108 protein-coding genes and 6 tRNA genes (2 of these 114 cut by a window edge) are annotated in these 115343 nt (G+C 38.1%); 64 read left to right on the top strand and 50 right to left on the bottom strand.

Annotated features, from left to right (window positions below; genetic code table 11):
* Window positions 1-2577 carry the 5' portion of a M16 family metallopeptidase gene (locus ESZ26_RS04130; protein ID WP_146798281.1) on the bottom strand. Its footprint begins 291 nt before the window's first position, so 2577 of the gene's 2868 nt are visible here — the first part of the coding sequence; the start codon lies at window positions 2575-2577; the stop codon falls past the left edge of the window.
* Between the two features lie 152 nt (window positions 2578-2729).
* Complete coding sequence (gene suhB / locus ESZ26_RS04125) at window positions 2730-3533, bottom strand: inositol-1-monophosphatase (protein ID WP_146798279.1); 804 nt, start codon at window positions 3531-3533, stop codon at window positions 2730-2732.
* A gap of 362 nt (window positions 3534-3895) precedes the next feature.
* On the opposite strand from suhB, the gene trmJ reads away from it, so the two are divergent.
* The 13 genes from trmJ to ESZ26_RS04060 all read left to right on the top strand — a co-directional run bounded on the left by trmJ (window position 3896) and on the right by ESZ26_RS04060 (window position 16112).
* A complete protein-coding gene (gene trmJ, locus ESZ26_RS04120) occupies window positions 3896-4702 on the top strand; it encodes a tRNA (cytosine(32)/uridine(32)-2'-O)-methyltransferase TrmJ (RefSeq protein WP_146798277.1) in 807 nt (268 codons plus the stop codon).
* A 116-nt stretch (window positions 4703-4818) separates the two neighbouring features.
* Window positions 4819-5625, top strand: coding sequence for a serine O-acetyltransferase (gene cysE / locus ESZ26_RS04115; RefSeq protein WP_146798275.1), 807 nt, complete (start codon window positions 4819-4821; stop codon window positions 5623-5625).
* A gap of 173 nt (window positions 5626-5798) precedes the next feature.
* A complete protein-coding gene (gene iscR, locus ESZ26_RS04110; RefSeq protein WP_146798273.1) occupies window positions 5799-6311 on the top strand; it encodes a Fe-S cluster assembly transcriptional regulator IscR in 513 nt (170 codons plus the stop codon).
* Between the two features lie 32 nt (window positions 6312-6343).
* Entirely contained in the window at window positions 6344-7558 is a 1215-nt protein-coding gene (locus tag ESZ26_RS04105) for an IscS subfamily cysteine desulfurase (RefSeq protein WP_070376087.1), read from the top strand.
* Window positions 7559-7627: 69 nt separating this feature from the next.
* Entirely contained in the window at window positions 7628-8008 is a 381-nt protein-coding gene (gene iscU, locus ESZ26_RS04100; RefSeq protein WP_070376088.1) for a Fe-S cluster assembly scaffold IscU, read from the top strand.
* 15 nt (window positions 8009-8023) lie between these two features.
* Window positions 8024-8347: an iron-sulfur cluster assembly protein IscA gene (gene iscA, locus ESZ26_RS04095; protein WP_070376089.1), complete on the top strand. Its 324-nt coding sequence runs from the start codon at window positions 8024-8026 to the stop codon at window positions 8345-8347.
* A 107-nt stretch (window positions 8348-8454) separates the two neighbouring features.
* Complete coding sequence (hscB, locus tag ESZ26_RS04090; RefSeq protein ID WP_146798271.1) at window positions 8455-8985, top strand: co-chaperone HscB; 531 nt, start codon at window positions 8455-8457, stop codon at window positions 8983-8985.
* 116 nt (window positions 8986-9101) lie between these two features.
* Window positions 9102-10964 carry a Fe-S protein assembly chaperone HscA gene (gene hscA, locus ESZ26_RS04085; protein ID WP_146798269.1) on the top strand — a complete coding sequence of 621 codons (1863 nt, stop codon included), beginning with the start codon at window positions 9102-9104 and terminating at the stop codon, window positions 10962-10964.
* A gap of 21 nt (window positions 10965-10985) precedes the next feature.
* On the top strand, window positions 10986-11324 hold the full coding sequence (gene fdx / locus ESZ26_RS04080) for an ISC system 2Fe-2S type ferredoxin (RefSeq protein WP_070376092.1): 339 nt from the start codon (window positions 10986-10988) through the stop codon (window positions 11322-11324).
* A 250-nt stretch (window positions 11325-11574) separates the two neighbouring features.
* The gene (locus ESZ26_RS04075) at window positions 11575-13977 is read left to right on the top strand and encodes a bifunctional diguanylate cyclase/phosphodiesterase (RefSeq protein ID WP_146798267.1); all 2403 of its coding nucleotides are present in this window, start codon (window positions 11575-11577) and stop codon (window positions 13975-13977) included.
* 160 nt (window positions 13978-14137) lie between these two features.
* Window positions 14138-14767, top strand: a complete 630-nt coding sequence (cobO, locus tag ESZ26_RS04070) for a cob(I)yrinic acid a,c-diamide adenosyltransferase (protein ID WP_146798265.1) — start codon at window positions 14138-14140, stop codon at window positions 14765-14767.
* Between the two features lie 150 nt (window positions 14768-14917).
* Window positions 14918-15493 (top strand): cytochrome b, encoded by a 576-nt coding sequence (locus ESZ26_RS04065; protein WP_223271567.1) that lies wholly within the window; start codon window positions 14918-14920, stop codon window positions 15491-15493.
* A 34-nt stretch (window positions 15494-15527) separates the two neighbouring features.
* On the top strand, window positions 15528-16112 hold the full coding sequence (locus ESZ26_RS04060) for a YceI family protein (protein ID WP_146798264.1): 585 nt from the start codon (window positions 15528-15530) through the stop codon (window positions 16110-16112).
* Window positions 16113-16337: 225 nt separating this feature from the next.
* On the opposite strand, the gene ESZ26_RS04055 is transcribed toward ESZ26_RS04060, so the two are convergent.
* The gene (locus ESZ26_RS04055; protein ID WP_146798262.1) at window positions 16338-17072 is read right to left on the bottom strand and encodes an EAL domain-containing protein; all 735 of its coding nucleotides are present in this window, start codon (window positions 17070-17072) and stop codon (window positions 16338-16340) included.
* Between the two features lie 227 nt (window positions 17073-17299).
* Between ESZ26_RS04055 and ESZ26_RS04050 the strand changes: the two genes are divergently transcribed.
* Both ESZ26_RS04050 and ESZ26_RS04045 read left to right on the top strand, forming a co-directional pair.
* Window positions 17300-17632, top strand: a complete 333-nt coding sequence (locus ESZ26_RS04050; protein ID WP_146798260.1) for a PBPRA1643 family SWIM/SEC-C metal-binding motif protein — start codon at window positions 17300-17302, stop codon at window positions 17630-17632.
* A gap of 132 nt (window positions 17633-17764) precedes the next feature.
* Window positions 17765-19165, top strand: coding sequence for a hypothetical protein (locus tag ESZ26_RS04045; protein ID WP_146798258.1), 1401 nt, complete (start codon window positions 17765-17767; stop codon window positions 19163-19165).
* A 78-nt stretch (window positions 19166-19243) separates the two neighbouring features.
* Here ESZ26_RS04045 and ESZ26_RS04040 read toward each other — a convergent pair whose 3' ends face one another.
* The 15 genes from ESZ26_RS04040 to leuS form a co-directional block, all read right to left on the bottom strand.
* On the bottom strand, window positions 19244-20107 hold the full coding sequence (locus ESZ26_RS04040; protein WP_146798256.1) for a hypothetical protein: 864 nt from the start codon (window positions 20105-20107) through the stop codon (window positions 19244-19246).
* A 10-nt stretch (window positions 20108-20117) separates the two neighbouring features.
* The gene (locus ESZ26_RS04035; protein ID WP_146798254.1) at window positions 20118-20498 is read right to left on the bottom strand and encodes a GntR family transcriptional regulator; all 381 of its coding nucleotides are present in this window, start codon (window positions 20496-20498) and stop codon (window positions 20118-20120) included.
* Window positions 20499-20740: 242 nt separating this feature from the next.
* The gene (gene lipA, locus ESZ26_RS04030) at window positions 20741-21709 is read right to left on the bottom strand and encodes a lipoyl synthase (protein ID WP_146798252.1); all 969 of its coding nucleotides are present in this window, start codon (window positions 21707-21709) and stop codon (window positions 20741-20743) included.
* Window positions 21699-22358, bottom strand: coding sequence for a lipoyl(octanoyl) transferase LipB (gene lipB / locus ESZ26_RS04025; RefSeq protein WP_146798250.1), 660 nt, complete (start codon window positions 22356-22358; stop codon window positions 21699-21701). Before lipB ends, lipA begins: the two co-directional genes overlap by 11 nt.
* Window positions 22359-22464: 106 nt before the next feature.
* Window positions 22465-22728, bottom strand: coding sequence for a DUF493 family protein YbeD (gene ybeD, locus ESZ26_RS04020; RefSeq protein WP_070376102.1), 264 nt, complete (start codon window positions 22726-22728; stop codon window positions 22465-22467).
* 148 nt (window positions 22729-22876) lie between these two features.
* A complete protein-coding gene (locus ESZ26_RS04015; protein WP_146798248.1) occupies window positions 22877-24064 on the bottom strand; it encodes a serine hydrolase in 1188 nt (395 codons plus the stop codon).
* A gap of 102 nt (window positions 24065-24166) precedes the next feature.
* A complete protein-coding gene (locus ESZ26_RS04010; protein ID WP_280526055.1) occupies window positions 24167-24970 on the bottom strand; it encodes a septal ring lytic transglycosylase RlpA family protein in 804 nt (267 codons plus the stop codon).
* A 31-nt stretch (window positions 24971-25001) separates the two neighbouring features.
* Window positions 25002-26117 carry a rod shape-determining protein RodA gene (gene rodA, locus ESZ26_RS04005; RefSeq protein WP_146798246.1) on the bottom strand — a complete coding sequence of 372 codons (1116 nt, stop codon included), beginning with the start codon at window positions 26115-26117 and terminating at the stop codon, window positions 25002-25004.
* Complete coding sequence (gene mrdA / locus ESZ26_RS04000; RefSeq protein WP_146798245.1) at window positions 26117-28114, bottom strand: penicillin-binding protein 2; 1998 nt, start codon at window positions 28112-28114, stop codon at window positions 26117-26119. Before mrdA ends, rodA begins: the two co-directional genes overlap by 1 nt.
* Before the next feature lie 2 nt (window positions 28115-28116).
* Window positions 28117-28587: a 23S rRNA (pseudouridine(1915)-N(3))-methyltransferase RlmH gene (gene rlmH / locus ESZ26_RS03995; protein WP_070376105.1), complete on the bottom strand. Its 471-nt coding sequence runs from the start codon at window positions 28585-28587 to the stop codon at window positions 28117-28119.
* 28 nt (window positions 28588-28615) lie between these two features.
* Window positions 28616-28933 (bottom strand): ribosome silencing factor, encoded by a 318-nt coding sequence (gene rsfS, locus ESZ26_RS03990; protein WP_070376106.1) that lies wholly within the window; start codon window positions 28931-28933, stop codon window positions 28616-28618.
* A 70-nt stretch (window positions 28934-29003) separates the two neighbouring features.
* Window positions 29004-29672 carry a nicotinate-nucleotide adenylyltransferase gene (nadD, locus tag ESZ26_RS03985; RefSeq protein ID WP_146798243.1) on the bottom strand — a complete coding sequence of 223 codons (669 nt, stop codon included), beginning with the start codon at window positions 29670-29672 and terminating at the stop codon, window positions 29004-29006.
* Window positions 29659-30702 (bottom strand): DNA polymerase III subunit delta, encoded by a 1044-nt coding sequence (gene holA, locus ESZ26_RS03980; protein ID WP_146798241.1) that lies wholly within the window; start codon window positions 30700-30702, stop codon window positions 29659-29661. Before holA ends, nadD begins: the two co-directional genes overlap by 14 nt.
* Window positions 30702-31223, bottom strand: coding sequence for an LPS-assembly lipoprotein LptE (locus ESZ26_RS03975; RefSeq protein WP_223271566.1), 522 nt, complete (start codon window positions 31221-31223; stop codon window positions 30702-30704). The genes holA and ESZ26_RS03975 overlap by 1 nt, the downstream gene beginning before the upstream one ends.
* 30 nt (window positions 31224-31253) lie before the next feature.
* The gene (leuS, locus tag ESZ26_RS03970; RefSeq protein ID WP_146798239.1) at window positions 31254-33857 is read right to left on the bottom strand and encodes a leucine--tRNA ligase; all 2604 of its coding nucleotides are present in this window, start codon (window positions 33855-33857) and stop codon (window positions 31254-31256) included.
* 250 nt (window positions 33858-34107) lie between these two features.
* On the opposite strand from leuS, the gene ESZ26_RS03965 reads away from it, so the two are divergent.
* The 17 genes from ESZ26_RS03965 (at window position 34108) to hppD (ending at window position 56021) form a co-directional block, all read left to right on the top strand.
* Window positions 34108-34593 (top strand): zinc ribbon-containing protein, encoded by a 486-nt coding sequence (locus ESZ26_RS03965; RefSeq protein ID WP_146798237.1) that lies wholly within the window; start codon window positions 34108-34110, stop codon window positions 34591-34593.
* A gap of 118 nt (window positions 34594-34711) precedes the next feature.
* Window positions 34712-37114: an ATP-binding protein gene (locus tag ESZ26_RS03960; protein WP_146798235.1), complete on the top strand. Its 2403-nt coding sequence runs from the start codon at window positions 34712-34714 to the stop codon at window positions 37112-37114.
* 295 nt (window positions 37115-37409) lie between these two features.
* On the top strand, window positions 37410-37859 hold the full coding sequence (locus ESZ26_RS03955; protein ID WP_146798233.1) for an NADH-quinone oxidoreductase subunit A: 450 nt from the start codon (window positions 37410-37412) through the stop codon (window positions 37857-37859).
* Window positions 37860-37861: 2 nt separating this feature from the next.
* Window positions 37862-38500: a NuoB/complex I 20 kDa subunit family protein gene (locus ESZ26_RS03950; protein ID WP_146798231.1), complete on the top strand. Its 639-nt coding sequence runs from the start codon at window positions 37862-37864 to the stop codon at window positions 38498-38500.
* Between the two features lie 50 nt (window positions 38501-38550).
* Window positions 38551-40389 (top strand): NADH-quinone oxidoreductase subunit C/D, encoded by a 1839-nt coding sequence (nuoC, locus tag ESZ26_RS03945; RefSeq protein WP_146798229.1) that lies wholly within the window; start codon window positions 38551-38553, stop codon window positions 40387-40389.
* A gap of 40 nt (window positions 40390-40429) precedes the next feature.
* Entirely contained in the window at window positions 40430-40975 is a 546-nt protein-coding gene (gene nuoE / locus ESZ26_RS03940; protein WP_342353827.1) for an NADH-quinone oxidoreductase subunit NuoE, read from the top strand.
* On the top strand, window positions 40968-42323 hold the full coding sequence (gene nuoF / locus ESZ26_RS03935; RefSeq protein WP_190278380.1) for an NADH-quinone oxidoreductase subunit NuoF: 1356 nt from the start codon (window positions 40968-40970) through the stop codon (window positions 42321-42323). The genes nuoE and nuoF overlap by 8 nt, the downstream gene beginning before the upstream one ends.
* Window positions 42316-45270, top strand: a complete 2955-nt coding sequence (gene nuoG, locus ESZ26_RS03930) for an NADH-quinone oxidoreductase subunit NuoG (RefSeq protein ID WP_146798227.1) — start codon at window positions 42316-42318, stop codon at window positions 45268-45270. The genes nuoF and nuoG overlap by 8 nt, the downstream gene beginning before the upstream one ends.
* Window positions 45260-46234 carry an NADH-quinone oxidoreductase subunit NuoH gene (gene nuoH, locus ESZ26_RS03925; protein WP_146798225.1) on the top strand — a complete coding sequence of 325 codons (975 nt, stop codon included), beginning with the start codon at window positions 45260-45262 and terminating at the stop codon, window positions 46232-46234. Before nuoG ends, nuoH begins: the two co-directional genes overlap by 11 nt.
* A 46-nt stretch (window positions 46235-46280) precedes the next feature.
* Window positions 46281-46796: an NADH-quinone oxidoreductase subunit NuoI gene (gene nuoI / locus ESZ26_RS03920; protein ID WP_146798224.1), complete on the top strand. Its 516-nt coding sequence runs from the start codon at window positions 46281-46283 to the stop codon at window positions 46794-46796.
* Window positions 46793-47320: an NADH-quinone oxidoreductase subunit J gene (gene nuoJ, locus ESZ26_RS03915; RefSeq protein ID WP_223271565.1), complete on the top strand. Its 528-nt coding sequence runs from the start codon at window positions 46793-46795 to the stop codon at window positions 47318-47320. The genes nuoI and nuoJ overlap by 4 nt, the downstream gene beginning before the upstream one ends.
* Complete coding sequence (gene nuoK / locus ESZ26_RS03910; RefSeq protein ID WP_146798222.1) at window positions 47317-47625, top strand: NADH-quinone oxidoreductase subunit NuoK; 309 nt, start codon at window positions 47317-47319, stop codon at window positions 47623-47625. Before nuoJ ends, nuoK begins: the two co-directional genes overlap by 4 nt.
* Window positions 47626-47632: 7 nt before the next feature.
* Window positions 47633-49513: an NADH-quinone oxidoreductase subunit L gene (gene nuoL / locus ESZ26_RS03905; protein ID WP_146798220.1), complete on the top strand. Its 1881-nt coding sequence runs from the start codon at window positions 47633-47635 to the stop codon at window positions 49511-49513.
* Window positions 49510-50958: a complex I subunit 4 family protein gene (locus ESZ26_RS03900; RefSeq protein WP_223271564.1), complete on the top strand. Its 1449-nt coding sequence runs from the start codon at window positions 49510-49512 to the stop codon at window positions 50956-50958. The genes nuoL and ESZ26_RS03900 overlap by 4 nt, the downstream gene beginning before the upstream one ends.
* Window positions 50955-52454 (top strand): NADH-quinone oxidoreductase subunit N, encoded by a 1500-nt coding sequence (locus ESZ26_RS03895; RefSeq protein WP_146798218.1) that lies wholly within the window; start codon window positions 50955-50957, stop codon window positions 52452-52454. The genes ESZ26_RS03900 and ESZ26_RS03895 overlap by 4 nt, the downstream gene beginning before the upstream one ends.
* A gap of 429 nt (window positions 52455-52883) precedes the next feature.
* Window positions 52884-54686, top strand: a complete 1803-nt coding sequence (locus tag ESZ26_RS03890) for a DEAD/DEAH box helicase (RefSeq protein WP_146798216.1) — start codon at window positions 52884-52886, stop codon at window positions 54684-54686.
* Window positions 54687-54965: 279 nt separating this feature from the next.
* Window positions 54966-56021, top strand: a complete 1056-nt coding sequence (gene hppD, locus ESZ26_RS03885; protein WP_146798214.1) for a 4-hydroxyphenylpyruvate dioxygenase — start codon at window positions 54966-54968, stop codon at window positions 56019-56021.
* Window positions 56022-56169: 148 nt separating this feature from the next.
* Here hppD and ESZ26_RS03880 read toward each other — a convergent pair whose 3' ends face one another.
* The 3 genes from ESZ26_RS03880 to ESZ26_RS03870 form a co-directional block, all read right to left on the bottom strand.
* Window positions 56170-56901: a tRNA (adenine(22)-N(1))-methyltransferase gene (locus ESZ26_RS03880; RefSeq protein ID WP_146798212.1), complete on the bottom strand. Its 732-nt coding sequence runs from the start codon at window positions 56899-56901 to the stop codon at window positions 56170-56172.
* Between the two features lie 8 nt (window positions 56902-56909).
* Complete coding sequence (gene rlmF, locus ESZ26_RS03875; protein ID WP_146798210.1) at window positions 56910-57875, bottom strand: 23S rRNA (adenine(1618)-N(6))-methyltransferase RlmF; 966 nt, start codon at window positions 57873-57875, stop codon at window positions 56910-56912.
* Window positions 57876-58012: 137 nt separating this feature from the next.
* Window positions 58013-59125 carry a DUF3083 family protein gene (locus ESZ26_RS03870; RefSeq protein WP_146798208.1) on the bottom strand — a complete coding sequence of 371 codons (1113 nt, stop codon included), beginning with the start codon at window positions 59123-59125 and terminating at the stop codon, window positions 58013-58015.
* A gap of 276 nt (window positions 59126-59401) precedes the next feature.
* Here ESZ26_RS03870 and ESZ26_RS03865 point away from each other — a divergent pair, with 276 nt between their 5' ends.
* The 6 genes from ESZ26_RS03865 (at window position 59402) to ESZ26_RS03840 (ending at window position 65158) form a co-directional block, all read left to right on the top strand.
* Complete coding sequence (locus ESZ26_RS03865; RefSeq protein WP_146798206.1) at window positions 59402-60505, top strand: OmpA family protein; 1104 nt, start codon at window positions 59402-59404, stop codon at window positions 60503-60505.
* A gap of 342 nt (window positions 60506-60847) precedes the next feature.
* Entirely contained in the window at window positions 60848-62206 is a 1359-nt protein-coding gene (gene yegD / locus ESZ26_RS03860) for a molecular chaperone (RefSeq protein WP_146798204.1), read from the top strand.
* A gap of 100 nt (window positions 62207-62306) precedes the next feature.
* Window positions 62307-62984, top strand: coding sequence for a hypothetical protein (locus tag ESZ26_RS03855; RefSeq protein WP_146798202.1), 678 nt, complete (start codon window positions 62307-62309; stop codon window positions 62982-62984).
* A 160-nt stretch (window positions 62985-63144) separates the two neighbouring features.
* Complete coding sequence (locus ESZ26_RS03850) at window positions 63145-63489, top strand: YajD family HNH nuclease (RefSeq protein ID WP_146798200.1); 345 nt, start codon at window positions 63145-63147, stop codon at window positions 63487-63489.
* A gap of 125 nt (window positions 63490-63614) precedes the next feature.
* The gene (gene hpf, locus ESZ26_RS03845; protein ID WP_146798198.1) at window positions 63615-63953 is read left to right on the top strand and encodes a ribosome hibernation-promoting factor, HPF/YfiA family; all 339 of its coding nucleotides are present in this window, start codon (window positions 63615-63617) and stop codon (window positions 63951-63953) included.
* Between the two features lie 254 nt (window positions 63954-64207).
* On the top strand, window positions 64208-65158 hold the full coding sequence (locus tag ESZ26_RS03840) for a DUF808 domain-containing protein (RefSeq protein WP_146798196.1): 951 nt from the start codon (window positions 64208-64210) through the stop codon (window positions 65156-65158).
* Between the two features lie 61 nt (window positions 65159-65219).
* On the opposite strand, the gene ESZ26_RS03835 is transcribed toward ESZ26_RS03840, so the two are convergent.
* From ESZ26_RS03835 to ESZ26_RS03825, 3 genes are all read right to left on the bottom strand, one after another.
* Complete coding sequence (locus ESZ26_RS03835; RefSeq protein WP_146798194.1) at window positions 65220-66176, bottom strand: histone deacetylase family protein; 957 nt, start codon at window positions 66174-66176, stop codon at window positions 65220-65222.
* Window positions 66173-68044 carry a GNAT family N-acetyltransferase gene (locus tag ESZ26_RS03830; RefSeq protein ID WP_146798192.1) on the bottom strand — a complete coding sequence of 624 codons (1872 nt, stop codon included), beginning with the start codon at window positions 68042-68044 and terminating at the stop codon, window positions 66173-66175. Before ESZ26_RS03830 ends, ESZ26_RS03835 begins: the two co-directional genes overlap by 4 nt.
* Window positions 68045-68261: 217 nt before the next feature.
* Window positions 68262-68576 carry a DUF2956 domain-containing protein gene (locus ESZ26_RS03825; protein WP_146798190.1) on the bottom strand — a complete coding sequence of 105 codons (315 nt, stop codon included), beginning with the start codon at window positions 68574-68576 and terminating at the stop codon, window positions 68262-68264.
* A 275-nt stretch (window positions 68577-68851) separates the two neighbouring features.
* Here ESZ26_RS03825 and ESZ26_RS03820 point away from each other — a divergent pair, with 275 nt between their 5' ends.
* The gene (locus ESZ26_RS03820; RefSeq protein WP_146798188.1) at window positions 68852-69493 is read left to right on the top strand and encodes a DUF1707 SHOCT-like domain-containing protein; all 642 of its coding nucleotides are present in this window, start codon (window positions 68852-68854) and stop codon (window positions 69491-69493) included.
* A gap of 218 nt (window positions 69494-69711) precedes the next feature.
* On the opposite strand, the gene ESZ26_RS03815 is transcribed toward ESZ26_RS03820, so the two are convergent.
* On the bottom strand, window positions 69712-72132 hold the full coding sequence (locus ESZ26_RS03815) for a DUF748 domain-containing protein (protein ID WP_146798186.1): 2421 nt from the start codon (window positions 72130-72132) through the stop codon (window positions 69712-69714).
* Window positions 72133-72410: 278 nt separating this feature from the next.
* Between ESZ26_RS03815 and ESZ26_RS03810 the strand changes: the two genes are divergently transcribed.
* The 8 genes from ESZ26_RS03810 to ESZ26_RS03775 all read left to right on the top strand — a co-directional run bounded on the left by ESZ26_RS03810 (window position 72411) and on the right by ESZ26_RS03775 (window position 80210).
* Window positions 72411-73295 carry an alpha/beta fold hydrolase gene (locus tag ESZ26_RS03810; protein ID WP_146798184.1) on the top strand — a complete coding sequence of 295 codons (885 nt, stop codon included), beginning with the start codon at window positions 72411-72413 and terminating at the stop codon, window positions 73293-73295.
* A 124-nt stretch (window positions 73296-73419) separates the two neighbouring features.
* Complete coding sequence (locus ESZ26_RS03805) at window positions 73420-73620, top strand: hypothetical protein (protein ID WP_170246299.1); 201 nt, start codon at window positions 73420-73422, stop codon at window positions 73618-73620.
* 219 nt (window positions 73621-73839) lie between these two features.
* A complete protein-coding gene (locus ESZ26_RS03800; RefSeq protein ID WP_146798180.1) occupies window positions 73840-75318 on the top strand; it encodes an FG-GAP repeat domain-containing protein in 1479 nt (492 codons plus the stop codon).
* Window positions 75319-75451: 133 nt separating this feature from the next.
* A complete protein-coding gene (locus tag ESZ26_RS03795) occupies window positions 75452-75841 on the top strand; it encodes an acyl-CoA thioesterase (protein ID WP_146798179.1) in 390 nt (129 codons plus the stop codon).
* A gap of 264 nt (window positions 75842-76105) precedes the next feature.
* Entirely contained in the window at window positions 76106-76459 is a 354-nt protein-coding gene (locus ESZ26_RS03790) for a GntR family transcriptional regulator (protein WP_146798177.1), read from the top strand.
* Window positions 76459-77319, top strand: a complete 861-nt coding sequence (locus ESZ26_RS03785; protein WP_146798176.1) for an ABC transporter ATP-binding protein — start codon at window positions 76459-76461, stop codon at window positions 77317-77319. Before ESZ26_RS03790 ends, ESZ26_RS03785 begins: the two co-directional genes overlap by 1 nt.
* A complete protein-coding gene (locus ESZ26_RS03780) occupies window positions 77316-78233 on the top strand; it encodes an ABC transporter permease (protein ID WP_146798174.1) in 918 nt (305 codons plus the stop codon). Before ESZ26_RS03785 ends, ESZ26_RS03780 begins: the two co-directional genes overlap by 4 nt.
* A 186-nt stretch (window positions 78234-78419) precedes the next feature.
* Complete coding sequence (locus ESZ26_RS03775; RefSeq protein WP_146798173.1) at window positions 78420-80210, top strand: ring-infected erythrocyte surface antigen domain-containing protein; 1791 nt, start codon at window positions 78420-78422, stop codon at window positions 80208-80210.
* Between the two features lie 117 nt (window positions 80211-80327).
* Here ESZ26_RS03775 and ESZ26_RS03770 read toward each other — a convergent pair whose 3' ends face one another.
* Window positions 80328-80567, bottom strand: coding sequence for a hypothetical protein (locus tag ESZ26_RS03770; protein WP_146798171.1), 240 nt, complete (start codon window positions 80565-80567; stop codon window positions 80328-80330).
* Between the two features lie 205 nt (window positions 80568-80772).
* Here ESZ26_RS03770 and ESZ26_RS03765 point away from each other — a divergent pair, with 205 nt between their 5' ends.
* Genes ESZ26_RS03765 through ESZ26_RS03755 form a run of 3 tightly spaced genes read left to right on the top strand, consistent with a single transcriptional unit; the run spans window position 80773 to window position 83151 of the window.
* Window positions 80773-81648 carry an alpha/beta hydrolase gene (locus ESZ26_RS03765; RefSeq protein WP_146798170.1) on the top strand — a complete coding sequence of 292 codons (876 nt, stop codon included), beginning with the start codon at window positions 80773-80775 and terminating at the stop codon, window positions 81646-81648.
* Window positions 81649-81650: 2 nt separating this feature from the next.
* Window positions 81651-82790: an RNA polymerase sigma factor gene (locus ESZ26_RS03760; protein ID WP_146798168.1), complete on the top strand. Its 1140-nt coding sequence runs from the start codon at window positions 81651-81653 to the stop codon at window positions 82788-82790.
* Between the two features lie 22 nt (window positions 82791-82812).
* Entirely contained in the window at window positions 82813-83151 is a 339-nt protein-coding gene (locus tag ESZ26_RS03755; protein ID WP_146798167.1) for a HopJ type III effector protein, read from the top strand.
* On the opposite strand, the gene ESZ26_RS03750 is transcribed toward ESZ26_RS03755, so the two are convergent.
* From ESZ26_RS03750 to ESZ26_RS03740, 3 genes are all read right to left on the bottom strand, one after another.
* Window positions 83148-83342 (bottom strand): hypothetical protein, encoded by a 195-nt coding sequence (locus ESZ26_RS03750; RefSeq protein ID WP_223271563.1) that lies wholly within the window; start codon window positions 83340-83342, stop codon window positions 83148-83150. The genes ESZ26_RS03755 and ESZ26_RS03750 overlap by 4 nt on opposite strands.
* A 16-nt stretch (window positions 83343-83358) precedes the next feature.
* A complete protein-coding gene (locus ESZ26_RS03745; RefSeq protein ID WP_146798164.1) occupies window positions 83359-84063 on the bottom strand; it encodes a substrate-binding periplasmic protein in 705 nt (234 codons plus the stop codon).
* Window positions 84064-84128: 65 nt separating this feature from the next.
* Window positions 84129-85109 carry a methylenetetrahydrofolate reductase gene (locus ESZ26_RS03740; protein WP_146798163.1) on the bottom strand — a complete coding sequence of 327 codons (981 nt, stop codon included), beginning with the start codon at window positions 85107-85109 and terminating at the stop codon, window positions 84129-84131.
* 299 nt (window positions 85110-85408) lie between these two features.
* Here ESZ26_RS03740 and ESZ26_RS03735 point away from each other — a divergent pair, with 299 nt between their 5' ends.
* From ESZ26_RS03735 to ESZ26_RS03720, 4 genes are read left to right on the top strand one after another with little or no spacing between them, the layout of a single operon-like run.
* Window positions 85409-86128 (top strand): YIP1 family protein, encoded by a 720-nt coding sequence (locus tag ESZ26_RS03735; protein WP_146798161.1) that lies wholly within the window; start codon window positions 85409-85411, stop codon window positions 86126-86128.
* Window positions 86129-86143: 15 nt separating this feature from the next.
* Window positions 86144-87349, top strand: coding sequence for an efflux RND transporter periplasmic adaptor subunit (locus ESZ26_RS03730; protein WP_146798160.1), 1206 nt, complete (start codon window positions 86144-86146; stop codon window positions 87347-87349).
* Complete coding sequence (locus ESZ26_RS03725; protein WP_395880635.1) at window positions 87350-88123, top strand: ABC transporter ATP-binding protein; 774 nt, start codon at window positions 87350-87352, stop codon at window positions 88121-88123.
* Window positions 88116-89351 carry an ABC transporter permease gene (locus ESZ26_RS03720; RefSeq protein WP_146798159.1) on the top strand — a complete coding sequence of 412 codons (1236 nt, stop codon included), beginning with the start codon at window positions 88116-88118 and terminating at the stop codon, window positions 89349-89351. The genes ESZ26_RS03725 and ESZ26_RS03720 overlap by 8 nt, the downstream gene beginning before the upstream one ends.
* Window positions 89352-89485: 134 nt before the next feature.
* Here ESZ26_RS03720 and ESZ26_RS03715 read toward each other — a convergent pair whose 3' ends face one another.
* Together ESZ26_RS03715 and tpx are read right to left on the bottom strand one after the other, a co-directional pair.
* Complete coding sequence (locus tag ESZ26_RS03715) at window positions 89486-89977, bottom strand: Hsp20 family protein (RefSeq protein ID WP_146798157.1); 492 nt, start codon at window positions 89975-89977, stop codon at window positions 89486-89488.
* Window positions 89978-90270: 293 nt separating this feature from the next.
* A complete protein-coding gene (gene tpx / locus ESZ26_RS03710) occupies window positions 90271-90936 on the bottom strand; it encodes a thiol peroxidase (RefSeq protein WP_146798155.1) in 666 nt (221 codons plus the stop codon).
* Between the two features lie 170 nt (window positions 90937-91106).
* Here tpx and ESZ26_RS03705 point away from each other — a divergent pair, with 170 nt between their 5' ends.
* Complete coding sequence (locus ESZ26_RS03705) at window positions 91107-92216, top strand: response regulator (protein ID WP_146798153.1); 1110 nt, start codon at window positions 91107-91109, stop codon at window positions 92214-92216.
* 2 nt (window positions 92217-92218) lie between these two features.
* A complete protein-coding gene (locus ESZ26_RS03700) occupies window positions 92219-93187 on the top strand; it encodes a GGDEF domain-containing protein (protein WP_146798151.1) in 969 nt (322 codons plus the stop codon).
* Window positions 93188-93247: 60 nt separating this feature from the next.
* On the opposite strand, the gene ESZ26_RS03695 is transcribed toward ESZ26_RS03700, so the two are convergent.
* The 6 genes from ESZ26_RS03695 to miaB all read right to left on the bottom strand — a co-directional run bounded on the left by ESZ26_RS03695 (window position 93248) and on the right by miaB (window position 100479).
* Window positions 93248-94909 carry an amidohydrolase gene (locus ESZ26_RS03695; RefSeq protein ID WP_146798149.1) on the bottom strand — a complete coding sequence of 554 codons (1662 nt, stop codon included), beginning with the start codon at window positions 94907-94909 and terminating at the stop codon, window positions 93248-93250.
* 25 nt (window positions 94910-94934) lie between these two features.
* Window positions 94935-96503, bottom strand: a complete 1569-nt coding sequence (gene lnt / locus ESZ26_RS03690) for an apolipoprotein N-acyltransferase (RefSeq protein ID WP_146798147.1) — start codon at window positions 96501-96503, stop codon at window positions 94935-94937.
* Window positions 96504-96508: 5 nt separating this feature from the next.
* Window positions 96509-97384: a CorC family transporter gene (locus ESZ26_RS03685; protein WP_146798145.1), complete on the bottom strand. Its 876-nt coding sequence runs from the start codon at window positions 97382-97384 to the stop codon at window positions 96509-96511.
* A 108-nt stretch (window positions 97385-97492) separates the two neighbouring features.
* Entirely contained in the window at window positions 97493-97951 is a 459-nt protein-coding gene (gene ybeY, locus ESZ26_RS03680) for an rRNA maturation RNase YbeY (RefSeq protein ID WP_146798143.1), read from the bottom strand.
* On the bottom strand, window positions 97951-98997 hold the full coding sequence (locus tag ESZ26_RS03675; RefSeq protein WP_146798141.1) for a PhoH family protein: 1047 nt from the start codon (window positions 98995-98997) through the stop codon (window positions 97951-97953). Before ESZ26_RS03675 ends, ybeY begins: the two co-directional genes overlap by 1 nt.
* Before the next feature lie 39 nt (window positions 98998-99036).
* Window positions 99037-100479: a tRNA (N6-isopentenyl adenosine(37)-C2)-methylthiotransferase MiaB gene (miaB, locus tag ESZ26_RS03670; RefSeq protein WP_146798139.1), complete on the bottom strand. Its 1443-nt coding sequence runs from the start codon at window positions 100477-100479 to the stop codon at window positions 99037-99039.
* Window positions 100480-100731: 252 nt separating this feature from the next.
* Between miaB and ESZ26_RS03665 the strand changes: the two genes are divergently transcribed.
* A complete protein-coding gene (locus ESZ26_RS03665; protein ID WP_146798138.1) occupies window positions 100732-101943 on the top strand; it encodes an FAD-dependent monooxygenase in 1212 nt (403 codons plus the stop codon).
* Between the two features lie 101 nt (window positions 101944-102044).
* On the opposite strand, the gene ESZ26_RS03660 is transcribed toward ESZ26_RS03665, so the two are convergent.
* The 10 genes from ESZ26_RS03660 to ESZ26_RS03615 all read right to left on the bottom strand — a co-directional run bounded on the left by ESZ26_RS03660 (window position 102045) and on the right by ESZ26_RS03615 (window position 106113).
* A tRNA-Gln gene (locus ESZ26_RS03660) sits at window positions 102045-102119 on the bottom strand.
* 52 nt (window positions 102120-102171) lie between these two features.
* A tRNA-Leu gene (locus tag ESZ26_RS03655) sits at window positions 102172-102256 on the bottom strand.
* 140 nt (window positions 102257-102396) lie between these two features.
* A tRNA-Gln gene (locus tag ESZ26_RS03650) sits at window positions 102397-102471 on the bottom strand.
* Window positions 102472-102575: 104 nt separating this feature from the next.
* Window positions 102576-102650, bottom strand: a tRNA-Gln gene (locus ESZ26_RS03645).
* A 52-nt stretch (window positions 102651-102702) separates the two neighbouring features.
* Window positions 102703-102787 (bottom strand) — tRNA-Leu (locus ESZ26_RS03640).
* Between the two features lie 37 nt (window positions 102788-102824).
* Window positions 102825-102901 (bottom strand) — tRNA-Met (locus tag ESZ26_RS03635).
* Window positions 102902-103117: 216 nt separating this feature from the next.
* Complete coding sequence (locus ESZ26_RS03630) at window positions 103118-103465, bottom strand: DUF3718 domain-containing protein (protein ID WP_146798137.1); 348 nt, start codon at window positions 103463-103465, stop codon at window positions 103118-103120.
* Window positions 103466-103753: 288 nt separating this feature from the next.
* Window positions 103754-104845: a redox-regulated ATPase YchF gene (gene ychF, locus ESZ26_RS03625; protein WP_146798135.1), complete on the bottom strand. Its 1092-nt coding sequence runs from the start codon at window positions 104843-104845 to the stop codon at window positions 103754-103756.
* Between the two features lie 43 nt (window positions 104846-104888).
* Window positions 104889-105473: an aminoacyl-tRNA hydrolase gene (gene pth, locus ESZ26_RS03620; RefSeq protein WP_146798133.1), complete on the bottom strand. Its 585-nt coding sequence runs from the start codon at window positions 105471-105473 to the stop codon at window positions 104889-104891.
* A 19-nt stretch (window positions 105474-105492) separates the two neighbouring features.
* Window positions 105493-106113: a 50S ribosomal protein L25/general stress protein Ctc gene (locus ESZ26_RS03615; RefSeq protein ID WP_146798131.1), complete on the bottom strand. Its 621-nt coding sequence runs from the start codon at window positions 106111-106113 to the stop codon at window positions 105493-105495.
* A 343-nt stretch (window positions 106114-106456) separates the two neighbouring features.
* Here ESZ26_RS03615 and ESZ26_RS03610 point away from each other — a divergent pair, with 343 nt between their 5' ends.
* Window positions 106457-107581: a pyridoxal-phosphate-dependent aminotransferase family protein gene (locus tag ESZ26_RS03610; RefSeq protein ID WP_146798129.1), complete on the top strand. Its 1125-nt coding sequence runs from the start codon at window positions 106457-106459 to the stop codon at window positions 107579-107581.
* A 118-nt stretch (window positions 107582-107699) separates the two neighbouring features.
* Here ESZ26_RS03610 and ESZ26_RS03605 read toward each other — a convergent pair whose 3' ends face one another.
* From ESZ26_RS03605 to lolB, 3 genes are all read right to left on the bottom strand, one after another.
* Window positions 107700-108647, bottom strand: a complete 948-nt coding sequence (locus ESZ26_RS03605) for a ribose-phosphate pyrophosphokinase (protein ID WP_070376156.1) — start codon at window positions 108645-108647, stop codon at window positions 107700-107702.
* 129 nt (window positions 108648-108776) lie between these two features.
* Entirely contained in the window at window positions 108777-109700 is a 924-nt protein-coding gene (gene ispE / locus ESZ26_RS03600) for a 4-(cytidine 5'-diphospho)-2-C-methyl-D-erythritol kinase (protein WP_146798127.1), read from the bottom strand.
* The gene (gene lolB, locus ESZ26_RS03595) at window positions 109693-110328 is read right to left on the bottom strand and encodes a lipoprotein insertase outer membrane protein LolB (protein WP_170246298.1); all 636 of its coding nucleotides are present in this window, start codon (window positions 110326-110328) and stop codon (window positions 109693-109695) included. Before lolB ends, ispE begins: the two co-directional genes overlap by 8 nt.
* 233 nt (window positions 110329-110561) lie before the next feature.
* Here lolB and hemA point away from each other — a divergent pair, with 233 nt between their 5' ends.
* The 6 genes from hemA to ESZ26_RS03565 all read left to right on the top strand — a co-directional run.
* Window positions 110562-111821: a glutamyl-tRNA reductase gene (gene hemA / locus ESZ26_RS03590; protein WP_146798123.1), complete on the top strand. Its 1260-nt coding sequence runs from the start codon at window positions 110562-110564 to the stop codon at window positions 111819-111821.
* Window positions 111822-111984: 163 nt separating this feature from the next.
* Window positions 111985-113073, top strand: a complete 1089-nt coding sequence (gene prfA / locus ESZ26_RS03585; protein ID WP_146798121.1) for a peptide chain release factor 1 — start codon at window positions 111985-111987, stop codon at window positions 113071-113073.
* A gap of 8 nt (window positions 113074-113081) precedes the next feature.
* A complete protein-coding gene (gene prmC / locus ESZ26_RS03580; protein WP_395880625.1) occupies window positions 113082-113966 on the top strand; it encodes a peptide chain release factor N(5)-glutamine methyltransferase in 885 nt (294 codons plus the stop codon).
* 24 nt (window positions 113967-113990) lie between these two features.
* A complete protein-coding gene (locus tag ESZ26_RS03575; protein ID WP_146798119.1) occupies window positions 113991-114353 on the top strand; it encodes a SirB2 family protein in 363 nt (120 codons plus the stop codon).
* 59 nt (window positions 114354-114412) lie between these two features.
* Complete coding sequence (locus tag ESZ26_RS03570; protein ID WP_146798118.1) at window positions 114413-115213, top strand: SirB1 family protein; 801 nt, start codon at window positions 114413-114415, stop codon at window positions 115211-115213.
* 71 nt (window positions 115214-115284) lie between these two features.
* Window positions 115285-115343, top strand: partial view of a DUF819 family protein gene (locus tag ESZ26_RS03565; protein ID WP_146798116.1) — the 5' end (the start) only. 1204 nt of this gene lie beyond the right edge of the window; only the first 59 of its 1263 coding nucleotides appear in the window; it begins with the start codon at window positions 115285-115287; its stop codon lies beyond the right edge, outside the window.

Here is a 115343-nt window from a genome sequence, read left to right as displayed (position 1 = left end):
GTCTTGCTCAGTAAAATCAGTTTGATAATTTTCTACCAGCGATTTTATTAATGCCATAGCCTCTAATGTGACATTGGTGCGGACACCACTGCTAATGATAAACTCGCCACTTGATTTACTGCCGCTAAAACTTGAACGCACACCGTAGGTATAACCTTTTCCTTCCCGTAACTCTTGGGTGAGTTTTGAAGCGAAACTACCACCGCCTAAAATATAATTCATCACTTGCGCACTATAGAAATCTTTATGCATCGCTTTTAAAGCAGGGAAGCCAATTCTCAACTGCGACTGCTTAGCATCAGGTACATCATAGAAATATATTTTTGATGTCGTGGGCAGCGCTGCCGGTAACGCCTTAGGTAAAACAGCCTTGTTATTTAGCCAATTATGCTCTAATTGTTTAAAAGCCGTTAATACGCTTTTTTCATCTATATCACCAACAATATGAATATCGGTTAAATTTGGCGACAGTTTTGCTTTATAAAATACTTTTAAATCCGTTAAAGTGATTTTTTCAACAGACGGTAAAGTCCCTAATAAGTTATTTGATAAAATATTAGTTTGATCATAAAGCAATGTATTCATTTGGTTATTAGCTAATTGGTTGGGATTGGTTTGTTGCTGTATTATTTGACTAATAATATCTTGTTTGGTGAGTGCAAACTCTTTTTCATCCCAACGAGGCGCTACTAGCATTTCTGTGATCAAGTCGACGGTTGCTTGATAGTTTCTTGCTAAAGTACTTGCTGATAGCTTTATTGATTCTTGAGTGGCATAAATACTAATGGTGGCGCCAAGTTTATTAATCGCTTCTTCGAGCTGTTGAGGACTTTTATGCTGAGTGCCTTTATTCATCATCTCAGCGACTAAGTTGGCGACACCGACTTTTTGTGCATCGTCAAATAATAAGCCACCAGCAAAGGTTATCTCAAGTTGTACTAAAGGGACTTCGCTATTTTTTATCCCATAAAAATGTAAGCCATTGCTCAACTGACTTTGCCAAACTTTAGGCACAGATAGCGTTGGGGCTTTACCATATTTAGGTTCACTAGCACGATCGAAACTTGAGGGCGTTTTTACATAACTAGATTGCTGGGCAGCATCAAAACTTTGCTCTGCATTAGCGATAATCTTTTCTTCAATTATTTGTGCTTTTATCGAGCTGTCTAGCGCCAAGTTTTTTTGGCCTTTCGGTACAAAACTGGTGGCAACAAAACTTTTGTCTTTGATATATTGATAATAAACACGTAAAACATCTGCTTTGTTGACGGCCAATATATTTTTGGCTTCTTGGTTAATAAAGCCAGGGTCTTTAGTAAAGATATTATATTGTGCTAATTTAAAGCCCTTACCTAATACGCTTGAAAGCCCACGATAGAAGGCAGTTTCTTGACCTGCCTTTATCGTAGCGAGATCTTCATCACTAAAACCTTTTTCTTCAAACTCGCTAAGTGCTTGACTGATTGCTTGGTCAATCTGGTTTAGGTTAGTCTTTTCAAAACCTCGTACTTTTACCATTAATTGACCAGCTAACTCTGATTGGTAGTGAGACATGGTTACTCGAGAGGTCAAGGTTAATTGATCAATTAACTTTTGATTGAGCAGGGCTTTTTTACCATCACTGAGTAATTGAACTAAGACATTTAATGCGTAACTGTCTGAATGATACTGTGGGACTGTTGGCCAAGTTAGGCTGAGTTCGGGTAACTTAGCAAAATTATCTTCATGATAAATTTTCTTGGTTTTTGTTAGCTTTGCCGCTTGCTTGGCGAGCGGTGTTATTTCATTACCCGCTTTTATCTCATCAAAATATTTATGTACCCAAGCTTTTGCTTGTGCGGCATCAAAATCACCGGCAATAACCAAGGTCACATTATTGGGCACATACCAGCTTTTAAAGAAATCTTTAACATCTTGAAGTGTTGAGTTTTGTAAGTCGGATAATGAACCAATTACTTGCCAGTTGTATGGGTGATTTTCAGGATAAAGATTTTTATCAATAACATACTGGGTATGACCATAAGGTCGGTTGTCATAACTTTGTCTTTTTTCATTTTTTACCACTTGTTTTTCTTTGGCGAGTACTTGCTCGGTCACCGTATTGATGAAAAAACCTAGTTTGTCAGCTTCAGCCCAGATCATTTTTTCTAAAGCGTCATTGGGTACGGTTTGATAGTAATTTGTTCTATCGCGACTGGTCGAGCCGTTTGCGCCTGAACCGCCAATACGGGCACTCATTTTGTCTAAGCCACCTTTACCCAGATTTTCAGATTCTAAAAAGAGCAAATGTTCAAATAAATGAGCAAAGCCTGTGCGTCCTTGGGTTTCACGAGCGGAGCCAACATGTGCAGTTAATGCAACAGCAACAACTGGGTCTGAGCGGTCTATATGAAGTACAACTTCTAAGCCGTTAGCTAAAACGAACTTGCTATATTCAATATTGATGGCGTTATCGACAACAGTGGTTTTATCCGATTGTTGGCTGATTTTTACTGAGTCAACTGATTTTTCTGCTGTATTACAACCCGTGTTCGAAAGAACGGTTAATAATGAAAAGCTTAGTGCTGCCCATTTCATGAGAGTAACCTTATTTTAATGATGAAATATTATTGCTGATATTGTGCCTTTATTTCATCTAAACACCAATAAAAGTAATGTTGATAAATATGACCAAGATATAAAAAAAGCGCCATAAGCGCTTTTTTCAAATCTGTTTATATAAACTGTGGTTATTTATTTAACGCTTCACCTAAGTGAGGGCGAATATCTTTTAGAATAGTTTTTAATAAACGTGGGCAAGCAGCAACAATATTACCTGAAACAGTATGGTTGTGATCGCCAACAAAGTCAGTGACTAAACCACCCGCTTCAATAATTAATAATTCACCTGCAGCAGACTCCCAAGGTTTTAAACCAATTTGGAAGTATCCGTCAACGCGTCCGGCAGCGACATAGGCTAAATCTAATGCCGGAGAGCCTGAACTACGTAAATCTGATGATTTAGTAAATAATGTTTTAAACATGTCTAAGTAAGCGTTGCTGTGCTGCTTATGTTTGTATGGGAAGCCTGTTGCGACAATTGCACCAGAAAGTTCTTTATGTTGTTTTACACGAATTCGAAAGCCATTAAGTTGTGCACCTTTACCACGACTAGCAGTAAAAAGTTCACCGCGTGAAGGATCAAAGATGATGGCTTGATCTAATTTGCCTTTGACTTTCAAAGCAATAGAGACTGAAAAATGTGGGATGCCTTTAATAAAGTTTGTTGTACCGTTTATTGGATCAATAATCCACTGGAAGTCGTCATCTTTTCCTTTAATCACGCCACATTCTTCACCAACAATTGTGTGGTCAGGGTATGATTTTTTTAATGTTTCAATAATGGCTTCTTCAGCGCTTAGATCAGCACTAGTGACAAAGTCATTTGTCCCTTTTGCTTGAACTTCAACTTTATCTAATTGTTCAATGGCACGAACAATAACTTTACCTGCGTTACGCGCAGCGCGAATACCAATATTAAGCATAGGATGCATATAGAGACTACCTTTTACATATTTGTAAATTGAATTAAACAGTATAACAACTTTTATAAAGAACGAGGCTTGCCGCCGAGCGGATTTTCAAGCGCCGAGATTATAGCAAAGTTATCGGTAATTAGCGACATTGTTTTTTATATAAACTCACAAAGAAAAAGTTTGATAGATGTTTAATAACTAACACATAATTTTTCGCACTAACCATTTTCAACAAATTTGATGATTTTTTCTAAGCACAAGGTTAATGTTCTATGATAATATTATTATCAATTTTAGCCATCTAGATAGTTAATACCAGTAGGTAAAATTTATTTTATAAATTAACTATAAATTAACTATAAATTGAGTAATTTAAGATAATGTCAGAGCAATCATCACTTTTAAGCAATGTTCGGATTGTATTAGTTAATACTTCCGATTGTCGTAATATTGGTTCAGCCGCACGAGCAATGAAAACTATGGGGTTAAGTGAACTCATATTAGTTGATCCTATTGAAATGCCAAATGGTCAAGCACAAGCTTTAGCTGCAGGGGCTACTGATGTATTAAAAAATGCCAAGGTAGTTGCCACGTTAGCGGAAGCTATTAGTGATTGTGGTTTGGTTGTTGGTACCAGCGCACGTTCTCGTACTTTACCTTGGCCAATGCTAGAGCCAAGAGGTTGTGGAGAAAAACTTGTTGAAGAAGCTTATAATTTTCCAGTTGCTTTAGTGTTTGGTCGTGAAAGCAGTGGTTTAACTAATGATGAATTACAACTTTGTCATTTTCATGTGCAAATCCCGGCGAATCCTGATTACAGCTCATTGAACTTAGCGATGGCGGTTCAAACCTTAAGTTATGAAGTGCGGACCAGTTTTTTAATTGATCAACAAAAAGCCTTTCAAGCGAAAGGCGAAAATTTAAGTAAAAATTTACCGAAAAAGACACTTGATGAAGACGAGTATCCAATTATGGATGAAACTGAGCGCTTTTATCAGCACTTTGAAGATGCTTTAAAAGAGACAGGTTTTATAACGCCGAGTCACCCAGGTTTAGTGATGACTAAGTTACGCCGTTTATTTAATCGTGCCCGTCCCGATGTTAAAGAAGTCAAAATGATGCGTGGAATTTTAGCTTCAGTACAAAGAGCTGCTAAAGCAAACGATAAAGAAGCAAATAAAGAATAATAAAAGTAAGCAATCATACCCGTTACCATACAAAGTGCATTCTCAATCCCTGCATATTTGCCGATAACGGGTATATATTGGTACTTGCCTTAACCAATATGTAGAAGGATAGAATTATGTTCAGCCGTATCAGAGAAGATATTAAGAGTGTCTTTGATAGAGATCCCGCCGCTCGAAATACGCTAGAAGTTATTACCAATTATCCAGGTATGCATGCCATCTGGATCCATCGCTTGAGTCATAAGTTGTGGAAAAATAACTGGTATTTACTTGCGCGTAGCTTATCAACATTTTCACGCTGGTTAACCGGTGTTGAAATTCATCCTGGGGCAACGTTAGGACGTCGATTTTTTATCGATCATGGTATGGGCGTCGTTATCGGTGAAACCGCTGAAATTGGCAATGATGTTACCTTGTATCATGGTGTTACTTTAGGCGGCACAAGCTGGAATGCAGGCAAGCGTCATCCAACATTAGAAGACAACGTTGTTATCGGTGCAGGGGCACAAGTCCTTGGTCCTATTACTATCGGTAAAGGCGGCAAAGTCGGCTCTAATTCTGTGGTAGTAAAGGATGTACCTGCCAATGCTACTGCTCTCGGTATTCCAGCACGTATTATCAATGAAAAAAGTCAGTCAGAAAAAGATCAACGTGACCAAGTGGCGAAAAAGTTTGGTTTCGATGCCTATGCGGTATCTGCGGACAATCCTGACCCTGTCGCTAAAGCCATTGGTCGAGTACTTGACCATATGCATTTAATGGATAGAAAAGTTGCTGACTTGTGCAAAGAGGTTAATCAGCTTGGTGGTGAAGTGTGCCAAGAGGATTTACCCGAATTACGAGTGGGCGAATTTATTGAAGATGAAATCGCCGCGGCTAAACGCCGTGAAACACGCGTAGAGTCATTTGACCCTGAGATTTAATCGCCAATAATTGATCAGTTACCCGATGTTTTATCGCGATAAAATTAAGTTATCGCGCTATTAATTGCTTATTTTTACAACAGGTGTAGAATACTTGAGTAAAACAGTCAGGTATTTAGTTGACTATTTTATAAGGTTATGTAAAATTGCTAACGATTCGATAGGGGCACACAATGAAACTGACTTCAAAAGGGCGTTACGCCGTAACTGCTATGTTAGATGTAGCAATTCATGCAGTAACTGGACCCGTACCTTTAGCCGATATTTCAGAGCGTCAGGGTATCTCGTTGTCATATTTAGAACAACTATTCTCTCGCTTAAGAAAATACGGCCTAGTAAATAGTATTAGAGGCCCGGGTGGAGGTTATCGCTTAGGAATGTGTTCTGCAAAAATATCGGTTGCTGATGTTATCAATGCTGTTGATGAATCTATTAAAGCGACGAGATGTGACGGTAAAGGTAATTGCCAAAACGGTGACGAATGCTTAACTCATATGTTATGGGAAGGTTTAAGTGACCGAATCGAAGATTTTTTAAAAAACATAACGTTGGCCGAACTTGTTGAGCAACGTAATGTGAAATTAGTGTCTAGACGACAAGATAAAGCGCATGCGCAAGCAAATAAAGTCATGCCGTCATTAGAAACATTAATTAAAACCAAGAATATTATGCACGACATGCACTAAATGCGTGTTGTCAAACTGGAGAACGTTAGCGAATGAAGCTTCCTATTTATTTTGATTACTCAGCTACAACACCTGTAGATAAACGTGTTGCAGAAAAAATGATGCAGTATATGACTACTGACGGTTTTTACGGTAACCCTGCATCTCGTTCACACAAATTTGGCTGGCAAGCTGAAGAAGCGGTTGATATTGCTCGCAATCAAGTCGCCGAACTTCTTAATGCTGACCCACGTGAGATTGTTTTTACCTCAGGAGCAACTGAGTCTAATAACTTAGCCATTAAAGGCGCGGCCAATTTTTATCGTAAAAAAGGTAAGCACGTTATTACCTGTAAAACAGAACATAAAGCTGTTTTAGATACTTGTCGGGAACTAGAGCGTCAAGGCTTTGAAGTGACTTATTTAGATCCTGAAAGCAATGGCCTGATTGACCTTGATAAATTAGCAGCAGCTATGCGTGATGACACTGTATTAGTTAGTATTATGCATGTTAATAATGAAATTGGTGTTATTCAAGACGTTGCTGCAATAGGCGAAATGTGTCGAGCACGTAAAATTGTTTTCCATGTTGATGGTGCACAAAGTGTCGGCAAAATCGAAGTGGACATGGAAAAGTTGAAAATTGATTTAATGTCAATTTCAGCACATAAATTCTATGGTCCAAAAGGTATGGGCGCTATGTATGTGCGTCGTAAGCCTCGTATTCGTCTTGAAGCTCAAATGCATGGCGGCGGACATGAACGTGGTATGCGTAGTGGTACATTACCAACGCATCAAATCGTTGGTTTAGGTGAAGCTTGCCGTATTGCCAAAGAAGAAATTACTCAAGACATCGCTCACGTAACTGAAATGCGCGATCGTTTATGGGCTGGCTTGAACACGATGGAACAGGTTTTTGTTAACGGAGATTTTGATAATCGCTATCCGGGTAACTTAAACGTAAGTTTTAACTTTGTTGAAGGTGAGTCTTTGATTATGGCGCTTAAAGATTTAGCGGTATCTTCTGGCTCTGCATGTACTTCAGCTAGTTTAGAGCCTTCGTATGTTCTACGTGCTTTAGGTTTAAATGACGAAATGGCACATAGTTCAATTCGTTTTAGCTTCGGCCGTTTTACCACGACTGAAGAAGTAGACTACGCGATTACACTTATTCAAAAATCAATTGGGCATTTACGTGATATGTCACCACTTTGGGAAATGTTTCAAGACGGTATTGATCTAGACTCAATTGAATGGGCTGCTCACTAAGCATCCCCACTAAAAATTTTACTGATGAGCGGGCATTTTGTTTCGTTCATCGCTATTAGGAGAGAAATAATGGCTTATTCAGAAAAAGTAATTGATCACTATGAAAACCCACGCAATGTTGGCTCAATGGATAAAAATGATCCACAAGTAGCAACAGGAATGGTTGGCGCACCGGCATGTGGTGACGTAATGAAGTTACAACTAAAAATCAACGCTGACGGTATTATTGAAGACGCTAAGTTCAAAACTTATGGTTGTGGTTCTGCAATTGCGTCAAGCTCATTAGTGACTGAATGGGTAAAAGGTAAGTCAATTGACGAAGCAGGAAAAATTAAAAATACTGCTATTGCCGAAGAGCTTGCTTTACCGCCTGTAAAAATTCATTGCTCTATTTTAGCTGAAGATGCTATTAAAGCAGCGATTGAAGATTACCGCAGTAAAACTGCTTAAACATCGGAGTTATTTATGAGTGTTACAATGACGAAAGACGCAGCAGACCGTGTTCAGTCATTTATTACCAATCGAGGCAAAGGTCTCGGTTTACGTCTTGGTATTAAAACAACGGGATGTTCTGGTTTAGCTTATGTGATGGAATTTGTTGATGAGTTAAATGAAGACGATACATTGTTTTCAATCTCTGATGTGAATATCATTATCGATGGAAAAAGTTTAGTTTATCTTGATGGTATCGAAGTTGATTTTGTTAAGGAAGGTCTAAACGAAGGTTTTAAATTCACAAACCCGAATGCCAAAGGCGAATGTGGTTGTGGTGAAAGCTTTAACGTTTAATACCAAGTCTCTAAGACTTTCTAAATATTGCTGAGTAGCAAGCAACTTAGTCGCAGTGGTATATATTTTGTGAACGACTTAATGTTAAGTCGTTCGCTGGAGTTTTTGTGAATTATTTTCAGATTTTCGGTTTTACAGAGCAATATGAACTCGATGTTCATAAATTAGCTGATATTTACCAAACACTACAAAAAAAAGTACACCCAGACAAGTTCGCTCATGCTTCCAGTCAAGAGCAATTAGTCGCCGTTAAAAGATCAACCTTAATTAACGATGCCTATCAAACGCTAAAACATCCCTTAAAACGTGCACAATATTTATTAACATTACGAGAAAGTGATCAGCCTAATGAACAAGCTTCATTTAGTGATAACAGTTTTTTAATGCGCCAAATGGAATTACATGAAATGCTTGACGATGTTAAGCATGCTAACGACCATGAAGCTGCCATTCTAAGTTATGCTGCAGTATTAAATACCGGCTTTGAAGAACTCGCTTTAGAGATGCATACCTTACTTGATGAAAATTCCATCCAGTCAAACTTATTGGCGGGTGATAAATTACGAAAGTTAAAATTTTATCAAAAGTTACGCGTCGATCTCGATAAATTAGAAGATCAACTTTTCAATGACGACTGATCGTTAGTTCATATGAGTTTTTAGTTTAATAAAATAACAGCAAATCGATGTTTTTTTATTTACAATGAAATATCATACCGCCCGTTAATCGTAATCGAATATAAAAGAGTCTAAAAATGGCGTTATTACAAATAGCTGAACCTGGCCAAAGCACGGTTCCTCACGAACATCGCCTCGCCGCAGGTATTGATCTAGGTACAACTAACTCTCTTATCGCCAGCGTTAAAAGTGGTTTATCAGAAACCTTAGTTGATGGCGAAGGTCGAGATATATTACCTTCAGTGGTGAGTTACCAAGCGAATGAAGTATTAGTAGGTCATGCCGCTAAAGCACATTCGGTGAGTGATCCAGAAAATACTATTGTCTCAGCTAAACGCCTTATTGGTCGTTCATTAGTTGATATCCGTAAAAAATATCCTTCACTGCCCTATTCTTTTTCAGGTGATGAAAGTCACCCAAGTATCACTACTCGTACTGGTGAAGTTAACCCAGTGCAAGTATCGGCAGAGATATTAAAAAGTTTAAAGCAACGTGCTGAACATGCATTAGGTGGTGAGTTGACCGGTGTTGTTATCACTGTGCCTGCTTACTTTGATGATGCACAGCGTCATAGTACCAAAGATGCAGCAAAACTTGCCGACCTTAAAGTTTTACGTTTACTGAATGAGCCGACGGCAGCTGCAGTTGCTTACGGCTTAGACAGTGGCAAAGAGGGTATTATTGCCGTTTACGATTTAGGCGGTGGTACCTTTGATATTTCAGTCTTACGCCTCAATAAAGGTGTCTTTGAAGTATTAGCGACCGGTGGTGATTCCGCACTAGGTGGCGATGATTTTGACAATATTCTTGTTGATCACATTATCGAGCAGGCGGGTTTACAGCGCCCCTTGTCAGCAACAATAGAACGACAATTGTTACAACAAGCTTGTTATGTTAAAGAACAACTTACTGAGCATGAAGTTGTTGGTTTCTCATTAACCCTAGAAAATGCTGATGAAAAGCATGGCGATGTTAATCGTGAGATGTTTGAATCTTTAATTAATACCTTAGTGACTAAAACCTTACGTGCCTGTCGCCGCGCATTAAAAGATGCCGATATAACTGTTGATGATGTCATTGAAGTCGTTATGGTTGGTGGTTCAACACGTGTTCCTATGGTACGCCAACAGGTTGAAAAATATTTTAACCGTTTACCGTTAACCTCTATTGATCCCGATAAAGTGGTTGCCATTGGCGCTGCGATTCAAGCCGATATTTTGGCGGGGAATAAGCCCGACAGCGATATCTTGTTGCTTGATGTTATTCCATTATCACTCGGTCTAGAAACGATGGGCGGATTGGTTGAAAAAGTCATTCCTAGAAATACCACAATCCCCGTTGCTAAAGCACAAGAGTTTACCACGTTTAAAGACGGACAAACTGCAATGGCCGTTCACGTATTACAAGGTGAGCGAGAGCTTGTTGAAGACTGTCGATCGTTAGCTCGTTTTGAATTACGTGGCATTCCTGCGATGACCGCAGGTGCTGCTCATATTCGTGTCACGTTTAAAGTTGACGCTGATGGTCTATTAGAAGTTTCAGCGATGGAAAAGTCAACAGGGATAGAAACAGGGATAACAGTTAAGCCTTCATTTGGCCTTGAAGAACAAGAAATAACTCAAATGCTGCGTGATTCAATGAGCAATGCTCAGCAAGATATTCAAGCGCGCATGTTGAAAGAACAACAAGTTGAAGCTTCGCGAGTTATTGAATCAGTGCAGTCAGCACTGGTTAATGACAGCGCGTTACTCAATCAAGACGAAATTACCACAATAACTAATGCAATAACCGCTTTAGCGAAAATTGCCCAAAGCACGGTTGCCGATGATATTGAAGCAGCCATTGAAATATTAAATGAAAGTACCGCTATTTTTGCTGAACGTCGTATGGATTCTTCGATAAAAACAGCATTAGCAGGACATTCAGTAGACGAAGTTTAAAAACTTTTAGGAGCTAAGAAAATGGCGAAAATTATATTCCTTCCTAACGAAGACTTATGCCCAGATGGTGCAGTTGTTGAGGCAGAAAAGGGCGAAAGTGTACTTAACGTTGCATTGCGAAATGATATTGGCGTTGAGCATGCTTGTGAAAAAGTATGTGCTTGTACCACTTGTCATATGATCATACGTGAAGGCTTTGATTCAATTGCAGAAAGTGATGAGCTTGAAGATGACATGCTAGATAGAGCTTGGGGATTAGAGCCTGAATCTCGCTTAGGCTGTCAAGCGCTGGTTGGCGATGAAGACTTAGTTGTTGAAATCCCAAAATATACCGTGAATATGGTTTCTGAAAACCACTAATCATTATTATTGATTTGATAGATAGGGCAGTAACATTAATATGTTACTGCCCTTTTTTATTGTCGCTTCGCTATAATATTTAAAAAAAAGGACTTTAGTCAACCTTTCCATACGAGTAAATAACATGGTATTACTCAGGTGAATAGACAGCAGATTAAAAATTTGTTCTACTTAAGGAAAATTTTGCGCGCTAAAATAGCTTATTGGCAGCACAGAGATATTATAAAAATAACTTTTAGGCATCATAAATTTGTCAGAACTATCAAAATCAGAAACGATAAAAAGCTTAACCATTACTAATCAGTTTGCGACTGATATATTGCTACTAAATACCCCAAGTGAAATTTGGCAATATTTAGCACAAAATATTGTTGAAAAACTTGGGTTTGAAGATGCTGTTATTTACACATTAGATGCCGGTGGTAAAACGTTAAGTCGAATGTCGGGCTTTGACAAAAAAATATCCTTCGACAACGGTAAAAGCATTACAACTCCAATAAGAGATACCTCTTCTAACTCTATGATCATCCCTTTTAATCAAGGTGTGATAGGTAAGGTTGCGGCGACTCAACAACCGATATTGGTAAAAGATACTCGAGAGTTTGAAAGCTATATTGTAGAAGATGAAACGACGTTGTCTGAGTTAGCCGTTCCTATTTTATTTCAACAGCAATTATTAGGTGTTATTGACTCCGAACATGCCAGTGTTAATTTTTACACTGAATATCATCTGAAAACACTGACTGCGTTAGCAACGATTACTGCAATGAAAATTTCCCAAATCATTAAAGTAGATGGTCTAGAAGAGGTAATAGAAAATTTAGAATATGCTAATAAAATTCAAGATGCACTGTTTGAAATAGCAGAGATTATCTTTAAAACTAAAAATATTGATGAGTTTTATCAATATTTGCACCAGTGTATTGGTCGTCTTACCTTAGCGAAAAACTTTTTTGTTGCCTTACTAAAAGAAGATGGGAGAACAATCGACTTTCCTTATGCAATTGATGAATTTGATGATAGGTCAACGTTCACCAGTATCAACATCGACCCTAATTCTTTAAGTATTACCGGTTATGCGTTAGCTAAAGATCAACCTTTTCTGCTCTACGAAAAGGATATTCAAAAGATGCTTGATGACAAAGCCATCTATATTCGCGGTAGTATCCCTAAAGCCTGGTTAGGCGTGCCGTTTGGTAGTGGTATAAATAAAGGAATTGTCGTTGTACAAAGCTATAGCACCGAGTTCTTATTTCAAGAAAAAGACAAACAGCTGCTGATGTTTGTTGCTAAACATATTAATAATGCCATCGAAAGAATGGAAGCTAAACAAAAATTACAATTTCTAGCCTTACATGATCCTTTAACCAATCTACCGAATCGTTCGCTATTCAAAGACAGGACTCAGCATGCTTTTTTACATTGTCTGAATAATCGCCAAGACAATATAGCGATATTGTTTATTGATGTAGACAGGTTTAAACAAGTAAATGATACCTATGGACATCATGTCGGTGACAAGTTACTGGTTGCTATTGTAGAAGCAATAATGACAAGGTTAAGAAATACCGACACATTAGCTCGCTTAGGTGGCGACGAGTTTGCCATTTTACTCGACGGTAAGATTGATTATGAGACTATTTGTCGTATAACGGAGAGTATTCTTGTCGCTACGGCCGCGGCCTTCAATATTGATGGGTTGAATATTTTTAGCAGTGTTAGTATTGGTATTGCCACTTATAGCCATTCGAGTAAAAGTGCAGAACAATTATTGATTGATGCCGATCATGCGATGTACCAAGCTAAGCTAAAAGGGCGTAACCAGTATGTTTTCTTTGAAGCGCTTGAAGAACAAAATAAATCAACCAATGTTAAAGTTGAGTATGATTTCGATAATGCAGTTAAAAATTTAGAGTTTATCGGTAATTATCAACCCTTGATTGACTTTGATAGCGGTGATGTTATTGGAGCTGAAATATTAGTGCGTTGGCAGCATCCTAAATTAGGGCTTTTGTATCCTGATTTTTTCATTCCCATTTTAGAAAAGTCAGGTCAGATAGTGCAACTTGATCTTTATATGTTGAAGCTGGCGGTGAGTAAGCTAAACCTTTGGGCTGATTGGTTACCAAAACAATTTAAGTTGAGTGTTAATGTTTCAACATCAGGTTTCGCCTCAGAAGATTTTATTAGCTATTTGCAAGAGCAACACTTGCTATCTGCCGAAATCACTAGTCGATTATGTGTGGAAATTACTGAAGAAAGTTTAATTTTAAATGTTGATGCTGTGAAAAAACATTTGGATATTTTGAAAAATATTAATATTCCGGTCGCTTTAGATGATTTTGGTACGGGGTTCTCATCGCTAAGTTACCTACACCAATTTTCCTTAGATTATCTAAAAATAGATAAAAGCTTTGTTGATGATCTAAATGAAGTGAGCAATAAGGTCTTGATCTTAGACGCAGTGGTTAATTTAGCTAAATCATTGAAAATAAAAACCACAGCAGAAGGAATTGAAACTGCTGAGCAATACCAAAAGCTTAAAGAAATTGGATGTGATTTAGGGCAAGGTTATCATATTGCTAAACCGCTGCTTGATTCCGACTTTAAACGTTTTTTCTTAAATAGCGTAAGCGAATGTCAATTGATCTAATTAACATGCTACTCGGTTAACCGTGTTAAGTAGTTATAAAATAAAATTATTCTTTAGTTAGGTTACTGTGACTTTCACGCAGGTCAGTTAATTTATATAATCGATGAATAACACCAAAGCGCTAAGTCTTTTTAATAGATACTGATAAACAGGAAATAGTATGAGTTATTTACCCACGGCAGCTGATAAAGCTGCAGCTAAAGAACAAAAGCATATTGACCGTCAAAAGAAAATTAAAGCCAATGTTGACCAACGAATTGCCCAAGCGACAGAAGAGCGCGGAGTTTTTGTGGTAATCACTGGCAACGGTAAAGGTAAAAGCACCTCTGGTTTTGGTACGGTATTACGTGCTATTGGTCACGGTCAAAAGGCTGGTGTGGTGCAGTTTATTAAAGGCACTCAATGGGAGTGCGGCGAGATGAATATTCTCAAGCAATTCGCTGTTAAGCATCATGTTATGGGTACTGGCTTCACTTGGGAGACACAAAGTACTGAAACTGATTTAGCCGCAGCAAAAGTCGCTTGGCAAAAAAGTAAGGAAATGTTGAGTGATGAAACACTTGATATTGTTTTACTTGATGAAATGACCTACATGGTGACCTATGGCTATATTGAACTAGACGAAGTCATTGAGGCGTTAAACAATAGGCCTAAAATGCAGCATGTACTTATTACCGGGCGTGCCTGTCATCGCCGTTTAATAGAGTTAGCTGATACCGTATCTGAAGTTCAACCAATTAAGCATGCTTTTAAAGCGGGTGTTAAAGCACAAAAAGGACTTGATTGGTAAAGGAGATAGTCTTAGCGGTAGTAATGATATAATCATATGATCGACTCAATTCGATGCTATATGGAAACAATGAATCACTATTTAGCGACTTAATTCGTTATTCAATACCTTGTAGTATTAGTACCAGTAAAACTAAATCGCAATATACTTATGAATATCAAAATTAACATGCAAAATACCACAAACCAATATGGCTGGCTCAGTATTCTTTTACACTGGTTAGTTGCGTTTACAGTTATTGGGCTCTTTGCTTTAGGCTACTGGATGGTAGATCTAGATTATTACAATCCATGGAATAAGCAGGGGCCTGATCTTCATAAAAGTATTGGAATACTTTTGTTTTTTGTCATGGTTTTTCGTTTGATTTGGCGCAGTGTTCAGCTAAAGCCAAAAGCGCTTAAAACACATAGTGAAACAGAAAAAAAACTCGGACATTTAGTGCATCTATTTTTCTATACTGCGCTGTTTGTTTTAATGATCTGTGGTTATTTAATTTCAACGGCTGATGGACGTGCCATTGAAGTTTTTCAATTAATATCAATAGTAAGTTTTGGCGAATTGTTTACTAATCAAGAAGATCTTGCCGGTGCGGTCCATAAATATCTTGCTTACCTGTTGATGTCTTTTGTTGTTTTACATGCATTAGCAGCGTTAAAACATCATTTTATCGATAAAGATAACACCTTAACAAGAATGCTTGGTTATCAGCGTTTAAACATTAAATAGACTTTATTCATACCATTAAATAAAAAGGACTCTCATGAAAAAATTAATACTTGCCTCAATATTTCCAACGCTACTTTTTGCATCTGCTTTTACGTCAACAGCCAATGCAGCAGACTATATCGTTGATTATAAAGGGGCGCATGCTTCAGTAAACTTCAAGATTAAGCATTTAGGTTACAGTTGGTTAACGGGACGTTTTGATAAATTTAGCGGGAGCTTTAGTTATGACGCTGCTGATTTATCTACCGCTAAAATTGAAATGTTGGTGGATACAACCAGCTTAAATACTAACCATGCCGAACGCGATAAGCATGTCCGCAGCGATGACTTTCTTGATGTGGGTAAGTTTGGCAGTGCAAAATTTGTTAGTGCTAAAATTACAGATAAAGGCAACGATAAATTAGAAATTAAAGGTTTATTAACCTTACACGGTGTTGATAAGGATATTATCATTGATGCAGTAAAAATTGGCGAAGGTAAAGACCCGTGGGGCGGTTACCGTGTTGGCTTTAGTGGTACTACAAAAATTGCTTTGGTCGATTTTGGCATACCAGCAACGTTAGGCCCCGCTTCAGCGCACGTTGAATTAGAGCTGCATATTGAAGGTGTAAGAAAATAATAAGTTAGTAAATTCCTTATCAATATATTTACTTTTAGTTTTCATGGTGAAATAAAATTAATCACTTTATAAAATAAAATCAGCTTGAAAGCTGGCTTTATTTTATAAAACTACAGCCACTTTATTGGTAATATTTACAAACTACAATGGTTTTATACTGTGTTAATTCATATTTTTACTGAAAAATGAAAGAATACTTTTATTGCAAGTCTTATGATTAATGGATTAATTTACATTTTTAAATTGCTCTCGGTAAAAGAAGCCTTGAACAAAATCAACATTTAATAGCTTTGCGAAACTTAAGTCTTCTGCTGTTTCTACACCTTCTAAAATAATCTTTTTACCGGTACTTCGCGCGTAGTTAATCATTGACTCAACAAGCAACATAAAATTACGGTTAGACCTATTAGTGAGAACATATCTGTCAAGTTTGATATATTCAACAAGTTGAATAACAGCCATTGAGACCATAGATTGTGGATTGCAGAGATCGTCGATAGCGGTTTTTATATTATTTTTTGATAGGTTGTCAATCATTGCTAAGCTCATAATAGCGTCATTTATTTCTGAATTCTCGATAAGCTCAACAATGATTTTAGATTTTTTAAAGCCTTTGAATAACTTTAAAAATGGATTGTCAGATTTTAACGTACCTGTTGAAAAATAAGAGTCTTGGTCTAAATTAACAAAAATGTCCACCATATTGGGAGCATGGGCTAGTTGCAATTTTTTTTGTTGATACTCTACTTGAAACAAACTCAGTGGGCTGTCATGTAAAGAAGAATAAACATGATCAGGTCGTATTGCTAAGTTATCTTTAGTAAAGAACCTTGATAAACATTCATAGGCATATATTTCTTGGCTTTTGACACAGACAATTGGCTGGTATTCAACACCATAGCGCTGACTCTCCATAAGTTCTATTAAAATTGAGGGTGAAAGATGAGTTTTGGTTTTCATAAATGATCAGGTTGCCATAGGACTAACCTGTCCTACAGCTTAAATATAACCCTATTGTAAATGATAATCATTATCATGTGAAGTTATTGGTTACACTTCTGATATCAGTAGAGTGTTATCAATATAGGAGTATATAAATTTAGCTAAAACTCCGTTTAGCTGTTAAAATTCGCGCGAATTTTTTAATGGCTGATTATTCGGCACTCACATTCAATTAAGGTGCTTTTATGTCTAAATTTTTTTATCGCGGTACTCCTGATGTTATGGGTACTCACGGCAGTGCAGGCTATAAGCCTAATCGTGGCGTTAAGCTCGGTAGTGCAGCAAAACCATTAACGCTCGTTGTTGCATCAAAAGAAAGGGAGCAAGAAATTGCTGCTATCGTTACAGAGCACAACTTTATTGCCAACATTGAAGTAAATGTCGATGCAAAAGAAAATATTGTTGAACTGGACGCGGCACTAAATGTCCCTAAAACACAACGTTTTGATAAAACACCAAACAGAAACGATCCTTGCGTTTGCGGCAGTACTAAGAAATATAAAAAATGCTGTGGGTAACGCAGTCATAGCTAAAAATAAAAAGGCTGAGAAGTAATTTCTTGGCCTTTTTTATTGCAGCAATTATGGTAAAAAGAGTAAAATTGACAGATACTTAACCATCAGTTGTTGTTAGTCGGAGAGGATAATTAAGTGAAAAGAATCAGCTTAACGCAAGATGAAAATTTATCATTTAAAGTTAGCCAGCAATTATCACCGCAAGAATCACAACGTTTTGATCTTTATTTTTCTATTCCTGAAGAAATGGGCATTAATGCTACTACCCTCAGTGAAGATAATTACTTTCACAGTAGTATTAGAAGTCATAGTGCTTACTTTTCTCGACAAGTGCATTTACCGCTAGTTCGTAGCCGATTTATAAGTCAAAAAAAAGGTGAGAAGGGCGATTATCGCAGTAACTTAAATTTATTTTCATACCAGTTTAGGGTCGCACTTGAGACCGATATTAAGCAAGCATTACAAGAAAAAGATATCGAAATATTTTATCAATATGCACTTGAACTGGTTGATCAAACTCAAAACTTGTTGAAGAAACTGCGCCGCTATACTCCTTTAGATCAAAAACTAAGTTCTTACTTTGAAAATGTAGATAATTACCTAAGCTGGTATACCGAGCAGTCGTTTCTGAATCTGCTCGCCAATGGACCAAAAAGCTCAGAACATGCGGAAACCCGTGAGGTGTTATTTGCACTGTGTCGCCAAGAAAATAACTACCGAACAGAGCGCCAGTATAATTCAAAAATCACTTTAGCAGACCCAAACCGCATCACTAATAAAATGCGCTTATTACAGCGATTAAGTGAGTTTGGTGTGGTCTTTAAAAGAACGACCCATGATTTAGACGATAATCTCAGGCGTTTAGTTCGTGGTGGTATTACGGCTGTCGTTATGGCCTTTGTGATGTCGATTGTGTTAAATGCTCGTTCAGCCTTTAACGAAGTCACCTTAGTGTTGATCACTTTTTTAGGGGTGATTTATGGTGTCCGTGAAATATTTAAGGATGATCTTACCCGTTATATTTGGCGAAAGATTCAGCGTGGACGACCCAAGTGGCAGCATGTCTTTACCGATAGCTTATCGAAAAATAAAATGTCTATGCAAACCTTATGGCTTGATTATATTAAGAACAAAGACTTACCTGACATTGTTAACAAACATTTTCAACAGCGTCGTCAACAAAATAAACAAGCGGCACAATTATTACATTTTCGCTGTAACTCAAAAGTTATTGCTAAAGAGTTTATCCCTGGTTTTAAAGAGATTCAGCACCAAATGTTTTTCAACTTAACTCCCTTTGTGCGTTTTTTGAAAAAAGGCGAGGGGCGTTTATATGCACTTGATGGGAGTAAAATATCTAATCAAGGTGTTGAACGACGTTATCAGATAAATTTAGCGGTCGTGCAAGAACAAAAAATAGTGGGCAGTAAAACGAAGCAATACATTCAGCGTTTTAAAATAACAATGAATCGTTCTAAAATCATTAATATTGAAGGGATGAAATCTGAGCAAAACTTTGAAGGCAACCCACAGTAGTATAAATTAGCCAGCTCATTTGCAAATGTGCTATTTGTCGATGAACTGGCCGTGAGAAAACTTTTGGTTAATGAATTACTAAATAATAGAATTGTCAGCTTTATAAACATCAAAATTAATCGTATCGATTTGATCTGTTCTAAGCATACCGCCAATACCAACAAAGGCAATAACTTGAAAGTAGATACTGTTAATAATAATCTCCATATAACCTAATTCAAAAACATCAACAGCCGAGTTTGCCATTAAAAACAAGCTTAAAAAAATACTCACTGAGCCCATCGATTGTAAAGAAAACTGAGTTTGGCTGCTTCTATCTTTTATAGCTTGGTGGGGATCTAAACGTTTGCCGGTAAGGTGCCAAACCGCTAAACCAATAAAGAGTGCATGCACTAAACTAAGCGTAATGATTTTAATAATGAGGTCGTTGGTAATGGTAAAATCATGAATATATAAATCAAAGAAAATAAAAGTGAAAAGCAATAACACTGCCGAAATGACTAATAATGGAGAGACATAATTAAACAAGTGACGCGGCGTAAGATCAGCACTACGGCTAGTACTTTTATTCGCTTTTCTCATCAATTTGAATTGTCTACATCCTGATACCTCTAGCAACATAAAAGGGATGAATTGCACCATACCAAACATCAAGGGTAACCCTTCGGCAAACTTTTGTCCGTTATCATAATCTTTTGACATCAAGGCATAAAGTCCCATCAATAGCAGACCAATAACGAGTATTATTTGATTAAGTAATTGATAACGAATTTTAGCTGCGATAACTTTATCAGCAGATTCAGGGTAAAGTTTCGGGTAACTTTCTGGTGGAAATTTTTTCAAAACACCTTCAATTCTTTTAATTATCTGCTTAGGGTAATAATAGGAAATGAGTATGATTTGGCTTAAAAATAAAACGTAAAATAAAATGTTAATAGACATCTTCTGCTCCTTAATTGTTGTTACTGTTCATCGCACTGCTAAAAGCAATACGTATCTCTGAGTCGGTTACCCCTGCCGTTTTACAGGCAGAAATAGCATTATTTAACTGTGCTAAAACCTCGGCATTCAAATCCACCTTGCTATTTACTATGGCATGAGGATGAACAAAGGTACCTCGATAACCCTTGCTTTGAATGACCAAGTCTCGTTCTAATAATTTGTAAGCTTTAGCAACGGTTTTACTATTGAGCTCTAAATCATTAGCCAACTGCCTAATTGAAGGTAGCGAATCTCCGGGTTTGATCTTACTGTTAATGACCGCTGACTTAATTTGCTCAACGAGTTGAGTAAATAACGGCATCGGATCTTCTATATCAATGGTTATTTCCATATTTTTGTGCTTTAGTTGTTCCGTGTGTGGTAATGGTACAACTAAATCATAAATAAAGGCAAGTAAAAATAGTTTGTTTTTTGAACTATGAAATTTTAAACAGCAATGGTTCGTTTATATTTAAATAAAATCAATAGATTGAGGCGATGTATTGTTGGAGAGGGGAATGTTTAATAAACCTGAATATATCGATAATATCATCTATATCGAGATATTCAGGTTTTAGATTATTCGGCTGGCAACTATTTAACTTCTTCACCTGCTGCTTGTTTGTCAGCATGATAGCTTGAACGCACTAAAGGACCACAGGCTGCGTGATTAAAGCCCATTTTAATAGCTTCAGCCTGATACATATCAAAAACGTCAGGGTGTACGTAGCGCTCTACCGGTAAATGATGCTTACTCGGTTGTAAATATTGGCCTATGGTTAACATAGTTACGCCATGGCTGCGGAGGTCGCGCATAACTTGTAAAATTTCTTCGTCTGTTTCACCCAAGCCAACCATTAAGCCTGATTTCGTTGGTACTTCTGGATTGGCTTCGCCAAACTTTTTCAGTAAATCTAACGACCACTGGTAGTTAGCGCCTGGGCGTGCTTTAGTATAAAGACGCGGTGCGGTTTCTAAATTATGATTAAAAACATGTGGTGGATTAGCATTTAAAATTTCTAAGGCACGGTCCATACGGCCTCGAAAATCAGGGACTAAAATTTCAACTTTAGTATTGGGTGCATGTATAGCTATTTCACTAATACAGTCAGCAAACTGTTGAGCGCCACCATCACGTAAATCATCACGATCAACCGAAGTGATCACCACGTATTTTAGTTTCATGTCTTTAAGCGTTAGTGCTAATTTTTTAGCTTCATCTACTTTAGGGGCTAAAGGTCGACCATGGCCAACATCACAAAAAGGGCAACGACGTGTACAAATATCTCCTAAGATCATAAAGGTGGCAGTACCGTGATTAAAGCACTCTGATAAGTTTGGACAAGAAGCTTCTTCACAGACTGAATGCAAATCATGCTTACGTAGCGCTGCTTTTATACTGTCAATCCGTTCTGTCGTACGAGGTAGTTTAATACGCAACCATTTAGGCTTTCTAAGCATGGTTTCACGCTCTGATGGCACAATTTGAATAGGGATATGCGCCATTTTTTCTGCATCACGCATTTTTGTGCCAGGGATAACTCGAGTTGTTTTAGTGGTCATTCATTTCGTCCCAACCAGTTCTATAACTGATGTTATTGGTATTTAATAATTCAGCAAGGTGTTCTACTAAGGATTCACCTGCTTGAGCTGTATCTGTTAATTGACTGATATCGGCTGTTTGCACCATTTCTAGGCCTTGATAACCACAAGGATTTATCCGCAGAAAGGGCGATAAGTCCATATTTACATTCAGTGCCAAACCGTGAAAAGAGCAACCTTTACGTACTCGTAAACCTAACGATGCAATTTTCTTTTCGCCAACATAAACACCGGGTGCGTCAGGTCTAGCTTTGGCGATAATGTTAAAATCAGCTAATGCGGCAATCAAACCATTTTCAAGTAGCGTCACCAGATCACGCACGCCCATTTTTCTGCGACGTAAATTGATCATAAAATAGATAACTTGTTGACCGGGTCCGTGATAAGTCACTTGTCCACCACGATCTACCTTTACTACTTCGATATCACCTGGCATTAGTAGGTGTTCTTCTTTACCTGCTTGCCCTTGGGTGAAAACAGCTGGATGCTCGACTAACCAAAGTTCATCTTGGGTGTCTTCGTTACGATCATCAGTAAATTTTTGCATCGCTTGCCAAACAGTGGTGTAGTCCATAGTGGCAAGTTGTCGAATGATTAACGAATTTTTCAAGTTTCTACTTCACTTAATTCTATAGATGTTGATTATATCCAAATAATAATAGGAATACACCGGATAAATACTAAGGTTATTATTGTGACGCTAAAGCGTCATTGTTTTATAAAACGTAGCGGACGATATCGATAGCCGTTAATTCTGTGTAAATTGTTTCGATATGCTCTTTACTGGTAACAGTAACCGCAATAGAAAGAGAATGGTAGGTCCCTTTCGAACTGGCTTTTATTTTAGGAGAGTAATCACCGGGTGCATGCTTTTGTAGTTCGTTGATCACTAAGTCAGGTAATTCGTCGCAAGCAACACCCATAACTTTAAAGTTAAGCACGGTTGGAAATTCTAATAATTCATCAAACTTGGTTTTCATTTTCTCTCTCTAAATAGCACTTGGTCAATAGTCAATCTGGGGGTATTTTATCATTAATCAAATAAAATGTGATCATTGTATTTATATTGATAATAAAAAAAACTCGGCAGCAGCCGAGTTTTAGAATAACGACGTTATTGTTTGTTAATTAGTTAACAAATTGTAATTTTATATAATCAACTAATTTGCTAAACATGCCACCTTCGTTGACTTCTTGTAAAGTCACTAGCGGGTATTGTGCAATGTCTTCACCGTCTAAGCGTAAAAATAGTTTACCAACGACGCTACCTTTAGCTAAAGGCGCCTCTAACTGCTGATCTAGCTCGAAACTTGCTTTTAGATTTTTGCGCTGACCACGAGGAATAGTTATAGGTGTATCAAGTAATATACCTAAATCGACTTCCTTGACATCACCCATCCATACACGATTGGTAGCAAATTTCTCACCCGCCTTATAAGGCGTATAGGTTTCAAAGAATCGGAAACCATAATTAAGTAATTTTTTACTTTCAACTTTTCTTGCTCGTTCGCTTTCAGTACCCATAACGACACTGACTAAACGCATTCCACCTTTGGTCGCTGATGAAACTAAACTGTAACCTGCCTGAGCGGTATGGCCGGTTTTTAAACCGTCAACATTCATGCTTTTATCCCATAATAAATTATTACGGTTGTATTGTTTAATATTGTTATAACTAAAGACTTTTTGGCTATAAATTTTATATTCCTCGGGAACATCTCTAATTAGTGCCATGGCGAGTGTTGCCATATCTCGAGGTGTTGTTTTGTGTTCTTGGCTATCTAAACCGTGACTATTTTCAAAGTAGCTACTACTCATTCCAAGTTGCGCAGCATGTCCATTCATTAACTGAGCGAAGGCGCCTTCACTACCCGCTATATGTTCAGCCATAGCAACACAAGCATCATTGCCTGAAGCGACAATAATACCCTGATTCAATAATTCTACTGAAATCTCTGTACCAACTTCAATAAACATAAGTGATGAACCGGGGAAATTTTTTGCCCAAGCTTTTTCACTGACTTTGACTAAGTCATCGTTGCTTATATTGCCACTGGCTAGTTCTTTGCCGATGATATAACTAGTCATCATTTTCGTTAGACTGGCTGGCGCTAACAAGGCATCGGCATTACTTTCAGCAAGGACTTTACCTGTATTGAAGTCAATAAGGATATGACCTTTCGCTTTAACTTCTGGTGGTGACGGAATAATCGTCAATGCTTGAGAAAAAGATGAAAAAGTTAAAGAAATAGCGCCTAAAAGGCAGAGAAGTTTGGTTGAGGTTTTAGCTGTTTTCTTAGCTAATGGGTAAGTCATAATATTCCTACGAAACTGAATGATAAAAGGAGAATTTTTCAGCAGTATACCATCTTTGATACTGATTGCTATCGTGCTGTTGTGGCAAATTGTTACGAATGATTATTTCCGACTAAATGCCTTTGGATAACCCGATTCTTTCAAACTAACCAGTAAAGTATTTAATGCTTCCTGATTGTTTATAGGTCCCATTTGTACGCGGTATATACCATTGTTCATTGGAATGATGGTATTTATTTTATATAAGCTTTGAAGGGCTTGCGCAGTTTTATTGGCCAGCAATTCATTTTTAGTCGCAAAAACTTGAATGTATTTACGTTGGTCATTGGCGACTACTATGGTGTCTTCAGTAAGCGTCAGCTGCTCTGTATTAGGTACAGGCAATGAGAAGTCAGTAATGGTGGTGATCGTTACATTGGCGACACCTGTTTTCATCATACCCAGTTTATAAGCAGCACTGTAGGACAAATCAATGATACGGTTTTGATGAAATGGTCCACGGTCATTCACTCTCACAATCACTGATTGACTATTGGCATTATTAGTCACTTTTAAATAAGTAGGCAAAGGTAAATTTTTATGTGCTGCACTCATCGCGTACATGTTATAAATTTCACCGTTTGAGGTTAAATGGCCATGGAATTTTTCGCCATACCAAGAAGCAATACCTGTTTGGCTAAAATTTTCAGCACTTTTTAATACTGAATAAGTTTTACCACGCACTTGATATTGGCTCTTATTGCCACCTCTACTGTGAGGCTCCGCTCTTGGCGTAATGTCAATTAGCTCACTTGTCGTAGGAGCACGGCTTGGCTTGCTATCTTTGTGTTGTTGATAACGCCCGGTATTGGTACTGCAAGCAGAAACCAATATTAAAAGCATGGTCATTAATAGTTTTATTTTCATTGTTAGATTTCTTTTTGTTTTATCAATGAATTTAAGCAATAAAACGCTTATGGGTACTAATCGCCATTAGCATGCCAAAACCTGCCAGTAATGTCACCATCGATGTTCCACCATAACTTACTAAAGGCAAAGGAACGCCGACAACAGGTAATAAGCCTGAGACCATGCCTATATTTACAAAGACATAAACGAAAAATGTTAAGGTTATACTACCGGCTAATAATTTCGTGAATGCATGCTCAGCATGAACAGCAATCCATAAGCCTCGCATCACTATTATCAGATAGACACTGAGCAATACCGCGACACCGACAAAACCAAACTCCTCACTAAATACTGCAAAAATAAAGTCGGTGTGCCGTTCAGGTAAAAACTCCAACTGTGATTGTGTACCTTGCAACCATCCTTTGCCATGTAAACCACCTGAACCAATGGCTATTTTTGATTGAATGATATGATATCCAGAGCCGAGTGGATCTTGCTCTGGGTCAAGAAAAGTTAACACACGCTGTTTTTGATAGGGCTTCATCAAGAACATCCACAGTACCGGCGCAAATGCCGATGCTAAGCCAATACAAGTGACAATGAGTTTCCAGCTTGCACCGGCTAGAAAAATAACAAAAACACCTGAACTGGCGATTAATAGTGACGTACCTAAATCAGGCTGTTTAGCAATTAATAAGGTCGGCAGTAAAACTAAAATAAATGCAATGGTAATGGTAGATATTTTCGCGGGTAAGTCATATTGGCTGACATACCAAGCGATCATTATCGGTACAATTAGCTTCATTATTTCAGAGGGTTGAAATTTCATAAAACCTAAGTCTAACCAGCGCTGCGCGCCTTTACCTATATGACCAAACAATAGCACCGCGATCAAGAGCAGTAACCCTAATACAAATACCGGTACTGCCCATTTCTGATAGGAAAGGGGCGGAATTTGAGCAACGGCGAACATCACTAATAATGCTATGCCTAGGCGTGTTATTTGACGGTAAACAATGGCTGATTCCTGGCCGCCAGCACTATAAACAACAAATAGTCCTAAGATCATTAATGCCAAAATACCCAACAAAAGAGGTACGTCAATATGAATTCTTTGCCAGAAACTTCGTTGTTTTTGTTGGTCATGGCCAATGTTACGCACTAGTTACGCCCTGTTTTTTTGTCAGCACCATAAACATTATTGTGTTGTGGATGCTTACTTTTATCGGTACTAATAATGACTCTATCACCAAAATATTGATCCATAACTTGGCGCGCCACGGGCGCAGCGTTAAAGCCACCACCACCTTCCAAAACATTTTCAACAACAACCGCAACCACTATTTCTGGATTCTCATAAGGGGCAAAAGCAACAAACATAGCATTGTTACGCTGTTTTTCTTTGGTGGCTTCTGCATCATATTTTTCATCTTGTTTTTTTGCAATAAGTTGAGCCGTGCCCGACTTTCCTGCGGCGTCATAGCGAGCCCCTTGAAAGGCAGGGTATTTCTTTTGTGCGGTGTTATGCATCGCATCTAGCACTAAATTCCAGTGCTTATTGTTCTTGAGAATAATAGGGGGCTTATCATCATAATCTGTCATTTTAGTGACCATTTTACTGATGATATTGACATCACTCTCGCCGGAGATGATTTCATCATTAATAGCAACTTCTTCAACAACTAATTCAGCAGTCGCACGTAAAAAATGTGGGATTTTAATATCACCTTTGTTTGCTAAAATAGAAAAAGCTTGGGCAAGCTGTAAAGGTGTTACTGTCCAGTAACCTTGACCAATACCAACAGCTATCGTATCACCAGTATACCAAGGCTTGTTGTATCGACTACGCTTGGTTTCTCTGCCAGGCAAAATAGCACGTTTATCTTCCCAGATATCAACACCGGTAAGATCGCCAAAGCCAAACTTCTCCATCATATCGGTAATATTATCGATATTTAATTGATACGCTAAATTATAGAAGAAAACATTACAAGAGTGCTCTATGGCTTGGTTAAGATCTACCCAGCCATGGCCCGGTGCCCACCAGTCTCGATATTTACGTTCAAGACCTTTTAGCTGAAACCAACCGGGATCGTAGAAACGTGATTCATTGGTTATTACACCTGCTTCTAATCCTGTCAATCCGAGCAAGGGTTTGACGGTTGAGGCGGGTGGATACCCTTGTACACTGCGATTAAGTAATGGTCTGTCGTTTTTAGGGTTAAGTAATTTGCGATAGTTTTTACTACTAATACCATGAACAAATAAATTACCGTCGTAACTTGGGTTTGAATACATGGCTAATATTTCACCATTGCGCGGATCAATTGCTACCACCGCGCCACGTTTACCCGCTAAGGCACGCTTGGCAATCATTTGTAGCTCAATATCAATACTCAGGGTTAAGTTTTTGCCTGATATTGGCGGTGCATAATCAAGGGTTCTTATAATGCGACCTTGATTATTTATTTCAACTTCTTGGTGACCTATGGTGCCATGAAGTATATTTTCATAATATTTTTCTAAACCAAGCTTGCCAATATTACGCGTTGCTGCGTAATCTTCGTCTAAATTGTCTTCGGCTAAGCGAATCGAATCTTTACGGTTAATACGGGCAACATAACCTAAAGAATGGGTCGTTAAATCACCAAATGGGTAATATCTTTTTAGGCGAGCATCAATAAAAAATCCGGGGAATTTATGTTGATTGACTGAAAATAATGCGACTTGCTGTGCGCTTAACCGCGAGTGCAGTTCTAGCGGTTTAAAGCGTCGTTTGCTTTTCAGGGCTTTAAAAAGTTTTTCTTGTTTTTCTTCACTGATATCAAGTAACTCACTGACTTCTTTAATGTGCTTTTTTAAGTCAATCGTTTGCTCTGCAATAACCTCTAGCGAATAAACGGGTTTATTATCAGCAAGTAAAATACCATTTCTATCGTAAATTAGTCCACGGTTAGGCGCAACGGGAAGGAGTTTGATACGATTGGAGTTAGAACGGGTTTGATATTTTTCGTAAGAGTTAATTTCTAAATCGTAGATGTTGCTGATTAAGGTCAACAATAAAGCGAGTATACCGATGAACGCAATAAACGTTCTGCGCGCAAATAAATTAGCTTCTGCCGAATGGTTTCGAATAGCAACACGTTTGTTCGATGCCATTATTACTCTCGGTGATACGGGTGGTTATTATTGATGCTCCAAGCGCGATACAGACTCTCAGCAACAACAATGCGCACCATAGGGTGTGGCAAGGTTAGTGGCGATAAAGACCATTTTTGTTCAGAAGCTTTGATACAAGCGGGCGCTAAACCTTCAGGACCGCCAATAAGTAAAGCAACATCGCGGCTGTCTAATTGCCAACGCTTAAGTTGTTGGGCAAGTTGTGGGGTTGTCCACGGTTTACCTTCCACTTCAAGCGTAACAATACGGTTACCTTTGGGGATTGCGTTTAATAATAATTCGCCTTCTTTTTCTAGAATGCGAGCTATATCGGCATTTTTACCGCGCTTACCTGGCGGGATTTCTACTAAATGAAACGACATGTCGCGCGGGAATCGACGACAATATTCGTTAAAGCCTTGAGTAACCCATGCTGGCATTTTATTGCCAACAGCATATAAGGTAAGTCGCATAATAGTTTAGTTTACCTTCACTATTAGCTTAGTTCCACAATTCTTCTAACTGATAACGGTCACGAATTTCGTCTGTCATTACGTGAACAATTAAATTGCCTAAGTCAACTAACGCCCATTCGCCAACATCATTACCTTCAATACCTAACGGCTCAATACCTTTAGCGCGGCATTCGATGGCAACAGATTGTGCAATAGATTTAACATGGCGATTTGAGTTACCTGAACAGACAACCATATAATCAGCAAAGCCTGATTTTTTTCCGATGTCTAAAGTCGTGATGTCACGACCTTTCATTTCTTCGATTTTTTCAATAACAAATGCGTTTAACGCTTCAACTTGCAAGGGAATTACTCTTAGTGTAAATAATAATGCGCTATAATATCATCATTTTTTCTGCAGGTTAACTAGCAAATTATTTTTGATAGAGTTTTTTTTCAATAATGTAATGATGTACGCATTCTGTTAAGTGATTATTCTGTTTTTTATTGCTTAAAAGTTGTTGGCGTATTTCACTTGAAGAAATATTAAGCGACTGGTTTTGATGGAAAATAATGCCGCCAGCATCTTGTTGCTTTATTTCTGCTAGGTCATCTATTTGATGGCTTTTTAATAGTTTTTGGGTGGCGGTATTAATTTGATTTAATTGATAGCCAGGTCGAATATTTACTACAATATGGCATAGTGACAGAATAGTTTGCCATTGATGCCATAGGGTAAAGTTAAGGAACGAGTCCATACCTATGATAAAAAATACCCGACTGTTGGGTTGCTCTTGTTTTATTTCACGTAGGCTTGTTACGGTATAAGAAGCGCTATGTCGTTTTAGTTCGCGGTTATCAAGTTGAAATAATGACTGTTGTTGGCAAACAAGATTCACCATGGCTGTTCGGTGCTTAGCGCTGGCTGTTGTGGTGTTTTTATGAGGTGGCAAATGCGCAGGTAAAAAAAAGAGTTGTTCAACATTAAGCCATGCTGCTGTTTCTTTGGCTGTTTCAATATGACCATTATGGATAGGATCAAATGTTCCCCCCATAATGGCAATATTTTTCTTAATTTCGCTTACTCGCTTAGCCGAATTCATAATCTAAATTGAATTTTTTGGTGGTTTGTCCGTGATAGAGACTTATACAAACATCGGCCAGTAATATAAAAGGGTTAAAGTCACTGCTGGTTTTACTGATCAAGTCGGTTTGCGCTAAACGTGCTTGAGCTTGGTAAATATTGTCGCGAGTAATATGGTTAAGGGCATACTGATACAAAGGTTTCTTTTTATCCCATATTCGGTGTTTTTTATAAATACTGTCTATGCTCTCACCTTGTTCTATGTGCTCTAGCATAGTTGATAATTGCGTTATTTCTTTGTGAATAAACCAAACAAGCTGGCCGATTGCGGCCCCTTCGTGTTGCAGTTGATCTAACATGGCGATGCATTTTGGTAGGTCACCACTAAGTAAGGTATCAACCACCTGGAAAGGGTTAAATTTTGCTTGTTTAATCAGTAATTTTTCTGCGTCTTCAGCAATAATCAGTTGTGTACCAAACAGCAATGAAAATTTTTGTAATTCTTGCTCTAAAGCCGGTAAGTTACCTTCAAAAAGCTCTATCATCAATGGGGTAACATCGTGATGAATATTTAATTTATGCTGTTTAATTTGTTGATTTAACCACTGTTGTAATTGTCGACCTTCAATATCGTAAAGAGGGACAAAACAACCTAACTGTTCTAATGACTTAAACCATTTTCGTTTTTGACCAGCAGCGTCAATTTTAGGACCATGAAAAATAAGCTGCACATCAGGATGAAAATTTTCACTCAGTTTCAGTAATATTTTACTGCCGGCGTCAGCTATTTTTCCGTTGACTAGTTCTATTTCAATGATGCGCTGCGCTGAAAATAAGCTCATCGCTTGATACTCTTCAACCAACAGGTTCCAGTCAAATTTATCGTCGGCACTAAAACGGATAACTTCACTAAATCCCTGTTGCTGACAGTGCTGTTTTATGGTGTTTAAGCTGTTGTTCTTTTGCCAAGGCTCATCACCAAAAACTAACCAAACAGGCTTAAAGCCTTGATTGAGGGTATTAGATAGCTGGTTATGATAGATACGCATTAGATTTTAATCGTAGAGAGGTCGCGTAAGATTTTATTCGCGGCTTCTTTGCGCATTTCGCTTAACATTAATTCTAGTTCCCGACTTTTAGCGAGGGCAATATTGGGATCATCTTGATAATCGCGGTTAAGTTCAAAGACAAAAGAGCGAACATCACTTTTTGAAAGCACCAACTGATATCGAACGGTATATATCAACTCGTATTCTGCCACTTGCCCATTTGGAAATACGGACAGGGTGCGACGGTTTAGGCTGTCTTTTGAAAGCTTAAGTTGCGGGATATTCTCTGTAGCTTGGGCCAGCAACTTTATTTTATTTATAGTTAAGTGCTGCTTAACTTGGCGAGTAAGCTCACCAAATTTATCTGCGGAACTTAAATGCAAGGTTTGCAGTTGCGGTGACAATAAGTAATCACCGCGTAAAGCAAAGCCACAGCTCGATAAAAACAAGGTGAATAATACCAAAGTAGCCGCAGCTACCTGAGTTTGGTACTTTGTCGTTTTTTTGTGCATATGGCTCATTTTCATTACCTTTGTAGGACCTTTTAGCGACTAGTTAGCAACAATGTTTAAAAGTTTACCCGGTATATAGATGACCTTACGAATTGTCTTATCATCAATAAAGCGGACCACTGTTTCATCACTTAAACCTAAGGCTTCAACTTCTTCTTTGTTGGCATTGGCTGAAACGGTAATTTTAGCGCGTACCTTTCCGTTAACCTGGACGATAATTAACTTCTCGTCTTCAACCAAGGCACTGTCATCAACGATTGGCCAAGATGCCTCTTCAATTGAGGCATTATTGTTGTTCGCATCGCCTAATGTTTTCCAAATTTCATGACACATATGTGGCGTAATTGGCGTCAACATAATAATCACCGCGCGAACCGCTTCTTGCATAACCGCTCTGTCTTCAACGCTGATTAAACTTGCTTTTGACAAATGGTTCATTAATTCCATAATTGAAGCAATAGCGGTATTGAAGGTGTTTCTGCGACCAATATCATCACTGACTTTCGCTATGGTTTTGTGCAACTCACGGCGTAATGTTTTTTGCGCTGCATTTAAGGTTAACGTGCTCAGTAATGGCACTTCGCCGTGCTCTTTCACTTGCTCGCTAAAATCAAAGGCGAGTTTCCAAACACGTTTTAAGAAACGGTGTGCACCTTCAACGCCTGAATCAGACCATTCAAGGGTTTGCTCTGGTGGCGAGGTAAACATAATAAATAAACGCACAGTATCTGCGCCATATTTACTGATGACTTCTTGTGGGTCGATGCCGTTATTTTTTGACTTTGACATTTTACTCATACCGGCAGAAATAACCGGTTTGCCGTCAAGCTTGCTAACAGCCGCAGTAACTTGTCCTTTATCATCACGTTCAACGTCTACATCTGTTGGTGAAATCCAATCTTGTCCACCATTTTCTGCTTCACGGTAATAGGTGTCGGCTAATACCATGCCCTGACATAATAACTTTTTGAACGGTTCATCACAGTTAACTAAACCTGCGTCACGTAATAATTTATGGAAAAAACGTGCATAGAGTAAATGCAAGATAGCATGTTCAATACCCCCGATGTATTGATCAACCGGTAGCCAATAATTTGCCTTGGCGGGATCAATCATTTGCGTGTCGTCGTTCGGTGAACAGTAACGCGCGTAATACCAAGATGACTCCATAAACGTATCAAAGGTATCGGTTTCACGAAATGCTTCTTCACCATTATAAGTGGTTTTCGCCCACTCTGGATTGTCTTTAATCGGTGATGTAACGCCATTCATGATGACATCTTCAGGCAATTCAACGGGTAACTGGTCAAGAGGCACAGCGACAGACTCACCATTTGCGAGGTGCATCATAGGAATGGGGGTACCCCAATAACGCTGACGAGAAACGCCCCAGTCACGTAAACGGTAGTTAACTTTTACAGAGCCTTTGTTTTCACTGATCAGTCTTTCTGAGATTGCTTTAAAAGCCGCTGCAAAGTCTAAACCGTCGTACTCGCCCGAATTAATTAATAGGCCCTTTTCAGTGATCGCTGCTTTACTGAAATCGTCGTCTTCACTGCCAGCAATAACTTGAGTAATGTCCAAACCGTATTTAGTGGCAAATTCGAAATCACGTTGGTCGTGGCCAGGAACAGACATTACCGCGCCTGAACCGTAATCCATTAAGACAAAGTTTGCTGCCCAAACTGGAACGATGTTACCGGTTAGCGGATGAATCGCTTTAAGACCGGTATCAGCACCTTTTTTCTCCATCGTTGCCATATCAGCTTCGGTAGATTTATTGGTTTTACATTCAGTAATAAAGTCGCTCAAAGTCGGATTGTTTTTTGCTGCCGCTAAAGCCAGTGGATGCTGCGCAGCAAGTGCGACGTAAGTGACGCCCATAAGTGTATCTGGACGTGTGGTGTAGATGTCAAAACTTTCATTTGAATCTGCAACTTTGAAGGTCATTTCAATACCTTCGCTGCGGCCAATCCAATTACGTTGCATGGTTTTAACTTGTTCAGGCCATTCGGTAAGCTGGTCTAAATCTGTAAGTAATTCTTCAGCGTAATCAGTAATTTTAATAAACCACTGTGGAATTTCTTTCCGCTCAACTGGTGCGCCGGAACGCCAACCGCGTCCGTCAATAACCTGCTCGTTTGCCAATACTGTTTGATCAACAGGATCCCAGTTTACTGTAGCATTTTTCTTGTAAACTAAACCTTTTTCGTAAAGTTGCGTAAAGAACCATTGTTCCCATTTGTAATAATCTTTTTTACAAGTTGCTAATTCACGGCTCCAGTCGTAAGCAAAACCCAGCGATTGTAATTGGTTACGCATGTAATCAATATTCTCATAGGTCCATTTAGCTGGCGCTGTTTTGTTTTTAATTGCCGCATTTTCTGCGGGTAAACCAAAGGCGTCCCAACCCATAGGTTGCATAACGTTTTTGCCTTGCAGGCGCTGATAGCGAGAGATAACATCGCCTAAACTATAATTACGCACATGGCCCATATGCAAGCGCCCACTTGGGTAAGGGAACATAGCAAGACAGTAATATTTTTCTTGGCCGGGTTTTTCTTCGGCTTTAAAGGTATTGTTATCAGTCCAAAATTTTTGAACTTGCGCTTCGATAGCTTGGGGATTGTAAATGGATTCCATTAAAGATTTCTCAAACACTTTAGAATGTGGTGTTCATTAGCCAGTCAATAGTAAATTGACCGCGATCATGAACGCATAAAAATAATGGCGATAGAATACCTTATATACCTGTCCCACATCAAGATACTGTTTTCAGGATATCGAAGTGAAGAGGGTATATGTTTTAATTTTTAGACGTTTATTTGATTTATTTTTTTCTATAAAGCGATGTCTAGCTATACTTAACCTAAAAGTCGTCAAGGAGTGTGTTATGAAATCAAAAAATAGTGTTTTTCAAGAGCTTTATCAAGCTTTAGTTCTGTGGGCTGAAGATGTTAACCAGCATGAGATAACTGATATTGTTAACAAAGTAGAGCAAAGTAAGCTTTACTTGCAAGCAGCAGAAAAATTACCTGAAGATAAAGTTAAGCAATTTGTTGATAACTTACGCTTTGATATCAAAGAATTTATTATTCAAAATGAAGCTCAAGCAAAACATTCCCTTTATTTAGGCTTACTCAATGAGTCTTTCTGGAAAAATATGCAAGCGATCACGGATAAATCACAAGTTGAGTGGTCAGAACTTGATGAAGACTTTAAACATCATGGTATTTATAAAACAGGAGACTTTATCGGTTTTGGTTTATTAGAATGTCAGCATTGCCAAGAAAAAGTGACTTACAGTCATGCCGCTGATGTTGTTGATTGTTTTACTTGCGGTGCTAGTTCCTTTATTCGGCTACCTTTTGCTCCATAAAACGAGAACTGGCGCGCCACTAAGATTTACTAATTATTTAAAATGAGGGTACACTGGCAGTATTAAATTTATTAATTATCATCCGCTTGTTTTTTAAGCGTTATCAGTGAGATATTGCATGCCTTCATCCGTCAAGTCAACTTCTTCAATTACCTGTCTACCCGTTGAAAAATTAACTGCTCAATTATCCGCTGAGCAGTTTTCTTTTGCTGAAGTCACTCCCGATGTAGAGCAAATTATTATTGGTCATGCTCGTGCAAAAGAGGCGCTTGAATTTGGTTTGTCTATGGAGGCACCGGGTTTTAATGTTTTTGCCATGGGAGAGCATGGTACCGGTCGACAAACCTTAATCAAACAAATGTTAGCGACAACAGCTGGCAATAAACAAACGCCGTATGAGTGGTGTTATATCAATAATTTTGATGATGTTCATGCCCCGCATAACCTCTATTTAAGTCCTGGTGATGGTAAATTATTATTGGCACGCATTAATACTTTTATTGATGAATTATTAGACTTGTTTCCTGAGATTTTTGATAACCCAAGTTATCAACGACAAAAATCGGCGGTTGATCGCGCGTTTAATAAAAAATACGATCAAGCCATCGCTGAAGTCGAAGAAAGTGCTTTAAAAGATAATGTTTTATTATTTGAAGAAAACGGCGAAATTGGTTTTTCACCTTTGGTTGAGGGAAAACCCTTAAATGATAAGGAATTTGCCGGTTTAGATGAAGGTAAACGTGCTGATTTTTATCTGTTGTTAGATAAGTTAGAAAATTTCCTTTCTGAAAAACTGATTGAATTACCACAATGGAAACGCATCTCTTCTGATAAGTTACGTAAATTAAAAAATGAGACTGCAGAGCAAGCTATTCGGCCATTTTTAGAAGAACTAGAGCATGAGTTTGCCAGTAATATTGGTGTGCTAAAGTACTTGTCGAAAGTAAAAACCCATGTAGTGGATACTGTTTTAGAAATTCTTGTTGATGAAAGTGTCGAGAACAGAAACGATAAAGATGCTCGTAAACTTATGGTTGAGCAATTCTTACCTAATTTATTGGTTTCTCAAAAACCCGATGCTGGTGCTCCGGTCATTTATGAACAAAACCCAACGTTTCAAAATTTATTTGGCCATGTCGACTTCGCGAGTTTCCAAGGAAGCACTTATACCAGTTATCGATTAATTAGAGCCGGAGCGTTACATAAAGCTAATGGCGGTTATTTAATTTTAGAGGCAGACAAATTACTTAATCAACCCCTGGTTTGGGCACGCTTAAAATTAGCGCTTAAATCACAAGAAATTACCATTGAAAACCCTTACTCTGAATATAGTCAACCGGGTTCGTTTAGCTTACAGCCTGAAAAAATTCCATTAAATGTTAAGGTGATATTGCTCGGCGACCCCGAAATTTATTATATGTTGCAAGACTATGATCAAGAGTTCACCGAATTATTTAGGGTCTTAGCAGACTTTGATCAGTATCTTGAAAGTAATGAAGAAAACCTTAATGATTACGCCCATTTAATTCGCCAGCGTGCTTATAAATATAACTATCCACATGTCAGTAATGAGGCGGTATTAGAGTTAGTGCGCTATGCATTAAGACGTGCAGAGCATCAACATAAAATTTCGGCTAATATTGTTCAAGTAAACGACTTACTTGATGAAGCTTTTTATTTATGGAAGCAAACTGGCAACGAAGGCGATTTAACCGCAAACCATGTCGCCTTAGCACTCGCCGCTAAGCAGCGAAGAACTGGCCGAATGAGTGAAGCATGGTTAGGTGAAATAAAAGAAAAACAAGTATTGATTGATACCCAAGGACACCATATTGGTAAGGTAAATGGTTTGACTGTTCTAGAAATAGGTGACAGTGTTTTTGGTACGCCCGCACGCATCACAGCTACCGTTTATGCAGGGAGTGAAGGCGTTACTGATATCGAACGAGAAGTTGATTTAGGTAAGTCTATCCATTCTAAAGGTGTGTTGTTACTCACGGGTTATTTAGGTCATAAATACGGCCAAGGATTCCCAGTGTCAATTTCGGCTAATTTGGCAATAGAACAGTCTTATGGACACATTGATGGCGACAGTGCGTCAATGGCGGAACTTTGTGCGCTTATTTCTGCTATTGCATTACTGCCTATTAAACAAGGCTTTGCTATAACAGGTTCTATTAATCAACATGGTGGAGTGCAATCTATTGGCGGTGTTAATGAGAAAATTGAAGGTTTCTATCGTTTATGTAAAGAGGAAGGTTTAACCGGTAAACAGGGCGTTATTATTCCTCGCACCAATGTAAACAATTTGATGTTAGCCGACGATGTTATCGAAGCGGTTAAAAACAACCAATTTGCTATCCACGCTGTTGAAGACATTGATCAAGCGATAGAGTTATTAATGAATGAACCCGCCGGTAAAATTAGCAGTACGGGGCGCTACCCAAGAAAATCAATTCATGGCCTAGTTTTAAATAAACTTTCACTTTTTTCAGATTTACTTAATGGCGCTGACGAGTAGTCAGTGCAAGGTTTCTAACTTCTAAATTCAGTTAACGTTATGTGAAAATAATTATTTATTGATTAATAAATGCGCAGCTTTTCAAATCTTTTCTATACTGGTAACTAAGTCAGTTGTGGGTGAACATCCATCATTGACTTAGTTATAGTTAATGGGATTTTTACCCATAAGTTTTTATTATCGATAAAGCCATTTTTATTTAATAAGAATAACAATAATATATTTCGGTAAGTAAGTGGTCTATCGATTGAGCTAAACCTTCATTAATTTGAAGGATAGCTTATTGGGAGAGCGCATGTATTCATCTGAACAGTTCGCTGAAATTTGGCCGATAGCCGCTTATTTTATTATTCTTGTGATCATGCTTATTGCCATGTTGCTGCTATCTCATGTCCTTGGCCCCAAAACGGCTAGTCGGGCAAAAAACACCCCTTACGAATCTGGCATTATTGCTGCAGTTACCTCTAAAAGTTCGTCAACAACTAACAACCACACTCGTTTTACCAATCATTTCTTTTTATACGCAGTTTTCTTTGTGATCTTTGATCTCGAGACAATTTATTTATTCGCCTGGGTGATCGCATTTGATGAAGTTGGCTGGGCCGGTTTTATTGAAGCAAGTATTTTCATCAGCGTGTTATTAGCGGCTTTGCTTTATATCATTCGTATTGGTGCTTTAGAGCTAAAACATCGCCATTTACCTTTTCGTCATCAGCAAACTGCTGAATATTTGAGGAAGAATTAATCATGGAATGGTCACTCACTAAAGCTAAACTTGATGATGCGATGCTCAAAGAGAAGAAAATATCTGAGCAAGAGTTAGATCGCAGTATGTTTATGGCAAAACTTGATGACATGGTTAATTGGGGGCGTAAAAATTCAATATGGCCGTTTAATTTTGGTTTAAGTTGTTGTTATGTAGAAATGGCAACGAGCTTTACTTCTCGTCATGACATTGCCCGCTTTGGCGCAGAGGTTATTCGTGCCACGCCACGACAAGCTGATTTAATGGTGATTTCAGGTACCTGCTTTCGAAAAATGGCGCCAGTTATTCAACATCTATATGAACAGTTATTAGAGCCACGCTGGGTTATCTCTATGGGCGCATGTGCCAACTCTGGTGGTATGTACGATATTTATAGTGTTGTTCAGGGGGTCGATAAATTTATATCAGTAGATGTCTATGTACCAGGCTGTCCGCCTAGACCTGAAGCCTTACTTGAAGCGTTACTACTTTTACAAAACAGTATTGAACATCAGCCAAGACCCCTAAGTTGGACCGTGGGTGAACAAAATGTCAGTCAGACAGCAAAACCGTCATTGCGTGACATTAAGCAACAAGAACGGATTGACGTAACGACCTTAGACCCTCCTGACCACTGTTAAAAAGACTACCAATAAAAAATAACAATACTAATAATGCAGGACATTTTTTAATGACCGAATTTAATATCAAAGCAAGTAAAGATTGGCAGGCAGGTTTATCAATAGCTGGATCTGATGCAACATCATTACAAGGGAAATTAGCACAAGAGATAACAGCTGAAATTCTTGCGGTTATGCCTGAGCTTGATCTTAAACCCGTCACCGCGGTAGAGAACATTGTTGATGATATTTGTACTTTTTGGTTAGATAAAAAACAGTTGATTAAATTGATGAAAGTACTAAAAAATAAATTAGTACAACCGTTTGATATGTGTTTTGACCTTTTTGCCATTGATGAAACCACCCGAGAGCATAAAGGTCGACAACTGCAAGATTTTACGGTGAATTATCATCTGCGCTCTTATCAACGCAATCAAGATATCCGTATTAAAGTTGCTTTACCTGCGAGTGATAAATCATTAGCGAGTGTTTGCCACATTTGGCCAAATGCCAATTGGTATGAACGAGAAATATGGGACATGTTTGGTATCACCTTTATTGGCCATCCAAACTTAAGACGTATTTTAATGCCTGATACTTGGCAAGGACATCCGCTCTTAAAAACACATCCGGCGCGCGCCACAGAAATGGCTCCTTTTACCCTACCGCCTGATCAGCAAGATAAAGAACAAGCAGCCTTGCAATTTGACCCTCAAGCCTGGGGAATGAAACGCCAAGATAAAGATAATGATTTTATGTTTCTTAACCTTGGTCCCAATCATCCGAGTGTTCATGGTGCTTTTCGTATTGTTTTACAAATGGACGGTGAAGAAATAATTGATTGTGTGCCGGATATTGGCTACCACCATCGTGGTGCTGAAAAAATGGGCGAACGTCAATCTTGGCATAGTTATATTCCCTATACCGACCGAATTGATTACCTCGGTGGCGTGATGAATAACTTTCCCTATGTGATGGCGGTAGAAAAGCTTGCCGGTATTTCTGTGCCTGACCGAGCGAAAGTCATACGTATTATGACCTCAGAAATGTTTCGCATTCTTAGCCATTTACTTTTTTATGGCACCTTTGCTCAAGATATTGGCGCGTTATCACCGATTTTTTATATGTTTATCGACCGTGAAAAATTGTTTGGCATTATTGAAGCATTTACCGGGGCAAGAATGCATCCTAGTTGGTTTCGTATCGGCGGTATTGCTCAAGACCTACCAAAAGGTTGGGAGGTCTTGGTTCGCGATTATGTTAATTACTTACCTAAGCGCTTAGATGAATATGAAAAAATGGTGATGCAAAACTCTATTTTGAAAAATCGTACTATTGATGTTGGCGCTTACTCAAGCCAAGAAGCGATTGAATGGGGGATAACTGGACCCGGTTTACGTGCAACGGGTTATTCGTGGGATCTTCGTAAACAAAGACCATACAGTGGTTATGATCAATTTGATTTTGAGGTTCCACTCGGCAATAAAGGCGATTGTTACGATCGCTGCCGAGTACGAGTTGAAGAAATGCGTCAAAGTATTCGTATTATTGAGCAATGTTTAAATAATATGCCAGCAGGGCCTTATAAAGCGGAACACCCGCAAACAACACCGCCGGATAAGTCAAAAACTATGCGAGATATCGATAGTCTGATCCCTCATTTTATTAATGTTTCGTGGGGCCCCGTTATTCCTGCTGGTGAAGTATCAATGTGCGTGGAAGCGACTAAGGGCATCATGGGGTATCACCTGGTTAGTGATGGCAGCACCATGAGTTACCGGACCCGCATTCGTACCCCAAGCTTTGCTCATTTACAAATGCTGCCGTTGATCAGTAAAGGTCAAATGGTCGCCGATTTAATCGCGACTCTCGGTAGCGTTGATTATGTTATGGCTGATGTAGACAGGTAGACAGCACAGTTGTAGAAATTTAGACAGATAGGAATTGAAGATGGAATATAACGTGAACACTATGCCACCAATAAATATTGTCACTATTGACTATAAGCAGTATCTGTCTGTGAGTGAAATATCTTCGATTGAGCATGAAGTCAGTATCATGGAAACACGCGAAGCTGCAGGTATTGAAGCGTTAAGAATTGTTCAAGAGCAGCGCGGCTGGGTCAGCGATGAAAGCTTATATGCCATTGCTGATTTATTAAATATGCCAGAAGCAGAACTTGAAGGTGTCGCTACGTTTTACAACTTAATTTACCGCCAAGAAGTTGGACAGTTTGTTATTCACTTATGTGACAGTATCGCCTGTCACCTAACGGGATATCAGCAAATATATCAGGCGATTAACACACATCTAGGTATAGGTTATGGACAAACAACCGGTGATAAAAAGTTTACTTTTTTAAGCAACGTTTGTTTGGGGGGCTGTGATAAAGCGCCAACCATGATAATAGGTAAACAACATTATCAACAGTTAACCCCTGAAAATGTTATCGATATTTTAAATGATTTAGCAAGCCAGGAGAGTGAACATGATTGAAATTATTCGTCCACTCACTCAATTAGTGAATCTACAATCGCCATTGTCACTGAATGATTATATCAGCGAAGGCGGCTATCAAGGGGCAAGTAAAGCACTGCATGATTATAGCCCGAAGCAAGTTTTAGATTTAGTCGGTGACTCAGGATTAAAAGGACGCGGCGGTGCTGGTTTCCCAACAGGGATGAAGTGGAGTTGTGTCCCTATGTTCGAAGCAGATGATGATAACGCGCCAGCATTCAAGTACTTGGTTGCCAATGCTGACGAAATGGAACCAGGCACTTTTAAAGACCGCTATTTATTAGAAGGGGCACCACACCAATTAGTTGAAGCGATGATTATTGCTGCTTACACCATAGCTGCTAATAGGGGCTATATATTTTTACGAGGTGAATATCATCTGGCTGGAAAACGTCTACAGCAAGCCATTAATGAAGCTTATCAGCAGAACTGGTTAGGAAAAAACATTCAGGGTACAAATTTTTCATTTGATTTATATGTGCATACCAGTGCTGGCCGTTATATTTGCGGCGAAGAAACGGCGCTGATCAATGCCTTAGAAGGGCGCAGAGCAAACCCAAGAGCTAAGCCGCCATTTCCTCAAATAAGCGGCTTGTTTGGACAACCTACTGTAGTTAATAACGTCGAAACCTTATGTAACTTGCCGCATATTGTTAAACAGGGTGCCGACTGGTTTAAAGCATTATCGCCTAATAGTGACTCAGGAACTAAAATTTATGCGGCTTGTGGCCGGGTAAAATCACCGGGTTTGTGGGAATTGCCGATGGGCACAACGATACGAGAAATTTTATATCAACATGCAGGAGGGATGGCAGGCGGTTTTAAATTACGAGGGCTATTACCGGGTGGTGCATCAACTGATTTTCTTTTGCCAGAGCATCTTGATACACCAATGGATTTTGACTCTATTGCTAAAGTTGGCAGTCGCTTAGGTACGGGAGGCTTAATTGTTTTAGACGATAAAAATTGTCCGGTAGCCATGGTGCTTAATTTAATGAGATTTTTTGCCCAAGAATCATGTGGTTTTTGCACTCCGTGTCGCGATGGCACACCTTGGGCAGTAGAAGTATTAACCCGTATTGAGCAAGGGACAGGGAGAAAAGAAGATCTTGATACGCTATATAATCTTTGTGATTTTATGTGGCTGGGGAAAACTCATTGTGCATTGGCTCCTGGGGCAGTTGAACCCTTAAAGAGTGCTTTACGTTATTTCTCTGATGAATTTGAACAACATATAGATAACGGTTGTTGTTCTTATCAACAAGACAATATAGTCAATAAAAGCCTTACTCTGCAATCATCACAGGGAGGGGCTGTTCATGGATGATAAAAATATCAGTGCCGCACAAAAAGTTACTGTCTATATCGATAATATTGCCTATCAAGTGAGTAAAGAAAATAACTTACTGGCTGGCGTGTTATCGCAAAAACTCAACTTACCCTATTTTTGCTGGCATCCGTCAATGGGCTCCGTTGGGGCTTGCCGTCAATGTGCAGTGACTCAATACCAAGATGAAAATGATACCCGTGGTCGACTGGTCATGGCATGTATGACGTCAGTCAGTGATGGCATGCGTATTAGCTTACAAGACAAAGACTCGGCAAAATTTAGAGAGCAGGTTATAGGGGCGATGATGACTAATCATCCTCACGACTGTCCTGTTTGTGCAGAGGGTGGTGAATGCCATTTACAAGATATGACCGTAATGACCGGGCATAGCGTACGTGATTACCAGGGCACTAAACGCACCTTTAATAACCAATACCTAGGTGAATTAGTTGGGCATGAAATGAACCGTTGTATTACCTGCTATCGTTGTACCCGTTTCTATAATGATTATGCTGGTGGTAAAGATTTTGGTGTTTATGGTTCTAAAAACCAAGTTTATTTTGGTCGGCAAAAAGACGGCACTTTAGCAAGTGAATTTAGTGGTAATTTAGTCGAGGTTTGCCCAACAGGGGTCTTCACCAATAAAGTATTTTCTGCTCATTATACCCGTAAGTGGGATTTACAATCAGCGCCCTCTGTTTGTGCGCATTGTTCGGTGGGCTGTAATACCAGTATTGGTGAACGATATGGTTCAGTTCGTCGAGTAATGAATCGTTATAATTATGATCTTAATGGCTATTTCTTATGTGATCGCGGCCGTTATGGTATCGGTTTTGTGAATAGCGCACAGCGTATTAAAAAAGCGCAGGGCATCAATCAAACATCACCCGAAAAATTGACCCGTTTAGATGTATCAAGAGCACTGGCACACTTTCGGGATAAGCGTTTTATTGGTATTGGCTCAGCACGCGCATCATTAGAAGCTAACTTTTATTTAAAGCAAATTGTTGGTGAAGATAACTTCTCAGCGGGTTATAACAGACAACAAATGGCTGTAGCCAAAGAGTATCAACAACTACTCAGTGATAACTTTATTGATGATAAAATGCTCAGCCTTCGTGAAATTGAACAATGCGATTTTATTTTACTGGTTGGCGAAGATTTAACTAAAACCTCTCCGAGAATCGCATTGGCTTTACGCCAGGCTTGTCGAAACAGTGGCATTGAAAAAGCGGCAAGCATGGGCGTAGCTTCTTGGCAAGACAGTGCTGTGCGCACGATCAGTGGTAAACGCAACTCACCTTTTTTTGCTATGCAGCCTATGGCAACAAAATTAGACGAACTTACCGAGCAATGCTTGTTGTTAGCACCCGATGACATTGAACAAGTGATGTTGGCACTTACTACGGTTCTGTGCCTTACTGATAATGAAAAAAGCAATTATTTTCATCAGGAGGAATGGCAAGCTTTTACCTTCGAACAACAGTCGTTTATCAATAAAGTTATTAGCGCATTAGCTACGGCGAAAAAGCCCCTAATTGTTACCGGCGACAGTTTGTTGAGTGCAAAAATATTATTGGCAACCAACAAATTGATGGCTTGTTTGAAAAATCAAGCCACGCCGTCGAAGGTTAATTTAGTGGTGCTGCCTTCAGCAAGTAATAGTATCGGTTTATTGTCATTAATTGATGAAAAGTCAATATCATCTGAGCAAGTTTTAGCCAAGGTTAGTACTAAAACAGTGGCTGGTTTGATTTGTTTAGAGCAAGAACTCACGGTTTACACTAATGAGCAATTAACCTTATTAAGAGAGCATGCTGAAGTTATAATTGTCCTTGATCACAGTGAAAGTCGAGTGAGTCAACTTGCCGATATTGTTTTGCCAGCGGCGGCAATAAGTGAAGGCAATGGCCACTTTGTCAATTATCAAGGAAGAATACAGCGTTTTAGTCAAGTACATGCAGCTGCTTTACCTATTTTAGATAGTTGGAAATGGTTGTCATATATCGAAAAAGCTTTAGATTTTTCAATAAGTAACCAAGCTACTCTTCAAAGAAAAAAAGCAAAGCCCAAAGAGAATCTTGCTGAGTTGCATGATTATTTTTCTGAAAACTTTACCTTATGGCCAACTCTTAAAGATGAACAACTAGAGCAAAAGTTTGTCGCGAGAATGACCAAGCGTGCCAGTGGCAGAACATCACAATCAGCTAATTTTTCTGTGCACGAAGCTAAAGTTGTTGAAGATAAAGATCAACACTATCGTTTTTCTATGGAAGGTAATAAGCCTAATGCCGTAAAAAACATGCCATTTACTTGGGCGCCGGGTTGGAATTCAAATCAATCAATCAATCACCATCAAGTAGAGATACAAGGTCAGCTTTCCCATTATAGTGATGATGTTTACGTATCCTTCAACTTTACTCGCGAGAGTGATAAAAATGTAGCAGTCAATGATGATACGTTAGCAGCAGTAATCACAGATTTAACGGCTAAAAAAACGTTAACTTATTTTCCTCAAGGTTGTTTGTTTCAGGGCGAGTGGCAGTCAGCGTTGACGGCGGAGTTTCAACTACTCGCTCATTCTCTTGAGAAAAACCCAACACTTTATTTGTCGACAGAATTTGTTGAGAGTCAGGGCTGGGAGCCAGGACAATGGCTAAATGTTAGCGCAGATAATAAAAGTTGTTTTGCTCAACTAAAGTGCAATAACGAGCTTCCTCAGTATCTCGTTTATGGAAATATTAATGATTTTGTTGATCATAAATCTGGTTTAAGTATTAAACTCACTGAGGTTAGTGAAGCTGACGTTATTCAATATCAAAAAAATCGCCAAACTCATTACCAGCACTTAAAAGTTATTCAACAAAACACCCTTAAACAACTCAAAATTTCAGATCAACATATACCTATTCGTTTTGTGGCGGGAGGCTTAGATGACGCCTGAAATCATGTGGAAGCTGCTCGAAATAATTCTGATTATTTCACTGCTTATTCCTATCGCCGCCACATTAGTCTGGGTTGAACGTCGGATGATTGGTATTTGGCAAGACCGCCATGGGCCAAACCGTGTTGGTCCCTTTGGCATTTTACAATCGTTAGCTGATTTATTGAAAATTTTGGGTAAAGAAGACTGGATACCGCCCTTTAGTGATCGTTTGGTTTTTGTACTTGCCCCTGTTATTGGCGCCGTATGCGTGTTGATGAGTTTTGCTGTAATTCCTTTCACCGCAGATATTGGTGTTTCAGATTTGAATATCGGTTTGTTGTTTTTCCTTGCTATGGCGTCACTGGCTGTTTATAGCGTTGTTTTAGCTGGTTGGGCGTCAAATTCAAAATATGCCTTGTTAGGTGGAATGAGAGCGGCGGCGCAAACTGTTAGCTATGAAGTCTTTATGGGCTTGTCAGTTATGGGTGTTGTGCTTTTAACGGGCACGTTTAACTTACGGGATATTGTTTTGGCGCAAACCGATGGGTGGTTAATACAGAGTCAGTTTGTTGGTTTTTCGGTGTTTCTTATTGCCGGTATTGCTGAAAGCCATCGTTTACCCTTTGATTTACCTGAGGCTGAAACTGAGCTCACTGGCGGATTTCATACTGAGTATTCAGGCTTAAAGTTCGCGCTGTTTTTTTTAGGTGAATATCTCAGTGTCACCCTTATCTCAGCAATGTCTGTGGTGTTGTTTTTTGGTGGTTGGTTGATGCCTGCGCCGCTTGATACTTGGTTACCACCGCTGGTGTGGTTTATTTTAAAAGTGTTATTTTTTGTCTTTTTTTTTATTTTATTAAGAACTTCGCTACCCCGTCCTCGTTTTGATCAACTTTTAGCTTTTGGCTGGCAAGTTATGCTACCGATTGCTTTGTTGAATTTATTAGTTACTGCAGCGTTACGCTTAGGAGGTGTGCTTTGAATATTCGTTTAATAACTTCAAATAAGAAGCATTTAAGGAGACTGATATGTTAAGTCAGTTACGCACTATGTGGTTAGTGCTTAAGCATACCTTCACCAAAGCGGATACGGTGCTATATCCTGAGCAAAAACCTTATTTAGCCCCGCGTTATCGTGGCCGCATTGTACTCACTCGCGATCCTGATGGAGAGGAACGCTGCGTGGCTTGTAATTTATGCGCGGTGGCTTGCCCGGTTGATTGTATTTCTTTACAGCAAACCATAGATGATAACGGACGTAAACGCGCAGAATTTTTTCGTATTAACTTTTCGCGTTGTATTTTATGCGGTTTTTGTGAAGAAGCTTGTCCAACTTATGCCATTCAATTAACGCCTGACGTCGAATTAGCTGAATATGACCGACAAAACCTGGTCTATGAAAAAGAGCATTTATTAATCAATGGTGTTGGGAAATATCATGATTATAATTTTTATCATCACAGTGGTATTAAGGTTGGTGATAAAGGTAAAGGGCAGGCTGAGCAGGAACGTCCTCCTATTGATATTAAAGGATTAATGCCATGAGTAGATTTGCTTCAATTGAAGGATTATTTTATTTAGCGGCGATTATTGCCATCGTAGCTAGTTTAAAGGTGGTGACTGGAAAAAACACTGTGCATGCCTTACTCTACTTGGTTATTTCATTACTTGCTGTTGCCGTGTGTTTTTATTTAATGGGGGCGCCATTTGCCGCGGGGTTAGAGGTTATTGTTTATGCCGGCGCTATTTTAGTGTTATTCGTTTTTGCAGTGATGATGTTTGGTTTAGGCATAGATGAAATGCACAACGCGCCGCAGTCAAAAGGCTTATCTTTATGGGCAGGTCCCGCCTTTCTTGGATCCTTACTTTTAGTTGAATTAATTTTTGTCATTGATAATAGTGAATTGGCATTACAACTTAATAACCAAGTGGTTGATGCTAAACAAGTGGGGATACTGCTTTATGGACCTTATTTACTGGCAGTCGAGATTTCCTCATTTTTATTACTGGCTGGGCTTGTTGCTGGTTACCATTATGCAAAACCCGAACATCGAGGGGGACGGCTATGACTGTAATTCCCTTAACTCATATATTAATTTTATCTAGCCTGCTCTTCATTATTGGTTTTGTTGGCGTGGTCGTTCGAAGAAATACTTTGTTTATGCTGATGAGTTTAGAGGTGATGTTAAATGCTGTTGGCATCGCTTTTATTGGTGCGGGTAGTGTTTGGCAAGAGGCCGATGGGCAAATAATGTTTATGCTTATTTTGACCCTAGCGGCGGCGGAAGTTGCTGTGGGTTTAGCGTTATTAATTCGCATGCAAAGGCGCTATCGCACCTTAGATATTGATGTCCTCAACCAGATGAAGGGATAGGTGAAATATGAGCTTATTAGCAAGCTTACCTTTATATCCACTGATAAGTTTTTTGGTACTGATTACTTTTGGTAAACGCCTTAATTGGGCTATCGCCTCATGGCTAAGTGTTGGCTCTATGGCTGCTGCTGCACTTTGCAGTCTATTTTTGGCTAATCAATTATCGTTGCATGAATCGAGTGTGATCACTGCGCACCTCTGGCAATGGTTCTCTATTGGCAGTGCAGAGGTCAACATTAGTTTTTACCTTGATGCACTTTCTGCAGTAATGATTTTAGTGGTTACCGGTGTTGGCTTTTTAATTCATTTATTTGCTGCTATTTATATGAAGGATGATGAGAATTTTAGCCGTTTTATGGCCTATATGAATTTGTTTATTGTCGCGATGTTAGTGTTGGTTTTAGCGGACAATTTAGTCCTATTATACTTAGGCTGGGAAGGCGTTGGCTTATGTAGTTTTTTACTGATTGGCTTTTGGTATCAGGAAAGAAATAATGTTTTGGCTGCTCGTAAAGCCTTTATTGTCACTCGCATTGGTGACACGGCGATGGCGGTTGGTTTGTTCTTATTGTTTAAGTCACTGGCAAGCTTAAATATTGCTGAAATTAACCAACTAGCGCAAACCACAGCAAGTTTTACTGCAAGCTCAATAAACGCTAAAAATAGCGAAGCATACTGGGCTGCTTTGTTATTGTTGGGCGGCGCTGTCGGTAAATCAGCACAGCTACCATTACAAACCTGGTTACCCGATGCTATGGCAGGGCCGACACCGGTCAGTGCACTTATTCATGCCGCTACTATGGTTACGGCTGGGGTCTACTTAATCGCCCGGATGAATGGTGTGTTTCTAATGACACCAGAGGTGATGAATTACGTTGCCTGGCTCGGTGGCATTACCTTATTAACTGCTGGCCTTGCTGCCTTAGCACAAAATGATATTAAGCGTGTCTTGGCATATTCAACCATGAGCCAAATTGGCTATATGATGCTAGCCTTAGGCGCTGGGGCATGGTCTGCGGGGGTTTTTCATTTAATGACTCATGCCTTTTTTAAAGCGTTACTTTTTTTGACAGCTGGTACAGTTATTCTTGCGCTACACCACCAGCAAGATTTATATAAAATGGGCGGGCTTTTAAAGAAACTTCCCGTTGAAGCAACGCTTTTTTTGATTGGCTTAGCGTGTTTAATTGCTTTGCCCGGCACTTCAGGATTCTTTTCTAAAGAAGCGATCATTGCAAGTTTATGGTCTTCACCTACAGCAGGTCCTAGTTTATGGTGGTGCGCAATTTTAGGGGCATTGCTGACCAGTATCTATAGTTGCCGGCTATTCTTTCTTGCCTTTTTAGGCAAACAACGTTTTCCTAAAACACGGGTTATTAGCGAACACCTTGAAACCAGTAAACTGTTGCGCGGCGCTTTATTTGTTTTAGCTTTATTGTCGATATTTGGCGGCTTAGTGACTATCGATTTATCGAGTCTATTTTTAACGTATCAACCAGGCATTATTAATCGTTCTAATAACCCTTCTTGGTTACATCTTGTTGCTATAGTGACTCCTTTTGCTGGCATTTTATTCTCATGGTTTTATTATAAACGTTACCGCATCCTTGGTTACAAACCGTTAAGAGCCAGTCAAAACCCTTGGGTTGTTTTTTGCCGTCATGGTTTAGGCTTTGATACCTTGTATGCGACGTTTTTGATAAAACCTTATTGCTTTATTGCCAAGTTAAACCGCAAAGATTTATTTGATCAAACACTAATGTTATTGGCTTGGTATATCGGCATTTGGCGAGATATATTATCGGCTAGTCAAAATGGTCATTTACGCTGGTTTGCTGCAGCTTTTGGTTTATCTATGGTTGGCTTGATTTTTATGGTGATATTATGATGCTCACTTTGATTGTTTTTGGTCTACTGCTCAGTGGATGCTTGGCGTGGTTTGCTGACAACAAAGTCTTGCTGGGTATAAAATTACAAGCAAAGTGGCTTTCTTTATTGGCCGTGTTAGTACTTAGCTGTTGTTTTTTGTTGTTGGTGTATTGTTCAGAGAAGAATTTTCAACAATTACAGTTATTTGCAAGAGTGCCTTGGATCCGCTCATTTAATATTGATTATGCGCTAGCGCTCGATCAACTCAGCATCACCTTAATTATCCTTACCTTTTTTCTTGCTGTCATTTGTATTTTGGTTTCGTGGCAGGAAATACAAAAAAAAACAGGTTTTTACTATTTTAATTTATTAGCAACTTTTGCTGGTATTCTGGGTGTTTTTTGTGCGGTTGATATGTTTTTGTTCTTCTTCTTTTGGGAGGTGATGCTCCTACCTATGACGGCAATTATAGCCGTGTGGGGCCATGAGAAACGTTATTTTGCTGCAGTAAAGTTTTTTATTTTTACTCAGGTCAGTAGTCTATTAATGCTGGTCGCTATTATAGCGATGGCCTATATCCATCAGCAACAAACAGGGGATTTAAGTTTTTATTATCAAGATTGGCTAATGCTCGATATTAAGCTCGATGTTGCACAATATTTAATGTTAGGTTTCTTTATTGCCTTTGCGGTTAAGTTACCTTCGGTGCCTGTACATAGCTGGTTGCCTGATGCCCATACTCAAGCGCCAACAGCCGGCAGTGTATTGCTTGCCGGTGTTTTACTTAAAACGGGCGCTTACGGATTAATCCGTTTTGTTATTTTTCTTTTTCCTCAAGCGAGTGAAAACTTTGCACCAATAGCGGTAACTCTAGCCGTTATTAGTATTATATATGGTGCAAAAATGGCGTTTGCGCAAAACGACTTTAAGCGTTTAGTTGCTTACAGCAGCATCAGTCATATGGGCTTTGTGATGTTGGCTATTTTTAGTTTTAATGAAATCGCTTATCAAGGCGCTATAGTGACTATGGTGGCACATGGGCTAAGCAGTGCAGCGTTGTTTGCTTTAGCCGGTATCATCTATCAACGCGTGCATTCGAGAAATTTAACGGATATGGGCGGTTTCTGGCAAAGCGCACCTCGTATGGGAGGCTTTGGCTTGGCTTTTGCGGCGGCGGCTTTTGGTTTACCTGGCTTAGCTAACTTTGTTGGTGAGTTTTTAAGCTTGGTCGGCGCTTTTCAAGTATTTCCTATTATGGTGATTTTCGCCGCATTGGGCTTAATTGGCTCGGCGATATACGCCATGGTGCTCTTTCAGAATACTTTTCAAGGGGTGCCCAGCAAACTGGTAGAAGACTTATCACTACGTGAAATTTGTATCTGCAGCAGCTTATTGGTATCACTGATCATTTTAGGTTTATACCCCAATATACTATTACGCTATTCATTTGGAGCTTTGTTATGAACCCTGTCGACAAAGTGTCTGAAATAACCCTAATGAACACTGAAATGTTTATTGTGCTGTCACCTATTTTATTACTGTCATTTGGTATCGTTTTATCGTTATTACTGATCGCGTGGCAACGTTCACAAAAAATTATTGCGCTCTTTAGTCAACTGATTTTAGTTTTTACCTTACTACTTTCTATGCATTTATTGAGCAGTGGGATATTGAGTGGCGCCGGCGTGCAAATAACACCATTATTAAAAGTTGATCAATTTAGTTATTTAAGCTTGTCATTGATTTGTTTATCAGCTTTAGCCGTTATCAGCTTAAGCAAACAAGTTTTGAAATCACAAGTAGAAGTGCATGATGAATATTACTTGCTTATTTTACTGGTGATTTTAGGGGCGGCAATCCTAGTGGCTAGTGACCACTTTGCCAGTATGTTTTTAGGTTTCGAGTTGCTTTCTATAAGCTTAGTTGGGCTCGTTGGTTATTTTCGTGAACAAAAATACGCCGTTGAAACGGGCTTTAAATACTTAATTTTAAGTGCTTGTGCTTCAAGTTTTATGTTGCTGGGTATCGCTTTTATATACAGTCAAACGGGGAATTTAAGTTTTGCTATTAATTCAGCTACCGCGCCATGGCATTCTGCGCCATTACAGTTATTTAATAGTATTGGTGTGTTATTACTCTTTTCAGGCATTGCGTTTAAATTATCCTTAGCGCCTTTTCACTTTTGGGCACCCGATGTTTATCAAGGCGCACCAACGCCGATCACCCTATTAATGGCAACGGTATCTAAGATCGCTATGTTTACTGTCTTAATGAAGTGCTGCTTTGCCCAAGGTTATTATCAAAATGATCATTTTATCGATGTCATCATTGCTGTCGCGCTTTTATCGATGTTTATTGGTAATACTTTAGCGCTAAAACAACAAAATATTAAACGCTTAATGGCATATTCTTCAATTGCTCATTTCGGTTACCTACTGATAGTACTGGTTATAAGTGCTGAACAAAGTATCGGTTTTGCATGGCGAAGCGCCTTATTCTATTTAACGGCTTACCTACTCGCTAATGTCGCTATCTTTAGCATAGTGATAACGTATGAACAGTACTTTTCGCAAAACTCTACAGAGAGAGAGGTGTGCCTAAATGATTGGCAAGCAATGTTCTGGCAGCACAGAGCTCAAGCTGTTTTATTGGTGTTTTCGATATTAAGCTTAGCCGGTATCCCCTTAACTATGGGGTTTGTCGGTAAATTTTATCTATTTAATCAGGCCGTTATTTCGCAAAGTTGGTGGCTTATTACGGGGTTAGTGATAGGGAGTGGTATTGGCTTAGCTTATTATCTACCGATTATTTTTACGGTTTTTAAAGTAAATAGCAGCGCTGCAACGCATATTACAAAAGATAACGCTATAAAGGCGCCTAAGATATTTATAATATTTTTAATTATTATTAGTTTTTATTTTGGTGTTTTTCCTGACTCTTTAAGCCAGTACTTACTGTAATAAGCGTTAAACCTGGTATATATGTTAGCTGAGCAAGCGGCAATATCGGTTTTATTAAAGATAAGGTTACAATAAACGCCAACATCAAGATTGTTTTCGAAATAAATCAGCGATAAGGCGGTTAGCCAATTTTATTTACACTAAATTGGCTATATTTCGAACAATGTTACTTATATTACTTGAACAATGAATAAATATCGGTATAATGCGCGCCTCGATAACAGTGATTCTGACTTGAATATTTTCTTTCACACTGGTTATACGAAATGAGTGGGGTTTTCCGCCCAATAGACTTCTTAGCTAATATTCTTTATTAGCCCTATGTTCTTTAGTGAACGTGCCTTAAGTCTTCCTGGTGGTTTCCTCGTATATAACGCGGAATGTTTTGGTTACTTTTAACCTATTCCGCCACAAGAGAAGACAAAATTTATGACTACTTCTAACGATGCTCCTGTGAGCTTTGACTCTTTAGGCTTGCCTGAAACTTTATTATCTGCTGTAAAATCTATCGGTTTCGAAAACTCAACTGATATTCAAGCAAAAACTATTCCGCCATTATTAGCCGGCAAAGATGTTTTAGGTGAAGCACAAACTGGTACAGGTAAAACTGCAGCCTTCGGTTTACCTGCACTGGCTAAAATTGATGTTTCATTGAAAAAGCCACAGTTAATGGTGTTAGCGCCAACACGTGAATTAGCCATGCAAGTTGCTGAAGCAATTGAAAGCTTCGGTAAAAACATGAAAGGTTTATTGGTTGCTACTTTATACGGTGGTCAATCATACCAACCACAATTTCAACAATTAGAGCGTGGCGCTCAAGTTGTTGTTGGTACACCTGGTCGTTTAATGGATCACTTACGTCGTAAGAGTCTAAAACTAGGTAACTTATCTTTTTGTGTTCTTGATGAAGCTGATGAAATGCTTAACATGGGTTTCTTAGAAGATATCCAATGGATACTTGATCACTTACCAGAAACGACTCAAATGGCTTTGTTCTCTGCAACTATGCCACCGGCTATTCGTAAAATAGCTAACCGTTTCTTAAAAGATCCAGAACATATTAAAATTGCTGCAGTTAAACAATCAAAAGCAAATATTTCTCAATTTGCTTGGAAAGTGAGCGGCATTCGTAAAATTACTGCATTAGAACGTATCGCTGAAATCGTTGATTACGATGCGATGATAGTTTTCGTACGTACTCGTAGCGACACGGTTGAAGTTGCAGAGCAATTAGAGCGTGCTGGTTACCCTGCATTAGCTTTAAACGGCGACATGAACCAAGCACAACGTGAACGTTGTATTGAACAAATGAAATCAGGTAAGTCATCTATATTAGTGGCAACTGATGTTGTTGCTCGTGGTTTAGATATTCCACGTATTTCTTTAGTGGTTAACTATGATTTACCAGGTGACAACGAAGCTTATGTTCACCGTATCGGTCGTACCGGTCGTGCAGGTCGTGAAGGTATGTCAATTGCATTTGTACGTCCTCGTGAAATGCACTCGTTACGTCATTACGAACGTTTAACTTCAGGTGTTATTAACACCTATGAATTACCAAACATTGAAGAAATTGGTAAGAAACGTATTGAACGTACTCGTGTTGAAATGGCACAAATTATTGCTGATAAAGATTTAGCTAACATGCGTGAAATCGTTGAAGCTATGGCCAATGAATCAGAGCTTTCAATTACTGATTTAGCCGCCGCTTTATTGTTCAACAAGCAATTAAATCAGCCATTACAACCAAAAGAAGACCCTAAACCTCGTCGTGAAACACGTGAACGTAGTGACCGTGATACGAGAAGCGAGCGTGGCGGTCGTAACGAAAGTCGTGGCGGCAGAAATGAACGTGGCGGTGAACGTGGCGCAGAGCGTGGTGGTGAACGTGCTCCTCGTAAAGTAAAAGTTAACCGTACTGATGTAGATTGGCAGACGTACCGTTTAGAAGTCGGTAAAGAGCATGGTGCACGCCCTGGTGATATCGTTGGCGCAATCGCTAATGAAATATCATTAGACAGTAGCTACATTGGTGCTATTAACTTACATGATAAACATACTTATGTTCAGTTACCAAAAGGTATGCCAGAGAAATCATTTGAGCAATTAAAGCGTGTTAAAATTCGTCGTCAATCATTAGAAATTACCGTTTCAGATGTTAAGACGGTTGAGTCAACACCAACAACTGATCGTCCTCGCAAGCGTCAAGAGCGTTCTAATCGTCCTAGCTAGTCGATAACTTAATCATAAAAAGGTACGTATATCGTACCTTTTTTTATGCCTGTAATTTATTAACTAGCATGAATACTTTACCGTTAAGTGGTGGTGTAAACCTAAGCGTACAGCTGTTCTGTAAGTACTATATGGCTTGTCTTGACGTCGAATAAATTCCACACAGATAGCACGTACATTTTCTGTTACGCTGCGATACTTTATTAGATTTGCTTTGCGCTATCTCTTCATCTCAAACCTAGTAATAATGTAGTCATTGATTCTTTAAGAGAGATAAACATGACTGATATAAAAAACCCACTTAACCTTCGTGGTATCGAATTCACTGAATATGCCACACCCGATTCAGATTTTATGGAAAACGCCTTTTATGGTTTTGGTTTTTCAAAAACGAAAAAGTTTAAAGGTCGTGATATCGATTACTTTAATCAAAATGATATTCATTTTTTATTAAATAATGAAAAAGCGGGTTTTTCAAAAGAATTTGCTAAAAATCATGGTCCTGCTATTTGTTCTATGGGCTGGCGTGTTGATAATGCTGATTTTGCTTTTGAAGAAGCGATTAAGCGCGGCGCTAAATCTGCGGCCAATGAAGATAACAAATTACCATACCCCGCTATTTTTGGTATTGGTGACAGTTTAATTTATTTTATTGAAAAATTTGCTGCATCAACAACCAACCCTGGCTCTATCTATGAAGATGACTTTGAAGCGATTGACGCTCCTGTTATTAACGAAGATAAAGGCTTCTTACGTGTTGATCACTTAACGAACAATGTTCATCAAGGTACTATGGAACATTGGGCTAATTTCTATAAAGATATTTTTGGCTTTACCGATGTGCGTTATTTCGATATTAAAGGTGAAAAAACGGCACTGATTTCTTACGCGTTAGCATCGCCATGTGGCACTTTCTGCTTACCAATTAATGAAGGTAAGGGTAAGAAAAACAACCAAATCGATGAGTACTTAGATGAGTACAATGGCCCAGGCGTGCAACATTTAGCCTTTATCAGTGATGACTTAGTCGGCTCTTTAGACAAGTTAGATAAAAACATTATTGATACGCTTGATATCGTCCCTGAATATTATGACGACGTATTTAAACGCATCCCTTGGGTTAAAGAAGATCATAAACGTATTCAAGATCATCAAATTCTTGTTGATAGCCAAAAAGAAAATTCGTACTTATTGCAAATTTTCACTAAAAATATTTTCGGCCCAATCTTTATCGAGATGATCCAACGTGTTGACGACCAAGGTTTTGGTGAAGGTAACTTCACCGCCTTGTTTAAATCTATTGAGCTTAATCAAATGGAAAAAGGCACCGTTTAGTTTTCTACACTAATAGTGCTCTTATCAAAGGCCTGCTTATGCAGGCCTTTTTTGATTGTTATATTCGGCCTATTGAAGTGTTATAGTTACTTGAATTACATGACATTAATGTTGATATAATGTAATAGGTTAACGATTGATTTTAAAATTATTTTAGTGAAGTAATAAGGGCTGAGTATTGTTCAATAATATTGTTAATCGATTTTTTATCGCTATCGTTTGTCGACTGTAACATGCGTTGATAATGCTTGATGGTTGTCGCTAAATATTGTTGATGTGACTTAATCGATAAATCCCACATCACATCACCGGTAGGCGATATTTTTTTCAAGGGGTTATCAATATCGGCAGATACGCCAAAATGTTTTTTTACATGGATAACTTCATAGCAACGCTTGTTTTCAGTGACTATACATTCATCCAGTAAGGTACAGTGATGAGCAATTAGGGTTTGTCTTACTGAGTAATTGTAATGCACAGGGCAAACAATAAACTCTATTTCGCTGGTTGGGTTGATCAGTGTGTTTTGCTTAAAATTAGTGATGATACTTTCAATAAAGCTAATGAGTAGCTCACCACCAACACCGGCGATAATGACTAATTGCTTATTTTGTCTTGTTAACGGTAGCTTTGCTACATCAATACAATGCACCTGCCAGGCTTGAATGTAGTCGTCTGCACTGAAGTGCTTTTGTAATAATGACTCAAGGTGTGTGGTTAATGAGGGAACAATATCGACAAAATGTATCGTGTCTGCCGCTTGGCGTTTTAACAACGTTAGCCCCAACAAACCGTGATCACAGCAGCAATCCCAAATATTTTGATAGTGAATATTGACCATACTGTCAATTTTTTGCAACCGCTGACTTATTTTTTTCATACGTTGGTTTACACCAAATCATACCAATTTCTTTGTTGAGTTTCATCGAGAAAACTCCAAGCAATAAAACGGCTGATTTTTTGTCCTTGCGCCATATCCACGACTTTTACTTGTTTGGCTTTATACTTATTAAGGGTTTGTTTTAGTTGGCTAATATGGTCTTTTTTTGACACTAAACAGCTAAACCATAGCACTTGCTTTTGGATGGTTTTACTCTCTTTTATCATCTGATTAATAAAGGCTAGCTCGCCACCTTGGCACCATAATTCAGCTTTTTGACCACCAAAATTTAATGGTACTGGGTTGCCCGTTGTTAAGGGCGATTTTAACGATTTTTTATTTGCCGCTAAATTTTTGACTTTTCGAGTCGAGCCTTTTGTTGCCTCAGCCAGTGAACGATGAAAGGGCGGATTACACAGGGTTAATTCAAAGCGATCATCTTTTTCAATGATGCCCGTAAATATTTGTGATGAATTTGGCTGTAATCGACAAGTAATGGATTTTTTAAACGACTTATCAGCAGAGATTATTTGCTCGGCAACTTTAATTGAAGTCGGGTCTATATCGCTACAAGTAAACTGCCATTGATATTCACGCTGCCCTAAAAGAGCATAAATGCAACTTGCTCCGGTACCGATATCAAGCACTGAGACTTTGTTTTTATTTACCGTCAAGGCTACCGGTAGTGTTGCTGCTAATAAATCAGCAAGATAATGAATATAATCGACTCTACCAGGAATAGGCGGGCACAAATATCCCGCTGGAATATCCCATTGACCTACCTGATAGTGCAACTTTAACAATGCCTGATTAAGTGCTTTTACGGCGTTAGCATCAGCAAAATCTATAGACAAATTCTGATATTTATTGGTATGAACAAAAGGTTTTAATGCCGGCAATGCTTGGCACAGTGCTAAAAAATCATAACCATTATTATGGCGGTTTTTTGGATGGAGGTTTTGTTTTAGTGGCACGGTTTTTCTCTAAAAATAAATAACCTGAGGATTTTAACATTTCCTTTATAGCCATGCCACATCATAATAAATGATAAGTTTGTCGCCAATAAATATTATCCGACAAACATCAATATTATTAACTTCTCCCCAATGAACTAAAGGTCATAACCCAAGTGTTGATGCAAGCGGACCACTAATTCTTCTTTTGAATCAACATAGCTTAATTTTTCAGCTGTAGAACGCAGTGCTTGTTCAACTAAGTTAAGAAATTTACCATAACCTTGACTGGTTTTATGATCTTTTGTTGCAATGATGACAAATTGCATTGAATCAACTAAGCAATCGCCAGTAAAGTGCGTGGTGAAGTTATTATTAGGTTCAAACGGGTTGAAGCTTAATTTTTGTAACTCACCGGCAGCTTTATGCTTTTCTTCCAAGCGACTTCTTACAATAGGTATTAAGCCATTTGCTAAAATAGCGCCTTCAAATAAATGTTGCTTATTAGCCGATTCAATAAAAGCATGGCTGATCAAATCATAAAGTGGTTGATAAGGTTGATCTTTTGATTTATCAATATTAAGCAGTTCTTTAATACGGCGATTAATCGGTAAGTCAGCCACAACATAAGTCAGTACATCTCTTTTTTCAGGCAGGCTGATATCATCAGCGGCATAGCGATTTTTTAAGGTACGTAATTTATGGGTTTGTGTCCCAGTAACGCCTTTATCTTTAGAGAATAAATCATAAGTAAAATGTTGGTGGTCACAGACTCTTACCGTGGATTTACTAATATGGTTTACGTCAATAAATTCATTTAAGGCAATCAGGACATTTTTATGAAATTCTGCTGACGTTTGACGAACATTGTCACCGTTAGCGAGAAATACCAGCGTAATTACTCGTACGCGCTTTTTGCCATTAATGTAAGTATTTTGGCTATAATGGTTGCGCGGGCTATATAAAAACAGAATTTCTTCATCGGTTTGCACGGTTAGTTTTTCTGGGCTATAACGGATGCGAGCAAACTTTCCATTGGCAATAAATTGACCACTCTCAATGTCGACTTTATTATTAACATCAAAAAAACTGTCAGCTAAATGTTGGTAAAGTCGCTGGTAGGGTTGCTCACTTGTTCTATCAATTAATTGATTATTTAGGCTGATTAATTCATCAGTCAGGGGAAATTTAACTAATAAGTAATGGTTAGTACGTGCGGATGACGGAATGTATACTTTATGCTGATTATTTCGAGAACGAGAGATAGGCATTTTATTTCCTTATTAAATAGAGTCATAAATCTTAAGGGCATTATAACAATAAGTACTGGTATTCATATGATCTAAAACAAAATTTCGAGACATTAATTTTTTATTCTAGATTGATTTTTTAGAAATAAAATAATCATAAGTAAGCTATTTGATTATATTATCTGTTGAAATTATTGTATATAATGTCTACAAATTTACATGTTGTTGATGTTTTGTCTTAAAATATTAGGAAGCTGATGAAGTCACATATCCTTTTATTAATAAGAGAATAATTAAATGAAAAGCCTTAACAAAGCAAGCACACTATTACTAACCTCATCTTTTTTATTGACCAGCGCTTTTGCAAATGAGCAGCCTAATGCGCAGGATTTAGTCGGTAAAACATACGGTGGCGCGCATTTATTGCACATTAATACTGATAATGACCGAGTCACATCCGCAGGTCCTTATTCTAATATAGATCACGGTAGTGGTTTTGGTGGTGAGTTAGGGTATCGCTGGACTGAATCTACTGAATTTCGATTCTCTTTAAGTAAAATTAATTTAGTTAATGAATATGTTGGTTTCAACGAACCTAATGGTTCATCGATAGCGGTTGATGCACTCTACTTCCCCACTCAGCAGAACTTTTATGTATTAGGTGGAGTAGACTATTTAGATATCGCAAATACTCAAGCATCACTTGATGTAGGTGCCGGCTACCGTCATTACTTAAGCGAGAGATCAGCCATTTGTATTGAAGGTAAAGGTCATTACCAATTTTCAGAACACTTTAAAGATACCAGTGCAAAAATAGGTTTTATTTACTTTTTTGGTGACAGTGCTCAGCCACGAAGAACGAAAATAGTAGCACCAGTTATTAAAAAAGAACCAGCGGTTACAGCAGTAGCGCCTGTTGCTATTGTTGAAAAAGACACCGATAAAGATGGCGTTTTGGACAAAAATGATAATTGTGCCAATACACCGATGACAGATAAAGTTGATAGCAATGGCTGTACGGTTTTCAGTGACGAAAAAGTACGTATGGAGTTACGGGTTAATTTTGACAATAATAAATCAATAGTAAAAGAAGAATACTTTAGCAAGATTGAAGAAGTTGCTGAATTCTTAACACTTTACCCACATACGTCACTTGTTATAGAAGGTCATACTTCAAAAGTAGGTTCTCGTACTTACAATCAAAAAATATCTCAAAGTCGTGCTCAAGCGATTGTTGATGTTTTAGTGAATAAGTTTTCCATTCAGATGAGTCGATTATCTGCCGTTGGTTACGGTGAAGACCGCTTAATTAATAGTAATGATAATAAAGCAGCACATATAGAAAATCGTCGTATTGAAGCTAAAATTGAAACAACAAAGAAAGTTGTTATTAAGCGATAAAAATAACGGTTCAATATATCAGAAAGCCAAATAGCAATATTTGGCTTTTTTATTGCGATTACTGTGAAAATTTCAACATCCCAAAATTAAATTAACCACAGTGCAGCTTGAAATATAGGGCTATGGACATTAGATCAGTCTGAACAGTAGCCACACAGAAATGAGTTTATCTCGACTTATCATTACTATCATTACTTGCTGTTACTGATAAAAACCACGAAAACGTTCAATACAGCACTATTAAATACATTGTATCGACCGAAATTTATTAATGAGTTGAAAATTAGTCGCTTGCCCAGTATGCTACGCGACCCCTTTTAGACTCAGTGGTATAAATAAACAATGATAGGTTTTGATTACGGCACTTCAAATTGTGCTGTCGCAGTAATGGAAAGTGGCCAACCGAAGATATTATCTTTAGGCGAGCATGGTAAGTATATTCCTTCAACGCTATATGCACCGAGTCGAGACATTATTTCTCATTGGCTATGCCAACAATTGAATGAAGAGCAGCAACTGCTTTTTAAACAGCAACGAGCGCTACCGTTACAAAAAGCCCAGAATGTATTACGAGAGCTAAAGCTTGATGGTATCCCTAGTGAATTGTCGTTTGGCCAAGCGGCGCTGAATTTGTATTTGGAAGATCCCGAGGAAGGTTATTACATCAAATCACCAAAATCTTTTTTAGGGGCAAGTGGTTTAGTAGATAGCCAAATTAATTTGTTTGAAGATATTGTCGCTGCAATGATGAGTAATATAAAAACCTTGGCAGAAGAAAATCAGCAAAAAGAAATAACCCAAACCGTTATTGGCAGGCCAATAAATTTTCAAGGCTTAAAAGGTGAAGAAAGTAATCGTCAAGCGTTAACTATTTTAACGAATGCCGCTAAGCGAGTTGGTTATAAGAGTGTTGAATTTCAATATGAGCCTGTTGCTGCCGGTTTTGAATATGAAGCGAGCTTACAAGAAGAAACTAAAGTTTTGGTTGTTGATATAGGTGGTGGTACTACCGATTGCTCAATGTTATTGATGGGACCACAATTTAAAAATAGTACTTCAAGAGAGCAACATTTGCTCGCGCACACCGGTGTTCGTATTGGTGGCAATGATTTTGACATTCAATTAGCGCTCAAGGGAATAATGCCAAGCTTAGGGATGAATGACATGTTAAAAACGGGTAAACCTATGCCCGTTAATAGTTTTAATCAAGCCGTGGCCATTAATAATATTAATGAACAAACGAATTTTTACAGCCAAGCAAACTATCGTTATTTACAAACACTACAACGCGATGCTAAACAACCTGAGGTTTTCTCACGTTTGTTAAAGGTTCACCAGCAAAAATTAAGTCACCTCATTGTTAATGGTGCAGAGCAAGCAAAAATAGGTTTAACCGAACAAGACTCTCAGCCAATATATCTTGATGGATTAGCTGATGATCTCAAGGTAGAAGTTAATCGTGCCTTGATGTTAAAAGCAAGCTCGGCGCAATTAAAGCAAATTGCTCAATTAATGAATGAATGTGTTGTGCAAGCTAACTGCCAGCCTGATGTGATTTTTGTTACTGGAGGCTCAGCAAAATCACCAGTACTAAATCAATTTTTACGTGAGCAAATGCCAAATACGCCGGTGATTGCCGGCGATCACTTTGGCAGTGTTACTGTGGGATTAGCACGCTGGGCTGAAAAAGTATTTCAATAACATGACTATTTCACTGCAATTATCTTGTAATTGCAGTGTTAACAATGTTAAAACAATGCTGTGGAGTTGGTACTGGTTTTACATTTAAAAAGGAATTGATATGTGTATCAAAACATTAGGCTTTATTTGTTTTTTTTATAGCTTTTTCACCTTCAGTGGCTCGGCTAACAACTATCAATCGATAGTGGTCGGCGTTAATGAAAATATTGCCGGCAAAGCACTTCATCAATATGTGAATGTTTGGTGGCAATGGACCAGCACCATGAGTGATGAAAACTCTCCAGTGCGTGATAGAACGGGTGAGTTTTGTGGCGTTAATCAAAGTGGTGATGTTTGGTTTTTAGCCGGTGGCTATGGAACATCAAAAGTTAAGCGTCACTGTATTATTCCCGATGGCAAACATATCTTCTTTCCTATTATTAATATGGCATATTGGCCAGAAAAAAATGTCAGTAAAACCTGTGATGAAGTAAAACATCAAGCGGCATTAAACAATAGTGAGCTGTATTTTGTTTATGCTGAACTTGATGGTCAATCTATTCCTAATATGCGTAATAATCGAATAAAATCAAAAGAGTGTTTTGATTTACATGAATTACTTGCCAAAACACAAACCACGAAAGAAGTTTATCCTTCTGCTACTGATGGTTATTGGCTAATGTTACGCCCCTTGTCTAAAGGCATTCATACTTTGAAGTTTAATGCCCAATACCATCATGATACGACGGTACATGGAAATATGATGCAAGATATTGAATATACAATTGAAGTTATATAAGTTAAAAAGTTATTGAGCACGCGCTTATGTTTCAATGGCTACTTTTACTGTAAGGTGACGTAAGATATTGAGTCATCAACGCCGATTGAAGTGAAATAGACATTGAACATACTTAAGCATCATTTTACAATGGGTTATCTTACTATCATATTGCTCAATTATGTCTTCTGATACCTTAGGCGCAAGCCTTAATTATAAAGCTAAAGAAAAGGGCTATCGTGATCGTGCCTTAAAATTATTTCCTTGGGTCTGTGGCCGTTGTGCTCGTGAGTTTGTTTATTCAAACCTTATGGAGTTAACCGTGCATCATGTTGATCACGACCATACTAATAATCCAAATGATGGCAGTAATTGGGAACTATTATGCATTTACTGTCACGATAATGAGCACGCTAAATATACAGATCACGCGCAATATAAAACAGAAGTGATTGCGGGTGACACCAATCAAGATACGGCAACCTATAATCCGTTTGCTGACTTGAAATCAATGCTTAAGAAATAATTTATTTATATTTCAACGTGGTTACAATTTTTTTCATTTTTTTACTAAATTACCATTGTGTTTTACCGATATAACCCCGAGTATATTAAGTGAAGACAATTTTTCTCTTAGTAAAAGGTAACATTATGAAAATAAATATTTCCGGTCACCATGTTGAAATTACTGAAGGTATCCAGCAATCAATTGAGGACAAGTTTAAAAAAGTTGCTAAGCATTACCCAAGTCTCACCTCTATCAGTGCAATTATTACCGTTGAGCCTCATCAACAAAGATTAGAAGTTTCTACTCACTATGAAGGTAGTGAGATCTCCGTAAAAGCATCAGGAAAAGAGTTGTATGCTGCTATTGCAAGTGCCGCTAAAAAGATGGAAGCAGCACTCGCGCATCGCAAAGGTGTCTTAGCCGCAAAATTACATAAAAAATATGAAGTTGAACAATCAGATGCATTTTTACTTGTAGAATAAATGTAATTGAATTAGTTTATTATCTTAACAAAGGTTGCTATGGGCAGCCTTTTTTATGCTCAGGAATAAAAGGTCATAACAGCCTTAGACATCCATAGCTTGGTTGAATTAGTTTTTTCTGCACGTCATTTTAGTTGCAGACAAATCATAATAACCATTATCCATTATCCATTATCCATTGAGTCGATGTTGTGCTGACATAGATGGTAAGCAACGACAATGTCTATAATTTATAATAAAGCAGGGAGAAACGATTGGCTGGATCAAGTTTATTAACCTTACTCGATGATATTGCAACAGTACTTGACGATGTTGCTATCTTATCAAAAGTTGCAGCAAAGAAAACTGCTGGGGTATTAGGTGATGATTTAGCGCTTAATGCTGAGCAAGTTTCAGGAGTTAAAGCTGAACGTGAGTTACCCGTTGTTTGGGCTGTTGCCAAAGGCTCGCTGTTAAACAAACTTATCATTGTACCTACTGCTTTAGTTATTAGTGTTTTTGCACCCCCCTTAATTACTATCTTGCTAGTTATTGGTGGACTGTTTTTATGCTTTGAAGGTTTTGAAAAGGTCTTTCATAAATTTTTCCATAACAATGAAAATTCATCTCAAGTGCAAAAAGAGGCACATCAGAAAAAGTTGTTAGCTTTAGCCGATGAAAATGTAGATTTAGTCGCCTTTGAAGAGAAAAAAATTAAAGGTGCCATCCGCACTGATTTTATATTATCAGCAGAAATTGTTGTTATTGCTTTAGGCACAGTACAAGAGGCTGCCTTTGAAGTACAAGTGGCGGTCGTTTCTGGGCTTGCACTGGCGATAACATTTGGTGTTTATGGGCTTGTTGCCGCTATCGTTAAACTTGACGACTTAGGTTTATATTTATTAAGAAAGTCTGTTTCGGGGCGGTTTAATACCATTCAACGAGCTTTAGGGCGCGGTTTACTTATTTTTGCCCCAGCATTAATGAAAACACTGACAGTGGTTGGTACTATTGCAATGTTTTTGGTCGGTGGTGGTATCTTGGTTCATAGTTTCTCATGGTTGCATAAGCAGGTACATCATCTGGTCGAATTTCTAGCGAACATTTTCGGCGCTATTGCTGAAATTATTGTCCCAATTTTAACCGAAGGCATCATAGGTATTATTGCTGGCGGCTTAGTGTTATTGGCGGTGACTTTAATAAAGTCACTTAAAAAGGCTCATTAATATATTTATCTGTGCCTAGTTTAATGCAGCTGACGTTTAAAATGTTCAGCTACATGCTTGATTACTGATTACCTATTAAACCTTTAATATGTTCAACTACACTTCGCCCTAAAGCGCTTAAGGCATACCCCCCTTCGAGCATTGATATTATTCGTCCTTCGCTGTACTTATCAGCAATGGTTTTAAGTTCATCAGTCACCCAGCGGTAATCACATTCAGTTAGGCTAATTTGTGACATCTCATCTTCGATATGGGCGTCGAAACCAGCAGAAATGAAAATAATTTGTGGTTTGAATTTCTCTAAAGCGGGTAGCCAATGCTTACTGATCGCCGCTCTAAACTCCGGCCCTTTACAAGTGGCAGGTAATGGTGTGTTGATAATCGGGGGCGTATCACTTTCTTGCATTTCAAATGGAAAAAAAGGGTACTGGTAGCTTGAACAAAATAAGTAACCTTGTTCTTTGCTATGAGCGGTTGCTCTTTTAATAATATCTTCGGTGCCATTACCATGATGTACGTCAAAATCTACTATCGCGACACGTTCTAGTTTATATTTTTTCTTTGCATAGGCCGCGGCGATAGCAATATTATTAAAAAAGCAAAACCCCATACCTTTATTATATTCAGCATGATGCCCCGGAGGGCGAGTAGCACAAAAAGCCGCAGTTAAGGTTTTATCCATCACTAAATCAACGGCGTTAATTGCTGCTCCGGCTGATAATAAAGCAGCTGGTAGGGTGTCAGCATTCATACTTGTGTCGTCATCAAGGCGAAAAATATTTTCATGATCTTTGGTGGTTGGGGCATTATCAAAAATATGTTGGATATACTTATCATCGTGAGCAAGCGAAATGAGATCAGGGTCGATGGGGGTAGCGTCATATTGGCGAATAACATATTCAAGACCACTGCGGATCAGTTGATCTTGAATCGCCCCCAGCCTTTTCGGACTTTCTGGATGATAATCACCCATATTGTGTCCATTACATTTATGATGGCCAATTACACCTACTGTCATGATTGTTCCTCTATCTCTGCTATTGTTGTTGCTGTTAGTTGTAATTCTAAATTTAGTTCGTCCATCTCTTCAGAATGTTTGCGGATAAATCCTGCTTTTTCAAATACTTTTAACATAGCAGCATTATCTCGTCTTACACAAGCTATGAGCTTGTCCAGATCACGTAAAGTGGCAATTTTTATTATTTCGTCTAATAACGTTTTGGCCATTCCTTTACCACGTTTATGTTCGCTGATGACAAAGGCAACTTCGCCACAATTATGACTTTCAATGAAGTAGTAGCGACCAACGGCATGGATAACATCGGCTAAATTAGTACGCTGGGTAAAGCACAAGGCTAAATCTTTATGTTGGTCAACACTGACTAATTTACATGCGTTCTCACGGGTCATTTGCGTAGCATGATGGTTATAACGCATAATTAAAGTTTCTTTGGTATGCGAATAAAAAAACTCTTGTAAGCGACGTTCATCAGCGGGAGCTAAGGGCCTCAAATAATAATTAATCTCCTCAAAGGTAAACTTTTTGAGCTCTATTTCGCCTAATTCAGGAACCGAAGTTGGCGAACTCTCTTGATATTCAGGCACCCAATAGTTTTTTCTGACATCTTTTAAGAGTTGCTCACGAAATTTTGGATGGGCAATACGAATGAGCTCTAATGCTCGTTCACGGATACTTTTTCCTAATAACGAAGCAATACCATATTCAGTAACAACATAAGCAACATGACCACGAGAAGTGACCACACCACCACCTTCGGTGATATGGGCAACTATACGAGAGGTTTTTCCATCTTTAGTGGTCGAGGGTAGCGCAATAATGGGTTTGCCACCTTTACTTAATGATGCGCCGCGGACAAAATCGACTTGGCCACCAATACCACTGTAAAATTGATAACCAATTGAATCTGAAACGACCTGGCCAGTTAAATCTACCTCTATAGCGCTGTTAATCGAGACCATATTATCATTTTTAGCAATATTCACGGGAGAGTTAACATGCTCTGACGGATAGAATTCCACATGAGGATTACCGTCAACAAAATCGTAGAGTCGTTGCGTTCCCATGCAAAAGGTTAAAACCGCTTTTCCTTTATGGAAGGTTTTTTTACGGTTGTTAATAACGCCTGAACGTATTAAGTCGATCACGCCATCAGATATCATCTCACTATGAATACCTAAATCTTTATGATTCGCCAAATAGCGCAAAACCGCTTCAGGGATTTTTCCTATACCTATTTGCAGGGTCGAACCATCTTCAATCAGCATAGACACATACTGACCCACTTGCTCCGCCACCCGGTCAATGCTGGGCTGTGCTAAAACAGGCAAGGTTTGATCTGCTTTTAGCCATGCATGAATTTGATTAACATGAACAAAGCTATGGCCATTAGTGCGTGGCATTTTCGAGTTGATTTGTGCAATAACATATTTTGCAGACTTTACTGCTGATGACACGATATCTACACTTACGCCTAGTGAACAATAACCATATTCATCCGGTGGACTAACCATGATTAACGCCGCATCAAGCGGTAAAACATTTTCACGAAATAAACGAGGAATATCAGAAATAAAACTAGGGGTATAATCGGCTCGGCCTTCAGCGATGGCTTCGCGAATGTTTTTACCACCAATAAATAAAGCGTTTACTTTGAACAAGTCTTTGTGTTCAGGTGTTGCCCATTTATTATCTGAGAGTGTTAAAATATGAACAGTTTCAATATCATGAAGCTTTGCACTATCAGCAATTAAATCGTCGATTAAGGCATTGGGGACGGCGGCATTAGAGCCAATAAAAATTCGATTGCCTGATTTTAGAAACTGCTCCCATTTTACTTTTTTGTTGTCCTGATCGAATAATGGCATAGTAAGTTACTCTCAATAATGATGATGAATAAAGTATGCCGCAACAACGGAAGGCTTTATTGATTATAATCAAGGTGATTGAGTATAACTTAACCTTATTGTCTATGGTCTTATACCTTGGTCTTATAAGCTGACTTTTTACCCAGCAAGCAAGGTGTAATTGTTATTTTGTGACTGTAAAGTAGCGGTCACAAAAAATTAGTAGTCTGATATTTGCTTACGATAAGTAAAGATAAATGATAAAACCTAGCCAACTTATTGCCAATAGCGTCCAGGGTAAATTGAAGGTGTTGTTAGTTTTTGTTTTTTCTTCATTACTTTGTTGCACTTGGTTATTTTTTTCCCGCAATAATGACTTTTTAGCTTTGTCACGTTGACGTGATTTTTTACTCTGCTGTTTTTTATATTCGGCAATGCCTTTTTCAATACCGTTGGCAATCAGTTTGGTTTGTTCTTTGGTTTGCTTAGGTTTTTGTATACTTTTAGCCACTTTTTGCGCTTCTACCTGTAATTCTTGAGAGTGTTTCTGCATTATTTTTGCTTATCAGCTAATATTAAAATCTAGCGTTAAATTTATAAGAACATCACTCGATGAGCAAGGCTTAAGTTTGCTTGCGTTTACGCTGATTGTAATTAACTTGTCTTATAAATTACTCTCTATTGGTTAAATAGACTAATTTATAAGGATTAAGTTAATTGCCTAGCTTGCGGTTTTTTATAAGTAACTGTAATTAATAGTTATTATTCTTGGTCTGTTTATTGCTCATTATATTTTTAATAGATTTAAATTTTTCAAGGAATTAGAACATGGCCGTTAATATTGCAGACCGACCTACCGATAAAGTAAGAGAAGAGGTTGTTGACCAATTAGTGATGAATTATAGTCATGGCGAGCTCTCTCATGAAGCTTTTGAACGGCGACTTGATCAAGCTATGGCCAGTGAGTCGAATGAAGAGCTTGTTGAGCTGGTTGCTGATTTAGACTTAACTGTTGACCAAGAATATATTGAAAAGAAAAAAGAAGACTTTCGTTTTAATTATTCTTCAGCACCAACTAATGAAAGTGAATTACTGGTTAATGTTTTTAGCGGTAGTGGACGCAGTGGTGAATGGCGTGTCGCAAAAGAAATTAAATCAATAAGTATCTTTGGTGGCTGTGATATTGATTTTAGTGAAGCTATTTTTACGCAGCGTGAAGTGACTGTAAAAGTTTTTTGTTTGTTCGGGGGCATTGATATATTTGTACCTGAAAATGTTAAAGTTGTTTCAAAAGCTTTTTGTATTTTTGGTGGTATTGATAATAAAGCGCCGTCAACTGATTATATCGATGCACCAACAATATATGTTGAAGGTTTAGTTTTATTTGGTGCGCTAGATATCAAACTAAAACGTACATTAAAAGAACGTTTCACCGCTTTTGCCAATGGTTTAAAAGATATATTTAATTAGCCTGAATGATCTTTTGTTAGGGTTGAGTTAATGGCTTTATTCCCCATAAAAAGTAAAGTTAATTTCTTTTAGGGAAATCTTTAATGAAGGTGTTTGTCAACACCCCTCTAGAAACTAGAAACTAGAAACTAGAAACTAGAAACTAGAAACTAGAAAAATAAAAACGCTGAACATTATGTTACAGCGTTTTTTTGTGTTAACTCATCTAATGTAAATAGCTAGTCTGTAAAAGTAATTCTTGGCTTAGCCCCTTTAGCAGAGTCTATTTTTGGTGAACAAAGTAACAATCTAGAAGAGGCGATGCCTTGTTCTTTTACCATGTGCTCTTTAAAAGCCTCAAGACGCTGTTCGGAGATTTCAGCCAACTGTTTTATATCATCTATGTCGGTAATTTTAGTCCCTAACGGTTTATCAATATCTTCTGGTGTGGCAATAGCACATAAGGTTAATTGTGTTTCAAGTTTGTCTGTCATTAAGGCTGAGAATTGAGTTAAAAATTGACTTTGTTGAGCGGTTAATTGCGTTTCCTTTATCGGAAAGGTTAAGTCATTAAAACGAACTTTTAATAAGTAATCACCTGCTGACATGGCAACATTGACCACATTGGCGTAAGGCACAAATGTGGTGATTAAATACTCTTTAGCAGCAGACATCGTTGCTTGTTTTATCAGTAAACTAATAAAACCGCTGATGCCAAAAGAAGGATCGTCAGTGCTGCCTTTCAATGGAATATCAAGTTCTACATTGCCATCGCCATCTTTTAACATTCCTAAGGCAATATTAAAAGGCACTGATGTTTGGCTCTTTACTGTTCCTGTTTCATGATCGTTCGCTGCGCCAAGCTCTACACCTCTTAAAAGTAACTTGGTCTTGCCAGTAATCTTTTTATCATCAACCGTTACATCTAGATCGACATCAAGCTGACCACTTTTAAGTTCGTAGTTAAGCGCTTGGGCAATATAAGTTGATAACGAAGGTAAGCTGACTTCTTTGAAGAAACCATTCAACTTATAATAGTCTTTCTCCCTGAAGGGTTTAGCAACGGCAGACAAGTTGAAATTAGCGTATTTATCACTGCTGCCGGTTAACGTAAAGTGGCTTTCTTGCTGTGGTTTTTGATTATCAAAAGGACCAGCGTTGAACGTTGTGATGTTAAATGCTCTTTTATAATGTGGACTGGTGCTGCGATCAATAAAATTGATATGAGCGGTATCAGTAAATGAAAAAGCATTGAGAGACAATAAAAATGAGCTTTCATCGCTCTGTGCCTCAGGGGTCTCTGGTGAATTTACTGTTTTGGCTAGCGGTTCAATAACAGGCTTTTGATCCTTTGGCGAAGCTGGTAAGCCAGTAATATTTTTTTCTTTGTCTAGATTAGTCTCAATAGCTAAGCCTAAAAGGTTAATAGTATCGATGAGTAAACCTTGCTGCGAGACGATAATACCATTAATACTGAGGCTATTAAATTGGGCTAAAGGTGGTAAATTATCGCTGGTGTTTTCAGCAAATAGGCTTTGCTCAATAATAAGATTTGCGATGTTAGCGGTTATTAATGATGCTGTTGTAGTGACGGCTATATCAGCCAATTTTATTGCCGATATTTTAGCTAATACTTGTGTACCGTCACCTTCATAAGCCATTAAATCATTAATATTTAGTGTAGCGGTGCCGGTTATTTTAGGCGCTTGTTCTTTAATAAGTTCAATAGACAAATCTTGCAAAGTTAGTGGCGCGATATTAAGTGCCACGGTTTTGTTATTTTGTGTGGCATTAAAATCTGCCGTTATTAATTCAAAGGTTTCAACGTTAATTTCGGTGGCCACACCGGAGAGAGAGATTGACTGTTTACTATTAATACTGACAGAACCTTGCAGAGTTAATGGTTCTTGTTCAGCGTGGTTAGGCGTTAGCAGCGGCTGCAATGGAGCGAGTGCTAAATCAGACAAGGTTAATTCAGAACTTATTTTACGTTGCTCTGCAGTTAAATCGGCAGTTAATTTTAATAGCAAAGGGGCTTTATTAATTAAAGCACTAAGTACAATCTCTGCTTGTTGTGCTTTTGTCGAGGCAAGAACATTTTTTATAACAAGTGAATTAATGATCAATTCTTGTTGGCTTTGTTCAATACCTAGATTAAAAACCGAATTAGAAAGGCTAAAGTAGGGTAACGAAACTTGATAATTATTTGCTAAGTTTGTTTTTTGTGCGGTAGGTGTTTCAACGGATGTTGAAGTATCATCTGAATGACGGGCAATTACAAAGCCACCAATAACTGGCGCCTCGCCATTTAAATCAACATCAAGGTATAAGCCATCAATAGCAAACTCTGAAAGATATAGAGTGTCAGTTAATAATCTAAATAAACTCACGGTAACGTTTAAAGATTTTAACAATACAAGGGGCTTATCGCTATTTTTTACGCTTGTTATTTCTAGCTCACGTATATTTAAATTTGACCAAAAAGGGTTATAACGTATGGTCGTTTTATCAGCAAGGGTAAGCTGGTGTTCATTAAGATATTGAATGATGTAATGTCGACTAACAAAAGGTGAAGAAAGCCAGATAATTAGCAATAGAGCAATAATAAATAAAGCAACAAACTTAATTATTTTTGCCATGGTTTTTATCGAAGAAGACATAAATTTCCTAATTTAAGGGGATAGTTGTTATTAAAAATATTTTATTTAACGCTTAAGCATCATCTCTTGTTATACAAATGATGCTTAATCGCAATAATCTTGTAAATTGAAGTAGGTTATTGACTTTTTTATCGACTGTCTAGTCTTATGGTGGCAATGTTGTCAGTAATATAAGCCTTAGATTATTTTTTGTTGCTCAACAGTATTCAACACCGTATGCTCACCATTAACTGGTCAGACCTTTTACTCATCCATTTAACGAATACTTTAATAATCCTATGACAAATCAAGAGTCTTTATTTTTATCTCAAGGAGAACATCAACTTCATTTAAGGCATATTTGGCAAAAAAAAGGCGGTACACCTATTTTTATGCTGCATGGTGCTATTGAAAATGGTCTTATTTTCTATACTAAAAAAGGTAAAGGTCTCGCCTGTTATTTAGCAGAGCAGGGCTTTGATGTTTATGTTGCCGATCTTCGTGGCCGAGGTGAAAGTACACCTCGCATTGATGAGCATGCTGTGCATGGTCAATTTGAAGCGATCACTGAAGATATTCCGCTTTTTATAAATTACATTTTTAAAGTAACACAACAGAAAATTAACCTTGTTGCCCATTCATGGGGAGGCGTTTTATTGGCAAGCACGCTGGCTAGATTTCCTATAATAACTCAACGTGTTCGTAGTAAAACATGTTTCGGTACTAAGCGTATGGTAACGGTAAAGAGTTTAGAGAAAATGTTTAAAGTGAATATTGTTTGGAATAATTTGGCCCCAAAACTGGCAAAGAAAAAAGGTTTTTTAGATGCTAAAAAGCATGGCATCGGCTCTGATAATGAAACAGCGCAATCGTTGGCAGATAGTGTCGCTTGGGTTAAAAAAAGTGATTGGCATGATACCACTGATGGTTTCGATTATTCTCAAGCAGCAAAGTCAGTTGATTGGCCACCAACATGGCATTTTACCGGCAGTAAAGATAAAGTATTAGGGCATGCCAGCGATGTTAATATTTTTATTCAGGAGTCTAACCCGAAAGCTAAATTTACTTTGCTGTCGAAATCTTCAGGGAATATGCAAAATTATGATCATATTAATATCCTCACTCATCCTAATGCTAACGTTGATCATTACCCACAGTTAGTTAAATGGTTAAAATCCCACTGATTTACGCCTTAATAGATAGCTTATTAAGCGGTTAAATAAGTAATCTTACGGTCATTAGATTACTTCTCAAATCTTGTCGTTTATTCTGTTTAGGTGTTCAGCTGGTCCTCCTGCACTTAAAGGGGTGGAGCAATCTCCATTACTCAATAGCCAGACGGTAGAGGTTATTGCTATTGCCCAAGGAGCTGCCAAAGGTGAGATTAAATGGCGTGATAAGGGTAATGTTAGGGTGGTATTAGCGAGCAACATTACCGAAAATTATTATCAAGGGGGGATAGTCGGCAGGACTTCTCGTTTAATAACTTTAGTTAAAGATAAAAATTAGTTTTGTTGAAGGACAAACGCAACTCGCCCTTATTTAATGATAAACCAGTAGATAACCTTGGCAACATCAGCAATTGTTACAATTTTCTGCTTGGTATTGCAGGGTAACTCGATTAAGTTTGAACTTTGTTAATTATTTGTAATCAATATTAATTCAATATCCTTGTGGTCACTTTGTGCACATAAAGGGTAGCAATAAATCAGACACCAAAGGATTATTATGTCAAAGATAGCAACAATAACGACGGTTTTATTATTAACGACTTTAGCTTCACCCTTATTGCTAGCAAAAGCTAATAAATTAAATTTTAATAAATCCCAACAAAGTTCACAACAAAAAATAACAGGACAGTTGCTGTATTTGAACGAAAAAAATGGGGATGTAGATTTGCTTATTCATGATGATAACCGCTTTAGTTATTATCCTCATATCGCTCAGGGTGGTTTAGTTGATAAAGCACAAATAATTGAGATCCCTGAAAATGCACAGTTTTTTAACCAAGCAAAATTAGCGAAGCAAGCAAGTGAAGTGATTGTTTATTTAACGGCTGATGCGGTGATGTCTTATAATATAGAAGATAAAACCATCAACAAATTGATAGATGTTGAGACCTTATATAAATACCAGGGTATTTTTGAAGTAAATTTTGGTGACTTTGTTCAAGACTTTAATCAGGATGGTTTAAGCGACTTTATCACTTATAGTTTAGATACCACTCACCTTTATTTACAAAACGCTGCGGGAGAATTTAGCCATCAATCCCTAGCTATTTCTCCTCGTATTGAAAAGTCAGGACGTGGTCTGTCATTTACTCCACAGCGTTTTTACCATGCTGATTTCAATAATGACGACAAAAAAGATATCGCCTTCCAAATTGATGACCAATTGATGGTTTTTGCACAAACACCTACTCAGTTATTTGATAATAGCCCCGTCGTTATTAACTTAAATGCGCATTTGGAAAATAAAAATTCTGCGATAAAAAAACAACAAGGCGAAAAAAGTGCCGCGGTAAACCTTGAAACCATTGAAGATATAAACGGTGATGGGTTCGTTGATATTGTCACGAAAGAGTCAGTACGAGAAGGCATGATGTCTAGAATTAATCACCTGATGATACGTTATGGCTTTATAGAAAATGGTGTGATGAGCTACAACAAGCAAGCTGATGGTAAAGCGACTTTTGATGGTGAAGGGATGATAAAGTTTAAAGATGTTGATGGTGATGGTTTGAAAGATTATTACACCTTAAGTGTTGAAATGGGTATAGGTACTATGATGTCAGCAATGTCTGGTGCTATCGATATGGATTTACGTTTTTATAAGTTGGGGAAAAACGGAGAGTATGTCAAAAAGCCTGTTTATGAAAATGAAGTTGAAATAGCGATTAGTTCAGGTAGTGACGGTGAGGCTCTAACCGATGTTAGCGACTTTAATGGTGATGGTATTAATGATTTGATCCTGAAAACTGACGATAAAGAATTTACTATCTATTCGGGAGCTAAAGGCAAACGTTTATTTGCTAAACGTGGTGCTGATTATGAAATTGAATTACCTAAAAGTGTTCGTACGGAAATTAAAGATTTTAATAACGATGGTAAAGCCGATATCCTTTTTTTATATGGTAAATACTATGATGAAGATGAAGAAAAAGAAGTGGGCGAAAATAAATTGACATTATGGTTATCAGCGAGTTAATTAACACTAAAATTCGCTATACTAGCAAGAGTGAAGGGAGATTTTTTGTTGCAAGAAAATTATAAGCCTTCACTCTTTTTTGGCAATGTTATGGTGCTATAAATACCACCATGACGATTTTTAAGGTTACATTATGCGCTTTTTATCCCGTAGATTGGTTCTTCCTAATGATTTAAACTATGCAAATTCACTCTTTGGTGGGCGTGCATTAGCGTGGATTGATGAAGAGGCCGCTATTTTTGCTATTTGTCAATTAGAGACAAACTGCTTAGTCACTAAACATATTGGTGCGATAAATTTTGAATCCCCAGCAGTGCAGGGTGATGTCGTTGAATTTGGTTTATCAACCAAAAGTGTCGGCAAAACCTCAATAACGATTACTTGTTTAATGCGCAATAAAATCACTAAAAAAACCATCTGTTTAGCTGACGATATTGTCTTTGTACAAGTTGATCCTGAAACCAAAGCACCAATCCCGCATGGAAAAACCTTAGTGGCTTTGCAGGCTCAAGAAGCTGAGTAAATTTATTATCACGGTTCTCTTCTTTTAATATTTATCACCTACCATCAATAACGCTAAAGATTAAGGCTAAGCTATTAATTATTAGCGTTATTTTTTATTTTATTTTTAATCATATATCTAGTCGAAATGTTTTTTTACATTTTATGGTTAATAATCGTGCTATTTTTGTTGTGTTTTGGTGTGCTGGTGATGTATAACACATGTAACGCGTGGTTTTGTTAAAGAACTTACAAAAATCAAGCATAGTAACCTTAAGGAAATGTCATGACACCTCAGTGGGACAGCGAAAAACCGATATACCTACAATTATACCAGCAAGTTGTTGCTCGTATTCTTGATGGCTATATCAAAGAAGGCGAAGCGTTGCCATCGGTTCGAAAAGTGGCTGCAGAATATCAGGTAAACCCAATTACTATTTCTAAGGCGTATCAAATGTTACAGGATGAGCAAGTGGTAGAAAAACAGCGTGGTAAAGGTCTATTTGTTAAAGCAGGGGCGCAAGCGTTAATGCTTGAAAGAGAAAGAGAAACTTTTCTGATGCAGCAATGGCCAACCATACTAAAACAAATAACCCGATTAAAACTTTCTGCTGAGCAGTTGTTAACAGGAGAGCAGTAATGAGCGAATTAATATCAGTTGTTGGTTTAAATAAGCATTACGGTAAAAAACATGTAGTTTCTGATGTGAATTTAACTATTCATAAAGGACAAATTGTCGGTCTGGTTGGGCCTAATGGCGCTGGTAAAACCACTTGTCTTCAATCGTTGCTTGGTTTAACTGACTTTGAAGGTGATATTAAAATTTTGGGATATCATCCCAAAAAAGATCGTGAAAAAATGCTTAGAGATGTTGCCTATATTTCAGATGTCGCTATTTTACCTAAATGGTTAACAGTGACTCAAGCACTAACTTACATGAGCGAAATCCACCCAAATTTTGATATTAAAAAAGCATGCGTCTTTCTCGATAAAACCAATATCGATATCAATGATAAAGTGAAGGCTTTATCCAAAGGAATGGTAACGCAACTTCACTTGGCTTTGGTATTAGCTATTGATGCTAAGGTGTTGATCCTAGATGAGCCAACATTAGGTTTAGATATTCTTACGAGAAGACAGTTTTATACTCATTTGTTGGAAGATTTCTATACCGATGATAAATGTATCGTTATTACGACTCATCAAATTGAAGAAATAGAGCATATTTTAACAGATGTTGCTTTTATCAAAGAAGGAAAAATTGTCCTAGCAAAGAGTGCAGAAAATATACGTGAACGTTTTAAGTTACTCACAGTTACACCAGAGAAGGTTGATCAGGCAAAGCAGTTACATCCTTTATTTTCTAATAGCTTGATGGGATTAACGACTATGTTATTTGATGGCCAAAAAACTGAGGTTTTACAAGCGCTAGGTAAGATAAGTGTACCAAGTTTAGCGGATATATTTGTTGGTGTGATGACCAAGGAGAGCTGTTTATGAATACGCAATTATTAACTACTTCAATTAAAAAAGAACTTTGGGAGTTCAGTAATATATTAAAATGGTTGCCCATTGTTATTGCTATTTTAGTTATCGTAATGCCGTTAGCAATTTTTATCGAAAGTAATGACTCATTTGCTGGCCTGCTTGAGCTATTGACAACTTTACCAGGAAAATTTATTGCTGTAGAACATGCTTCCATGGTGCCTAAACTATTCTTTGTTATGGCACTGTCTTTATTCGCACCATTTTTAGCGGTCGCTCTAATCATTCAACTTTATTATTTTACCGCCTGTTTGTTTGATGAACGAAGAGATTTATCGATAATGTTTTGGCGCTCTTTACCTGTTTCTGATGCCACCACTGTTATTGCTAAATTATTAACCGGAGCCTTAGCTATTCCGGCTATTTTTTTAGGAGCTGCAACAGCAACGCTACTTTTACTACTTTTGTTAGCATTTATAGTCTGTATTATTTTGTCGGTTGGCTACGATGTAAGCTTATGGGCATTATGGATTGATGCTGACATAATAAGTGGCCTATCACTGATCTGGTTACAGCTACTTCCTTTTACACTCTGGATGTTACCCGTATTTGCTTGGTTAATGCTAGCGTCAATGTATGCAAAAAAAGCGCCTTTTCTTTGGGCTATATTACCTGTAGCCGTTATTTTATTAGTGGAAGGTGTTGTTGTGCATTATTTCCATTTATCACAACCCGTTATAGCAAGCCTGTTATTAGATTACTTTACCTTATCGCAGCAATTTGTTGAGTCTGTTCAAGGACAAGAGAGTTTCGCCCGAACGGTTCCATTACAAGCACTTATTTCTAAAGTTGATATTGGTAGTGTCCTTATCGGAATAGCATTACTTTATGGAACTTATTGGTTAAGGACGCACAAAACAGAAGTATAACTATAATGCTTTAGCGTCAATATTGATTTCGCCCATAAGAAATTTTTAGTGTGAGTTCCCATAGCCTCTAATAAAATAAACATAGCTGAGGCTATGTTTTTTCCTTATAAAATAAAAAATAGTAACTATTTGTTTCCTGACTTTTTTGCTAACATCGCTAGCAAATTAATAAGGAATGTTATTTATATGTTTAAAGTCATCGTCGTGCTCTCAATTAGCCTTTTTTTTATTGGCTGTCAGTCAACTAGTGAAAAAAAATCTGAAGAAATTCTTGAAACTAACAAACAAACAGAATACTTGTCGGAAGCTAAAGTAGCCCTTGACGCTTTATCATTAGACATTGAAAAATCAAAAGGGGATAAGTTAAGTTACTTTTCTCCAGATATTTATGAAAAAGCCATTGAAGCTTATCAAGATGCATTTTCTTATTACACTGACATTATCGCCAATGGCCACTCCAGCTTGTCCTTTTCTAGTAAAACTGAACAATATGAAGAAGCAAAACTTACAATTCTTACTTATATTTCACAAGCAAACCAGCAGTTAAAACTAGCTTATAGCATTAGGTATACCACAGAGACCACTTTAGCTAAAACATTCTCACAACTACAACGTTTAGATGAGCTCAACGTTTCGACCTTGTATGCAAGCGATTATAAAGAAATTACTAAAGAAATTGATGAACTTGTTGAGATGGTAGCAGAAGGTGATGTCATTGATGCACAACAGCAACAGCCAAAGTTATTAACTAAAATGGTCGCTATTGAAATTAGAGCCGTTAAGACCATTGAACTTGGTAGTATTGAACAAAAAATTGAACAAATAAAAGACTCACGTCAAGATAAGTATGTACCTGTTAGTTATCAGCGTTTATTAATGGCAAGAAATAAAGCTAACGCTACTATTACTCTTAATCCCCGTGATGTTACTAACATAAAAGTTGCTGTTGATGCGACAAGATATGAACTTGCTCATGTTTATCAACTCACTAATGAAGTAACTAAGCTTAGCAATATTAACAATAACAATTATGAGTCTTATATCCTTAACGTCGAAAACAAGTTGGCTGACATTGCTGTAGAGCTTGGTTTAGGTGGTATTAAAGATTTATCTTTAGCAAATCAAGTGGCTAAGATATTGAGTCAAAGTACCATTTTGAAACGAAACCTGTCCTCTAGTCATGCCAATGTGGCTGATTTAAAAGGAAATAGTAAGCAAGCATCAACAGATCTAGAAAAACAAACAGAGCATTTTTCACAACAGATAGAATCACTTAATAAAGAAAATCAATTGCTTGAAAAGGACTATCAGCAATTAAAAGTTAAGTCTGACCGAACAGATATAGCTTTGATTAAACTCCAAGCATACAAAGATGCTATTGATTCAGTCAATAAGGCCGAACGAGTCAAAGCAAAAATTAAAAATACGGTTATAGCTCCCAAACCACTAAAAAACAGCTTGATTGTGGCTAAACCTGCCATTAAAACCCTTGTATCAGATGACATTGACACAGCTGTTTCCAACGACATTGAAGCCGTTGTAGTAGATGAGATTGACACAGCTGTTTCCAACGACATTGAAGCCGTTGTAGTAGATGAGATTGACACAGCTGTTTCTAATGACATTGAAGCCGTTGTAGTAGATGAGATTGACACAGCTGTTTCTAATGACGTTGAAGCGGTTGTAGTAGATGGCATTGACGCAGCTGTTTCTAATGACGTTGAAGCCGTTGTAGTAGATGACATTGACGCAGCTGTTTCTAACGACGTTGAAGCGGTTGTATCAGATGGCATTGACGCAGCTGTTTCCAACAAGATTGAAGCGGTTGTATCAGATGGCATTGACGCAGCTGTTTCCAACGAGATTGAAGCCGTTGTAGTAGATGGCATTGACGCAGCTGTTTCTAATGACGTTGAAGCCGTTGTAGTAGATGGCATTGACGCAGCTGTTTCTAATGACATTGAAACCGTTGATTAGATGGCATTGACGCAGCTGTTTCTAATGACGTTGAAGCCGTTGTAGTAGATGACATTGGCGCAGCTGTTTCTAATGATGTAAGTGATAAATAAGTGATAATGACAGGGTTTTTATCACTTACACTTGGACCTTTTTGGCAAACAGCACATTAAGTTGTGTTTTTAAACGTTCTTTAACCTGTTTATTGAGCCCTAGTGTAAAAAGTATGCTTGAAAGTGTAGCGACAATAATCACCGTTTTATATAACTTTATACCAGTAAACATAATTAAAAGAATTAACAACAGTGCATAGGTTAAGCCCATCACAGCAAGACATAAACATAGGCCTTGCATTTCTTTATTTTGAAATAACTTCATATTTTAGCCTTTTTAACTTTCCTTCATTTCAATATAAATAAGCTTAACAAAGTTATCTTATTCACTCTACAGACAAACTAATGATAAATGTTACATGAGATTTCCAAAGAAACATTTAAAAAAATGTCACGAAATTAAAAGTCACAGTGTCTTAGTAATGAAATAAGAAGTTTGGTCTTCTTATCAATTATTTTAAGGTGCCGTGATGAATATAGTACATATAATATTAGCAATACTGGTGTTTTCGATGAGCCTCAATACAAAAGCTGAAAGTTGTATTAGTGTCGAAGTAAAGGGAGCTGGGCAACCATTAATTTTAATTCCAGGGTTAATGAGTGATGGCAGCGTTTGGCAAAGCAGTGAAAAGTATTTAGCAAAAACTTATCAAGTACATACGGTTAGCATAGCGGGATTTGCAAAGACTAAACCTTGTGCTGGCGCCAATAATATTATGCCACGGGTAAAAATTGAATTATTAAGCTATATAAAACAACATAAATTACTAAAGCCGATACTGCTTGGACATAGTTTAGGAGCTTTTTTATCTTATAGTTTAGCGATAGAAAATGAAGCGCTATTTTCAGCGATTATCGCCGTTGATGGCTTACCCTATATTGCCCCTATCTTTACAAGAACTTCGTTGACTAAACCAAAAGACATGCAACAGCAAGCTCAGTTCTTACGAAATATTTATCAGCAAGCGACAGCCCAAGAAATGGCAGATATGACTAAACAAAACATTGCTATTCAAGCAACATCAAGAGAAGACCAGCAAGCGGTAATTGCTATGGCAAGAATTTCTGATCAAAAAACAGTAGCCTCGGCCTTATACTTTTTATTACTCAATGATTTAAGAGAACCATTAAAAAAACTGAAGACGCCTTTACTGCTAATTGCCGCGCAAGGTGCTTTTCAAGACGATAGTTCTCGTCAATTTGCGACGTCTTTATATCAACAACAAATAGAAAATGTAGCCAATGCGCATTTAATTATAAATACAGATGCCCGACATTTTATTATGTGGGATGATACTAAATGGTTAATGGCTCAAACTGATTTATTTTTACAGGGCATTTTATAAAGATGATATTTCATGATGAACAACAATTACTGCCCGATGTCGTTTTAGCTAAGACGGGAGATCAACTTGCTTTTGCGCGCTTAATTGAACAGCTAACGACTACAGTCGCTGCTATTTCGTTAGCTATTACCAAAGATCTCGATAGCAGTGAAGATGTTAGCCAAAAAGTGTTTATTAAAGTCTGGCGTGAAATAAAGCAACTAAAAGAAAACATAAGTTTTTTACCTTGGGTTCGACAAGTTACCCGTTATACCGCGTTAAACCATTTAAGAGATGAAAAGGTTACCCGAAACATAAAAGGCGATCAAAGTGATCTGCTACTTGCTACGCTGGTCGACCCTAGTCATTCAGCCGATGTGAGTTTACTGCGCGAAGAACAAAATATCTTGATCCAAACGCTTTTAGCCGAATTACCCGATGAAAGCCGAGAAATTGTTCTGTTGTATTACAGAGAGCAGCAAAGTAGCCAATCTGTCGCGCTTTTATTAGGCTTAAACGAAGCGACAGTGAGAAAACGCTTAAGTCGAGTACGGGCCTTAATAAAAGAGCAAGTATTGGCCCGTTATGGCAATATTATCTTATCGACTAGCCCACTAGGTTTAACGGCGTTAGTTTTATCCGGGCTCTCGGTAAGTTCACCTGTTGCGGCGGCGGTAGTGACTAAAAGTATCGTCAGTAGTCAAAGTCATTGGTTTGCCAAAATATTGTTCACCTTAGGTGGCGCAATGCTTGGCGCAGTATTAGGCATGGTAGCCAGTTATATTGGAATGTCTAAAGTTATTGAAAAATCGGTCGATGAAAAACAAAAACAACAACTCGTGATTTTACGTAATAAAACCGCATGTTATTTGTTGCTCAGTGGCATTTTACTGACGTTAAGTTATGAGCTTACATTTGGCTGGCTAATGCCGCTTTTATGCTTTATTGCCTTGTTTTTTGTTATTTATCGTTCAACTCAACAAGTGAATAAGTTGCTATATCTTGATATAGATAGCGCAGTTTTAATTGATCAACCTTTAATACAACAAAACAAAAAAGATAAATTTTGGTGCCAATTCGGTCTAATAAGCGGTTTTTTAGGTGGCGGCTCTGGTTTGGTACTTGGCTTATATAATAGTGGTCGTTTTGCGACTTTTTTTTAAAAAAAACCATAAGAGTAATACTATGCAATTAAATGATTTACTTAGACAGTTGTCAGCTAATCCACAACAAATTGAATTTAATGATGTTATGGCAGTCATTTCGGCTAACTATCTTTATCAACCTTGTACATTTAACAACGGTGACTTAATTAATGAGTCAGGTACTAATGAAGGGTCATGCAAAATTTTTGCTTTTGCAAAGTTACATGGTTTATCTGAACAAGCAACATTAGCGTGTTTTGGTCAATATTACCAAAAAGATGTATTGTTAAACCCTAAGGGAACCGACCACGCAAATATTCGAAATTTTATAAAGCAGGGATGGCAAGGAATTAACTTTGCGGGTTCAGCACTTTCTTAATCAATTTTCGTTTCTAACAAGTAGTTCTGGTAACCTTCCACGCCAAAATATCGGACAGACTTTTTTAGTTTGATCATTTTGGCGATAAGCAACTCGCCAACATAAACCTTCACTACTTGCTTTTCGCCATTAGCGTCGCTTTGATATTGATGCAGCGGATTCTTTCTTAAATCATCAAACGCTGTTTTCATTATTAGTTTCAATGGCTTAATTTTTTTCCTTTAAACTGCGGGTATATTTACTGACTATTGTACTTATTTTTCCATTATTTATCAGGCTATTAATCGCTTGGTTAATAACAGGTACAATATGGGCTTTAGATTTTTGTATACGTAATGGCCGCAGAGAATGTTCATGAATTTGCCCTATGGCTATATTTAACTGATGGCTTTTACTGAGGTAGTTAACTATGGTTCGATCAGCAATGCCGACCGGTAACCGATTACCCTCAATAAGTTTTAATAATTTTAATTCACTTTCTACATCGTAGCGGGTAAAAACTGTATCAAAAGCATAGCCAAAGCCCTTTATCGTTGCAATTGTTTCGTTTGCTAATGGGCCAATAGTTCTCAATTTTCCTTGTGGAAATACATAGACATCTTCAGTTTTAAATAACGGTTGGCTATAGAGCGAAATGGCAGTTTCGGCTGATCGCCACTTGCTAATAGGGCAACATTCGATATCGACTTTACCCTCAGTAAAGCTAGAGCGAACTCGCGCGGATGAGAGGTAAACAAATTCTAATTGATAAGGTGTTAGTTTAAATATTTCTTGAAATACTTCGACATAAATGCCGCGGTGCTCTTGCTCACCAAATGAATAAGGAGGGTTTCCCTCGAAAGAGAGCGCCACCCTAATCGTTTCAGCTTGAGCACCTAAGCTCATACACAATAGAATAAAAATCCACTTCATGGTATCAAACTCTTTGTTACTATATATCTCGATTATAACAAAAACAGTGCATTGTGCTTAACTTATTACTTGTGATGAATTAATCGGTCGAGTTCTTGTTTGGATAAGTAGTTTTCCATGGTGGAACGCAGTAATTTATATAATAAAATTGAGCCATCAATTTCTTCTTTACGGTTGGTTAAGCTCTCAATATTTAAACCTAATGGTAAATCATAAGGTAATACCGCATCGAGTATTTGCTGTAAAGTATTTAGACAGATACGAATAGATTCATAAAGCGGTTTTTCCGCGTTAAGAATACGTAAACTAGTGGCTTCAGGAACACTAACACCTAACCATTCAATAAATTCAAGTGTCTTTCTACTGCCACAGGGCGAAAATGTTAAAATTATCCGTTGAGGTTTTAATCCTTGTTGCTGACATTCAATCGCATAGCGTGTCAACATATCTATAGTGGCTTGTGGATTATAGATAGCTTGAGAAATAAAGAAATTACAGCCCTGCTGATGTTTCTCTATTAACCGGGTATGTTCATTACCTTTATTGGCATGACGTTCTGCAATGGTAATACCACCAATAAAGAAATCATTGTTATTATCAACTAAGGTTTGATAAGCACTGGCAAGTGGTAATGAAATCGTGTTTTTTTGCGAAGGACTACCCACTAGAACAACATCACGGATACCATACGTGTGCCAAGCTTCATTTGCCCACAGTTCGAAATCATCGTTATTTGACTGAATAACACTTTTATAGGTGATCACGGGTCGTTGAGACTGATCCTGCAGTAAAGATGAATAATAACGGGGATCTAATGTTGATTTAAAAGGAAAAGGGCGAGGTACATTGGTACGGGAATTTTCGTCTTGTATATCATAAACAATCAAACCATCGAAATCGATATCACTTACGCGTTCAAGCAGCTTATTAGCGATCATTTCAACTTGATCTACTGGTGTATCGCTTTTAGGAGGGGTTGTGCCAATAAAATAGACGCCACGCGTATTATCGTTATAACGAGCTCTTAATTCAGATCCTTTGTTCACTTTATTCTACACCGTAAATTTAATAAAACTGATGTCACAATAATACCTTTTTAGCCACTATAAATCTTTGTGATATTTATATTTTATTGTTGATAAAAAATCAAAAAGGCATGAGTCGCCACGATTACAACTACTTTTTATCAGGCTTATGATTAATTTGTTACAAATAATTTACAAAAAGTATTGACGTAATACCTCGTAATGTTAGGTTAGCTCTATATTTAATAAGGTGTACAGTGTTGGCTATACAACCAAACAAGTGATTACTGTATATAAATAAACTAACAAAAGAGAATATTATGAAAATGTCTGCAAACCCTATTCAAGCTTGCTTGGATACTATACTTTCACCCCTTGTTGCTTTTGACACAGTTAAAGAAAAAAAAGGCTGGTCATGGTTACCTTTCATCCTGCTGACTAGTTCTACTTTTGTGTTATTTATCTATTACTTTAGTGTTGTTGATTTTACTTGGTTAAAAGAGCAAATGATTAATCAGATTGCGGCGTCAAAGCCGATGACCGATGATGAGCTTAAAGCCGTAGCAAGTTTTTATCAAAAAGATACCATGATTTGGACAACCGCTATTGGTGGCTCTTTAGGTTTTGTGGTTATTAACATGCTGACAGCAGTGTATTACCACATAGTGACAAAAGTCAGCGCGGCAAGTGAGTATAAATTTACTCAATGGTTTGCGTTTACTTGGTGGGCAAGTTTTCCTGCTATTATTTCTGTGGTACTAAGTGCACTTGTTATAGTGTTTGCTGGCGATGGTAGGGTGTCAATGCAAGATTTGCAGCCGACAAGTTTTAATAGCTTATTATTTTCTGTGGAGGCAAACAATGCTTGGTTTGGCCTGCTTGAAGCGATTAACTTATTTTCATTTTGGCTGATTGCAGTGACTACTATCGGTCTGCGCTCTTGGTTGAATATTAACAATCAAAAAGCATTTTTTATTGCTGCTGCTCCACAAATACTTATCTTTATTTCTTGGGCTTTATACATTCTGTTTATCGCTTAAAAAGAGCACACGTTTATGAAAAAAACACTGATTATTATTGCGGTCATTATTGGGCTAGTCAGTTTAGCTTACTTTAAAAAAACCGGTAAATCCCAGACGCTTGAAGTTAAGGTTGAGCAAGTGGTTGCTGAAAACATTAAACGTTCAATTTTGGCCTCAGGCACGTTAGTTTATAAAGAGCAGGTTCAGTTACGCTCTGAAGTTATCGGCCAAGTCAGTGAAATGTTAATAGAAGAAGGTGATGAGGTGACTAAAGGACAAGTATTAATGCGTCTTGAACCTCGCACTTTCCGTGCCGATGTCGAGCAACAAGCGGCTTTTGTCCGTATTCAAAAAATTGCCATTGAACATCAAAGCAAGAAAATTGAAAACTTAAAATCTCAATGGCAACGCAAACGTGACTTATATCAGCGAAAAATTCTTGACCGTGACGCTTATGAACTTATAGACAATCAATACGCGTTAGCAAAAATTGATTTACGTTCTCGTCAAGAATCTTTACTGCAAGCACAAGCAACACTTGATAAGGCACAAGAGCGTTTAGATAAAACCGTTTTTCGTTCCCCGATAAAGGGTATTGCGACATCAGTTGACATCAAGCAAGGCGAAACAGCCATTAGTGGTAGCACAAATATATCAGGATCGAATTTGATCACTTTAGCGGATCCATCTTCTATCCTTATTGAAGTAGAAGTCGACGAAGCTGACATTGCAAATATTCTTGTAGGACAGCAGGCTGATATCTTTGCGGTCGCTTTTCCTGATAAGGCACTTAAAGGACAAGTACAAAGCATTGCAACCACAGCAAAGCGTGCACAAGGGCGACAAGGATTAAGCTTTAAAGTTAAAATATTATTGTCTGACTCAAATACTATTGCTGTTCGTCCTGGTATGAGTTGTCGCGCCGAAATATATACCCAGAGTAAAAGTAAAACGATAGCTGTACCCAGTGAGTCAGTCATTTTTGCAACACAAGAAAATAACGTGCAAGAAGACGATGAAGATGATGACGATTTGCTTGCAGATAATGTTGACCACGTTTTTGTGCTCGTTGATGGTAAGGCGGTAAAGCAGAATGTTGAGCTAGGTATCTCAAACGATCGCTTGCAAGAAATTACTTCCGGCCTAAAAGTAGGCGACAAAGTGATCATTGGACCCGCAAGAGCACTTGGTAAATTAAAAGATGCTCAGTCGGTGAAAGTGATCGATAAAGAGCCATAAATGATGTCTGACATTTTTCAAGAAAAAAAAGTGATAGCGCCAATTATTTCATTAAAAAATATCGCTCGACTCTATAAAATGGGTAATCAAGCGTTTTATGCACTCAATAATTTTAATCTGGATATTCAATATAATGACTTTGTTGCTATTACCGGACAGTCGGGGTCAGGTAAATCGACCTTGATGAATATTCTTGGCTGTTTAGATTATCCAACAAGTGGTGAATATAAACTTAAAGAGAGGGATGTAGCAAAGCTTGATGAAACAACCCTGGCGGGTATTAGAAACTTAGAAATTGGTTTTATTTTTCAAAGTTTTAATTTATTACCCCGATCAAGTGCTTTACAAAATGTCATGCAACCATTGATTTATCGAGGCATGCCAATCAAAGAACGCCGAATAAAAGCCGAGCTAGCCTTAACTCGGGTCGGTTTAAAGGACCGAATTGACCATTTACCGAATCAGTTGTCAGGTGGTCAACGTCAGCGTGTCGCTATCGCTCGGGCATTAGTCACCGAACCTGCCATATTGTTAGCAGATGAACCTACCGGGAACTTAGATTCAGCGACCACAATGGAAATTATGGCACTGTTTGATGAGCTTCACCAAGATGGTCAAACCCTAATTATTGTTACCCATGAACAGGAAATAGCCGATCGTTGTCAGCGAGTTATTCGCTTAACTGATGGCTGCTTAGTTGCTGATTCATTAAATCCTCAAATTGAACAGCACTATAAAGAGCAGCAACTGATAAAGGAGAGCGCTAATGTCTAGTGTTTTCTTTAAAGTTGTTGAGAGTACTCGTTCAGCGGCACATTCGGTTCGTGCTCACGGTTTTCGAAGTTTTCTAACAACCTTAGGTATTATTATTGGCGTTGCCTCAGTGATTGCTGTTGTCTCTGTCGTACAAGGCTTAAGCAGCAGTATTACTTCGCAGTTCGACGACATGGGCACTAATGTTGTCAGTATTAATGCTTTTACGCCGTTAAAAGAACGTCTTCAAGGCAAAGTTGCTAAATTAACTTACCGTGATTTTTTAGAAATCCAGTATAAAGTTCCAGGCATTAGCCATATCACGCCAACGGTTGCCGCAACCGGTCCTAATGGTGTAGTTCAATATAAAGGCGAATCAACAGCAACACGGGTTGTCGGCACAGGCTCTAGTTATCAGTCACTGTATGGCGTTTTTCCTGAAACGGGGCGCTTTTTTAATATTAATGATGATAAGTCTCGACGTCGAGTGGCCGTGTTAGGCGACTCGATTATAGACAAACTTGAAATTAAAGGCGCTGTTGTTGGTCAATATATTATGATTGGCGGTGAGTGGTTTAAAGTGATTGGCGTGCTAGAAAAACGCGGTAAACTTTTTGGCTTTGATCAAGATGACTTTATACTGCTGCCTTATACAACAACAAGAGCGCTGTTAGGTGGTGCTGAAGAACCTGATATCAGTATTTCGTTGCAAGTGGACAACGCAAATCAACTTGACAGTATTAAGCAGCATATACAAAACCTACTGCGTCGAAATCATAATTTATCTAAAGAAGCTGCCGATGATTTTAAAATTAGTACCGCAGAGCAAATGCTTGAAACGGTCAACAGTATTACCTCAAGTACCACTATGGTACTCAGTGGCGTTGTTGGTATTTCATTATTGGTCGGCGGTATAGGTATTATGAATATTATGTTGGTTTCAGTGACTGAGCGCACCCGTGAAATAGGTATTCAAAAAGCGCTTGGCGCAACGCGTGTTGACATACTTTTACAATTCCTAATTGAAGCGGTATTCTTGTGTTTATTGGGAGGATTAATTGGTTTAGCTATTGGTTATGGTATTGGCGCTTTAGTGAGTAATTTGATTGATTTACCCTCGGCAGAAGTTCCGATGTGGGCAGTGATGTTGTCGTTTGGTTTTAGTGCGGGGGTTGGGCTGTTATTTGGTATTATTCCTGCAGCTAAAGCCGCTAATCTAGATCCCATTGACGCACTACGCTATGAATAACTACCGCCGATGACTGAGTGCAAGCGACTACTTTTCTTAATATAAAATTAAGACCGCTAATATTTATTGATAAAAAAAAGCCCAGTCATCGACTGGGCAAAAGTATAAGGGAGAAACATAATCTATAAAAAAGGTTAGCTTTCGTTACCTCCTATTGATTTGTTAACAGTAGATGAAGGTCGTATTTTCAGTAAACTTTTATCATTTATCGCTATTTTTCTTGGTTTTAATGCTTCAGGTATTTCTCTTTCTAAATCGATATGTAGCAAGCCATGCTCCATAAAAGCACCAATGACTTTAACATGTTCACCGAGCTGAAATTTTCGCTCGAAGTTACGCTCAGCAATACCTTGATGTACAAAGTTTCTTGATGAACCATTATCAGTGACAGGTTTGGTACCAGTAACGATTAAGGTGTTTTCTTTTGATTCTATTTCAAGATCTTCATCAGCAAAACCAGCAATAGCCATGGTAATACGGTATTGGTCTTCGGCCAGTAATTCTACATTGTAAGGAGGGTAAGATGATTGCTTATCTGTACGAGAAGCTTTTTCAATTAAACCCGCTAAGTGTTCAAAGCCAATAAATGAACGGTAAAGTGGGCTGAAATCTGTTTGTATACGCATAATTCATATCCTATTAGTTATACCCATTATTGGTCTATAAGGGTATTAGCAATATGGGATCCCTTTCGAATATTTCTGTACTTGCTATAACCAACATAAAGTTGCGAGATAGTCAGGCTGAAATTATTATTCTCAGGAATCTAAGGTGCCTTTCAATATTGAACAGGCGGTTAATGTAGCCCCGTTTAGCTTGTGGCGACTACATTAATAAAGATGGGAGCGATGTGTTGTTTTTCAAGTGTTATGTTGAGAAATAAAATTTAATCTATATTAAGTTCATGAAAGATAGTAGTTTATTTGTTGTTGTTCTCTTGAGTCGTTTCCAAATCTATTACTTCGCTTGGGCTTAATGCTTTGATGGTTGAAAGCGCTAACTCATAATTAGGATGTTTGGAAATATCGGCGACAATTTCTTTGTAAGCGATTATTCCTGATGAATCAATAATAAATATCGCTCGTGTTAATAAGCCCATATCTTTAATAAGCAAGCCGTAAGTACTGCCAAAGTTGCGCCATACTGAATCAGATAACACCTTCATTTTATCGATACTTTCTGCTTCACAAAAACGTTTTTGCGCAAAAGGTAAATCATTGCTAATGGTTAACATAACTATGTCTTGGGGTAATTTAGCCATTTCTTCGTTAAATCGTTTTGTTTGCAAGGCACAGACGCCGGTGTCTAAACTTGGTACCACAGATATAAGAATATTTTTCCCTGAGAATTCAGCAAGTGTTATCGGCAAAAAACTGCCATTAACCACTTTAAAATTAGGGGCTTTTTGACCGACATCAACTTGCGTACCTAATAGTGTAATGAATTTGTTGTTAGCCTTAACTAAATCAGTTGTTTGCTGTAAATTGTCTTCATCAAGTGGCTTTGCAGATACCACAACAATGCTGAGGCTATTTAAAGTTAAAATCAGTGAAAATGTAAAAAATACGCTTAAAAATTTCATCATGTTAAAAGTGCTTAAAAATTATCGATAAAGAGATGTTAACTTTGACGATAAAAAATAGCCATTATTTAGTGTTTTATTTCAAATATTATCTATTGTTATTTATAGATAAACAGTAAAATGTTGAAAAATCATCACCTCAACTATTATCTTAGAATAGGAATAATGAAAATATGTCAATACCCTTGTTAATTTGTGATGACTCAAATATGGCGCGTAAACAGGTAGCACGTTCTTTACCTGATGATTGGGATGTCGAGATAAGCTTTGCTACTAACGGCGAAGAAGGCATCGCAGCAATAAAAGCAGGTAAAGGTGATGTACTTTTGCTTGATTTAAATATGCCAGTAATGGACGGTTACCAAGTCCTTGAAACTATTATTAAAGAAGACTTAAACACTATGGTGATTGTTATTTCTGGCGATATACAGCCAGAAGCACACCAGCGTGTTACAAGTTTAGGCGCATTGGACTTTATTCAAAAACCGGTCAATAAAACAAAATTAACAGAAATATTGTCGGCTTACGGTATATTTACCCAACATAATGATGAAGAAAAGTCCTTACCCGCTGCAATCGAAAAACCGCCAGTGACAGCCCCTGCTCCTAAACATAGTGAGTTGGCACCACTGACAAAAGCGGCAGAGACAGTTAGTACTGAAAGAGAACAATCAGAGGAAGCCTTTTTCTTAGACCCTGAACTTCGAGACTGTTACCAAGAAATAGCCAATGTTGCTATGGGGCAAGCCGGAGATTTATTAGCGCGTTTACTTGATGTATTTGTTGTTCTGCCGATTCCTAATGTCAATTTAATTGAAGTTAGCGAACTGAGTATGGCGCTCTCTGATGTTGAAGAACAAGAAAGTACTTCGGGTATTTGCCAAGGCTTTATTGGTGCGGGTATCTCTGGTGAAGCACTACTTATTTTAAATGATTCAAGTTTTAAAGATGTTGCTTCATTAATGAATTATAAATATGAAGTCGATGAAAGTACTGAACTTGAGTTATTAATGGATTTAGCCAATGTGCTTATTGGTGCTTGTTTAAATGGCGTTTCTGCCCAACTGGATATGCCTTTTAGCCAAGGTCACCCCGTTGTTTTAGGACAACATAAAAAAATATCTGAGTTGATAGCGACCAACTCAAAAAAATGGAAGCGTACCCTAGCCATTGAAATTAGCTATAGCATTGAAGACTATTCAATAAAATGTGATTTACTCTTACTCTTTACTGAAGAATCTATGCGTACACTCAATAATAAAATTTCTTACTTACTGGATTAACTATGTCATTAGAAACATCACAAATAAATGAATTACATTGGTTAATGGAAATGCTGCACACCATCGATGTAGGATTGGTTGTACTAGATAGAGATTATAAGGTGCAAATATGGAATGGTTTTATGGAAAATCACAGCGGCCTATTACCCCGTGAAGTGAAAGATAAAGTGCTCTTCCCTCTGTTTGATGAAATACCCGAAGCATGGTTTAAACGTAAAGCTGAATCAGTCTTTTTACTTAAAAATAAAGCGTTTACAATCTGGGAACAGCGACCTTATTTATTTAAGTTTCAAAATTATCGTCCTATTACCGGGGCTGCTGATTATATGTATCAAAATACTACCTTTATTCCCTTAATGTCAGCCACAGGCATAGTAACCCATTTATGTCTCATTATTTATGATGTCACTGACAATGCTTCTCATAAAAAAGACTTGGTTAAGGCGAATAAAGAATTAGCCATTTTGAGTCAAACTGATGGCTTAACTAAATTATTTAATCGCACCCACTGGGAGCATTGCTTACAAGCAGAATTCAAGCGTTGGATACGTAGTCAAAACCCCAGCTGCTTAGTGATGATTGATATTGATCACTTTAAAGATGTTAATGATACCTATGGCCATGTCGTTGGTGATGAAGTTATTCGCCATATCTCAGGACTGATCCGCCATCATGTACGCGAAACTGATGTTTCGGGGCGCTATGGTGGTGAGGAGTTTGTTATCTTGTTAGCGGATACCCCATTAGATAACGGTAAAATATTTGCAGAACGATTAAGAGAAGAGATTGAAAAGTCTGTGGTTAAATATAATGACATTGATGTGAAATACACAGTCAGTATTGGAATTGCTGAAATAGATAATAGTATTGAAAGTTATGAAGCTTGGATAGAATGTGCTGATGCTGCGATGTACTGTTCGAAAGATAACGGACGAAATCAAACAAGTTTGCACCCTAAGCAAATAATTTAGTTGATTAAAAATAAATATAAAAAAGCCCTTAAGGGCTTTTTTTATATAAAATATTTACCTTTATTGAGCGAAAACTTTTTTTCCATTTACCCAAGTCGCTAGTACTTTATTTTTCCAGATGTCTTGTTGATTTTCGGTAAAGTAATTATCTTCTAATAAAATAAAATCTGCTTTTTTACCTTTTTCTAAGCTACCTAAAATATTCTCTTGGTGTGCTGAATAAGCCGCGTCAATAGTAAAGGTTTGTAAAGCTTCTAAACGTGACATACTTTCTTCACTGTACCAGCCGTTTTCTGGTTGGTTTTGATGATCTTGACGGGTGACTGAAGCGTGTAAACCAAAAAATGGATTAGGAGACTCTACCGGGAAGTCTGAGCCAGCAGCAATCACAGCTTTGGCATTCATTAATTTACGCCACGCATAAGCACCTAAGATGCGTTCTTCACCAATTCGGTCAACCGCCATATTTTTATCACTGGTTGCATGAGTTGCTTGCATTGAGGCGATGATATTAAGCTCAGCAAAGCGAGGGATGTCGCTTAATTGTAATATTTGTGCGTGTTCAACCCTATGACGAAGCGCTTCGCTATTGGTTGCTTTTATTTGTTGTTGATATAAATCTAAAACGACTTTATTCGCATTGTCACCAATCGCATGAGTATTAACCTGAAAACCTGCATTCATTGCGGTATTCATATAGAGGATTAATTTTTCTCTGTCATGTAACATTAGACCTTTATGGCCAGCATGGTCAGAATAATCAGCAATTAAAGAAGCGCCACGACTGCCCAAGGCACCATCGGCTTGGATTTTTACACTATTAAAATTAAGCATGTTATCACGGCTAGTGAATGGTCCTTGCTTAAGCGTTTCTTGCCAATTTTCAGAGGGTAAATACAACATAGCGTTAATACGCATAGGGAGGGCGTTTTCATTACTCAATTCTTTAAATAGCTCAAGGTTATCTGTAAAAATACCGGCATCATGTACACTAGTTAAACCAAAAGAGACCAATTTATTAAGGGCCTTTTTTAACACTGATTTTTGTTGTTGCTTGGTTAATGGGGCGATACTTTTAGTCATTAAGTCCATGGCATTATCAACAAAGATTCCTGTTGGCTGACCAGATTTATCGCGAATTATATCGCCACCCGTTGGACTTTTTGTCGCTGATGTTATACCGGCAAGCTCCATCGCTTTGGTATTGGCCCAGCCCGCATGTCCATCAACACGTCGTAAGAAAACGGGTTTGTTCGGGAAGTATTTATCTAGAGATTTTGCTGTTGGAAATTGGGTGTTTTCCCATTGCGTTTGATTCCAGCCTTGTCCTTGTACCCAAGTAATATCTGGATTTGCCTTAGCGTAATTCACTGCTTTTTTTACCGCTGACTCTTCTGAAAGTGAGCCAAGTAAATTTGCTTGCATCAAACTTAAACCGTAACTTAAGATATGACCATGGGCATCAATTAAGCCGGGTAGTAGCGTTTTTCCTTGACCATCAATAACTGTCATTTGCCCAGGCTTAGGTAATACTTCACCTTCGATAAAAAGTTTATCAATTTTGTCATTGGTAAATTGAATAGCGGTAAACTGCTTTAACTCTCGGTCAGCTAAAGTATAGCCTTGAACATTGGTAATAATAGTGGTTTGTGCGAAGGCGAAACTGCTCGAGGTCAGTAAAAATAAGGTTAAAGTGGACAGGTGTTTAGTCAATATTTTCATAAATAAATCCTAGGTATTATTGTTTTTATGTTTTTTTATTGAGCATAGGATAAAGGCAGAAAAATAAAATTAATAGTATTATTGGTAATAACCAGTGAATAAATTGCCAATATTGACTATAAAAAGTTTTTCCTTGGACGAGTTCAAGGTCAGCTTTAAGCACCGCTTCGGTAAATTGTGGCAGTGTTGCTTGAATATTTCCTCGGTGATCAATGATAGCGGTTACACCATTATTGGTGGCACGTAGCAGTGGTCGACCAAATTCCAAAGCGCGCATGCGGGCAATGTCTAAATGTTGATGAGGACCATGTGAGTCGCCAAACCAAGAGTCATTACTAACGGTAAGTAAAATGTCTGTTTGGTCGGTAAAATTAGCGGCTAATTGCTCAGGAAAGGCAATTTCAAAACAAATAAGCGGTAATAGATGAACGCCTTTAGCAACAAGGTTAGGTTGAATATAGTCACCTCGGGTAAAAGAAGAATATTGTAAATTAAATATTGGTGCAATTTTTCTTAATATGTCACCAAAAGGCACAAATTCACCTATTGGTAGCAGATGGTTTTTATAATAGCGGTTGCTATGGTTATAACGGTAATGCCCAGTATCATCGCTGCTTTCTTTTTTGCCAATAACAATCAGTGAATTGAAATAGGTTTTTGATTGATACTTGTAATCTAAAATACCGGTAATAATAGCACTATCATTAAGTGTCGCAGAACGGTCTGCCATGCTGAGAAAGTCTTGTGCAGCGGGTTCTAATGCAGTTACTGCTGACTCTGGCCAAACAATAATGTCAGCATCATAATTTTCTCGGCTGTGATCTAGATATTTTAATTGGATGGGCCACTCTTTCTCAGGCTGCCATTTCATTGATTGTTCAACATTACCTTGTACTAAAGCGGCGGTAATTGTTTTGTTTATCGGTGTAACCCAAGCAACACTCGTTAATAAATAAGCAAAAGTAAAAACTGCAATCACTAACAGTATATGTGTCTTACGGTAATGGTTGTACACGGTATTAATAACCGCAATACTTATTACCAGCAGTAAAGTACTTATTCCTATTTCACCAATAAGAGGGGCGAAACTCGATAGTGGACCATCTATTTGGCTGTAGCCAATTGAGAGCCATGGAAAACCGGTTAAAAGATTCGCCCGTAAATATTCAGAAATAAGCCAGCAGGGTGGCAGTAACCACAGTGAGAATTTTTTCTTTGGCGCAAACCTCGTTGATAAATAACAAGCGAGTGCCGGATAAAGTGCCAAATAGCAGCACAATAACACCATCAGCAACAGTGAGAAAAATAGCGGTAAACCACCAAACTGATCGATACTGACATGCACCCAGCTAATACCGCTACCAAACCAGCCAAGCGCAAAGATGAAGCCCTGTTTTGTAGCTGTCTTAACATCAGCACCGTTAATCGAATTGAGAAATAACGGCAGCACAATAAGCATCAGCCACCATAGCGAAAAAGGTGCATATGCCAGCACTAAACTAAGCCCAGCAAGAAAGCTGAGCCAATTACGCTTATTCAATAAGTTATCGCGTAGTCGCTTTAGTAGGCGAGTGCCTAGTGTCTTGATCGCCATTAAGGTTAGTCGACTATCTTTCCATTGATTTTATGGTCTTTGGGAATAGTAATATGTAGGCTTTGGATACGGCGATTATCGCCGGCGGTGACTTTAAATTCAAAATCACCTATCGTCATTAATTCGCCTTTTTTAGGCATATGGCCAAATTGATGTAAAACTACGCCGCCAATGGTATCAGCATCGTTACCATCAAACTGAGTATTAAAGTATTCATTAAAATCATCAAGCTCGGTTAATGCTTTTACCTGATAAACATTTCCGGCAAGATACTTAATATCTAGTTCAATTTCATCATCTGTTTCGTCTTCAATTTCGCCAACAATTAATTCAAGAATATCTTCAATGGTGACAACGCCTGAAACGCCACCGTATTCATCAACAACAATGGCCATATGATAACGTTGCGAGCGAAACTCTTGTAGTAACGGCTCAACTCTTTTACTTTCAGGGACAATAATTGATGGACGAATTATTTTGGCTATTATGCATTCTTCTTGCTGACCAAAACCGTAAGCGAGTAGGTCTTTAGCGAGTAAAATCCCCTCAATGTGATCAATGTCGTCGTTAATAACAGGGAATCTAGAATGACCAGACTCTAGAATGATCGGTAAAGAATGTTCAATAGGATCGTTAATATCAAGCGTGACCATTTGCGATCTTGGGATCATAATATCGCGTACTCGCATATCAGAAACCTCTAATACACCTTGGATCATTAACTTGGTTTCTGGTTTAATTAAGTCGCGGTCTTCAGCGTCATTTAATACATCAACCAATTCGTCTTTACTTTTGGGCTCTCCGGTAAAGACCTGTACTATTTTATCAAGTATTGATCGATTTGCAGAGCCGTTGCTAGAGTGGGGGTGGTCATCGCTCATAGAGCTTATTTATTTCCTGTAAGGTTAACTTGTTGCTTAGTTTCTAATCAATCGAAAGTAAATTCAAGTAGTAAGTGGTTATTTATCTATGAATTATAAAGGATAAAGTTATTCATTTATAATATAAGGATCTGATATATCGAGTGCTTTAAGTAATTTTGTTTCCAGCGCTTCCATTTCTGTGGCTTCATCATCATCAATATGATCGTAACCTAATAAATGTAAGCAGCCATGGATCACCATATGAGCCCAATGATTGTGCAGGTCTTTGTGCTGTTCATTGGCTTCTTGGGCGACAATTTCAGCACAAATCACTAAATCACCGAGTAAGTCTAGTTCAATTTCTGCTGGTACCTCAAAAGGAAATGACAAAACATTGGTCGGCTTATCTTTTCCACGATACTGTAAGTTCAGCGACTGGCTTTCTTTAACGTCAACAAGACGAACGGTAAGTTCAAAATCTGTTTTATCATTATTTAAAGCGATATTTACCCAAGATTGAAACTGTTCATTGCTGGGTAAATTTTTAGCATCACAAGCATGTTGAAGATCAAGTAGTGTTGCCACTATTGATTATCCATAGCATCAAGCGCCGCTTTATTTCTTTTTTCATCTTTTAAACGTTTTTCTTTTTGTTCAAAAGCATCGTATGCATCAACAATTCTAGCCACAACCGGGTGGCGGACAATATCTTTTGATTCAAAGTAGTTAAAACTAATGCCTGGAATATCGTCAAGTACTTCAATCGCGTGACGTAAGCCTGATTTAGCACCACGTGGTAAATCTACTTGGGTGATATCACCGGTGATAACAGCACGGGCATTAAAGCCAATACGGGTTAAAAACATTTTCATCTGTTCTACGGTCGTATTTTGACTCTCATCAAGAATTATAAAAGCATCGTTTAATGTTCTACCGCGCATATAGGCAAGCGGCGCAATCTCAATGACATTTCGCTCGATAAGTTTTTCAACTTTTTCAAAACCTAGCATCTCAAAGAGTGCGTCGTATAATGGGCGCAGGTAAGGATCCACTTTTTGTGATAAATCACCAGGAAGAAAACCCAGCTTTTCACCCGCTTCAACGGCAGGGCGGGTTAACAAAATCCGTCTAACTTCCTGTTTTTCTAGAGCTTCAACAGCACAAGCAACGGCCAAATAGGTTTTCCCCGTACCCGCGACACCAACACCAAAGCTAATGTCATTACTCATAATGTTATGTACATAGCTTTGCTGGTTTGGATTACGGGGCTTAACGACACCACGTTTGGTTTTTATCGTTACTAACTTGTCGAAATCAACATCAACTTTAGTGGGCTCTTGCTCAAGCACCTTTGCGTCTAAAATAGCGAGATGAACCATTTTTTCAGTGATCTCTTTTAGCTCATTTTTAACAGTTGCTGTTTCAATATATAAATTCTTAAGCAAGGCAATGACGGCTTCACAGTTTGCGGGTTCACCCATCACTTTAAATTCATTGCTGCTATAACTTATCTTAACACCAAGGCGACGTTCAATGGTTTTTAAGTTATCGTCCATCGAACCACATAAATTCGCGAGGCGATTATTATCAAGCGGTGTTAAGTCAAATTGTTTGCTAATACTTGTAGTCAAATTTATATCCGTTTTTATAGGCTAAGGTTGTAATAATAATTAAGGCGTAAAAGTACTAACACCTAGCTCATCAATGTTACTACTTTTGCTAGTATGATGACTGTTGGCTAGGATGTCTTGTGGAGAATACGCAATACGTAAGCCCATTTCGCTTTCTTCGCGCACTAATTCACCGCGCAGCGAGTTGGCGTAAACATCCGTAATTTTAATATCAACAAATTGACCAATAACCGTGTGCGGAGCAACAAAATTAACCGTGCGGTTATTTTCTGTTTTACCCCGTAATTCCATTGGGTTTTTCTTTGAAGGACCTTCAACAAGGATACGTTGTTCAGTATTCAACATTTGGCGCGCAATACGCAATGCTTGATGGGTAATTTGGTCTTGAAGGACTTTTAAACGTTCTTTTTTAGTGATATCAGAAATATCATCAACCATATCTGCTGCCGGAGTACCTGGGCGCGCGCTGTAAATAAAACTAAAGCTTAAATCGAAATCTACTGCTTTGATTAAATCCATGGTTGCTTGGAAATCAGCATCTGATTCGCCAGGAAAACCAATAATGAAGTCTGAACTCATGCAAATATCTGGACGTGCTTTCTTCAACTTTCGAATTTGTGACTTATATTCTAATGCAGTATGACCACGTTTCATTTGCGTTAAAATTCGATCTGAGCCACTTTGTACCGGTAAATGTAGGTGACTCACTAATTCAGGCACATCTTTGTAGACCTCAATGATATCATCGGTAAATTCAATCGGGTGTGATGTTGTATAGCGAATACGGTCAATGCCATCAACAGTTGCAACCAAACGCAATAATTCTGAAAAGCGACAAATTTCATCATCGTGGGTAATACCACGGTAGCCATTAACGTTTTGTCCTAATAAATTAACTTCACGGACACCTTGGGCAGCAAGTTGAGCTATTTCATATAATACATCGTCAAGTGGACGACTGACTTCTTCACCGCGTGTGTAAGGTACAACACAGAAGGTACAGTATTTACTACAGCCTTCCATAATCGACACAAAAGCGCTAGCGCCATCAGCTTTAGGTTCAGGAAGACGATCAAACTTTTCAATTTCAGGAAAGCTAACATCAACAACAGGATTATGATCACCAGTAACTTGTTGGATCATTTCAGGTAGGCGGTGCAATGTTTGTGGACCAAAAACCATATCAACATAAGGCGCACGCTGGCGAATAGCATCACCTTCTTGAGAGGCAACACAGCCACCAACACCAATTAATAAACCGGGTTTATTGTCTTTTAGATGTTTCCAACGCCCTAGCTGATGAAAAACTTTTTCTTGTGCCTTTTCGCGTATAGAACAAGTGTTTAATAAGATGACATCAGCATCTTCAGCTTCGTCAGCCAATACAAAACCATGCGTTGAGTCTAATAATTCGGCCATTTTCTGCGAGTCATACTCGTTCATTTGGCAACCCCAAGTTTTGATATATAGCTTTTTACTCATTAACTTTCCACTCATTAAATATTTAAAAATTTAGACAAACTAACATGAAATTTATTGCTTCACAGTTAGTTCAATTTAAGGATGCATATTTTACTCCTTCTTGACGCTTGACGCCAGTACCCGATTCAACTTTAAGTAGCACGGGTCTGTGTGATATCAATTATTCGCCGCAGTCATTAATAATATTCGTATAACTGATATAGGTTGGTTAGAATAACTTTGAAAAATCATTAAATGAAAAGTGTAAATTTTATGAGTAATTTTGATTGTGTCGTTGTCGGTGGTGGTATGGTTGGCGCGGCTAGTGCGTTATCTTTGGCAAACTTAGGGTTAACTGTGGCTATTGTTGAATCAAAGCAACCCGTCGGTTTTAATGAAACACAAGCACTAGATTTACGTGTTTCAGCGATATCACTTGCTTCTGAGCATTTGTTGACACAATTGGGCGCTTGGCCACAATTAAAACAATGGCGAATGTGTCCTTATAAACGATTAGGTGTTTGGGAACATCAGGCAAGCTATACCGAGTTTAATGCCGATGACATTGAGCAGTCTCACCTTGGCCATATTATTGAAAACCGCTTAGTTCAGCTTGCCTTATGGCAACAAATTAACACTCACAGCAAAGTGACTTTATTTGCACCGGCGAGTGTAGAAAGCTTTATTGAGCATGAAAATGAAATAGTAGTGAGCTTGACAATTAAATCAGCTGAAAAAGAGTGTGGCGAAATAGAAAAAATTACTACCCAATTATTAATTGCTGCCGATGGGGCTCATTCACAAGTAAGAAAGCTAGCTCATATAGGGATAACGGGTTGGGATTATCAGCAATCAGCAATGCTTATTAATGTTGAAACTCAAAGCTCACAACAAGATATTACCTGGCAACAATTTTTTCAGACCGGCCCAATCGCTTTCTTACCGCTGCCAGGAGAAAGTGAACTAGGTGGCTATGCCTCCTTGGTCTGGTATCATCAAAAAAATGAGATAAAAAGGTTGTCGGCTTTATCTAATGAACAACTGCAAAGTGAAATTATGCAAAAATTTCCACAGCGAATAGGCCAAATAAAGGTTATTAATAAAGGGGCATTCCCACTGACGCGTCGACATGCTAATACTTATCAAAAAGGTCGAGTGTTATTATTAGGTGATGCAGCGCATACCATTAATCCCATGGCAGGGCAGGGAGTAAATCTTGGCTTTAAAGATGTCAAGGCTTTACAAACCGTAATAGCCAGTGCCATTGGTAATAATGAGTGTTGGCACTTGCCTGAGGTTTTATCACGTTATGAAGCTAAGCGACGAATAGACAATCTATTGATGATGACGACTATGGATTCGCTGTATGCAACGTTTAGCCATCCATCACCAGCAATTAAACTCTTTCGAAATATCGGCCTAAAAATGGCAAATAAGATACCTTTTTTAAAAAATAAGGCTTTAGCTTACGCTTGTGGTGTATAAGTTGAAGTCGCCAATCAAGATTAAAAGTCATTTCTCAAGGCAGTAAGACATTAAGTCTTAAGATAATATGTCTTGGGAGTTTAGTAAGATTTAAACAACAATGGCAGGGGTAAGAGGATTTGAACCTCTGAATGACTGGATCAAAACCAGCTGCCTTACCGCTTGGCTATACCCCTATAATGTTACTTATTTTATAACAACTATCATGATGATAAATGTTAGTTAGCATGGTACGGGTCAAGAGACTTGAACTCTCACATCTTTCGATACTGGAACCTAAATCCAGCGCGTCTACCAATTCCGCCAAACCCGCATTGCTGCTAATACTGCTATCACTACTAAGCGTTTATAGCCTTGTAGGTATTTCTAATAATTGTTATGTCACTCAGTAATGTTTACTATTTTTTAATAAAGACTCATTAAGTTTTTAAAAAGGAATGTTAAACAATAAAGTGGCAGGGGTAAGAGGATTTGAACCTCTGAATGACTGGATCAAAACCAGCTGCCTTACCGCTTGGCTATACCCCTGTAGATATTCTAAATAACAAATAAGTAGGTCACTTAATTATGTTTAATATATATTTTAATAAAGACTGATTGAGTTTTAAAAAAGGAATGTTAAACAAAGAAAGTGGCAGGGGTAAGAGGATTTGAACCTCTGAATGACTGGATCAAAACCAGCTGCCTTACCGCTTGGCTATACCCCTGCAATGTTACTTACTTTCTAACAACTATCATGATGATAAATGTTAGTTAGAATGGTACGGGTCAAGAGACTTGAACTCTCACATCTTTCGATACTGGAACCTAAATCCAGCGCGTCTACCAATTCCGCCAAACCCGCATTTCTTCTAATACTACTATCACTACTAAGAGTTAAATGGTGGCTACACCGGGATTTGAACCTGGGACCCCATCATTATGAGTGATGTGCTCTAACCAGCTGAGCTATGTAGCCTTTCCGTATTGCCTCTCAGCAAGTGGCGCGTATTATGCAAATCTGCTTAGGCTACGTCAACCGTTTTTTTATAATAAATGGTAATTTCTTTCTGTTTGCTTGTTTAGTCTACAAATTGGGCGTTTAATATTCTAGAAAAACAATGTGCCTTCAATATAAAAGCAAGAACTGTCAGCTCTTGCTTAGCGCTGAAGCAAATTTGATTTCGCGCTATGATTAATTAATGCGTTTTTTTGCTTCTTCTTCTAAATGTTTTGAGTATTTACCAATATCGGCAATATATTTAGCAACTTCTTTTGAAGGAACTTTACCAATAATAAACTCACCTGTTTCTAAAGCACTGTTAGATGCTGCAAAAACTAATAAATTTTGCCCATTACACTCAATACTATTAAAAAGTGTACGAATTTTTAATTTATTTTGTTTCATAAATGAACGTAAGCGGTTTTTATCATTTGCCGCAACGTATTCACAAATGCGAAGTGATATATTATCGGCTTTAGTAACCGGAGCAAAAGTTACTGAAGCGGCAATTAAGCTAGCAAGTAGGAGTGTTTTTTTCATGGTGTGCCTTTTTATGGTTTCTTATAGTAAGAGGTTGGTGGTCTGACGTGGGTACTGTTAACTTATATCAGACTGGTATTAGGGTAATTGTGGTATATTTTAGAAATAAAACAAGATTTTTTTAATTTTAAAATTAAGTAGACGCTTGTTTTCATTGTTTTTATTTATATCTTTTTATTTTTTAATGATATTTTGATTTTGATGGCTACTTCATAATTTATTTTCAAAGAAAAAAAAGGAGCCGAAGCTCCTTTTATTATTTAATTTATAAGCGTTAACGCGTGAAGATTAAACGTTAAATCTGAAGTGAACAACATCACCATCTTTAACGCGGTACTCTTTACCTTCTAAGCGCCATTTACCGGCCTCTTTAGCGCCTGATTCGCCATTAAATTCGATAAAGTGATCGTAGGCGATAACTTCCGCACGAATAAAGCCTTTTTCAAAGTCCGTATGAATAACACCGGCTGCTTGTGGCGCAGTGGCGTTTTGTTTTACTGTCCATGCACGAACTTCTTTTACACCGGCAGTAAAATAGGTTTGTAAGTGAAGCAAAGAGTAACCGGCATTGATAACACGATTAAGTCCTGGCTCTTCTAGGCCCATCTCTGCCATAAACTCAATGCGGTCTTCGTCATCCATCTCTGACAATTCACTTTCAATTTCAGCACAAACAGCAACAACAATAGCACCTTCGGCATCCGCAATTGCTTGTACTTGATCTAGGTAAGGATTATCTTCAAAACCATCATCATTGACGTTAGCAATATACATGGTAGGTTTGAGTGTTAAAAAGTTCAAGTAATCGACGGCAGCTTTTTCTTCTTTAGATAATGTTAAAGAACGTATCATATGACCTTCTTCAACATGCTTTAATATCTTCTCTAATACTGGCATTTCAAATTTAGCGTCTACATCGCCACCTTTGGCTTTTTTCGCTAAACGAAAAATTGCTCGTTCTGCTGTGTCCATATCAGACAAAGCCAGCTCAGTATTGATCACTTCGATGTCATCAATAGGGCTAACCTTATTGGCAACATGAATAATATTGTCATTATCAAAACAACGAACGACGTGACCAATTGCATCGGTTTCACGAATGTTAGCAAGAAACTTATTACCTAAACCTTCACCTTTAGAGGCGCCAGCCACTAAACCAGCAATATCAACAAATTCCATGGTAGTTGCTAGCACACGTTCAGGGTTTACAATTTTAGCTAAAGCATCTAAACGAGGGTCAGGCACTGGCACTACACCCGTATTAGGCTCAATAGTACAAAATGGAAAGTTAGCCGCTTCAATACCTGCTTTGGTTAATGCATTGAAAAGTGTTGATTTACCTACGTTGGGCAAGCCAACAATACCGCATTTGAATCCCATGATAATACCTTAATTGTTTTGCAAAATTGTTTTAAAAGTTGAGTTATAGCGGTTTGAATGAATGCAAACGATTTTGAGCTTTCTTTAAATCGTCTGTTTGCCAGATGTCGATACATCGGCTTGCTTCATCAATCGCTTGATCTATTTTGTCTTGGTCAATAGCTGGAGCTTTACCAAGTACATGTCCGGTAACGCGATCTCTATGACCTGGGTGGCCTATACCAATGCGTAACCGATAAAATTCTTTGTTATTAGCCATAGACGAAATAATATCGCGTAAGCCGTTATGTCCACCGTGTCCGCCACCCTTCTTAATTTTACAGACGCCCGGTTCCATGTCTAACTCATCATGAGCAACAAGGATATTATCTACGGGAATGCGGAAAAAATTTGCAAGAGGCGCTACAGACTGACCACTTCTATTCATAAACGTTGTTGGAACAAGCAAATGAACAACTTCGTTACCTATAAGGCCTTTGCCGTAAAGTCCGAAATATTTTTTTTCTGGTCTGAGGGAGATGTTGTAGCGAGAAGCAAGTTCTTCGACGAACCAAACTCCGGCATTATGACGAGTTTTTGTATATTCGGGGCCTGGATTACCCAGGCCCACAACTAGTTGAATAGTCATTTAAGCTTATACTTAATGATTATTCAGTAGCTTCAATTTCTTCAGCTTCATCAGTTTCTTCACTTACGCCTTTCGGTGCATTTAATGAAACAACAGCTTGATCATGATCTTCGCCTTTTGCTAATTCGTCAGATGTTACGCCTTTAGGCAAAGTAACGTCTGATAAATGCAATGTTTGACCAACTTCTAAATCAGCAACATCAACTTCGATGAATTCTGGAATGTCAGCAGGTAAACAGCTAATCGCAATTTCGTTAATCTGGTGAGTAATGTTGCCACCTTTTTTCTCTGCTTCTTCTTCGTTAAGGAAGTGAATAGGAGCGTTAACGTGAACTGGATGAGATGCATCAATGCGTAAGAAATCTAAATGCATTACAAGTTGCTTGAACGGATGACGTTGCATGTCTTTTAAAAGACACTCAACTGGCTTACCGTCAATGTTTACAGTTAAAACGTGAGAGTAGAATGCTTCTTCTTGTTGTGCACGGTAAACATTTTTGTGCTCTAACGTTAAAGAAATCGGCTCTTGGCCTTCACCGTATAAAATTGCAGGAACTTTGTTTGCGTGACGTAGGCGGCGGCTCGCACCTTTCCCTAGGTCAGTACGAACTTCAGCTTCTAAAGTAAATAAATCAGTCATTTTTTAATACCTAATATTAAAGAGTTAGTTGAGTTGTTTTTTGCGACCAAAAACAACAGTGAACCTTTACAATAATAAAAATAATTCAATCATCATAAAAGGCGCGGCATAATAACACCTCAACTTAAACATATCCAACGTTAATATGATTAATAAACTATTAATCATGGCTGCTTATTATTGGTATCATTGGGCTAAATGCCCGTTATAGATAATTTTTTATTGAAATTTAGGTGTTAGACCCGTTACCATTCAAAATACACTCTAGCAACCTGCGTCCTCAAACTGAGCAGGTATATGTGCCTGATACTTCTAATGCATAATGTCGATAAGAGAATTAACTATGACAATTACATCTTTCTATCCAACTCCTCGTACGTTAATGGGCCCCGGTCCTAGTGATGTTTCACCCCGTGTTTTATCTGCTTTAGGTCGTCCGACCATAGGTCATTTAGATCCAGAGTTTGTGCAGATGATGGACGAAATCAAATCATTACTACAATACGCTTTTCAAACCAAGAATGAATTAACCATGGCGGTTTCAGCGCCAGGCTCTGCTGGTATGGAAACTTGTTTTGTTAACTTAGTTGAACCAGGCGAAAAAGTAATTGTTTGTGTTAACGGTGTTTTTGGTTCGCGTATGGTGGAAAATATTCAACGCTTAGGGGCTCACGCCATTGTTATAAACGATGAGTGGGGAACGCCTGTCGATGTCAATAAAGTGAAACAAGCTTTTAAAGACAATAGTGATGTTAAGTTTTTAGCCTTTGTTCATGCTGAAACATCTACCGGAGTGTTGTCTGATGCAAAAGCCTTATGTGCTATTGCACAAGAAAACTCAGCGCTCTCTATTGTCGATGCAGTGACCTCATTAGGCGGTGTTGAGCTGAAGGTTGACGATTGGGGAATCGATGCTATTTATTCGGGTAGTCAGAAGTGTTTGTCGTGTGTGCCTGGCATATCGCCGATTAGCTTTAGTGCTAAAGCGGTTGAAAAATTAACCAGTAGAAAGTCTAAAGTGCCCAGTTGGTTTTTAGATTTATCTTTGGTTATGGGCTATTGGGGCGGTACAGGTAAACGTAGTTATCATCATACGGCACCGGTGAATTCTTTATATGCTTTGCATGAATCTTTAGTGATGTTACAAGATGAAGGTTTAGAAAATGCATGGCAACGCCATAAAAACCAACACCTGAAATTAAAAGCAGGATTAGAAAAACTAGGCATAGCGTTTGTTGTTGAAGAGCAATACCGTTTACCCCAATTAAATACGGTATTAATTCCTCAAGGCGTTGATGATGCAGCTGTTCGCCAAACCTTACTTAATGAATATAACTTAGAAATTGGCGCTGGCCTAGGTGGCTTTGCCGGTAAAGCATGGCGCATTGGTTTAATGGGCTATGCGGCAAGAACTGAGAATGTGACTTTATGTCTAGCGGCCTTAGCGGATGTTTTAGTGACCGAATAAATACCACTAACAAATGGCAAAGTAACTAAAAACTCTGCACCGTGATAAATTAAAAAGCCCCGAGTCAACAGTTGACTCGGGGCTTTATTATTTGTGCGGTTGTCTTATCAGTGAATGTTTAGCTGTCAAACATTGCTGAAATAGATTCTTCGTTACACACGCGGCGAATCGCTTCAGACAACATACCACTTAAAGTAAGTTGACGAACAATACCGAGCGCTTTAATTTCATCGGTAAGGGGTATTGAATCTGTTACCACTAATTCATCAATCACTGAATCTCTTAGGTTTTGCGCGGCATTACCCGAAAGCACTGGGTGAGTAGCATAAGCTATAACACGTTTAGCACCATGTGCTTTTAATGCTTCAGCCGCTTTTGCTAATGTGCCACCAGTATCTATCATGTCGTCGACAATGATACAGTCACGGTCTGCAACATCACCAATGATGTGCATAACTTGTGCAACATTGGCTTTTGGACGACGCTTATCGATGATAGCAAGGTCGGCTTCATTGAGTAACTTAGCTACGGCACGAGCGCGAACAACACCACCAATATCAGGAGAAACTACAATCGGGTTATCTAAATCACGAGAAAGCATATCTTCAAGTAAAATAGGTGTGCCAAATACGTTATCTACCGGTACATCGAAGAAACCCTGAATTTGCTCAGCGTGTAGGTCAACCGTTAATACTCGGTCAACACCAACACTTGACAAAAAGTCAGCGACAACTTTCGCCGTAATGGGTACACGCGCACTACGTACACGTCTATCTTGGCGAGCATAACCAAAGTATGGAATAACTGCAGTAATACGACCAGCAGATGCTCGTCGTAATGCGTCAATCATGACAATTAATTCCATTAGGTTATTATTCGTTGGCGCACAGGTTGATTGAATAATAAAAACGTCCGCACCGCGCACATTTTCGTTAATTTCAACACTGATTTCACCATCGCTAAAACTACCGACTTTGGCATCGCCTAAAGTCATATACAAGCGATCAGCTACTTTCTTGGCCAGTTCAGGGGTGGCATTACCCGTAAATATTTTCATGTCAGGCACGGTCAGTTCCTCGGAAACTATTGACATTTTAAGTTACGCTATTAATAAACCTTTAGTTTACTATCAGCAAATTATTAAATTTTTTCCAGTGGTTCTTGGCATTTTTATGAAAATAAATTCTCAATGGTATTAATACCCTGCATTTTCAGCTTGCAATGTTATTAAATTCTTAATAGCACTGCGTAATGGAGATGTATTGACACCTTTTGCTACAAAAGAAATTATTCCACTAGGGAGTAATGACTGGATGCGACAAGCCTCTTGCTCAGTATCAAAACGAGAAAAAATACACGCTCCGGTACCAGTCATTCGAGACGGGGCGTATTCTACCAACCAAGCCAGTAACTTGGCAACCTCGGGATACTTTTTTATTACTAACGTTTGACAGTCATTGTGGCATAAGTCTATGTCTAACTTACCAATATCATCGTTAAAATTAACTTTTGCTGTATTGCGAGTTAAGTCAGCATCGGTAAAAATACTGGCAGTAGAAATACTGACATTAGGTTTACTGACTAAAAACCAGCTTTCTTCAGGGTAAACAGCAGTAAGTTCTTCACCAACACCTTCAGCAAAAGCAGCAAAACCATAAATAAAAATGGGCACGTCAGCGCCGAGCGATAAGCCAAGCTTTGCTAACTCTGTGGTAGACAAATTTGCCTGCCACAAGGTATTTAATGCCAGCAAAATAGTGGCGGCGTTCGATGAACCGCCGCCTAATCCTCCCCCCATAGGGAGAATCTTTGTTATTTTTATTTGTGCGCCTAAAAATAAGCTATTAACACTATGGTTTTTTTTTAATAGATGATTTTGTAGTAATCGAGCCGCTTTAACAATTAAATTATCTTCATGTAATACGCCATCAATCGGCGTGAGTAACTCAATACTATTACCCTGAGTTTTTCTTATTTCTATGGTATCACTGTGATCTAAAAACTGAAAAATAGTTTCCAGCTGATGATAGCCGTCGCTGCGTTGGCCAATAATATGGAGGAATAAATTAAGCTTTGCCGGTGCAGGAAAACTATAAAATTGCTGGTTAGTCTCAGTCATTGCTTGTTACGTCCCATTGATGAACATTAATTTTAATGGTGATGTTGCCTTGTTTTATGGTGAACTTCGTTGCTAATTGATATTGGTTTACTTGTTGATAGCCACCATACTTAATAAACCATTTTTTTTCATCAGAGTAGCTGGTCAGTGTCTGGGGTAATTGTGTTGTTTCGTTATACGTTATTTTATCATTAGCTAAATAAGGTAAACCTTTTAACCAGAAAGTCATCGCGTGTGTCGGTAATGTAAAACCGGTTAGCGAGGCAAGCAGGGTGTTTAAATCAGGGCTTTGGTAGCGTTCACCATCGACATTAATAACATGCATGTTATTGACTGACTCTAAAGTAAAAACTTGAATGCCGAGTACTGTGGTTAAATTTAACATCTGGCGCTTTTTATCACCTTGGTAATGCCAATTCAGTGTTAAGCTATGGCGTTCTTTAGGGCTGATTATGCCCATTTTCCCTTTTATTTTCCAATCAGACAACGCGTTGAGCTTTTGAGTACGCTCGGTAATATTTTGATGTTCAGTAATTTGCTGATGGTTATTCGTTAAAGAACTACAGCCGGAAAGAAATATCAGTAAAAAACTGAAAAAGAGTGGCAGTGATAATGTAAATTTATTCATATAAACCATTATTATTAAGTTAATCGCCATAATATTGCGTTATCGCGCATTTGATGCTTTTAATTTTCTGCGATTTTTCGTAAAATTAACACCATTATTTATCATAGATCATAGGTTTTTTATAAAACCTGATTAATAATGTCGTTAATGAAAAGATTAATTGAAAAAAAATTGTTTATCGATAATTTTTATTTCTGGTATTAATCGTCTTAAAAAGGCTGAATCGTTCCGTTATGTCTATAGTTGCTGTTGGAATCAATCATAAAACTGCCCCTGTTGCCGTTAGAGAGAAAATCTCTTTTAATCCCGACAATTTAAGTGTGGCATTAACTGAATTACTTGGAAACGTAGAATGTCGCGAAGCGGCCATTTTATCAACCTGTAATCGTACAGAGCTGTATTTAGTTCAAGAGGGCGACGTAAGGGTTACACAAGAGAAAGTTGTTCGTTGGTTAGAAAAACACCACAATGTTCCTGCTTCAACTATCACACCGAGTTTATATTGGCATACCGACCAACAAGCGGTTAATCATATGATGCGCGTTGCTTGTGGTTTAGACTCTTTAGTTTTAGGCGAGCCACAAATTTTAGGTCAAATGAAGCAAGCCTACAGCCAAGCGAAAGCCGCAGGCTCTATGTCGTTAGTGATGGACCGTTTATTTCAACGTACTTTTGGCGTAGCTAAACAAGTACGCACCGAGACTGAAATTGGCGCGAGTGCGGTTTCGGTTGCTTTTGCATCGGTAAATCTAGCAAAACATATTTTTGCTAGTCTCGAAAATGTAAAAGTACTGCTAGTAGGCGCCGGTGAAACTATTGAACTGGTTGCTAAACATTTATACGAGAATAAAGTTGGAAAAATAACCGTCGCTAACCGAACTATTGCCCGCGCAGAAGCGATGGCTGGCGCTATTGGTGCTGACGTTATTACCTTGGCGCAAATCCCTGACAAAATGGCTGATGCAGACATTGTCATCAGCTCAACAGGCAGTACTTTACCCATTATAGGTAAAGGTATGGTTGAACACGCCTTAGGAAAACGTAAGCATCGTCCTATTTTTATGGTTGATTTAGCCGTTCCTCGTGATATTGAAGAACAGGTTGGCGAGTTAGAAGATGTTTTTTTATACACGGTTGATGATTTACAAGGCATTATAGCTAAAAATTTAGCTAATCGTCGCAAAGAAGCGGTTCAAGCTGAAGCCATAGTTTCTACCCAGTCTGATGTTTTTATGTCATGGCTTCGTGGCTTAAATACCCAAGATACTGTCATAGACTACCGTAAGCAGTGTTTGGAACATCGCGATCTGTTACTTGATAAAGCACTATTACAACTACAAGGCAATAAGTCGCCAGAAGCTATTTTGGCTGAGTTAGCCACTAAGTTGACCAATAAATTTATGCATGCACCCACTAGTGCTATTCAATCGGCGGCGCAAGGTGGTGAATTAGATAAATTGGTGTACTTGCGCGATATTTATAATATTAAATAGCGGCCCCGACAGTGCTATATTATTCGAACATATCAAGATACATATTTTAGCTAAGCTGGCTATTTACAGCTTTTTTACACCTTTGATTGAAAGTGCTCAACTAACCCTTTAAACTGCACATCACCAATTTTTATCCGCTGTTCCCTAATTATAAGATTTCTTAATGAATAAATCTGTTTATCAAAAACTTGAAATATTAGTCGAGCGCTTTGAAGAAGTTCAAGCCTTGCTTTCTGATCCTGGAACACTTTCAGATCAAGAAAAATTTATTGCCTTATCCAAAGAGTTTTCTCAATTAGAGTCAGTCACTAGTGTGTTTAATGACTACCAAAACGCAGAAGAAGATTTTTCTTTAGCTGAAGAAATGCTAAAAGATGAAGACCCTGAAATGCGTGAAATGGCGCAAGAAGAATTTAAATCATCTAAAAAAGCTATCGAAGAATTAGCTGACCAATTACAAATTTTATTATTACCTAAAGATCCAAACGACAACAATAACTGTTTTGTTGAATTACGTGCGGGTGCGGGTGGTGATGAAGCGGCAATTTTTGCTGGCGATTTATATCGTATGTATAGCCGTTACTGTGAAAAGAAAGGCTGGCGTATTGAAGTTATGAACACCAATGAAAGTGAACAGGGCGGCTATAAAGAAGTAATTTTCAAAGTGCTTGGTGAAGGCGTCTATGGACAAATGAAGTTCGAGTCTGGTGGTCATCGTGTGCAACGTGTCCCTGAAACCGAATCTCAAGGACGAGTGCATACTTCTGCTTGTACGGTTGTTGTTATGCCTGAGATACCAGAAGCGGACGCGATTGAAATTAATAAAGCAGATTTAAAAGTTGACACTTTTCGCGCATCAGGTGCCGGTGGACAACACGTTAACAAAACTGATTCTGCCATTCGTATTACCCATATTCCAACCGGTGTGGTTGTCGAGTGTCAAGAACAACGCTCTCAGCATAAAAACCGTGCGCAAGCGATGTCGGTATTACAAGCTCGTTTGCAGCAAGCAGAAGATGAAAAACGCCGCAGTGAAGAAGAGTCTTCTCGTCGTAACTTAGTGGCAAGTGGCGATCGTTCAGAACGTATTCGTACTTACAACTATCCGCAAGGACGTATGACGGATCATCGTATTAATTTGACTTTATATCGTTTGAACGAAGTCCTTGAAGGTAATTTGCATTTGGTTCTAGAGCCGATTATGTTAGAAAACCAAGCCGATTTACTTGCGGCACTTGCTGAGCAAAACTAGTTACTGGTTTGAGCGAATCTTTAAAACCGTCAATAACATATTGCCAACAAAGCTTTGTTGAAATAATCAATCAAGGGCAGCAGTTACTCGCTGCCTTTTCTGATAGCGCAAAACTTGATTGTAAAATTTTACTCGCTTTTGTTTTAAATAAAGAGACAAGTTATTTGTTAACTTGGCCTGAAAAAAAGCTAACAGAGCAAGAATACCAAGCTTTTATCACCTTATTTGAACGTCGTTTACAAGGCGAGCCTATTGCTTATATCACGCAAGAACGTGAATTTTGGTCACTGCCTTTTTACGTATCACCTGCAACGTTAATTCCTCGCCCAGATACAGAGTTACTGGTCGAACATATTTTAGCGCGCCATCTAGCAAGTGATTTATCGTGCTTAGATCTCGGTACTGGGACCGGGGCTATTGCTCTGTCGCTTGCATCAGAGCAAAAGCAATGGCAAGTTCACGGCATTGACTTTAGTGAAGCTGCGATTAGTCTGGCTAAAAAAAATGCGCAACGTCTGCAGTTGCCACAGGTAGAACTTTATCAAAGTGATTGGTTCTCTAATGTAGCAGCAAATAAAAAGTTTAATATTATTGTTAGTAACCCTCCTTATATTGATGAAGCTGATCAGCATTTAATCGAAGGCGATGTTAGGTTTGAACCGCTATCGGCTCTGGTTGCTCAGGATAATGGCTTTGCAGATATCAAACGTATTGCCAAAGACGCACAAGTCTATTTAACCAATAATGGTGCACTCTATTTTGAACATGGCTTTGAACAAGCCGCGGGCGTTAGGGATATTTTAAAACAACTGGGCTATCAGTCTATTGAAACATTTAAAGATTATGGCGGAAATGACCGAGTTACTTGCTGTATTTACCTCCAATTAAAATAGTAAAGAGAAGGATAAGGATTTTGTATGAAACATTTACATATGACTCTGGCAGCAATAAGCATTATATTGTTCACTTACCGTTTTGCATTAACCTTGATGAGTTCAGCACAATTAGATAAAAAATGGTTAAAAATCAGCCCCCATATTATTGATACCTTTTTATTACTATTAGGTGTCGGTCTGGCGGTTAAGTTAGCGATAAATCCAATAGAATACTTATGGTTAGCGGAAAAAATTATTGCCATCGTTTTTTATATCTTTACTGGCTATTATACGTTGAAGTTAGCCCGTAACCGAACAATGCAAGTCATAGGTTATTTAGGTGCTATGGGCTGGATCATGCTAGTGGTGCGAATAGCGACAACAAAACAAACGGTATTTTTATAATAAATATCCCCCGAAATAAATAATAACTTTAAATAGAGTAAGCAATTAAAAATTACAGCATGAATGAATTATTATTTTCCGAGCTCAATGATGACGATAAATCACTTATTGAAGCCTTTGTACTTATTGAAGAAGTTGTTTTTGGTGATAGTGACTTTGAGCCAGGAAACCTTAGTGAGATAGTTGAGCAATGTTCAGAATTAATTTCTGATACAGAAGAATATCTTGAAAAGGCTGAACAACTGATCAATGAACTCTTTATCGGGCAACTCTTTATAGATAATCAACGTGATTTTTGGCCGGTTAGTGCCCATAAATTACAAAGTGGAGTTGATTTTAAGTTAATGTCTCCGGCGTTAAAAAGTATTGTGCTTTGCCATATATTCCGTCTTTGTGGTTTTGAAACTGATGTGGTTTATGTACCAAAGAAAAATATGATCCGCGTAGTCTGTGATGACGTTTATGCGATTGTTTTTGATCCCATTACTGGAGAGTCTTTAAATTGGCATGAGCTTGATTTATGTATGGACGAACTTGATGGCGACCCACAAAGCGACCAAATTGAAGATATTTCAAGGTTAAGCTTAATTGTTAAGCACGTTAGCTCATTAAAGAATGCTTTGATCCGCGAAGGGCAGTTTGCTCAAGCATTAAAGTGTGTCGATATATTAATAGCGTTGCGCCCAGAGGATCCGTTTGAGCGTCGCGATCGAGGTTTTTTGTTACATCAACTTGATTGTTTTAAAGTCGCTTACGATGATTACCAATATTTTGTCGACAAATGTCCTAAAGATCCCGCTGCGCAATTATTAAAAATGCAATTGGACAAAATCACTATAGCTGATACGGTATTACATTAATAAGCCTTAGAAGTAAGGCTGTAGTTTACAAAAAAAACCAATAAATCAAATAAAAATAACAAGGTTAATCAATGGAAGATCAAATTATCAATAATACACCTTTTATCACGAATGACGCCACCGTTATGGG

Origin of the sequence: Colwellia hornerae, from assembly GCF_007954355.1 — a bacterium.
GTDB classification, from domain to species: Bacteria; Pseudomonadota; Gammaproteobacteria; order Enterobacterales; family Alteromonadaceae; genus Colwellia_A; species Colwellia_A hornerae.
The sequence above is the reverse complement of the archived record's forward strand: the minus strand, read 5'-3'. Positions and strand labels throughout refer to the sequence as shown.

Excerpts from the sequence above, each read along its gene's own strand:
- leuS (WP_146798239.1), bottom strand. The coding sequence starts at position 33,857 with ATGGAATCCATTTACAATCCCCAAGCTATCGAAGCGCAAGTTCAAAAA.
- ychF (WP_146798135.1), bottom strand. The coding sequence starts at position 104,845 with ATGGGATTCAAATGCGGTATTGTTGGCTTGCCCAACGTAGGTAAATCA.
- nuoH (WP_146798225.1), top strand. The coding sequence starts at position 45,260 with ATGACGCCTGAAATCATGTGGAAGCTGCTCGAAATAATTCTGATTATT.
- holA (WP_146798241.1), bottom strand. The coding sequence starts at position 30,702 with ATGCGTATCTATCATAACCAGCTATCTAATACCCTCAATCAAGGCTTT.
- nuoJ (WP_223271565.1), top strand. The coding sequence starts at position 46,793 with ATGAGTAGATTTGCTTCAATTGAAGGATTATTTTATTTAGCGGCGATT.
- ESZ26_RS03975 (WP_223271566.1), bottom strand. The coding sequence starts at position 31,223 with ATGAGCCATATGCACAAAAAAACGACAAAGTACCAAACTCAGGTAGCT.
- ESZ26_RS03685 (WP_146798145.1), bottom strand. The coding sequence starts at position 97,384 with ATGAGCGATGACCACCCCCACTCTAGCAACGGCTCTGCAAATCGATCA.
- ESZ26_RS03835 (WP_146798194.1), bottom strand. The coding sequence starts at position 66,176 with ATGACAGTAGGTGTAATTGGCCATCATAAATGTAATGGACACAATATG.
- ESZ26_RS04055 (WP_146798262.1), bottom strand. The coding sequence starts at position 17,072 with ATGAAAACCAAAACTCATCTTTCACCCTCAATTTTAATAGAACTTATG.
- ESZ26_RS04060 (WP_146798264.1), top strand. The coding sequence starts at position 15,528 with ATGAAAAAATTAATACTTGCCTCAATATTTCCAACGCTACTTTTTGCA.
- ESZ26_RS03755 (WP_146798167.1), top strand. The coding sequence starts at position 82,813 with ATGCAATTAAATGATTTACTTAGACAGTTGTCAGCTAATCCACAACAA.
- ESZ26_RS03795 (WP_146798179.1), top strand. The coding sequence starts at position 75,452 with ATGCGCTTTTTATCCCGTAGATTGGTTCTTCCTAATGATTTAAACTAT.
- ESZ26_RS03880 (WP_146798212.1), bottom strand. The coding sequence starts at position 56,901 with ATGAAAAAAATAAGTCAGCGGTTGCAAAAAATTGACAGTATGGTCAAT.
- nuoC (WP_146798229.1), top strand. The coding sequence starts at position 38,551 with ATGACCGAATTTAATATCAAAGCAAGTAAAGATTGGCAGGCAGGTTTA.
- ESZ26_RS03825 (WP_146798190.1), bottom strand. The coding sequence starts at position 68,576 with ATGCAGAAACACTCTCAAGAATTACAGGTAGAAGCGCAAAAAGTGGCT.
- ESZ26_RS04015 (WP_146798248.1), bottom strand. The coding sequence starts at position 24,064 with ATGACTTACCCATTAGCTAAGAAAACAGCTAAAACCTCAACCAAACTT.
- ESZ26_RS03760 (WP_146798168.1), top strand. The coding sequence starts at position 81,651 with ATGATATTTCATGATGAACAACAATTACTGCCCGATGTCGTTTTAGCT.
- tpx (WP_146798155.1), bottom strand. The coding sequence starts at position 90,936 with ATGATGAAATTTTTAAGCGTATTTTTTACATTTTCACTGATTTTAACT.
- ESZ26_RS04035 (WP_146798254.1), bottom strand. The coding sequence starts at position 20,498 with ATGGAAATAACCATTGATATAGAAGATCCGATGCCGTTATTTACTCAA.
- ESZ26_RS03890 (WP_146798216.1), top strand. The coding sequence starts at position 52,884 with ATGACTACTTCTAACGATGCTCCTGTGAGCTTTGACTCTTTAGGCTTG.
- ESZ26_RS03800 (WP_146798180.1), top strand. The coding sequence starts at position 73,840 with ATGTCAAAGATAGCAACAATAACGACGGTTTTATTATTAACGACTTTA.
- ESZ26_RS03950 (WP_146798231.1), top strand. The coding sequence starts at position 37,862 with ATGGAATGGTCACTCACTAAAGCTAAACTTGATGATGCGATGCTCAAA.
- suhB (WP_146798279.1), bottom strand. The coding sequence starts at position 3,533 with ATGCATCCTATGCTTAATATTGGTATTCGCGCTGCGCGTAACGCAGGT.
- ESZ26_RS03575 (WP_146798119.1), top strand. The coding sequence starts at position 113,991 with ATGAAACATTTACATATGACTCTGGCAGCAATAAGCATTATATTGTTC.
- ESZ26_RS03870 (WP_146798208.1), bottom strand. The coding sequence starts at position 59,125 with ATGCCTATCTCTCGTTCTCGAAATAATCAGCATAAAGTATACATTCCG.
- ESZ26_RS03750 (WP_223271563.1), bottom strand. The coding sequence starts at position 83,342 with ATGAAAACAGCGTTTGATGATTTAAGAAAGAATCCGCTGCATCAATAT.
- iscR (WP_146798273.1), top strand. The coding sequence starts at position 5,799 with ATGAAACTGACTTCAAAAGGGCGTTACGCCGTAACTGCTATGTTAGAT.
- ybeD (WP_070376102.1), bottom strand. The coding sequence starts at position 22,728 with ATGAAAACCAAGTTTGATGAATTATTAGAATTTCCAACCGTGCTTAAC.
- ESZ26_RS03955 (WP_146798233.1), top strand. The coding sequence starts at position 37,410 with ATGTATTCATCTGAACAGTTCGCTGAAATTTGGCCGATAGCCGCTTAT.
- ESZ26_RS03700 (WP_146798151.1), top strand. The coding sequence starts at position 92,219 with ATGTCATTAGAAACATCACAAATAAATGAATTACATTGGTTAATGGAA.
- nuoE (WP_342353827.1), top strand. The coding sequence starts at position 40,430 with ATGGAATATAACGTGAACACTATGCCACCAATAAATATTGTCACTATT.
- rlmH (WP_070376105.1), bottom strand. The coding sequence starts at position 28,587 with ATGCGACTTACCTTATATGCTGTTGGCAATAAAATGCCAGCATGGGTT.
- lipA (WP_146798252.1), bottom strand. The coding sequence starts at position 21,709 with ATGACCACTAAAACAACTCGAGTTATCCCTGGCACAAAAATGCGTGAT.
- nuoK (WP_146798222.1), top strand. The coding sequence starts at position 47,317 with ATGACTGTAATTCCCTTAACTCATATATTAATTTTATCTAGCCTGCTC.
- ESZ26_RS03850 (WP_146798200.1), top strand. The coding sequence starts at position 63,145 with ATGTCTTCTGATACCTTAGGCGCAAGCCTTAATTATAAAGCTAAAGAA.
- ESZ26_RS03810 (WP_146798184.1), top strand. The coding sequence starts at position 72,411 with ATGACAAATCAAGAGTCTTTATTTTTATCTCAAGGAGAACATCAACTT.
- ESZ26_RS03735 (WP_146798161.1), top strand. The coding sequence starts at position 85,409 with ATGAAAATGTCTGCAAACCCTATTCAAGCTTGCTTGGATACTATACTT.
- ESZ26_RS03855 (WP_146798202.1), top strand. The coding sequence starts at position 62,307 with ATGTGTATCAAAACATTAGGCTTTATTTGTTTTTTTTATAGCTTTTTC.
- cobO (WP_146798265.1), top strand. The coding sequence starts at position 14,138 with ATGAGTTATTTACCCACGGCAGCTGATAAAGCTGCAGCTAAAGAACAA.
- ESZ26_RS03895 (WP_146798218.1), top strand. The coding sequence starts at position 50,955 with ATGAACCCTGTCGACAAAGTGTCTGAAATAACCCTAATGAACACTGAA.
- ESZ26_RS03785 (WP_146798176.1), top strand. The coding sequence starts at position 76,459 with ATGAGCGAATTAATATCAGTTGTTGGTTTAAATAAGCATTACGGTAAA.
- nadD (WP_146798243.1), bottom strand. The coding sequence starts at position 29,672 with ATGAATTCGGCTAAGCGAGTAAGCGAAATTAAGAAAAATATTGCCATT.
- ESZ26_RS04105 (WP_070376087.1), top strand. The coding sequence starts at position 6,344 with ATGAAGCTTCCTATTTATTTTGATTACTCAGCTACAACACCTGTAGAT.
- hscA (WP_146798269.1), top strand. The coding sequence starts at position 9,102 with ATGGCGTTATTACAAATAGCTGAACCTGGCCAAAGCACGGTTCCTCAC.
- ESZ26_RS03815 (WP_146798186.1), bottom strand. The coding sequence starts at position 72,132 with ATGTCTTCTTCGATAAAAACCATGGCAAAAATAATTAAGTTTGTTGCT.
- prfA (WP_146798121.1), top strand. The coding sequence starts at position 111,985 with ATGAATAAATCTGTTTATCAAAAACTTGAAATATTAGTCGAGCGCTTT.
- iscU (WP_070376088.1), top strand. The coding sequence starts at position 7,628 with ATGGCTTATTCAGAAAAAGTAATTGATCACTATGAAAACCCACGCAAT.
- ESZ26_RS03865 (WP_146798206.1), top strand. The coding sequence starts at position 59,402 with ATGAAAAGCCTTAACAAAGCAAGCACACTATTACTAACCTCATCTTTT.
- ESZ26_RS04065 (WP_223271567.1), top strand. The coding sequence starts at position 14,918 with ATGAATATCAAAATTAACATGCAAAATACCACAAACCAATATGGCTGG.
- lolB (WP_170246298.1), bottom strand. The coding sequence starts at position 110,328 with ATGAATAAATTTACATTATCACTGCCACTCTTTTTCAGTTTTTTACTG.
- cysE (WP_146798275.1), top strand. The coding sequence starts at position 4,819 with ATGTTCAGCCGTATCAGAGAAGATATTAAGAGTGTCTTTGATAGAGAT.
- ESZ26_RS03765 (WP_146798170.1), top strand. The coding sequence starts at position 80,773 with ATGAATATAGTACATATAATATTAGCAATACTGGTGTTTTCGATGAGC.
- nuoI (WP_146798224.1), top strand. The coding sequence starts at position 46,281 with ATGTTAAGTCAGTTACGCACTATGTGGTTAGTGCTTAAGCATACCTTC.
- ESZ26_RS03725 (WP_395880635.1), top strand. The coding sequence starts at position 87,350 with ATGATGTCTGACATTTTTCAAGAAAAAAAAGTGATAGCGCCAATTATT.
- ESZ26_RS03730 (WP_146798160.1), top strand. The coding sequence starts at position 86,144 with ATGAAAAAAACACTGATTATTATTGCGGTCATTATTGGGCTAGTCAGT.
- ESZ26_RS03770 (WP_146798171.1), bottom strand. The coding sequence starts at position 80,567 with ATGAAGTTATTTCAAAATAAAGAAATGCAAGGCCTATGTTTATGTCTT.
- hemA (WP_146798123.1), top strand. The coding sequence starts at position 110,562 with ATGTCTATAGTTGCTGTTGGAATCAATCATAAAACTGCCCCTGTTGCC.
- ESZ26_RS03665 (WP_146798138.1), top strand. The coding sequence starts at position 100,732 with ATGAGTAATTTTGATTGTGTCGTTGTCGGTGGTGGTATGGTTGGCGCG.
- hppD (WP_146798214.1), top strand. The coding sequence starts at position 54,966 with ATGACTGATATAAAAAACCCACTTAACCTTCGTGGTATCGAATTCACT.
- ESZ26_RS03960 (WP_146798235.1), top strand. The coding sequence starts at position 34,712 with ATGCCTTCATCCGTCAAGTCAACTTCTTCAATTACCTGTCTACCCGTT.
- ESZ26_RS03790 (WP_146798177.1), top strand. The coding sequence starts at position 76,106 with ATGACACCTCAGTGGGACAGCGAAAAACCGATATACCTACAATTATAC.
- yegD (WP_146798204.1), top strand. The coding sequence starts at position 60,848 with ATGATAGGTTTTGATTACGGCACTTCAAATTGTGCTGTCGCAGTAATG.
- ESZ26_RS03570 (WP_146798118.1), top strand. The coding sequence starts at position 114,413 with ATGAATGAATTATTATTTTCCGAGCTCAATGATGACGATAAATCACTT.
- fdx (WP_070376092.1), top strand. The coding sequence starts at position 10,986 with ATGGCGAAAATTATATTCCTTCCTAACGAAGACTTATGCCCAGATGGT.
- miaB (WP_146798139.1), bottom strand. The coding sequence starts at position 100,479 with ATGAGTAAAAAGCTATATATCAAAACTTGGGGTTGCCAAATGAACGAG.
- nuoG (WP_146798227.1), top strand. The coding sequence starts at position 42,316 with ATGGATGATAAAAATATCAGTGCCGCACAAAAAGTTACTGTCTATATC.
- mrdA (WP_146798245.1), bottom strand. The coding sequence starts at position 28,114 with ATGGCATCGAACAAACGTGTTGCTATTCGAAACCATTCGGCAGAAGCT.
- nuoF (WP_190278380.1), top strand. The coding sequence starts at position 40,968 with ATGATTGAAATTATTCGTCCACTCACTCAATTAGTGAATCTACAATCG.
- ESZ26_RS03820 (WP_146798188.1), top strand. The coding sequence starts at position 68,852 with ATGGCCGTTAATATTGCAGACCGACCTACCGATAAAGTAAGAGAAGAG.
- ESZ26_RS03630 (WP_146798137.1), bottom strand. The coding sequence starts at position 103,465 with ATGAAAAAAACACTCCTACTTGCTAGCTTAATTGCCGCTTCAGTAACT.
- ESZ26_RS03610 (WP_146798129.1), top strand. The coding sequence starts at position 106,457 with ATGACAATTACATCTTTCTATCCAACTCCTCGTACGTTAATGGGCCCC.
- ESZ26_RS03720 (WP_146798159.1), top strand. The coding sequence starts at position 88,116 with ATGTCTAGTGTTTTCTTTAAAGTTGTTGAGAGTACTCGTTCAGCGGCA.
- nuoL (WP_146798220.1), top strand. The coding sequence starts at position 47,633 with ATGAGCTTATTAGCAAGCTTACCTTTATATCCACTGATAAGTTTTTTG.
- ESZ26_RS03745 (WP_146798164.1), bottom strand. The coding sequence starts at position 84,063 with ATGAAGTGGATTTTTATTCTATTGTGTATGAGCTTAGGTGCTCAAGCT.
- ESZ26_RS03780 (WP_146798174.1), top strand. The coding sequence starts at position 77,316 with ATGAATACGCAATTATTAACTACTTCAATTAAAAAAGAACTTTGGGAG.
- ispE (WP_146798127.1), bottom strand. The coding sequence starts at position 109,700 with ATGACTGAGACTAACCAGCAATTTTATAGTTTTCCTGCACCGGCAAAG.
- trmJ (WP_146798277.1), top strand. The coding sequence starts at position 3,896 with ATGTCAGAGCAATCATCACTTTTAAGCAATGTTCGGATTGTATTAGTT.
- ESZ26_RS04040 (WP_146798256.1), bottom strand. The coding sequence starts at position 20,107 with ATGTCTATTAACATTTTATTTTACGTTTTATTTTTAAGCCAAATCATA.
- hpf (WP_146798198.1), top strand. The coding sequence starts at position 63,615 with ATGAAAATAAATATTTCCGGTCACCATGTTGAAATTACTGAAGGTATC.
- ESZ26_RS03965 (WP_146798237.1), top strand. The coding sequence starts at position 34,108 with ATGAAATCAAAAAATAGTGTTTTTCAAGAGCTTTATCAAGCTTTAGTT.
- iscA (WP_070376089.1), top strand. The coding sequence starts at position 8,024 with ATGAGTGTTACAATGACGAAAGACGCAGCAGACCGTGTTCAGTCATTT.
- ESZ26_RS03715 (WP_146798157.1), bottom strand. The coding sequence starts at position 89,977 with ATGCGTATACAAACAGATTTCAGCCCACTTTACCGTTCATTTATTGGC.
- ESZ26_RS03775 (WP_146798173.1), top strand. The coding sequence starts at position 78,420 with ATGTTTAAAGTCATCGTCGTGCTCTCAATTAGCCTTTTTTTTATTGGC.
- ESZ26_RS03705 (WP_146798153.1), top strand. The coding sequence starts at position 91,107 with ATGTCAATACCCTTGTTAATTTGTGATGACTCAAATATGGCGCGTAAA.
- pth (WP_146798133.1), bottom strand. The coding sequence starts at position 105,473 with ATGACTATTCAACTAGTTGTGGGCCTGGGTAATCCAGGCCCCGAATAT.
- lnt (WP_146798147.1), bottom strand. The coding sequence starts at position 96,503 with ATGGCGATCAAGACACTAGGCACTCGCCTACTAAAGCGACTACGCGAT.
- ESZ26_RS04050 (WP_146798260.1), top strand. The coding sequence starts at position 17,300 with ATGTCTAAATTTTTTTATCGCGGTACTCCTGATGTTATGGGTACTCAC.
- ESZ26_RS03695 (WP_146798149.1), bottom strand. The coding sequence starts at position 94,909 with ATGAAAATATTGACTAAACACCTGTCCACTTTAACCTTATTTTTACTG.
- ESZ26_RS03830 (WP_146798192.1), bottom strand. The coding sequence starts at position 68,044 with ATGCCATTATTCGATCAGGACAACAAAAAAGTAAAATGGGAGCAGTTT.
- ESZ26_RS04010 (WP_280526055.1), bottom strand. The coding sequence starts at position 24,970 with ATGAAAATAAAACTATTAATGACCATGCTTTTAATATTGGTTTCTGCT.
- ESZ26_RS03900 (WP_223271564.1), top strand. The coding sequence starts at position 49,510 with ATGATGCTCACTTTGATTGTTTTTGGTCTACTGCTCAGTGGATGCTTG.
- ESZ26_RS03615 (WP_146798131.1), bottom strand. The coding sequence starts at position 106,113 with ATGACTGATTTATTTACTTTAGAAGCTGAAGTTCGTACTGACCTAGGG.